General features: G+C 63.0%; 116 protein-coding genes, 1 tRNA gene and 1 pseudogene (2 of these 118 running past the window's edge). 51 read left to right on the top strand and 67 right to left on the bottom strand.

What is annotated here, in order from left to right; translation table 11 throughout:
* From HTY51_RS01465 to HTY51_RS01435, 7 genes are all read right to left on the bottom strand, one after another.
* On the bottom strand, positions 1-602 hold the 5' portion of the coding sequence (locus tag HTY51_RS01465; RefSeq protein WP_174251067.1) for a maleylacetate reductase. It extends 460 nt beyond the left edge of the window; 602 of the gene's 1,062 nt are visible here — the first part of the coding sequence; its start codon is at positions 600-602; its stop codon lies off the left edge, out of view.
* Positions 603-633: 31 nt separating this feature from the next.
* On the bottom strand, positions 634-1,509 hold the full coding sequence (locus HTY51_RS01460; protein WP_174251066.1) for an NAD(P)-dependent oxidoreductase: 876 nt from the start codon (positions 1,507-1,509) through the stop codon (positions 634-636).
* Between the two features lie 16 nt (positions 1,510-1,525).
* Positions 1,526-2,482, bottom strand: a complete 957-nt coding sequence (locus HTY51_RS01455) for a tripartite tricarboxylate transporter substrate binding protein (RefSeq protein ID WP_174251065.1) — start codon at positions 2,480-2,482, stop codon at positions 1,526-1,528.
* 16 nt (positions 2,483-2,498) lie between these two features.
* Positions 2,499-3,410, bottom strand: coding sequence for an ABC transporter substrate-binding protein (locus HTY51_RS01450; protein ID WP_174251064.1), 912 nt, complete (start codon positions 3,408-3,410; stop codon positions 2,499-2,501).
* 16 nt (positions 3,411-3,426) lie between these two features.
* A complete protein-coding gene (locus HTY51_RS01445; protein ID WP_174251063.1) occupies positions 3,427-4,371 on the bottom strand; it encodes a tripartite tricarboxylate transporter substrate binding protein in 945 nt (314 codons plus the stop codon).
* Positions 4,372-4,450: 79 nt separating this feature from the next.
* Positions 4,451-5,791 (bottom strand): amidohydrolase family protein, encoded by a 1,341-nt coding sequence (locus HTY51_RS01440; protein ID WP_174251062.1) that lies wholly within the window; start codon positions 5,789-5,791, stop codon positions 4,451-4,453.
* 15 nt (positions 5,792-5,806) lie between these two features.
* Positions 5,807-6,730 carry an NAD(P)-dependent oxidoreductase gene (locus tag HTY51_RS01435; protein ID WP_254606946.1) on the bottom strand — a complete coding sequence of 308 codons (924 nt, stop codon included), beginning with the start codon at positions 6,728-6,730 and terminating at the stop codon, positions 5,807-5,809.
* A gap of 189 nt (positions 6,731-6,919) precedes the next feature.
* On the opposite strand from HTY51_RS01435, the gene HTY51_RS01430 reads away from it, so the two are divergent.
* Positions 6,920-7,564, top strand: a complete 645-nt coding sequence (locus tag HTY51_RS01430) for a trimeric intracellular cation channel family protein (RefSeq protein WP_174251060.1) — start codon at positions 6,920-6,922, stop codon at positions 7,562-7,564.
* Between the two features lie 16 nt (positions 7,565-7,580).
* On the opposite strand, the gene pcaF is transcribed toward HTY51_RS01430, so the two are convergent.
* From pcaF to HTY51_RS01415, 3 genes are read right to left on the bottom strand one after another with little or no spacing between them, the layout of a single operon-like run.
* Positions 7,581-8,783, bottom strand: coding sequence for a 3-oxoadipyl-CoA thiolase (pcaF, locus tag HTY51_RS01425; RefSeq protein WP_174251059.1), 1,203 nt, complete (start codon positions 8,781-8,783; stop codon positions 7,581-7,583).
* 19 nt (positions 8,784-8,802) lie between these two features.
* Entirely contained in the window at positions 8,803-9,444 is a 642-nt protein-coding gene (locus tag HTY51_RS01420; protein ID WP_174251058.1) for a 3-oxoacid CoA-transferase subunit B, read from the bottom strand.
* A gap of 2 nt (positions 9,445-9,446) precedes the next feature.
* Complete coding sequence (locus tag HTY51_RS01415; RefSeq protein ID WP_174251057.1) at positions 9,447-10,148, bottom strand: 3-oxoacid CoA-transferase subunit A; 702 nt, start codon at positions 10,146-10,148, stop codon at positions 9,447-9,449.
* A gap of 88 nt (positions 10,149-10,236) precedes the next feature.
* Between HTY51_RS01415 and HTY51_RS01410 the strand changes: the two genes are divergently transcribed.
* Together HTY51_RS01410 and HTY51_RS01405 are read left to right on the top strand one after the other, a co-directional pair.
* Positions 10,237-11,022 carry an IclR family transcriptional regulator C-terminal domain-containing protein gene (locus tag HTY51_RS01410; protein WP_174251056.1) on the top strand — a complete coding sequence of 262 codons (786 nt, stop codon included), beginning with the start codon at positions 10,237-10,239 and terminating at the stop codon, positions 11,020-11,022.
* A 26-nt stretch (positions 11,023-11,048) separates the two neighbouring features.
* The gene (locus HTY51_RS01405; protein WP_174254120.1) at positions 11,049-11,483 is read left to right on the top strand and encodes a DUF1841 family protein; all 435 of its coding nucleotides are present in this window, start codon (positions 11,049-11,051) and stop codon (positions 11,481-11,483) included.
* Between the two features lie 203 nt (positions 11,484-11,686).
* Here HTY51_RS01405 and HTY51_RS01400 read toward each other — a convergent pair whose 3' ends face one another.
* Positions 11,687-12,349: a cytochrome c gene (locus HTY51_RS01400; RefSeq protein WP_174251055.1), complete on the bottom strand. Its 663-nt coding sequence runs from the start codon at positions 12,347-12,349 to the stop codon at positions 11,687-11,689.
* 97 nt (positions 12,350-12,446) lie between these two features.
* On the opposite strand from HTY51_RS01400, the gene HTY51_RS01395 reads away from it, so the two are divergent.
* The 6 genes from HTY51_RS01395 (at position 12,447) to HTY51_RS18765 (ending at position 17,419) form a co-directional block, all read left to right on the top strand.
* Entirely contained in the window at positions 12,447-13,289 is an 843-nt protein-coding gene (locus HTY51_RS01395; protein WP_174251054.1) for a MoxR family ATPase, read from the top strand.
* Positions 13,289-13,501: a hypothetical protein gene (locus tag HTY51_RS01390; RefSeq protein ID WP_174251053.1), complete on the top strand. Its 213-nt coding sequence runs from the start codon at positions 13,289-13,291 to the stop codon at positions 13,499-13,501. Before HTY51_RS01395 ends, HTY51_RS01390 begins: the two co-directional genes overlap by 1 nt.
* Position 13,502: 1 nt before the next feature.
* Entirely contained in the window at positions 13,503-14,114 is a 612-nt protein-coding gene (locus HTY51_RS01385; RefSeq protein WP_174251052.1) for a GNAT family N-acetyltransferase, read from the top strand.
* Positions 14,108-15,319 carry a VWA domain-containing protein gene (locus HTY51_RS01380; RefSeq protein WP_174251051.1) on the top strand — a complete coding sequence of 404 codons (1,212 nt, stop codon included), beginning with the start codon at positions 14,108-14,110 and terminating at the stop codon, positions 15,317-15,319. The genes HTY51_RS01385 and HTY51_RS01380 overlap by 7 nt, the downstream gene beginning before the upstream one ends.
* A 142-nt stretch (positions 15,320-15,461) precedes the next feature.
* A tRNA-Arg gene (locus tag HTY51_RS01375) sits at positions 15,462-15,536 on the top strand.
* 278 nt (positions 15,537-15,814) lie between these two features.
* On the top strand, positions 15,815-17,419 hold the full coding sequence (locus HTY51_RS18765; protein ID WP_174251050.1) for a methyl-accepting chemotaxis protein: 1,605 nt from the start codon (positions 15,815-15,817) through the stop codon (positions 17,417-17,419).
* Positions 17,420-17,434: 15 nt separating this feature from the next.
* Here HTY51_RS18765 and HTY51_RS18720 read toward each other — a convergent pair whose 3' ends face one another.
* Positions 17,435-17,557: a hypothetical protein gene (locus HTY51_RS18720; protein WP_256406578.1), complete on the bottom strand. Its 123-nt coding sequence runs from the start codon at positions 17,555-17,557 to the stop codon at positions 17,435-17,437.
* Positions 17,558-17,711: 154 nt separating this feature from the next.
* The gene (locus tag HTY51_RS01365; protein WP_174251049.1) at positions 17,712-17,918 is read right to left on the bottom strand and encodes a hypothetical protein; all 207 of its coding nucleotides are present in this window, start codon (positions 17,916-17,918) and stop codon (positions 17,712-17,714) included.
* Positions 17,919-17,972: 54 nt separating this feature from the next.
* On the opposite strand from HTY51_RS01365, the gene HTY51_RS01360 reads away from it, so the two are divergent.
* The gene (locus tag HTY51_RS01360; RefSeq protein WP_174251048.1) at positions 17,973-18,503 is read left to right on the top strand and encodes a DsrE family protein; all 531 of its coding nucleotides are present in this window, start codon (positions 17,973-17,975) and stop codon (positions 18,501-18,503) included.
* A gap of 63 nt (positions 18,504-18,566) precedes the next feature.
* On the opposite strand, the gene soxB is transcribed toward HTY51_RS01360, so the two are convergent.
* The 11 genes from soxB to HTY51_RS01305 form a co-directional block, all read right to left on the bottom strand.
* Complete coding sequence (gene soxB / locus HTY51_RS01355; protein WP_174251047.1) at positions 18,567-20,303, bottom strand: thiosulfohydrolase SoxB; 1,737 nt, start codon at positions 20,301-20,303, stop codon at positions 18,567-18,569.
* A gap of 70 nt (positions 20,304-20,373) precedes the next feature.
* Positions 20,374-21,030: a sulfur oxidation c-type cytochrome SoxX gene (soxX, locus tag HTY51_RS01350; RefSeq protein ID WP_174251046.1), complete on the bottom strand. Its 657-nt coding sequence runs from the start codon at positions 21,028-21,030 to the stop codon at positions 20,374-20,376.
* A 15-nt stretch (positions 21,031-21,045) separates the two neighbouring features.
* Positions 21,046-21,840, bottom strand: coding sequence for a sulfur oxidation c-type cytochrome SoxA (gene soxA, locus HTY51_RS01345; RefSeq protein ID WP_174251045.1), 795 nt, complete (start codon positions 21,838-21,840; stop codon positions 21,046-21,048).
* A gap of 83 nt (positions 21,841-21,923) precedes the next feature.
* Positions 21,924-22,235, bottom strand: coding sequence for a thiosulfate oxidation carrier complex protein SoxZ (gene soxZ / locus HTY51_RS01340; RefSeq protein WP_174251044.1), 312 nt, complete (start codon positions 22,233-22,235; stop codon positions 21,924-21,926).
* Positions 22,236-22,287: 52 nt separating this feature from the next.
* Positions 22,288-22,743, bottom strand: coding sequence for a thiosulfate oxidation carrier protein SoxY (gene soxY / locus HTY51_RS01335; RefSeq protein ID WP_174251043.1), 456 nt, complete (start codon positions 22,741-22,743; stop codon positions 22,288-22,290).
* 72 nt (positions 22,744-22,815) lie between these two features.
* The gene (locus HTY51_RS01330; RefSeq protein WP_174251042.1) at positions 22,816-23,922 is read right to left on the bottom strand and encodes a c-type cytochrome; all 1,107 of its coding nucleotides are present in this window, start codon (positions 23,920-23,922) and stop codon (positions 22,816-22,818) included.
* Complete coding sequence (gene soxC, locus HTY51_RS01325; RefSeq protein WP_174251041.1) at positions 23,906-25,270, bottom strand: sulfite dehydrogenase; 1,365 nt, start codon at positions 25,268-25,270, stop codon at positions 23,906-23,908. The genes HTY51_RS01330 and soxC overlap by 17 nt, the downstream gene beginning before the upstream one ends.
* A 56-nt stretch (positions 25,271-25,326) precedes the next feature.
* On the bottom strand, positions 25,327-25,665 hold the full coding sequence (locus tag HTY51_RS01320; protein WP_174251040.1) for a helix-turn-helix transcriptional regulator: 339 nt from the start codon (positions 25,663-25,665) through the stop codon (positions 25,327-25,329).
* Positions 25,666-25,765: 100 nt separating this feature from the next.
* Entirely contained in the window at positions 25,766-26,083 is a 318-nt protein-coding gene (locus tag HTY51_RS01315; RefSeq protein ID WP_174251039.1) for a hypothetical protein, read from the bottom strand.
* Between the two features lie 129 nt (positions 26,084-26,212).
* Positions 26,213-27,412 (bottom strand): OmpP1/FadL family transporter, encoded by a 1,200-nt coding sequence (locus HTY51_RS01310; RefSeq protein WP_174251038.1) that lies wholly within the window; start codon positions 27,410-27,412, stop codon positions 26,213-26,215.
* A gap of 43 nt (positions 27,413-27,455) precedes the next feature.
* Positions 27,456-28,022, bottom strand: a complete 567-nt coding sequence (locus tag HTY51_RS01305; RefSeq protein WP_174251037.1) for a DUF302 domain-containing protein — start codon at positions 28,020-28,022, stop codon at positions 27,456-27,458.
* 220 nt (positions 28,023-28,242) lie between these two features.
* Here HTY51_RS01305 and HTY51_RS01300 point away from each other — a divergent pair, with 220 nt between their 5' ends.
* Positions 28,243-28,560, top strand: coding sequence for a metal-sensitive transcriptional regulator (locus HTY51_RS01300; protein WP_174251036.1), 318 nt, complete (start codon positions 28,243-28,245; stop codon positions 28,558-28,560).
* A gap of 69 nt (positions 28,561-28,629) precedes the next feature.
* Here HTY51_RS01300 and HTY51_RS01295 read toward each other — a convergent pair whose 3' ends face one another.
* From HTY51_RS01295 to HTY51_RS01240, 12 genes are all read right to left on the bottom strand, one after another.
* Positions 28,630-28,938, bottom strand: coding sequence for a c-type cytochrome (locus HTY51_RS01295; protein ID WP_174251035.1), 309 nt, complete (start codon positions 28,936-28,938; stop codon positions 28,630-28,632).
* Between the two features lie 30 nt (positions 28,939-28,968).
* A complete protein-coding gene (fba, locus tag HTY51_RS01290; protein ID WP_174251034.1) occupies positions 28,969-30,006 on the bottom strand; it encodes a class II fructose-bisphosphate aldolase in 1,038 nt (345 codons plus the stop codon).
* 32 nt (positions 30,007-30,038) lie between these two features.
* Positions 30,039-31,232 (bottom strand): phosphoglycerate kinase, encoded by a 1,194-nt coding sequence (locus tag HTY51_RS01285; RefSeq protein ID WP_174251033.1) that lies wholly within the window; start codon positions 31,230-31,232, stop codon positions 30,039-30,041.
* A 13-nt stretch (positions 31,233-31,245) separates the two neighbouring features.
* A complete protein-coding gene (gene gap / locus HTY51_RS01280) occupies positions 31,246-32,244 on the bottom strand; it encodes a type I glyceraldehyde-3-phosphate dehydrogenase (RefSeq protein ID WP_174251032.1) in 999 nt (332 codons plus the stop codon).
* Positions 32,245-32,266: 22 nt separating this feature from the next.
* The gene (locus HTY51_RS01275; RefSeq protein WP_174251031.1) at positions 32,267-32,950 is read right to left on the bottom strand and encodes an HAD family hydrolase; all 684 of its coding nucleotides are present in this window, start codon (positions 32,948-32,950) and stop codon (positions 32,267-32,269) included.
* Between the two features lie 23 nt (positions 32,951-32,973).
* A complete protein-coding gene (gene tkt, locus HTY51_RS01270; RefSeq protein ID WP_174251030.1) occupies positions 32,974-35,034 on the bottom strand; it encodes a transketolase in 2,061 nt (686 codons plus the stop codon).
* Between the two features lies 1 nt (position 35,035).
* Positions 35,036-35,920 (bottom strand): phosphoribulokinase, encoded by an 885-nt coding sequence (locus HTY51_RS01265; protein WP_174251029.1) that lies wholly within the window; start codon positions 35,918-35,920, stop codon positions 35,036-35,038.
* Positions 35,921-36,069: 149 nt separating this feature from the next.
* Positions 36,070-37,164 (bottom strand): class 1 fructose-bisphosphatase, encoded by a 1,095-nt coding sequence (locus tag HTY51_RS01260; RefSeq protein ID WP_174251028.1) that lies wholly within the window; start codon positions 37,162-37,164, stop codon positions 36,070-36,072.
* Between the two features lie 15 nt (positions 37,165-37,179).
* Positions 37,180-37,935 (bottom strand): HAD-IA family hydrolase, encoded by a 756-nt coding sequence (locus HTY51_RS01255; RefSeq protein WP_174251027.1) that lies wholly within the window; start codon positions 37,933-37,935, stop codon positions 37,180-37,182.
* 8 nt (positions 37,936-37,943) lie between these two features.
* Positions 37,944-38,915, bottom strand: a complete 972-nt coding sequence (cbbX, locus tag HTY51_RS01250; protein WP_174251026.1) for a CbbX protein — start codon at positions 38,913-38,915, stop codon at positions 37,944-37,946.
* A 65-nt stretch (positions 38,916-38,980) separates the two neighbouring features.
* Positions 38,981-39,415 (bottom strand): ribulose bisphosphate carboxylase small subunit, encoded by a 435-nt coding sequence (locus HTY51_RS01245; RefSeq protein ID WP_174251025.1) that lies wholly within the window; start codon positions 39,413-39,415, stop codon positions 38,981-38,983.
* Between the two features lie 26 nt (positions 39,416-39,441).
* Positions 39,442-40,899, bottom strand: a complete 1,458-nt coding sequence (locus HTY51_RS01240) for a form I ribulose bisphosphate carboxylase large subunit (RefSeq protein WP_174251024.1) — start codon at positions 40,897-40,899, stop codon at positions 39,442-39,444.
* A 102-nt stretch (positions 40,900-41,001) separates the two neighbouring features.
* On the opposite strand from HTY51_RS01240, the gene HTY51_RS01235 reads away from it, so the two are divergent.
* Both HTY51_RS01235 and HTY51_RS01230 read left to right on the top strand, forming a co-directional pair.
* Entirely contained in the window at positions 41,002-41,952 is a 951-nt protein-coding gene (locus tag HTY51_RS01235) for a LysR family transcriptional regulator (RefSeq protein WP_174251023.1), read from the top strand.
* A gap of 105 nt (positions 41,953-42,057) precedes the next feature.
* A complete protein-coding gene (locus tag HTY51_RS01230; RefSeq protein ID WP_174251022.1) occupies positions 42,058-42,969 on the top strand; it encodes a LysR family transcriptional regulator in 912 nt (303 codons plus the stop codon).
* A gap of 4 nt (positions 42,970-42,973) precedes the next feature.
* On the opposite strand, the gene HTY51_RS01225 is transcribed toward HTY51_RS01230, so the two are convergent.
* Positions 42,974-43,681, bottom strand: a complete 708-nt coding sequence (locus HTY51_RS01225; RefSeq protein WP_174251021.1) for a Crp/Fnr family transcriptional regulator — start codon at positions 43,679-43,681, stop codon at positions 42,974-42,976.
* 87 nt (positions 43,682-43,768) lie between these two features.
* On the opposite strand from HTY51_RS01225, the gene HTY51_RS01220 reads away from it, so the two are divergent.
* From HTY51_RS01220 to HTY51_RS01205, 4 genes are all read left to right on the top strand, one after another.
* Positions 43,769-44,575 carry a class II glutamine amidotransferase gene (locus HTY51_RS01220; RefSeq protein ID WP_174251020.1) on the top strand — a complete coding sequence of 269 codons (807 nt, stop codon included), beginning with the start codon at positions 43,769-43,771 and terminating at the stop codon, positions 44,573-44,575.
* 48 nt (positions 44,576-44,623) lie between these two features.
* A complete protein-coding gene (locus HTY51_RS01215) occupies positions 44,624-45,187 on the top strand; it encodes a TlpA disulfide reductase family protein (RefSeq protein ID WP_174251019.1) in 564 nt (187 codons plus the stop codon).
* Positions 45,188-45,208: 21 nt separating this feature from the next.
* Positions 45,209-46,117 carry a 5'-nucleotidase gene (locus HTY51_RS01210; protein ID WP_174251018.1) on the top strand — a complete coding sequence of 303 codons (909 nt, stop codon included), beginning with the start codon at positions 45,209-45,211 and terminating at the stop codon, positions 46,115-46,117.
* Positions 46,118-46,315: 198 nt separating this feature from the next.
* Positions 46,316-48,073 (top strand): ABC transporter ATP-binding protein/permease, encoded by a 1,758-nt coding sequence (locus tag HTY51_RS01205; protein WP_174254119.1) that lies wholly within the window; start codon positions 46,316-46,318, stop codon positions 48,071-48,073.
* Between the two features lie 210 nt (positions 48,074-48,283).
* On the opposite strand, the gene queC is transcribed toward HTY51_RS01205, so the two are convergent.
* From queC to HTY51_RS01170, 7 genes are all read right to left on the bottom strand, one after another.
* Entirely contained in the window at positions 48,284-48,988 is a 705-nt protein-coding gene (queC, locus tag HTY51_RS01200) for a 7-cyano-7-deazaguanine synthase QueC (protein ID WP_174254118.1), read from the bottom strand.
* 58 nt (positions 48,989-49,046) lie between these two features.
* Entirely contained in the window at positions 49,047-49,517 is a 471-nt protein-coding gene (locus tag HTY51_RS01195) for a hypothetical protein (RefSeq protein ID WP_174251017.1), read from the bottom strand.
* A 319-nt stretch (positions 49,518-49,836) separates the two neighbouring features.
* Positions 49,837-50,145 (bottom strand): hypothetical protein, encoded by a 309-nt coding sequence (locus HTY51_RS01190; RefSeq protein ID WP_174251016.1) that lies wholly within the window; start codon positions 50,143-50,145, stop codon positions 49,837-49,839.
* Positions 50,146-50,343: 198 nt separating this feature from the next.
* On the bottom strand, positions 50,344-51,336 hold the full coding sequence (locus HTY51_RS01185) for a tripartite tricarboxylate transporter substrate binding protein (RefSeq protein WP_174251015.1): 993 nt from the start codon (positions 51,334-51,336) through the stop codon (positions 50,344-50,346).
* A 44-nt stretch (positions 51,337-51,380) separates the two neighbouring features.
* Positions 51,381-52,505, bottom strand: coding sequence for an amidohydrolase family protein (locus tag HTY51_RS01180; protein WP_174251014.1), 1,125 nt, complete (start codon positions 52,503-52,505; stop codon positions 51,381-51,383).
* A 275-nt stretch (positions 52,506-52,780) separates the two neighbouring features.
* Positions 52,781-53,263 (bottom strand): (2Fe-2S)-binding protein, encoded by a 483-nt coding sequence (locus HTY51_RS01175; RefSeq protein ID WP_174251013.1) that lies wholly within the window; start codon positions 53,261-53,263, stop codon positions 52,781-52,783.
* Positions 53,260-55,467 carry a molybdopterin cofactor-binding domain-containing protein gene (locus HTY51_RS01170; protein ID WP_174251012.1) on the bottom strand — a complete coding sequence of 736 codons (2,208 nt, stop codon included), beginning with the start codon at positions 55,465-55,467 and terminating at the stop codon, positions 53,260-53,262. Before HTY51_RS01170 ends, HTY51_RS01175 begins: the two co-directional genes overlap by 4 nt.
* A 652-nt stretch (positions 55,468-56,119) precedes the next feature.
* Here HTY51_RS01170 and HTY51_RS01165 point away from each other — a divergent pair.
* Genes HTY51_RS01165 through HTY51_RS01145 form a run of 5 tightly spaced genes read left to right on the top strand, consistent with a single transcriptional unit; the run spans position 56,120 to position 63,913 of the window.
* Entirely contained in the window at positions 56,120-56,752 is a 633-nt protein-coding gene (locus tag HTY51_RS01165; RefSeq protein WP_174251011.1) for a TnsA endonuclease N-terminal domain-containing protein, read from the top strand.
* Positions 56,745-58,955 carry a DDE-type integrase/transposase/recombinase gene (locus HTY51_RS01160; protein ID WP_174251010.1) on the top strand — a complete coding sequence of 737 codons (2,211 nt, stop codon included), beginning with the start codon at positions 56,745-56,747 and terminating at the stop codon, positions 58,953-58,955. The genes HTY51_RS01165 and HTY51_RS01160 overlap by 8 nt, the downstream gene beginning before the upstream one ends.
* Positions 58,942-60,339: an ATP-binding protein gene (locus HTY51_RS01155; RefSeq protein ID WP_174251009.1), complete on the top strand. Its 1,398-nt coding sequence runs from the start codon at positions 58,942-58,944 to the stop codon at positions 60,337-60,339. Before HTY51_RS01160 ends, HTY51_RS01155 begins: the two co-directional genes overlap by 14 nt.
* Positions 60,340-60,378: 39 nt before the next feature.
* A complete protein-coding gene (locus tag HTY51_RS01150; protein ID WP_174251008.1) occupies positions 60,379-62,271 on the top strand; it encodes a TnsD family Tn7-like transposition protein in 1,893 nt (630 codons plus the stop codon).
* Entirely contained in the window at positions 62,234-63,913 is a 1,680-nt protein-coding gene (locus HTY51_RS01145) for a TniQ family protein (protein WP_174251007.1), read from the top strand. Before HTY51_RS01150 ends, HTY51_RS01145 begins: the two co-directional genes overlap by 38 nt.
* Before the next feature lie 463 nt (positions 63,914-64,376).
* Here HTY51_RS01145 and HTY51_RS18530 read toward each other — a convergent pair whose 3' ends face one another.
* Both HTY51_RS18530 and merR read right to left on the bottom strand, forming a co-directional pair.
* The gene (locus HTY51_RS18530; RefSeq protein WP_254607084.1) at positions 64,377-64,703 is read right to left on the bottom strand and encodes a hypothetical protein; all 327 of its coding nucleotides are present in this window, start codon (positions 64,701-64,703) and stop codon (positions 64,377-64,379) included.
* An 89-nt stretch (positions 64,704-64,792) separates the two neighbouring features.
* Complete coding sequence (gene merR / locus HTY51_RS01135) at positions 64,793-65,221, bottom strand: Hg(II)-responsive transcriptional regulator (protein WP_174251005.1); 429 nt, start codon at positions 65,219-65,221, stop codon at positions 64,793-64,795.
* Between the two features lie 42 nt (positions 65,222-65,263).
* Between merR and merT the strand changes: the two genes are divergently transcribed.
* The 3 genes from merT to HTY51_RS18525 are packed head-to-tail and all read left to right on the top strand — an operon-like array spanning position 65,264 to position 66,151.
* Positions 65,264-65,638 carry a mercuric ion transporter MerT gene (merT, locus tag HTY51_RS01130; protein ID WP_174251004.1) on the top strand — a complete coding sequence of 125 codons (375 nt, stop codon included), beginning with the start codon at positions 65,264-65,266 and terminating at the stop codon, positions 65,636-65,638.
* 13 nt (positions 65,639-65,651) lie between these two features.
* Entirely contained in the window at positions 65,652-65,933 is a 282-nt protein-coding gene (gene merP / locus HTY51_RS01125) for a mercury resistance system periplasmic binding protein MerP (RefSeq protein WP_174251003.1), read from the top strand.
* The gene (locus HTY51_RS18525; protein ID WP_254606944.1) at positions 65,930-66,151 is read left to right on the top strand and encodes a GDCCVxC domain-containing (seleno)protein; all 222 of its coding nucleotides are present in this window, start codon (positions 65,930-65,932) and stop codon (positions 66,149-66,151) included. Before merP ends, HTY51_RS18525 begins: the two co-directional genes overlap by 4 nt.
* Before the next feature lie 196 nt (positions 66,152-66,347).
* On the opposite strand, the gene HTY51_RS01120 is transcribed toward HTY51_RS18525, so the two are convergent.
* The 4 genes from HTY51_RS01120 to HTY51_RS01105 are packed head-to-tail and all read right to left on the bottom strand — an operon-like array spanning position 66,348 to position 69,058.
* Complete coding sequence (locus HTY51_RS01120) at positions 66,348-67,283, bottom strand: catalase family peroxidase (RefSeq protein WP_174251002.1); 936 nt, start codon at positions 67,281-67,283, stop codon at positions 66,348-66,350.
* 60 nt (positions 67,284-67,343) lie between these two features.
* Positions 67,344-68,177: an anti-sigma factor gene (locus tag HTY51_RS01115; protein WP_174251001.1), complete on the bottom strand. Its 834-nt coding sequence runs from the start codon at positions 68,175-68,177 to the stop codon at positions 67,344-67,346.
* Entirely contained in the window at positions 68,174-68,674 is a 501-nt protein-coding gene (locus tag HTY51_RS01110; protein ID WP_174251000.1) for a sigma-70 family RNA polymerase sigma factor, read from the bottom strand. Before HTY51_RS01110 ends, HTY51_RS01115 begins: the two co-directional genes overlap by 4 nt.
* 6 nt (positions 68,675-68,680) lie before the next feature.
* Entirely contained in the window at positions 68,681-69,058 is a 378-nt protein-coding gene (locus tag HTY51_RS01105) for a hypothetical protein (RefSeq protein WP_174250999.1), read from the bottom strand.
* 283 nt (positions 69,059-69,341) lie between these two features.
* Between HTY51_RS01105 and HTY51_RS01100 the strand changes: the two genes are divergently transcribed.
* The 3 genes from HTY51_RS01100 (at position 69,342) to HTY51_RS01090 (ending at position 71,966) form a co-directional block, all read left to right on the top strand.
* Positions 69,342-69,860: a DsrE family protein gene (locus HTY51_RS01100; protein ID WP_174250998.1), complete on the top strand. Its 519-nt coding sequence runs from the start codon at positions 69,342-69,344 to the stop codon at positions 69,858-69,860.
* Between the two features lie 54 nt (positions 69,861-69,914).
* Positions 69,915-70,712: an extracellular solute-binding protein gene (locus tag HTY51_RS01095; protein ID WP_217448227.1), complete on the top strand. Its 798-nt coding sequence runs from the start codon at positions 69,915-69,917 to the stop codon at positions 70,710-70,712.
* Between the two features lie 198 nt (positions 70,713-70,910).
* Positions 70,911-71,966: a DMT family transporter gene (locus HTY51_RS01090; protein ID WP_174250997.1), complete on the top strand. Its 1,056-nt coding sequence runs from the start codon at positions 70,911-70,913 to the stop codon at positions 71,964-71,966.
* A gap of 47 nt (positions 71,967-72,013) precedes the next feature.
* Here HTY51_RS01090 and HTY51_RS01085 read toward each other — a convergent pair whose 3' ends face one another.
* Genes HTY51_RS01085 through HTY51_RS01075 form a run of 3 tightly spaced genes read right to left on the bottom strand, consistent with a single transcriptional unit; the run spans position 72,014 to position 74,633 of the window.
* On the bottom strand, positions 72,014-73,312 hold the full coding sequence (locus tag HTY51_RS01085) for an ATP-binding protein (RefSeq protein ID WP_174250996.1): 1,299 nt from the start codon (positions 73,310-73,312) through the stop codon (positions 72,014-72,016).
* Positions 73,313-73,317: 5 nt separating this feature from the next.
* On the bottom strand, positions 73,318-74,046 hold the full coding sequence (locus HTY51_RS01080) for a response regulator (RefSeq protein ID WP_174250995.1): 729 nt from the start codon (positions 74,044-74,046) through the stop codon (positions 73,318-73,320).
* A gap of 59 nt (positions 74,047-74,105) precedes the next feature.
* Positions 74,106-74,633 (bottom strand): cytochrome b, encoded by a 528-nt coding sequence (locus tag HTY51_RS01075; RefSeq protein WP_174250994.1) that lies wholly within the window; start codon positions 74,631-74,633, stop codon positions 74,106-74,108.
* Positions 74,634-74,831: 198 nt separating this feature from the next.
* Here HTY51_RS01075 and HTY51_RS01070 point away from each other — a divergent pair, with 198 nt between their 5' ends.
* From HTY51_RS01070 to HTY51_RS01040, 7 genes are all read left to right on the top strand, one after another.
* Positions 74,832-75,332 (top strand): Spy/CpxP family protein refolding chaperone, encoded by a 501-nt coding sequence (locus HTY51_RS01070; RefSeq protein WP_174250993.1) that lies wholly within the window; start codon positions 74,832-74,834, stop codon positions 75,330-75,332.
* A 452-nt stretch (positions 75,333-75,784) separates the two neighbouring features.
* Positions 75,785-76,936, top strand: a complete 1,152-nt coding sequence (locus tag HTY51_RS01065) for an efflux RND transporter periplasmic adaptor subunit (RefSeq protein WP_174250992.1) — start codon at positions 75,785-75,787, stop codon at positions 76,934-76,936.
* 43 nt (positions 76,937-76,979) lie between these two features.
* On the top strand, positions 76,980-78,173 hold the full coding sequence (locus HTY51_RS01060) for an ABC transporter permease (RefSeq protein ID WP_174250991.1): 1,194 nt from the start codon (positions 76,980-76,982) through the stop codon (positions 78,171-78,173).
* Between the two features lies 1 nt (position 78,174).
* Positions 78,175-78,885 carry an ABC transporter ATP-binding protein gene (locus HTY51_RS01055; protein ID WP_174250990.1) on the top strand — a complete coding sequence of 237 codons (711 nt, stop codon included), beginning with the start codon at positions 78,175-78,177 and terminating at the stop codon, positions 78,883-78,885.
* Between the two features lie 235 nt (positions 78,886-79,120).
* Positions 79,121-80,461 (top strand): chromate efflux transporter, encoded by a 1,341-nt coding sequence (gene chrA / locus HTY51_RS01050; RefSeq protein ID WP_174254116.1) that lies wholly within the window; start codon positions 79,121-79,123, stop codon positions 80,459-80,461.
* A gap of 59 nt (positions 80,462-80,520) precedes the next feature.
* The gene (locus HTY51_RS01045) at positions 80,521-80,931 is read left to right on the top strand and encodes a cytochrome c (protein ID WP_174250989.1); all 411 of its coding nucleotides are present in this window, start codon (positions 80,521-80,523) and stop codon (positions 80,929-80,931) included.
* A 15-nt stretch (positions 80,932-80,946) separates the two neighbouring features.
* Positions 80,947-81,411: a chromate resistance protein ChrB domain-containing protein gene (locus tag HTY51_RS01040; protein ID WP_174250988.1), complete on the top strand. Its 465-nt coding sequence runs from the start codon at positions 80,947-80,949 to the stop codon at positions 81,409-81,411.
* A 174-nt stretch (positions 81,412-81,585) separates the two neighbouring features.
* Here HTY51_RS01040 and HTY51_RS18715 read toward each other — a convergent pair whose 3' ends face one another.
* Positions 81,586-81,720: a hypothetical protein gene (locus HTY51_RS18715; RefSeq protein ID WP_256406525.1), complete on the bottom strand. Its 135-nt coding sequence runs from the start codon at positions 81,718-81,720 to the stop codon at positions 81,586-81,588.
* Here HTY51_RS18715 and HTY51_RS01035 point away from each other — a divergent pair.
* A complete protein-coding gene (locus HTY51_RS01035; RefSeq protein WP_174250987.1) occupies positions 81,719-82,141 on the top strand; it encodes a hypothetical protein in 423 nt (140 codons plus the stop codon). The genes HTY51_RS18715 and HTY51_RS01035 overlap by 2 nt on opposite strands.
* Before the next feature lie 3 nt (positions 82,142-82,144).
* On the opposite strand, the gene HTY51_RS01030 is transcribed toward HTY51_RS01035, so the two are convergent.
* Entirely contained in the window at positions 82,145-83,497 is a 1,353-nt protein-coding gene (locus HTY51_RS01030; protein WP_174250986.1) for an ATP-binding protein, read from the bottom strand.
* Positions 83,494-84,153 (bottom strand): response regulator transcription factor, encoded by a 660-nt coding sequence (locus HTY51_RS01025; protein WP_174250985.1) that lies wholly within the window; start codon positions 84,151-84,153, stop codon positions 83,494-83,496. The genes HTY51_RS01030 and HTY51_RS01025 overlap by 4 nt, the downstream gene beginning before the upstream one ends.
* A 67-nt stretch (positions 84,154-84,220) precedes the next feature.
* Here HTY51_RS01025 and dsbD point away from each other — a divergent pair, with 67 nt between their 5' ends.
* The 4 genes and pseudogenes from dsbD to HTY51_RS01005 all read left to right on the top strand — a co-directional run bounded on the left by dsbD (position 84,221) and on the right by HTY51_RS01005 (position 88,931).
* On the top strand, positions 84,221-86,026 hold the full coding sequence (dsbD, locus tag HTY51_RS01020) for a protein-disulfide reductase DsbD (protein ID WP_174250984.1): 1,806 nt from the start codon (positions 84,221-84,223) through the stop codon (positions 86,024-86,026).
* Positions 86,023-86,850, top strand: a complete 828-nt coding sequence (locus HTY51_RS01015) for a TlpA disulfide reductase family protein (protein ID WP_174250983.1) — start codon at positions 86,023-86,025, stop codon at positions 86,848-86,850. Before dsbD ends, HTY51_RS01015 begins: the two co-directional genes overlap by 4 nt.
* Positions 86,847-87,668: a thiol:disulfide interchange protein DsbG gene (gene dsbG / locus HTY51_RS01010; protein ID WP_174250982.1), complete on the top strand. Its 822-nt coding sequence runs from the start codon at positions 86,847-86,849 to the stop codon at positions 87,666-87,668. The genes HTY51_RS01015 and dsbG overlap by 4 nt, the downstream gene beginning before the upstream one ends.
* A 319-nt stretch (positions 87,669-87,987) precedes the next feature.
* Positions 87,988-88,931: pseudogene (locus HTY51_RS01005) on the top strand (arsenic resistance protein).
* Positions 88,932-89,203: 272 nt separating this feature from the next.
* Here the strand turns inward: HTY51_RS01005 and HTY51_RS18490 are convergent.
* From HTY51_RS18490 to HTY51_RS00965, 9 genes are all read right to left on the bottom strand, one after another.
* Positions 89,204-89,695 carry a glycosyltransferase family 4 protein gene (locus HTY51_RS18490; RefSeq protein ID WP_217448225.1) on the bottom strand — a complete coding sequence of 164 codons (492 nt, stop codon included), beginning with the start codon at positions 89,693-89,695 and terminating at the stop codon, positions 89,204-89,206.
* Positions 89,696-89,728: 33 nt separating this feature from the next.
* Positions 89,729-90,250, bottom strand: coding sequence for a glycosyltransferase family 4 protein (locus HTY51_RS18485; protein WP_217448224.1), 522 nt, complete (start codon positions 90,248-90,250; stop codon positions 89,729-89,731).
* A gap of 71 nt (positions 90,251-90,321) precedes the next feature.
* The gene (locus HTY51_RS00995; protein ID WP_174250981.1) at positions 90,322-91,539 is read right to left on the bottom strand and encodes an MFS transporter; all 1,218 of its coding nucleotides are present in this window, start codon (positions 91,537-91,539) and stop codon (positions 90,322-90,324) included.
* 54 nt (positions 91,540-91,593) lie between these two features.
* On the bottom strand, positions 91,594-94,797 hold the full coding sequence (locus HTY51_RS00990) for a CusA/CzcA family heavy metal efflux RND transporter (protein ID WP_174250980.1): 3,204 nt from the start codon (positions 94,795-94,797) through the stop codon (positions 91,594-91,596).
* Positions 94,794-95,972 carry an efflux RND transporter periplasmic adaptor subunit gene (locus tag HTY51_RS00985; protein WP_174250979.1) on the bottom strand — a complete coding sequence of 393 codons (1,179 nt, stop codon included), beginning with the start codon at positions 95,970-95,972 and terminating at the stop codon, positions 94,794-94,796. The genes HTY51_RS00990 and HTY51_RS00985 overlap by 4 nt, the downstream gene beginning before the upstream one ends.
* Positions 95,969-97,219: a TolC family protein gene (locus tag HTY51_RS00980; RefSeq protein ID WP_174254115.1), complete on the bottom strand. Its 1,251-nt coding sequence runs from the start codon at positions 97,217-97,219 to the stop codon at positions 95,969-95,971. The genes HTY51_RS00985 and HTY51_RS00980 overlap by 4 nt, the downstream gene beginning before the upstream one ends.
* Positions 97,220-97,306: 87 nt before the next feature.
* Positions 97,307-97,882, bottom strand: a complete 576-nt coding sequence (locus HTY51_RS00975) for an RNA polymerase sigma factor (RefSeq protein WP_174250978.1) — start codon at positions 97,880-97,882, stop codon at positions 97,307-97,309.
* Complete coding sequence (locus HTY51_RS00970) at positions 97,879-98,322, bottom strand: periplasmic heavy metal sensor (protein WP_305791371.1); 444 nt, start codon at positions 98,320-98,322, stop codon at positions 97,879-97,881. Before HTY51_RS00970 ends, HTY51_RS00975 begins: the two co-directional genes overlap by 4 nt.
* The gene (locus HTY51_RS00965) at positions 98,322-98,615 is read right to left on the bottom strand and encodes a CnrY/NccY family anti-sigma factor (protein ID WP_174250977.1); all 294 of its coding nucleotides are present in this window, start codon (positions 98,613-98,615) and stop codon (positions 98,322-98,324) included. The genes HTY51_RS00970 and HTY51_RS00965 overlap by 1 nt, the downstream gene beginning before the upstream one ends.
* A gap of 185 nt (positions 98,616-98,800) precedes the next feature.
* Here HTY51_RS00965 and HTY51_RS00960 point away from each other — a divergent pair, with 185 nt between their 5' ends.
* The 6 genes from HTY51_RS00960 to HTY51_RS00935 all read left to right on the top strand — a co-directional run bounded on the left by HTY51_RS00960 (position 98,801) and on the right by HTY51_RS00935 (position 103,848).
* Complete coding sequence (locus HTY51_RS00960) at positions 98,801-99,292, top strand: hypothetical protein (protein WP_174250976.1); 492 nt, start codon at positions 98,801-98,803, stop codon at positions 99,290-99,292.
* Between the two features lie 57 nt (positions 99,293-99,349).
* Positions 99,350-100,084 (top strand): HupE/UreJ family protein, encoded by a 735-nt coding sequence (locus tag HTY51_RS00955; protein ID WP_174250975.1) that lies wholly within the window; start codon positions 99,350-99,352, stop codon positions 100,082-100,084.
* Positions 100,085-100,090: 6 nt separating this feature from the next.
* On the top strand, positions 100,091-100,735 hold the full coding sequence (locus tag HTY51_RS00950; protein WP_174250974.1) for a transmembrane anchor protein: 645 nt from the start codon (positions 100,091-100,093) through the stop codon (positions 100,733-100,735).
* An 823-nt stretch (positions 100,736-101,558) separates the two neighbouring features.
* Positions 101,559-101,891 carry a DUF4031 domain-containing protein gene (locus tag HTY51_RS00945; protein WP_371733868.1) on the top strand — a complete coding sequence of 111 codons (333 nt, stop codon included), beginning with the start codon at positions 101,559-101,561 and terminating at the stop codon, positions 101,889-101,891.
* Positions 101,892-101,914: 23 nt separating this feature from the next.
* Entirely contained in the window at positions 101,915-102,928 is a 1,014-nt protein-coding gene (locus tag HTY51_RS00940; RefSeq protein ID WP_174250972.1) for a thymidylate synthase, read from the top strand.
* A complete protein-coding gene (locus tag HTY51_RS00935) occupies positions 102,925-103,848 on the top strand; it encodes a hypothetical protein (RefSeq protein WP_174250971.1) in 924 nt (307 codons plus the stop codon). Before HTY51_RS00940 ends, HTY51_RS00935 begins: the two co-directional genes overlap by 4 nt.
* A 1-nt stretch (position 103,849) precedes the next feature.
* On the opposite strand, the gene HTY51_RS00930 is transcribed toward HTY51_RS00935, so the two are convergent.
* Both HTY51_RS00930 and HTY51_RS00925 read right to left on the bottom strand, forming a co-directional pair.
* Positions 103,850-104,923 (bottom strand): ImmA/IrrE family metallo-endopeptidase, encoded by a 1,074-nt coding sequence (locus tag HTY51_RS00930; RefSeq protein ID WP_174250970.1) that lies wholly within the window; start codon positions 104,921-104,923, stop codon positions 103,850-103,852.
* Positions 104,920-105,282: a hypothetical protein gene (locus HTY51_RS00925; protein WP_174250969.1), complete on the bottom strand. Its 363-nt coding sequence runs from the start codon at positions 105,280-105,282 to the stop codon at positions 104,920-104,922. The genes HTY51_RS00930 and HTY51_RS00925 overlap by 4 nt, the downstream gene beginning before the upstream one ends.
* Before the next feature lie 772 nt (positions 105,283-106,054).
* Between HTY51_RS00925 and HTY51_RS00920 the strand changes: the two genes are divergently transcribed.
* The 5 genes in view from HTY51_RS00920 to HTY51_RS00900 are tightly spaced (at most 22 nt apart) and all read left to right on the top strand, a layout consistent with a single transcriptional unit that may run on beyond the window.
* Positions 106,055-107,359 carry an AAA family ATPase gene (locus HTY51_RS00920; RefSeq protein ID WP_174250968.1) on the top strand — a complete coding sequence of 435 codons (1,305 nt, stop codon included), beginning with the start codon at positions 106,055-106,057 and terminating at the stop codon, positions 107,357-107,359.
* A gap of 22 nt (positions 107,360-107,381) precedes the next feature.
* On the top strand, positions 107,382-107,921 hold the full coding sequence (locus HTY51_RS00915) for a hypothetical protein (RefSeq protein WP_174250967.1): 540 nt from the start codon (positions 107,382-107,384) through the stop codon (positions 107,919-107,921).
* 1 nt (position 107,922) lies between these two features.
* Entirely contained in the window at positions 107,923-108,690 is a 768-nt protein-coding gene (locus HTY51_RS00910) for a metallophosphoesterase (RefSeq protein ID WP_174250966.1), read from the top strand.
* Positions 108,687-109,496 carry a metallophosphoesterase gene (locus tag HTY51_RS00905; protein ID WP_174254113.1) on the top strand — a complete coding sequence of 270 codons (810 nt, stop codon included), beginning with the start codon at positions 108,687-108,689 and terminating at the stop codon, positions 109,494-109,496. Before HTY51_RS00910 ends, HTY51_RS00905 begins: the two co-directional genes overlap by 4 nt.
* Positions 109,493-109,805, top strand: partial view of an antitoxin Xre/MbcA/ParS toxin-binding domain-containing protein gene (locus HTY51_RS00900; protein ID WP_174250965.1) — the 5' portion only. Its footprint extends 122 nt past the window's final position; only the first 313 of its 435 coding nucleotides appear in the window; it begins with the start codon at positions 109,493-109,495; its stop codon lies off the right edge, out of view. The genes HTY51_RS00905 and HTY51_RS00900 overlap by 4 nt, the downstream gene beginning before the upstream one ends.

Here is a 109,805-nt window from a genome sequence, read left to right as displayed (position 1 = left end):
CGGCCCAGGGCCGTGATGCCTTCCTCGGCCATCAGGTCCATGATGGGATTGCTGTCCACCGAGTACAAACCTTCAGCCGCGTGGGCAATGGCATTGATGCCGCTGGTCACGCTCAGGGCCACGGGCAGGCTCAGCGTCAACTCGGGGTCGTAGAGCACGGTGCGCGGCAGCACGCGCAGGTCGCGCCCGGTCTTCTTGAGCCCGGTTTCGGTGATGCCGTAGATGGGCGTCATCTCCGAGCCGGCGTAGGTGGTGGGGATGGCCAGGATGGGCAGGCCGGAATCAAGCGCGATGGCCTTGCCCAGGCCGGTGGTGGAGCCGCCGCCGATGGCCACGGCGCAGTCGGCACCGAGCTGCTTGGCCACCTCGCGCGCCTCGCGCGCGGTCTCGATGGGCACGTGCATGACCGCGCGGTCGAACACGCCGGCGGCACGTCCGCCCAGCAGGCCGGCCACCATTTCGGCCGAGGCCCGCTGCTCGGGCGTGGACAGCACCAGCGCGCGCTTGCAGCCAAGCGCGTCGATCTCCTGGGCCAGCTGCGAGAGGGAGCCCGCGCCAAAGACGACGCGTGCGGGCTGGGCGGTGTAGACGAAAGGGGTCACGAAACTCTCCAAGGAAATCGACAGCGTCAGATTACAGCTTCGGGTTGAGCCCCGCGCCGCGCTCCAGCACCTTGATGATGGCCGCGTAGTCGTCCAGGCCATTGCCCTGCACCACGGCAGCGTGCATGAGCTTCTGTGTCATGGCGGTCTGCATCAGGGGCACATTGCTGGCGGCACCGGCGGCCAGGATCAGGTCCAGGTCCTTGATCATCTGCTCTACCGTGAAGGTGGGCGTGAAGTCACGCCGGCTCAGCTGCTCGGACTTCGCCTTGACGATGGGCGAGGCCACCGCGCTGGCGCTCAGCACCTGCCACATGGCCTGCCAGTCCAGGCCGCCCTTGCGCCCCAGGGTCAGCGCCTCGGCCAGCATGGCGCTGGTCTGCGCGATCATGAGGTTGACCACGAGTTTCATCAGTCGCGCCTGCTCGGCCTCGCCGAGATAGAAATGGTTCGGCCCCAGGGCCTGGAGCAGCGGCAGCACCTGATCGTAGGCCGCGCGCGGACCGGAAGCCAGCACGGTGAGTTGCGCGGACTCGGCCATCTTGTTGTTGCCCGAGACGGCGGTGCGCAGATAGGCCAGGCCCTTGCCCTCCAGCGCCTGGGCCGCGTCGGCCGAGGCCTGCAGGGAAACAGTGCTGGTGTCGACGTAGACAGTGCCGGGCCGGGCAGCGTGCGCCACCTGGGAGGCCACCGCGCGCAGCGCCGCGTCGTGCGGCAGCGAGGAAAAGACGGCGTCGGCCGCCGCCATGGCAGCCGCGGTATCACCGACCACGGCCAGACCCTGTTCCTGCGCCAGCTCGCAACGCTCGTCGCAGGGGTCGCTGACGGTCAGGGCATGCCCGGCGGCGGCCAGGTGGCCGGCCATGGGCAGGCCCATCTTGCCGATGCCCGTGAAATGGATCTTCACCTTGAACCTTCCAGCGTCATTGCGTCTTCAGGTTGGCCGCCTTGACGATGCGCGCGGCCACCTCCATCTCGCTCCGGATGTAGGCATTGAAAGCCTCGGGCGACAGAGGGAAGGGATCGGCGCCGAGCTTGGCCATGCGGTCTTTCAGCTCGGGGCTGTTCAGGGCCTTGAGCGCTTCCTCGTTGAGCTTCCTGACCACGGCCGCCGGGGTGGCCGCGGGCACGATCATGCCGACCCACAGGGTGTAGTCGGAGGCGGGCAGGCCGGCTTCGATGCTGGTGGGCACGTCCGGCAGGGTGGAGGCGCGCATCTTGGTACTGACCGAAAGGGCCTGCAGGCGGTTGTCGCGGATCAGCGGCAGGGCCGCGGCCAGCGGGGCGAAGAACCAGTCGTTGGAGCCGCCGATGACGTTGTTCATGGCGTCGGGTGTGCCCTTGTAGGGCACGTGCAGCGCCTCGATGCCGGCTTGCAGGCGGAAGATCTCGGCGTTCATGTGGGTGCCGCTGCCGACACCGGCCGAGGCGTAGTTGAACTTGGCCGGATTGGCCTTGACGGCGGCAATGAGGTCGGTCTGGGTCTTCCAGCCCTTGGCCGGATGCACCACCAGCACGTTGGGAATGGCGGCCAGGGCGGTGACGCCCGTGAGGTCCTTGAGCGTGTCGTAACCGGGGTTGCTGTACAGCGCCGGGTTCAGCGCATGCGCCGAGGAATGCACCAGCACGGTGTAGCCGTCGGCCTCGCTCTTGGCCACCTGGGCGGCGGCGATGGTGCCACCGGCACCGAGCTTGTTCTCGATGACGATGGGCTGGCCCATGCTGCGCCCCATGGCCTCGCCCACGCTGCGCGCCACGATGTCGGTGGCACTGCCCGCGCTGAAGGGCACGATGAACTTGATGGGTTTGGCCGGGTAGCCTTGCGCAAGGGCGGAGCCCAGGGCCAGGACCGACAGGACGGACAGGACTAGACGCTTCATGGTGGATCTCCTCTGTTTATGAAATTTTCCGGATCGCATGCTCGGCATACGACAGGTCGATGTACCTGGCCGGCGCCGGCGGGGTGCCGCCCCACATGCCTTCCATCTCGGCGCGGATGGCCAGCACGGTCTGGAAACCTTCGCTGTTGAAGCGGGCATCCGGCGCCAGGCCGGCGCCCGGCGTGAGCAAGGCTTCGTAGGTGCCGGTGGCCGCCGCCGGGTCCAGCTTGAAACTGCGCATCAGCAGCTCGACCATCTGCGTACGGTGGATGGGATTCATGACCAGACGCTGGCCCTCGATGTAAGCCGCCAGGTACTGCTGCAAGACGTCCGCATGGGCCTGCGCCCAATTGCGCAGGACAAAGGCCCCGGTCGCCTGGTAAGGCCCCAGCAGGCTGTACTGGTTGCCCAGGCTCTTGAGGCCCTGCTGGCGCACCGTGAAGGAAAAGGGCGGGTTGATCATGGCGGCCGCCAGCTGCGGGTCGGCCACCATGGCGGCTGCACGCGGGCCGGTGCCGCCGGCCAGGCGCACGGTGTAGTCGCGGCCTTCGATCAGGCCGTGGTTCTTGAGGATCTTCTTGGCCACCAGGGCGTAGGCCGTGTTGGGCGCATCGACGGCCAGCACCTTGCCGCGCAGATCGGTCATGGTCTGGATCTCGCTGCGCACCATGAACTCGTTCATGCCGGCGTCACCGCCCAGCACGATGACCACGTCCTGCCCCGCCTCCACCATGGCCACGGCGTTGTCCACCGCGGCATGGGCGATGTCGAAGCCGCCCGCGGCCAGGCCGCTGCGCTGCGCATCCGAGTTCGGCGTGTGCTGGATCTCCAGCGCCAGGCCGCGCCGCGCAAAACAGCCCGCCTCCAGCGCCGCCAGCAGGGGCAGGTTGCTGGAGGTGTTGAAGATGTTGACGCGCAGGGTCTGCATCGTGCCGGACGCCCGCTTACTTGGCGCCCTTCATGATGACGCTCAGGGTCGCATGCTCCTCGCGGATGAAGGCATCGAAACGCTCGGGTGTCATCGGCAGGGGCTCGCCACCGAGCTTGGCCATGCGCTCTTTCACATCGGGCTGGTTCAGGGCCTTGTTGACTTCCTGGTTGAGCTTGTTGACCACGTCGCGCGGTGTCTTGGCCGGCGCCAGCAGGCCGATCCAGAAGTCGAAGACAAAACCGGGCACGGCCGCTTCGGCCACCGTGGGCACCTCCGGCAGGGCCGAAGAGCGCTGCGCCGTGCTGACCGCCAGGGCGCGCATGCGGTTGTCGCGGATCATCGGGATGGACGAGAGCACCGGCGTGAACATGAAGTCGACGCGCCCGGCCACGGTCTCGGTGATGGTCTCCGGCGTACCCTTGAAGGGAATGTGGGTGGCCTGGATGCCCGTGATGGCGCGGAACTTCTCGGCATTCACGTGCGTGGCGCTGCCGGTGCCGGCCGAGGCGTAGTTGAGCTTGCCGGGATTGGCCTTGGCGGCGGCAATCAGTTCCGGTACGTTCTTGATCGGGCTGTTGGCACCGACCACCAGCACATTGGGCAGCGAGGCCAGCGGCGTGATGCCGGCAAAGTCGCCCACGGTGTCGTAGCTCAGGCCCGGGTAGAGCACCGGGTTGACCACGTGGCCGGTGGACACCACCAGCAGGGTGTAGCCATCGGGCTCGCTCTTGGCCACGAAGGCCGAGCCGACCGTGCCGCCGGCCCCGGGTTTGTTCTCGACCACCACGGTCTGGCCCCAGGCCGCGCCGAGCTTCTCGCCCACGATGCGCGCCATGATGTCGGTGGCACTGCCCGCCGTGAACGGCACGACGATGCGGATCGGCTTGCTCGGATAGCCTTGTGCCAGCGCCACACCGGCGCACAGCAGCAGGGCTGCAGAAATAAGAACGCGTTTCATGTCTGTCTCCTTTTATAGATTGATAAGTCCAAACACTCACAGCGGCTCTCGGCCCGGAGGCGTGAGCCGCTTCTTCTGCTTACCGCGACAAGCCCAACGCCGTCGTGATCTTTCGGCCTGAAGCCTGCAGCGCTGCGAGCTTCGGGGCCAGGTCCACATCCACCAGCTTGCCGTGGCGTTTTTTCCAGCGCCCGGCCACCATCACGCTGTCGATATTGGCCAGCGTGGTCTGCATCACCACCGTGCTCACCGGCTCGTGCACGGGTTGCATGTTCAGGTCGTCGGCGCGGATCAGCACCAGGTCGGCCTGCTTGCCGGCGGCCAGGGTGCCGATGCGGTCCAGCTGGCCCAGCATGCGGGCGCCTTCCACCGTCACCCACTGCAGCGCCTCGCGGGTGGTGATGGTGGAGGTGGGCGGGATGCTGCCGTGCAGTTCACGGTAGGCCACGTTGTCCAGGCTGCGCTGCATGCCTAAAGCGACGCGCGCCTGGGTCAGCATGTCGCCGCTGAGCACGCTCTCCAGGTCCACGCCCAGCGAGGGCGCCTTGCCCAAGGCACGCAGGCGACCGGTGATGGGATGGCCATGGCCCTGCGTCATCTCGTTCTCGGCCGCAGCCGAGAAGCTCATGCCGAGTTCGCAGAAGCGTTTCAGCTGTGCATCACTCAGGGCATGGCCGTGCACGATGTTGATCTGCGGACCCAGCAGGCCGGCGGCTTCGAGTTTTTCCCAGCCCTCGGGCGTGCGCGCCGCGCCGCCGCCCTGGTGCAGGGAGCCGATGATGCCCAGCTCCCGGACCATGCGAAAGTCGTGCAGGGCCACCTCCAGCGTGGAATAGTGCGGGCCCAGCACGGCCGCGTGCACGCTGAGCAGGTCCCGGCCTTGATGGGCCTGGAGCAGGCGCTCGATCTCGGCCCGCGGATGCGGCACTTCCCAGAAGGGGCGCTCGCCCGGCTGGGGATCGGGTTTGGGCGTGCCATGAAAGAAGGCGGCGCGAATGCCGCTCTCCAGCAGGCCCGTGATGGCGGCATCGTTGTGCGCCGGGGTCTTGTTGTTGTGGCACCAGTCGGCCAGGGTGGTGGTGCCGCAGTTGAGCTGGTTGAGGGCGCCCACCAGCGTGGCGATGTACAGGTCCTGCGGCTCGAACACCGTGGCCAGGCCGGCGTGCATGTTCTTGAAATACTCCAGCAGCGTCCAGTTGGCCGCCAGGCCGCGCAGCGCGGTCTGCCAGGTGTGCATGTGCGCATTGACCAGGCCGGGGATCAGGATGCAGCCGGTGGCGTCCACCACCACCGCGTCGTCGACGTGGAGGGTGGGCGCAATCTCGGTGATGGTGTCGCCCGTCACCAGCAGGTCGGCGCAAGGCAGCTCACCCTGCGCGTCCAGGGTGATGACGGTGGCGCCGCGGATCAGGGTGCGCACAGAAAACCCATCCACTCAGGACGACAGGCCGTCGGGGATCTGCAGGTTGAGCGACTTGATCTGCAGGCCGGCGTCGTTCGCCGTTTCCTGCAGGAGGATGGCGAAGTCCACATTGTCATGGCCGTGGCCCACCATGCGTGCGATGGATTCGCGCGTGGCGGCCGCCGCCGGCATGGGCACACCATGGGCCTTGGCCGCGCTCATGCCCAGGTCCATGTCCTTGAGCAGCAGCTTGGGGGTGAAGGTGACCTGGTCGAAGTTCAGGTTGCTCAGCACCGGTGTCTTGTAGCGCGTGTACATGGAGCCCAGCACCGAGTCGTTGATGCTTTCCAGGAAGACGTTGCGCGGGATGCCGGCCTTCTCGGCCAGCACGGTGATCTCGCACAGGTTCTGGATGATCACGCCGAACATGGTGTTGTGCGCGATCTTCCAGATGCGGGCCAGCTCCCCCTCGCCCACCCACATGGTCTTGCGCGCCATGGCCTGCAGATAGGGCTCGGCCAGCTCGTAGAGCTGCTTCGGGCCCGAGGCCACCACCAGCAGCTTGCCGGCCTTGGCCACCTTGGCATTGCCCGACACCGGGGCACAGAGGTAGGCCACGCCCAGGCCTTCGAGCCGGGCGCGGATCTCGGCCGAACCTTCCTGGGAGATCGAGGAGCTGTCCACCACCAACTGGGGTTTCTTCGCTCCGCTCACCAGGCCACCGGGGCCGAACAGCACCTCCTTGAGGTCGTCAGTGGTGGAGACCATGGTGAAGACCACGTCGCAGCTCGCCATGTCGATCTTGTTCGTTTCGATCTTCGCGCCGTACTCGGCCAGGTGGGCGGCCTTGGAAGCGGTACGGTTCCAGACGTGGACGGCGTGGCCGGCCTTCAGCAGCTTGGTCACCATTGCCTCGCCCATGCGTCCCAGGCCGATCCAGCCGATTTTCTTGCTCATCAGATGCGTCTCCTCTTGGTTGGGGATGTGCGCCATCCCAAGCCACGCAGTTTTGAGCAAAGCCGCGGCGGGCACAAGGCGGCCTGCGGGAAATCAGTTTTCCGTTGACTGAAAAAAAGGAACACGCACCAGACTGATGCTGCAGTGCGCAAAGGCACAATCGTGCCTCGTTTTGTACGGACCCGTCTCATGCACATCCTCGACACCTGGCTGCCGCTGCTGCGCCATGCCCTGGAGCTGGCCGCCACCATCGCCTTCACGCTCTCGGGCGTGATGGTGGCCGCGCGCAGCCGGCTGGACGCCGTGGGCGTGTATGCCGTGGCCTTTCTGGCCGCCTTTGGCGGCGGCACGCTGCGCGACCTGCTGCTGGACCAGCGCCCCTTTTTCTGGGTGCGCCACGTGGAATACCTGTGGGGGGTGCTGGCGCTGGCCACGGTCGCCATGCTCTTCATGCGCAAGCGGCACTTCGAGCCCACCGAGCGCTTCATCCAGCTGCCCGACGCGCTGGGCCTGGGCCTGTTCGCTGCCCTGGGGGTGGACGTGGCCTCGGCCGCGGGCATGCCGGCGCTGGTGGCCGTGCTGATGGGTGTGGTGACACCGGTTTTTGGCGGCGTGCTGCGCGACATCGTCTGCAACGAGATCCCGACCGCCTTTCGCGACCACCGGCCCTATGCCCTGTGTGCCTTCATCGGTGGCTGGGTCTACCTGGGCCTGGCGGCCCTGGACGTGCCCGGCTGGGCCACATTGACAGCGACGGTCACCGTCACGGCCGGCCTGCGCGTGCTGGCGCTGTGGCGCGACTGGCGCCTGCCCTTGTGGCGGGTCGAGCACTGACCCGCCGCGTTCTCACTCAGACACGTTCCAGGATGACGGCGATGCCCTGCCCCACGCCGATGCACATGGTGCACAGGGCGTAACGGCCGCCGCTCTTGTGCAACTGGTTCACCGCCGTGGTGGCCAGGCGTGCACCGGAAGCACCGAGCGGATGGCCCAGGGCAATGGCGCCGCCATTGGGATTAACGCGCGGGTCGTCGTCACGCACGCCCAGCTGGCGCAGCACGGCCAGGCCCTGGGCGGCAAAAGCCTCGTTCAACTCGATCACGTCCATCTGCGCCATCGTCAGGCCAGTGAGCGCCAGCACCTTCTGCGTGGCCGGCGCGGGACCAATGCCCATGATGCGCGGCGCCACGCCGGCGGTGGCCATGCCCACGATGCGCGCGCGCGGCGTCAGGCCGTAGCGCTTGGCGGTGGCCTCATCGGCCAGCAAGAGAGCGCAGGCGCCGTCGTTCACGCCCGAAGCGTTGCCGGCCGTCACCGTGCCGCCTTCGCGCACGATGGGCTTGAGCTTGGCCAGGGCCTCCAGCGAGGTCTCACGCGGGTGTTCGTCCTTGCTCACCACGAGGGTCTCACCCTTTTTCTGGGCGATGGTCACGGGTGTGATCTCGGCGTCGAAATAACCCGCCTTCTGCGCTGCCACGGCTTTCAGCTGCGAGGCCAGGGCCATCTTGTCCTGGTCTTCGCGATTGATCTTGTACTCGTCGGCCACGTTCTCGGCAGTCTCGGGCATGGAGTCCGTGCCGTACTTCTGCTTCATCAGTTTGTTGACGAAGCGCCAGCCGATGGTGGTGTCGAAGATCTCGGCGCTGCGGCTGAAAGCACTCTCGGCCTTGGCCATGACAAAGGGCGCACGGCTCATGCTCTCCACACCGCCGGCAATCATCATCGTCGCCTCACCGGCTTTGATGGCGCGCGCCGCACTACCCAGCGCGTCCAGCCCCGAGCCACAGAGGCGGTTCACGGTGGAGGCCGACACTTCGGGCGGCAGCCCGGCCAGCAGGGCCGCCATGCGGCCCACGTTGCGGTTGTCCTCGCCGGCCTGGTTGACGCAGCCGTAGATCACGTCGGTCAGCGCCGCCCAGTCCACTTTCGGATTGCGCGCCATCAGCGCGGCGATCGGGATGGCGCCGAGGTCGTCGGTGCGCACGCTGGAGAGCACGCCGCCGTAACGGCCGAAGGGGGTACGGATGGCGTCGCAGATGTAGGCTTGATTCATGACGTTTCCTTGATTCGGTTCATTTCGCGATCGGCAGGCCGATCATCTTTTCCAGTTCGGCGTGGCTCAGGCCGTCAACCAGATCGACCAGCTTGAGACCTGACGGCGTGCAGTCCAGCGTGCAGACATCGGTGTAGACACGCTTGACGCAGGCAATACCGGTCAGCGGGTAGCTGCAGGCCTGCACGATCTTGCTCTCGCCCTGCTTGGTCAGCAGGTCCATCATGACCCAGGTCTGCTTGGCACCCACGGCCAGGTCCATGGCACCGCCCACGGCGGGAATCGCATCCTTCTCGCCCGTGTGCCAGTTGGCCAGGTCGCCGGTGGCGCTGACCTGGAAGGCCCCGAGCACACAGATGTCCAGATGGCCGCCGCGCATCATGGCGAAGCTGTCGGTGTGGTGGAAGTAGGAACCGCCGGGCAGCAGCGTGACCGGTTGTTTTCCCGCGTTGATGAGGTCGTAATCCTCCTGCCCCGCGGCCGGCGCCGGGCCCATGCCCAGCAGGCCGTTTTCACTGTGCAGCAGCACTTCGCGTTCCTTCGGGATGTGGTTGGCCACCAGCGTGGGCTGGCCGATGCCCAGGTTCACCACCGCGCCCTCGGGAATGTCCTGGGCCACGCGCGCGGCCAATTGGTCTTTGCTACGTTTTTGATAGCTCATGATCATGCTGCCTTCTTGAAGCCGCCGGCCTGCGTGGCCTGGCATTCGATCTTCACGATCTTGCTGACGTAGAGGGCCGGCGTGACCACGGCCTCGGGGTCCAGCCCGCCGAGCTCGACGATCTCATGCACGCTGGCGATGGTCTGCCGGCAGGCCATGGCCATGCTGGGGCCGAAGTTGCGTGCGGTCTTGCGGTAGGTCAGGTTGCCCCAGCGGTCGCCGCACTCGGCCTTGATCAGTGCCACGTCGCCGTGGATGGGCGACTCCAGCACATAACCCTTGCCGTCGATCACGCGGGTCTCCTTGCCCTGGGCCAGTTCGGTGCCGTAACCCGTGGGCGTGAAGAAACCGCCAATGCCGGCGCCCGCCGCGCGGATGCGCTCGGACAGATTGCCTTGCGGCACCAATTCGAGTTCGAGCTTGCCGCTGCGGTACAGACCGTCGAAGACAAAACTGTCGGCCTGGCGCGGGAAGCTGCAGATGATCTTGCGCACGCGGCCGGTGGCCAGCAGCGCGGCCAGCCCGGTGTCGCCATTGCCGGCGTTGTTGTTGACCACGGTGAGGTCCTTGGCGCCCTGCGCAATCAGGCCGTCGATCAGCTCCAGGGGGATGCCGGCCGTGCCGAAGCCGCCGATCATGACGGTGGACCCGTCTTTCACGCCGGCCAGCGCCTCGGCCACCGTGGCCGCGATCTTGTTGATCATGGGATGTGCTCCTGCTGGAATTTCAATGTTCGCATGTCGAACATTTGTTCGTATAATGAATTCTAGACCATCCCACCACCATCACCCCATGCCCCCTGCCACCGAAGCGACAGCCCCCCAGCCCGGCGACAGCTATGTGCAGTCCTTCGCCCGCGGGCTGGAGGTGATCCGCTCCTTCAGCACCGCCGCGCCGCAGCAGACCCTGAGCGAAGTGGCCGCGCGCACCGGCCTCACGCGGGCCGGCGCACGGCGCATCCTGCTCACGCTGCAGACCCTGGCTTATGTGGAAAGCGACGGCCGCCTGTTCCGGCTCACGGCGCGCATCCTGGACCTGGGTTTTGCCTACCTGTCCTCCATGCCGATCTGGAACCTGGCCGAGCCGGTGATGGAAACGCTGGTGGAAGAGGTGAAGGAATCCTGTTCGGCCGCCGTGCTGGAAGGCACGGACATCGTCTACGTGCTGCGCGTGCCCACGCACAAGATCATGCGCAACACCCTGGGCGTGGGCTCGCGCCTGCCGGCCTATTGCACCTCACTGGGCCGGGTGCTGCTGGCCGACCTGCCGGAGGAGGAACTGGTGAAACGCCTGAAGGCCTCACGCCCCAGGGCACTGACCCGGCACACGGTGACCGACCTCGATACGTTGCTGGCCAAGGTGCAGCAGGTGCGGCGCCAGGGCTGGAGCCTGGTGAACCAGGAACTGGAGGAGGGCCTGATCTCGCTGGCTGCCCCCATCACCGACCGCAGCGGTCGTTGCATCGCCGCGCTCAACATCAGCGGCCAGGCCAACCGCACCAACGCCAAGGTGGCGCAGGAGAAGCTTCTGCCAGCCCTGCTGCAGGCGGCGCGCACGATTTCTCAGCGGCTGGCATAAGCTCCTCGCCGATAATTCTTGCCATGATGTTCCAGCCCTCCCAAGCCGATGTCCGGCGCTTTTTCTGCGGTGTCCACGCCAAGGCCCGCACCGGCCAGCCGATGGAGGCCATCGAACTGCTGGCCAGCCAGTGGATCGCCGAGCACCCGGAGTTCCATGCCGAGCTGGCTGACCTGGAGGGCGCGCTGGCCAGCATGACCAAGGTGGAGCCCGAACGCAGCAACCCCTTCCTGCACCTGTCCATGCACCTGTCCATCAGCGAGCAGTGCAGCATCGACCAGCCGCGCGGCATACGCCAAGCGGTGGAGTTGCTGGCAGCCAAGCGCAATGACCTGCATGCGGCCCACCACGAGGTGATGGACTGCCTGGGCCGCATGGTCTGGGAAAGCCAGCGCGCCGGCCGCCCCCCGGATGGCGCGGCTTATATCGATTGCGTGCAGCAGCGCGCCACCAAGGACTGATCCATAAGAACCCGCTTGCGGGTTGCGTCGCAGGCTCACTTCGCAACGCGAAGTCAAGCGCAGCGGGCCGAAGACAAGGTTCGAAGACACAACCCGCTTGCGGGTTGCGTCGCAGGCTAACTTTGTGCAGCAAAGTTAAGCGCAGCGGCCGAAGACAAAAAAGCCGCTCGATGAGCGGCTTTTCTTTGGAGCGGGTCAGTTCTTTAGCGGAACTTGCTCTGCGGCACGGTCTTGAGTTCACCCGGCAGGCTGGCGATGTAAGCGGACAGCTCCTTCAACTCGGCGTTGGAGAACTGCTTGGCGATGCCGCCCATGATGCCGTTGGCACGGCCCCAGGTGGCGTTGCCTTCGGTCTTGTAGGACTTGAGCGCGACGAACAGGTAGTCGGCGTGCTGGCCGCCCACCTTGGGGTAGCTCGGATCGATGGGCTTGTTGAAGTTGTCGCCGTGGCAGGCAATGCAACCGCCCTTGTTCAGCAGCTCGGCCACCTTGGCCGACGGTGCCGGCGTGCGGGCGGGAGCAGCGGCTGCGCCCTTGCCGTGGTCTTCGTAGTACGCGGCCACGTCGGCAATGTCCTGCTCGCTCAGGGTGTCGGCAATGCCGCGCATGGACGGATGCTTGCGCTCGCCCTTCTTGTAGGCATTCAGGGAAGACACGATGAACTTGGCGTTCTGGCCCGAGATCATGGGCACGCGATGGACCTCGGGGAAGCTGGCCTGGTAACCCGGAATGCCGTGGCAGCCGATGCACATGGCGACCTTTTTCTCGCCGGCCTTGGCATCACCCTTGGCTTCCTGGGCGTGGGCAGAGAATGCCGTCGCAGAAGCGACAAGCAGGGAAGAGAGCGTCAGCAACAGTTTGTTCATTTTGCGAGGACAATCAGCCTGTGGTTGATATAAATCAGCCTGACATTATATCTGCCGCCACCCCCCGGGTTTTCCCGACCCAGAACCCCCTGCTGCCATGAAATTCCAAGGTACCTCGAACTACGTCGCCACCCAGGACCTGATGCTCTCGGTGAACGCCGCCATCACCCTCAAGCGGCCGCTGCTGGTCAAAGGCGAGCCCGGCACCGGCAAGACCATGCTGGCCGAGGAAGTGTCCTCGGCCCTGAAGCTGCCGCTGCTGCAGTGGCACATCAAGTCCACCACCAAGGCGCAGCAGGGCCTGTACGAGTACGACGCGGTCAGCCGCCTGCGCGACAGCCAGCTCGGCGACGAGAAGGTCAAGGACATCCACAACTACATCGTCAAGGGCGTGCTCTGGCAGGCCTTCACGGCAGACCAGCCCGTCGCCCTGCTGATCGACGAGATCGACAAGGCCGACATCGAGTTCCCCAACGACCTGCTGCGGGAAATCGACCGCATGGAGTTCTACTGCTACGAAACACGCGAGCTGGTCCGCGCCAAGCATCGCCCGCTGGTCTTCATCACCTCCAACAATGAGAAGGAATTGCCCGACGCCTTCCTGCGCCGCTGCTTCTTCCACTACATCAAGTTCCCCGACGCCGAGACCATGGCCAGGATCGTGGCCGTGCACTTCCCCGGCCTCAAGCAGGAGCTGCTGGGCGCGGCCATGAAAACCTTCTTCGACGTGCGCAACCTGCCCGGCCTGAAGAAAAAACCCTCCACCAGCGAGCTGCTGGACTGGCTCAAGCTGCTGCTGGCCGAAGACATCCCGGCCGAGGCCCTGCAGAGCAAGGACGAGAAGGTGGCCGTGCCGCCGCTGGTGGGCGCGCTGCTGAAGAACGAGCAGGATGTGAGCCTCTTTGAAAAACTGGTGTTCATGCAAAGGCACAACCGGTGATGCTCAAGAAAAGCCTGCTCCAGGACATCCTCGTGCTGGCCGGCAGCTTCCTGGCCGGCTGCGTGATCGGCTACTTCATCGCGCGCCTGCAGGGCATGGACGCCCTGGCCGCCACGGGCGACCGCTCGGCCGGCCTGGTGATCACCCTGCTGGGCGGCCTGGTCTGCCTGCGCCTGGCCTGGCGCCTGCGGCTGGGCAACGGACGGCACTGAGATGGCTTTCGTCCAGCCCGTCACCCTGGCGCAACGCGGCGTACAGCTGGTGCCGCTGGAGCTGGCGCACGAGACCGGCCTGCGCGCTGCGGCTGCCGATGGCGAACTCTGGAAGCTGCGCGTGACCTCGGTGCCTGGCCCGGACGAAACCCGTGCTTACATCGAAACGGCGCTGCAGGCCCGCACCGAAGGCCACCGCTTCGCCTTCGCCGTGCTGGACGAGCTCAGCGGCCGCGTGCTGGGCAGCACCAGCTACCACGACATCCTGCCTGCCGTGAAACGCGTGGAGATCGGCTACACCTGGTACGCGAAAAGCGCGCAACGCACCCATGTCAACACCAGCTGCAAACTCATGCTGCTGACCCATGCCTTCGAGACCCTGGGCTGCCACGTGGTGGGCTGGCGCACCGACAATTTCAACTTCGCTTCGCAGGCCGCCATCGAGCGCCTGGGCGCGAAGAAGGACGGCGTGATCCGCGGCCACGCCCTGCGGCGCGACGGCACCATCCGCGACACCGTGATGTACAGCCTGGCGCAAGGCGAATGGCCCGAGGTCAAGGCCCAGCTGCTCTACCTGCTGGACAGGCCGCATGGCAAGGGGGGCGCATGCTGATCGACTTCTTCTACACCCTGCGCGCCGCCAAGCTGCCGGTCTCGGTCAAGGAATACCTGACCCTGCTCGAAGCGCTTCAGGCGGGCGTGGTCGGACCCAAGGCCGTCCCGGATGATGAGGCGGCCACCAGTGGCTACTCGATCGACGACTTCTATTACCTCAGCCGCACCACGCTGGTGAAGGACGAGAAGCACTACGACAAGTTCGACCGCGCCTTCGCCGCCTACTTCAAGGGCGTGGAGATGCTGACCGACTTCACCAAGGACGTCCCGCTGGAGTGGCTGCGCAAGAACCTGGAGCTGAACCTCAGCCCCGAAGAGAAGGCCGCCATCGAGAAGCTGGGCTGGGATGAGCTGATGGAGACGCTCAAGAAGCGCTTCGAGGAGCAGAAGGAGCGCCACGAGGGCGGCAGCAAGTGGATAGGCACGGGCGGCACCAGCCCCTTTGGCGCCAATGGCTACAACCCGCAGGGCATACGCATCGGCCAGGACAGGAGCCGCAACAAGAGCGCGGTGAAAGTCTGGGACCAGCGCGCCTACAAGGACTACGACGACACCCAGGAACTGGGCACGCGCAACATCAAGGTGGCGCTGCGCCGCCTGCGCCGCTTCGCGCGCGAGGGCCACGAGCTGGAACTGGACCTGCCCGACACCATCCGCGCCACCGCCGAGAACGCCGGTTACCTGGACATCAAGATGGTGCCCGAGCGCCACAACAACGTGAAGGTGCTGCTGCTGATGGACGTGGGCGGCACCATGGACGAGCACATCGCGCGCGTGGAGGAGCTCTTCAGCGCCACCAAGACCGAGTTCAAGCACCTGGAGTTCTACTACTTCCACAACTGCGTCTACGACTTCATGTGGAAGAACAACCGCCGGCGCTACAGCGAGAAGTTCCCGACCTGGGACATCATCCGCAAGTACAACAAGGACTACAAGCTGGTCTTCGTGGGTGACGCCACCATGAGCCCCTACGAGATCCTGCAGCCCGGCGGCAGCGTGGAATACAACAACGAGGAAGCCGGCGCCGAATGGCTGCAGCGCCTGACCAACGCCTTCCCCAAGTTCGTCTGGATCAACCCCGAGCCCCAGGGTGTCTGGCAGTACCGCCAGAGCATCAGCATCATGCAGCAGCTCATGAGCAACCGCATGTACCCCCTGACCATCAAGGGCATCGAGGAAGCCATGCGCCTGCTGACGAAATAAAGAGGCTCAGCCAAACTGCGCGCAGCGCGGTTGAACCCTCTCCTCCCTCCGCTTGGGCGGAGGGAGGCTGGGTGGGAGGTGGGCATCACATACAGCCGTACGGCGGCTGACCGAGGCGCCATTTACAATGACGCCTCGGTCAGCCGCCGTAGTTCAATGGATAGAACGAGCGCCTCCTAAGCGCTAGATACAGGTTCGATTCCTGTCGGGGGCGCCACAACTCCCCACACCCCATGGATGCTGGACTCCGTGTCCAGCCCGTGCCACGCCCTCAGCGGCGGCGTCCTCGCGGCCGTATCCAGCATTCCCCGGTCATTTCCCTGCAGCGCACAACATAAGCGCACGCGCATATAACCACACCCGAAGCAGGCCCAATTCCAGTTTTGTCTAGGACAAATTGACGAATGGATATGATCAGCACACTGAATGAAGCGGCCTCATGGCGGCATCAATAGGCCCACAAACAAGGCTTTAACTGGATTCCCAATGAAAACTATGACGGTACGTTCCAAGCTGGCTTGGGCATTTGGTAGCCTCATCCTGCTGGTCCTGGTCATTGCGGGCTTCTCCTTGAAGGACCTTGCGGACGCCAATGCACGTTTTGAAGACTATGTCAGCGGCATCAATGCCCGCGCCAGCACCGCTGCGCGGGTTCGCGCCGCCATTGATCTTCGCGCCATTGCGGCTCGCAATCTGGTGCTCGTCACGAAAGCGGAAGACCTTGCACTTGAAAAACAGATCGTTCTGAAGGCCCATGAGGATGCCACTCAGAGTCTCACCAGGCTGAAAAGGCTGGCTGAGACCGGGAAGGTGCCAGCCCAGGCGCGGGAAATGATCAATGAGATTGACCGGATCGAGCGGGCCTATGCACCTGTGGCTCTCAATATTGTTGACTTGGCGCTGAATGGCCAGCGCGAGGCGGCCACAGAGAAGATGAACAGGGAGTGCCGCCCACTGCTGGCTGCGCTCATCAAGGCCACCGACAACTATGCCGACTTCACAGAATCCCGGGCGGCGGATCAAGTCAAGGCGGCCGCGCAGGAATATGCCGTCCAGCGCAATGTGCTGATTGCGGTTGTCGTGCTTGCCATGGTGTTGGCGCTCATCGCGGGCATGGTGATCACGCGAAGTTTGTCGCATGATCTGGGTGCAGAACCTTCGGAATTGCGTCGTATCGTCAACCAGGTGGCCGATGGCGATCTGAGGACTGCCGTGCGGGTTCGCATCGGCGATGAAGCAAGCGTGCTGGCCGCAGTCGCTCGCATGCAGTCATCTCTCACGCGGATTGTGTCTTCGGTTCGGCAAGGCGCAGAAGAGGTCTCCAGCGCATCGGAGCAGATTTCCAGCGGCAACGCAGAGCTGTCGGCACGCACCGAGAGCCAGGCCAGTTCACTTGAGCAGACCGCCGCGTCCATGGAACAGTTCAGTTCCACCGTTCGGCAAAACGCTGACAACGCCCGGCAGGCGAGCGAGCTGGCGCAAAGTGCCAGCTCGGTGGCCGAGCATGGGGGTGAAGTGGTCGGCAAGGTGGTCGATACGATGCGAGGCATCAACGAAAGCTCACGCAAGATTGCCGACATCATCGGCGTCATTGACGGCATTGCCTTCCAGACCAATATATTGGCCTTGAACGCAGCGGTGGAGGCCGCGCGTGCCGGTGAACAAGGTCGAGGTTTCGCTGTGGTCGCAAGTGAAGTCCGTAGCCTGGCGGGCCGAAGTTCCGAAGCGGCCAGGGAAATCAAGGCTCTCATCACCGATAGCGTGTCGCGTGTCGAGCAGGGCGCCATCCTGGTCGATGATGCGGGCAGAACCATGGTCGAAATCGTTTCCGGAATCCGGCAAGTTGCTGACATCATTGGTGAAATTTCGGTTGCAAGCCGTGAACAAAGCCAGGGCGTGGCCCAGGTCGGAGAAGCCGTCAGTCACATGGACCAATCCACGCAGCAGAATGCTGCGATGGTCGAAGAGATGGCCGCCTCTTCGGCCAGCATGTACACGAAGGCACACGAGCTGGTCGAGGCCGTGGCGGTGTTTCAGCTGGCAGATCGAAGTGGTCTTGATCACCCTGGATATGTCACGCCACTGCTGCCGGGGCGATGATCGCCGCCCCCGGGATCATTTGGTCGGCACCGCACCGATCGCGGTCGGCGGGCCGATGTCCTTGAAGGGACCGAGCGGGTTGCGCGTGGCTTCCACCTCGTTGACTGCGGGCTGGCCGCTCCAGGATCGGTAGACCACCGTGTCACTCACCTTAGAAATGCGCCCACCTACGACCTCCTCACCACGACAGGCGTCTCGCGCCTCCAGGCAGGCCGGGATGCACGGGTCCAGATCTTCACGTTTGAGCAGTGCGCCGGGTACGAAACGGTGCACCTCATTGCCCTGAGCTGGGTCATATCGGGATGATGGGCCTGCGTAAAGCCATTGTTTCCAGCGCCTTGCAGTCATCTTGTGGCTCCAAGGCTTCAAGGGCAGCGCGGGCCTCGTCAAAACGCTGGAAGCTCGCAGTATTGGTATGTGTCTCCGGCAGCATGGAGGCACAGCCGGTCAGCCAAGCCACCACCAGCATCCCCCTAATACCCTGCATGTCTTGACGCATCGCATGGCAACTATGATGGTCTGCCCACCCTGCCCCGACCATCAGGAGTTCCCTATGTTTCGCCTGTCTGCCCTGCACCTGTATGCTGGCCTCACCTTGGCCGCAGGCCTCTTGCTGCCGCCCACCCCCGCCCTGGCCCAGGCCAAGGTGGTGCAAACGCCCTACCAGAACCCCAAGGCCCTGGTCGACATCTTTCTCGACGACCCCGCCAAGCTGGGGGCGGCCCTGTACTGGGTGCGCAGCCTGGTCAATCCGCTGACCGAGGCGCCCTACAGCATGTTCCCCGAGGACATCAAGATCATTGTGCTGCTGCACGGCACCGAGATCGTGACGCTGGCGAAAAAGAACCAGGAACGCTACCAGGAGGTGCTGCAGCGCATGCGCTATTACGCCGACATGGGCGTGAAGTTCAAGGTCTGCGGCCTGGCGCTGCAGGACTACGGCTACAGCGCCGCCGACATGCAGGACTTCGTGGAGGTCGCACCCTCGGCCATCACCGAGCTCATGCACTGGCAGAACCAGGGTTATGCGCTGATTCCTGCGGTCGTGTTGGACAAGAAGTTCTCGATCGAGCAGATCCGCTGATTCCGGTCAGCGCAAAAAAACGGGCCCCGCGGGGCCCGTTTTTCTGCTGGCCGCCGTGCGGCTTTACAGCGCGGCGTAACCCGGATTGGGCAGCACGCCGTCGACCTTGGGCATGTTGAGCTTGCGGGGGCTGATCTTGCCGCCGCGCGCCTTGAGCCAGGTCTCGACCACGTCCCAGACCTGCTTGTTGCCGGCGTTGCGGGCCTCCTCGGCCACCGGGGCCCAGCCGGCCACCTTGTAGCTCTTGTCGGCCTCGATCAGCTTGCCGTTCAGGCGCATGTCGTAGATGCGCTTGCCCATGCTTTCCAGCGGGTTGCAGCTGTAGGTCAGTCCGCCCACGCGCACCATGTCGCCGCCCTGCTGGTAGTAGGGATCAGGGTTGAACAGGTTGTCGCAGACGTCTTCCAGCACGGTCTTGATCGTGGCACCGCTCATCGGGGTCACGGTGGCGTAGGAGTAGGTGGTGGCGGTCATGTCCATCAGCCACTCGCGCGTGAGCGCCTGGCCCGGCAGCAGGCTGGTGCCCCAGCGGAAGCCCGGCGAGAAGGCGATGTCGGCGCCCTGCACGTCCAGCAGCGCATCGAGCAGCAGCTGGTCGCCGGTGCCGTTGAAGTTGCCGCGGCGGTACAGCGTGCCTTCGGTCACGCCCAGCACCTCGTTCAGCTTGGCTTCATAGGGCGAACGGATCTTGTTGATCAGCGCGTCCATCTCCTTGTCGGCCGGCAGCATGTTGGAGAACACGGGCAGCAGCTTGTAGCGGAAATCGCTGACCTTCTTGTCCTTGACATCGAAGTCGAGCACGCCCAGGAACTTGCCGTTGGAGCCGGCGTTGGTAACCAGGGTCTTGCCACCCTTGTTGCTGACGATGCTGGCTACGGGCATGCCGTCGTGCGTATGGCCGCCCATGATGGCGTCGATACCGGAGACACGGCTGGCCATCTTCAGGTCCACGTCCATGCCGTTGTGCGAGATCACCACCACGACCTGGGCGCCCTTGCCGCGCGCCTCGTTGACCATGGCCTGCATGTTCTCGTCCTGGATGCCGAAGGCCCAGTCAGCCACCATGTAACGCGGGTTGGCGATGGGGGTGTAGGGGAAGGCCTGGCCGATGATGGCGCAGGGCACGCCATTGATCTCGCGGATCACATAGGGCTTGAAGACCTGGTCACCGAAGTCGTTGGTCTTGACGTTCTGCGCCACGAAGTCCACCTTGCCGGCGAAGTCCTTCTCGACGATCTCCTTGACACGTTCCATGCCGTAGGTGAACTCCCAGTGGCCGGTCATCACGTCCACGCCCAGCAGCTTGCAGGCGTCGACCATGTCCTGGGCATTGGTCCACAGCGAGGTGGCCGAACCCTGCCAAGTGTCGCCGCCGTCGAGCAGCAGCGCGCCGGGGCGGCTGGCCTTCATGCGCTTGACCAGGGTGGCCAGGTGCGCGAAGCCGCCGACCTTGCCGTAGCGTTTGGCGGCCTTCTCGAAGTCGAGGTAGGTCAGGGCATGTGCCTCGGCCGTGCCGGGGCGTACCTTGGCGACCTTGAGCAGGTGCTCGCCGACCAAGTGCGGCAGGTTGCCCTTCATGCTGCCGATGCCCAGGTTCACGTTGGGCTCACGGAAGTAGATGGGCTTGAGCTGCGCGTGGCAGTCGGTCATGTGCAGGAAGGACACATTGCCGAACTTGGGAATGTCGTACAGACCCTGGGCCGCCGTGGCCGCGTCGGCCTCGGCGTAGGTGCCCATGCCCAAACCAGCCATGGTGCCCGCGCCGAGCACCTGCATGAATTCACGTTTTGAAAGATTCATGTTTTCGCATCCACTGATGTTTAGAGGAAAAAAGAGCCCGGGGACGCACCCCGGGCCGATGGTAGAGGAATTACTGGTTAACCGGCGACTTGGGGTCGAGCAGCAGGGCCATGATGTGCTTGACCTGCTGTTCGGTCAGCACGCCCTTGTGACCGGCGCGCGGCATCTGCGAGCAGGCGTTGTAGGCACGTGCGTTCCAGATCTTGCCCCAGGTGTACTGGATGATGGCCGCAGACTCGGGCGCATACAGGTTGCTCACACCACGGATCTTGCCGTAGTTGTACAGGCTCGGGCCCAGCGTGCCGAAGGAGATCTCCTGCTTGCTGATCTGGTGGCAGTTGTAGCAGTTGCCGCCGTTCTCGCTGCCGGCCGCATCGCTCCAGGTCATGCCGCGACCGCTCTGGGCAATCTTCTCGCCTTCCTTCCAGTCACCGATGTACTGGCCGCCCGCGGGCCACTTGATGCTGGCGAAGTTGGCCGCCTCGATGGCCTTGGCCGTCTTCTCCTCGATGGGCTTGCCCGCCACGTCGGCCTTCATGCATTCGAGGTTGGCATCGTCCAGCACCAGGCGGTCGACCTTGGCCTGGCCCTGGTCACGGAAGGAGGCCTTGGCGATGTCGGTCGCCATCTTGTCCAGCTCGGCGCTGCTGGGCAGGCTGGAGCAGCCAGCCACCAGTGCAGCAGCCAGGGCAGCAAAGCCTGCAATGTAGAGAGTCTGTTTTTTCATGGTATCGGTCTCCTCTTAGCGCTTGATGGCCGGGGCGATGTTCTCGGCGCCCTTGGCGTTGACACCCATATAGGTGCCCAGGGCGACGGTGGCGTCACTGCCAAACAGCGGGTAGGGGAAACGCTGCTGGCGGTAGCAGTCGTTCAGGCGCAGCTGCATGCTCCACATCTGGCCGTTGGAGACGCGGTAGGCCGGCCAGGCGGCAAAGCCGATGCCGTCACCCGGATTCTTGGTCAGGTTGGGCAGGTCCTGCAGGCGGATGCGCTTGCCGTCCTCGCCGTGGCAGCTGGCACAGGAGAAGTCGTGCGAGCCGCTGCGCATGAAGAACAGGCGCTTGCCCACTTCGTACATGACCTGCTCCTGGCTGTGGCTCTGGGGCAGGTTGAATTTCATGCCGCGCGACTCGGCAGCGATCCAGGTGGCCAGGGCCGTGACGTTGGCCTGCTCGCCGCGGCCAAAGGCCGTCTTGGCGATCTCCGCGCCGTTGAAGCCCTGCAGGGTCTCCATGCAGCTCACCAGGCGGGACTCCAGGTCCTGCACCTTGTTGGTGTCGGTAAAGTGGCGCGGCAGCTCGACGAAAGCACCCTTGACCACGCCCGGGCCCTTGCCCAGATCACACTTCTCCAGCGAGGCGTTCTTGGGGCCGCGCTTTTGCTTCCACAGGTCTTCACCCTTGGCTTCGAACAGCTCGGCCGGGTTACCGTCGGCCAGCATGGCGCGGTATTCCGCAATGCCGTCGCTGGCGGACTTCTGGGCCAGCGCAGCCCCGCTGATCATGGTGGCGGCGAGCGCCAAGGTCCAACGTTTCATTTTTGTCACCTCGTCGGTTGTTGTGAAAGCAAAAAATGGAGAAGGGTCGCGCCCTTCTCCATTTGTCGTTCAGTGCAAGGGTATCAGGATACCGTAGCTTCGTCGGTACGGCTGTCGCCCTTGTTGTCCTTCCAGGTCACGGCAATCTTGTCACCGGCCTTGGCACCCTTGACCACAAACTGCATGAAGGGGTTCTTGGAGACGGCCGGGCCCCACTCGGCGGTCATCACAACCTTGCCGTTCAGGGAGGCGCTGACGTCCTGGATGAACCACGCCGGCACCAGCTTGCCTGCCGAGTCCTTGCGTTGTCCGGATTCCATTTCGTGGCTCATGAGTACGCGCACGGTGGCCTTGTCGCCAGCGGCTTGCGCGCGAATGCGCATCGGATCTGCCATTTTGATACTCCTAAATCTGTGTGAATACTGTGGTGGTTCTGTGCGTCAGCGCTTAACCGCCGCAGCCGCCCAGCGTGACCTTGACTTCCTTCTTCGCAAAGAAGGCCTTGCCATCAGCCATGATGGCCACGGCGTACACGTCCGAGGACTGGCCCATCTTGGCGCGCGTGGCAAAGTTGGCTTCCACCGCATCGCTCACGTTGAACATGGCCACCATGGCCGCCGGGTTCTTCTCCACCAGGATCAGCATGCGCTTGACGCCTGCCAGCGTGGTGCTGGCCGTCAGCGGCACCACCGCACCGTTCTCGGCAATGTCCGGACCACCAATGGTCACGTCCTTGCTCTCCACCGGAGCGCCCGCGCCCAGGGCCTTGGCCACTTCGGCCGCAGTCTTGGCGTCAAAGGCAGCCTTCTCGTAAGCCGCAGCCTGCTGCGGGATCAGGCCGGCGGAGGCCAGCAGGCCCGCCACCACGGCGCTTTGTTTCAGTGTCTCGCGACGAGTTTGCATGTGATGCTCCTTGAATAAGTCCATGCTAATGAAAAAATCTACCCTGCCCTATCGGTATTTGTACTTATTGCCTCACTTCGCCGCGCCGGCTGCCAGCCAGGCTGCGATAGTTTTCGCTTCAGCTTCGCTCAGAGACTGCGCTGGCATCGGGATCGGACCCCAGACGCCAGAGCCACCATTCTTCACCTTGCCCGCCAGATAGTCAGCCTTGCCGGCGTGCTTCTTGGCGATGTCCTGGAAGCTCGGGCCCACCAGCTTCTTGTCCATGGCGTGGCAGGCCGTGCAGCTGTACTTGGAGAGCAGCGCCAGGACCGCCTTGTTGTCGCCGCCGGCAGCGGCAGGCTTGGCCGCCGGTTTGGCAGCAGGAGCCGGTTTGGCCGCCGGGGTTTCCGTGGCCGACGCGGCGACACCTGCCTTGCGCTCAGGTTGCGTCGTGTCGGCGCCATGCTGGGCACCCACCAGACGGTTCTGCTCGGCCAGGTTGCCGTGCGCATTGCGGGCATAGTCGGGCAGGAAAGAGGCGACCTTGGCTTCCGGCACGCAGTCCTTCATACAGGCGACGTTGTTGGTATCGGCCTTCCTGACCTTGCTGAATTCCGGGCCGGGCCACATATTGTGCTCACGCGTCATGCCGTTGCGGTTGGGCATGCGGGCCTGCACTTCGGCAATGTTCTTGTCCGACATCACGAAGTTGTCGGGCACGATACCGCCCAGGTTCAGCAGGAAGGCCGTCACGGCGTACACCTCTTCGGTGCTCAGCGACTTGGGGGCATTCCAGGGCATGGCACGGTTGATGTAGTCCCACAGCGTGGACACGGTGGGCACCTTCATCAAGGTGGTGCGGCCCGGGTAGTCCGCGCGCTGCAGGTTGGCCACGCGACCGGTCTTGATGTCCTCGGCCGTGGTGCCGCCCACCAGGGGGCTGAACACTTCGCCGGACTCGCCGAAGATGCCATGGCAGTGGGCGCACTTGCCTTCCCACACGTCCTGGCCCTTGGCCACGCTGCCGGAACCGACGGGCAGACCCTTGAAGTCGGGGCGCACGTCGATGTCCCAGGCGGCCACTTCCTTGGGGGTCGCATCGCGACCGACACCCGGGTACTTGGCGCTCTGGGCCTGCGCAACACCGGCGCCAGCCAGCAGTGCGGCCGTCAGAACTGCATTAAGAAACCTGGACATTTTTCACCTCACCGCTTTCCTGCACCAGCCACGACTGGATGGCATTGTTGTGATAGATCGAGCGCGTGCCACGCACGGCACGCAGTTGCTTGTAGGTCGGCTGCACATAACCCGTGTCGTCGGTCGCGCGGCTCTGGATGATGGCCGGCTTGCCGTCCCACACCCAGTCGATGTTGAAGCGCGTCAGCGCCTTGGACATCACGGGGTTTTCCAGGCGCGCACGGCGCCAGTTGCGGCCGCCGTCCACCGACACGTCCACCTGCTTGACCTTGCCGCGACCCGACCAGGCCAGGCCGGAGATGTTGTAGAAGCCCTTGTCCAGCAGCACCTGGCCGCCCGAGGGCGTGGTCACCACGCTCTTGCATTCCTGGATGTTGGTGTACTGGCGGTGCAGCCCGCTGGGCATCAGGTCCATGTAGTGCACGGCCTCGTCCTTGGCCGCGTAGGGCATGTCGCCCACTTCGATGCGGCGCAGGTACTTGACCCAGCTCACACCCTGCACACCCGGCACCACCAGGCGCAGCGGGTAGCCCTGCTCGGGGCGCAGCATCTCGCCGTTCTGGCCGTAGGCCACGATCACTTCGCCGGAGGTGATCAGTTCCATGGGGATGGTGCGGGTCATGGAGGAGCCGTCGGCGCCCTCGGCCAGCACGAACTTGCCCTTCTTCAGGTCGGCCCCGGCCAGTTCCAGCAGGGTGATCAGCGGCACGCCGGTGAACTCGCTGCAGGAAATCATGCCGTGCGTGTATTGCACGGTCGGCACGGCCACATTGCCCCACTCGACGGCGGTATTGGCGCCGCATTCGATGAAGTGGAAGCGCGAGACGGCCGGCAGACGCATGATCTCGTCCATGGTGAAGACCTTGTTGGCCTTGACCATGCCGTTGACCATCAGGCGGTGCTTGGACGGGTCGATGTCCCACCAGCCCTGGTGGTGACGCTCGAAGTGCAGGCCGCTGGGCGTGACGATGCCGAACAGCGACTGCAGCGGCGCAAAGGACACCGAAGCCTGGGTGGTCTGGGTCAGACCCGGGCTCTGGCGTCGCTGCACATTGGATTCGAACTTCGAGGGCTTGCCGTAGCCGTCATCCACGGCCACACCCTGGCCCAGACCCGTGCTGTGCTCGGGCAGTTTCAGGATGTTGGGGTCGCCACCCTCGGTGGGCACCGGGTTGCCCTGGGCCAGCGCGGCAGTGCCGGCGGCACCTGCGGCAGCCGCGGCAAACGCGTTGCGTATGAAATTGCGGCGGCCCTGTTTGGCCTCCGCAACGACGGTCTGGATCTCGTCGCGGTTCAGAAAATTCTCGGGCGCCTTGCGGATCCTGCCCGAACTCAAGTTGTCCTGCATCACACTCTCCTTGCTATCGTTGCCATCAGCTGGCGATTCGTCTGCCTGCGCCCGGCTCAGTCCACACCGGCCTGGCGCGCCTCTGTCCCATCCGTGCCGACCTGCTCGCACACGGCCTTGCACACCCGCACCACCGTTTCGTCGGCGATGCGGTAATACATCTGCGCGCCATCGCGCCGCTTGTCCACCACGCCCGCCCGGTACAGCACATTAAGCTGCTGCGACATATTGGGCTGCGACACCTCGATCTCCTGTAGCAACTGCGAAACGTTCTTCTCGTTCCCGCACAGCGCGCCGATGATGCGCAGCCGGATCGGCGTGGACAGCACCCCGAACAACTCGGCGGCGGCCTCATAGCCGGCGATCGTGGTGACCTCTGCTGCCGCGCGCTTCATTTGCTATTTCTTAATATTCACATACGCGAATATATAGATTCCACGAAATATGTCCCTAGGTGTTTACGCGTATTCCGACTAAACCCCTTGGGGTTTATTTTCACTTTGTGAAACGGTAATGATCCCGGTTCAGCACGGCAGCGACGGCCGTGACCTCTTCCGGGAAAAAGCCCAGGTTGAGCTCGGTATTGCACTGCTCGACCATGCCACGCAGGTAACCGGCCGTGTTGATGCGCCCTGCCGGCTTGTAGATGGCACTGCCATCGCCGCCCACCTTCTGCTGGTGGCAGGCCACACACTTGCTCTCGGCGATCAGCTTCTCGCCCAGCTTGAGATCAGCCCCCTGGAACACGGGGGGCACCTGGGCCGCGGCCACACTGCCGAGCATGAAAAAGGGGATGGCGAGGTATTTGTGCATGGTCACAAGATTAGCGAAGAGTGGGACTGTGGGCAACCACCCCTGCAAACGGCAGGGGTGTGCAAACGACACAAAAAAGGGCCGGGCTTGCACCCGGCCCTCAGACCTTTGGAATCAAACGTAGCGCGCTTAGTACTTCCAGCTGAACTGGACGCCCAGGGATTGCTGGGACATCTTGATGGTGTCATTGCCGCCGCCGCCAAGCAATGACGAGGTCGGACCTGTCACGGAGTTTTCGGGTGCGTACATATAGGCGACCGTCAGCTCCTTGTCCTTGGCCACAGCGTAGGTACCACCCAAGGTGTAGTGGGTCGTGATGACGCCAGGCGCCAGGATGTTGAAAGTCGCATCACGAGACTGGATAGGGTTGTCGCCAACGTTAAGTCCAGCGCGCAGAGTCAAATCGCCGCTCGACTTCCACTCCACACCCAGCTTGTAAACGTTGACGTCCGACCACCCAAAGCCCGGACCATTGGCCGCACCGAGTGTCCCGCCCGTATTGCTGGGGTTGGCGATAGCCTTCACGCCGCTGTACATGATCTTCTGATAATCGAACGCAACACGCAGGGTCGGGGACGCCATGAAGCTCGCGCCAATCGTGTAGTTTTCCGGGATATCAAAGTCCCCCTGCTCGGCAAACAGGCCCTTGTACTTGTCGAACTTGGACATGTCTGTCTTGGGCGAATAGGACGCACCAAGGGAAACCGTGCTGCTGATCTTGCCCAGATAGCCGATGCGCACGCCGGTGCCAGTGCTTGTGTCGTAGCCGGTGTCTGTGACGCCAAAGTTCTGGAGGCCAGACGCCTTGAACTTCTGCTGGATGAAAAGGGGCGAAACGCCCACGGAATGATCCGGGGCAAATTTGTAGGCGAGCGTGGGTGCAACGATCAACTGGATGAGATCAACGCCCATGCGACCGGTACCAAATCCGTTGTTCGTCGGATAGTCAGTGTTCATGCCGCCATTGCCGTAGACGGTCAGGTTGAAAGCCAGTTTGTCGCTGATGACTTTGTTCCAGCCAAGCTCGGGCACGAGAAACTCGTTGCTGTCGCTGCTTGCTGCCCAAGAACTGGCTGTCGACGATGCACTGCGCTTGGGCATGAACAGGTCAACACCCAGGTCCACGCGGTTACCTGCCCAGGCGGCGGCGGCCGGATTGTTCGCACCGGCGAACGCATCGTCGGTCGAGGCGACAGCCGCGCCAGCCATGCCCTTGGCCTTCATGCCATAGCCGTGCGCGAAATAGCCGTTGGTGGCCATGGCCGCAGGCAGGGTGGCAGCAGCAGCCAGGGCGATGGCTGTGTTGCGGAAAAGTTTTGTCTTGCTCATATTGTCTCCGTGGTTATATGAATTTTCCTAGCTGACTCTTCGCTCAGAACTCACCCTTGGAGCCGCGTTCCATCATGTCCCAGATGGTTTCGCGCACTTTCCAGGCTTCTTCCTTCAAGGGGGACGGCAGCTTGCGCCCCATCTTGACCATCATGTCCATGTTCAGCGTGTACATCCACAGGCCGTCTTCCTTCTCCACCACCGTGATGCGGCAGGGCAGGTAGGCCGCCATGTGCGGGCTGAAATCCACCATCATGCGGGCGGTGGCGGGCGTGCAGAAGGAGTAGACCTTGAGGAACTTCTGCGGCTTGCCGGTGCGCGCCTCCAGCTCCTTGGACAGCGGCAGATCGCCCACACCCTTCATATTGCGTTCGGCGGCGATCTGGGTCAGCGCCTGCTCCAGGTCGTTGATCGTCACACCCGCCTTGACCTTGCGCTCCCAGGTCGTGGCCACGGCGATGTCGCCCTCGGCGTCGACCCAGCGGTCCCACATGCGGCTGGCTTCGGCGCCCGCGCCGTCCTCCAGCTTGCCTATCGTGCTGATCGTGCCGCAGCCGGTGGTCAGGACAACAAGAGCCAGCAGAGGCAGGCTGCGAAGAATTCGGTTCATAAGACTCACGTGAATACCCTTCATGGAAATGTACAGAAACTGGAAGCCCTACCCCCTAGGGTAAGTACGGCTGTCATCATCGTGCAACAAGTTCCTGCTCACGGCCATAGGGACCTACCCTATACCCTATAGGGTAGGGTATGCGACAGCGGGCCGCGTGCCCCGCCGGCTGAAATCTGGCACACTGAATGCCTTGCAGCCTGTTACCTGAGAGCCGTCCATGCCGAGAAAGCCAGCCGCCGCCCCCGCAGCAGAAGCCTCCAAATCCGCCATTTACCGCGCCGATCACCAGAAAGACGTGGTCAACCGCCTGCGCCGCATCGAGGGGCAGGTGCGTGGCCTGGTGGAGATGATTCAGGAGGGCCGCAGCTGCGAAGACGTGGCGCTGCAGATGTCAGCCGCCCGCAAGGCCATGGACAAGGCCTTCTACCGCATGATGGCCTGCACCGTGATGGAAGCCGTCTACGACGCCGAGAGCGAGGAACACGCCATGCAGGAAGTCGAGAAGTCGGCCCGCCTGCTGGAAAGATTCGGCTGAGCCAGCGCTGAAATGCAAGGGGCGGTCCCGCAGGACCGCCCCTTCTTCTTTTCCGTCTCTGTACGAAACTTATCTGGCGCCGGCCAGCACCCAGGTCGCCAGGGTCTTGGCATCGGCTTCGGCCAGGGCTGCCTGCGCCGGCATGGGCACCGGGCCCCACTTGCCGGCCCCACCCTTCTTGATGCTGCCTGCCAGCATGGCCTCGGCATCCTTCTGGTCCTTGTATTTCTTGGCCACGTCCTGGAAGGACGGGCCGACCATCTTGCGATCAACCGCGTGGCAGGCCATGCAGGCATTCTTGCTGGCGATTTCCTTGCTGGCGAAGGCGGGCATGGACACCAGTGCGACGGCAGCCAGTGCGATGTGGATCAATTTCATGGGGTCTCCTCGGGTCGGTTGTTGAAAAACTCAGGCGTAACGGGCCGCCATGGCTTCCAGCGCGATGGGCTTCATCTTCGAAGCCATGCCGGCACAGCCGAAGGCCTCGAAGCGCGCCTTGACCACACCGCGCGCGGCCTTCTTGGCAGCGGCCAGCGCCTTGCGCGGATCGAACTCGCTGGGCTGCTTGGCGAAGATCTCGCGCATGGCGCCGGTCATGGCCAGGCGGATGTCGGTGTCGATGTTGATCTTGCGCACACCGCTCTTGATGCCGCGCTGGATCTCCTCCACCGGCACGCCATAGGTTTCCTTGATGTCGCCACCGTACTGGCGGATGATGGCCAGCCACTCCTGCGGCACGCTGCTGGAGCCGTGCATCACCAGGTGCGTGTTCGGGATCTGTGCGTGGATGGCGGCGATGCGGTCGATGGCCAGGATGTCGCCGGTGGGCTTGCGCGTGAACTTGTAGGCGCCGTGGCTGGTGCCGATGGCAATGGCCAGCGCGTCCACGCCGGTCTTGGCCACGAAGTCCTTGGCCTGCACCGGGTCGGTCAGCATCATGTCGTGCGTGAGCTTGCCCTCGGCGCCGACGCCGTCTTCCTCGCCGGCTTCGCCGGTCTCCAGCGAACCCAGGCAACCGAGCTCACCTTCGACCGAGACGCCCACCGGGTGCGCCATCTCGCAGACGCGGCGCGTGATGTCCACGTTGTAGTCGTAGCTGGCCGGGGTCTTGCCGTCCGTCATCAGCGAGCCGTCCATCATCACGCTGGTGAAGCCCGAGCGGATGGACTGCTGGCAGACCGCCGCCGAGGTGCCGTGGTCCTGGTGCACCACCACCGGGATGTCCGGGTGCGACTCCACGGCCGCGAGCATCAGGTGGCGCAGATAGGGCTCACCCGCGTACTTGCGCGCGCCGGCCGAAGCCTGCAGGATCACCGGGCTGTCGGTTTCCTGGGCTGCTTCCATGATGGCCAGCACCTGTTCGAGGTTGTTGACGTTGAAGGCCGGCACGCCATAACCGTGCTCGGCGGCGTGATCGAGAACCTGTCGGAGTGATGCGAATGCCATGGTGTCGTCCTGTCTAGTATGAAAAAAGAAAATCAGCCCTGCGCACGTTTGGCCAGGATCTCGAAGGCCGGCAGGGTCTTGCCCTCCAGCACCTCCAGGAAGGCGCCCCCGCCGGTGGAGATGTAGCCCACGTCCTTCTCGATACCGTACTTGGCAATCGCCGCCAGGGTGTCACCCCCGCCGGCGATGGAGAAGGCGCTGGACTGGGCAATCGCCCTGGCAATCTCCTTGGTGCCGTTCTCGAAGGCCGCGAACTCGAACACGCCCACCGGGCCGTTCCACACGATGGTGCCGGCCGCCTTGAGTTGTTCGGCCAGCTTCTTCGCGGTCTCGGGCCCGATGTCCAGGATCAGGTCGTCGGCTTCCACCTCGGTGGCCTTCTTGATCGTCGCCTTGGCATCGGCCTTGAATTCCTTGGCGGTCACCACGTCCACGGGGATCGGCACTTCAGCACCCCGGGCTTTCATGGCTTCGATGACGGCCTGGGCCTCCTTGAGGAGGTCGGGCTCGGCCAGGCTCTTGCCGATCTTCAGGCCGGCGGCCAGCATGAAGGTGTTGGCAATGCCGCCGCCCACGATGAGCTGGTCGACCTTGTCGGCCAGGGATTTGAGGATGGTGAGCTTGGTGCTGACCTTGGAGCCGGCAACAATCGCCACCAGGGGGCGCTTGGGCGCGCTCAGGGCCTTGCCGATGGCATCCATCTCGGCCGCCAGCAGGGGGCCGGCGCTGGCGACCTTGGCGTACTGGGCGATGCCGTAAGTACTGGCTTCGGCGCGGTGGGCGGTGCCAAAGGCGTCGTGCACGAAGATGTCGCACAGGGCGGCCATCTTTTTGCCGAGTTCTTCGCTGTTCTTTTTCTCGCCCTTGTTTAAACGGCAGTTCTCCAGCAGCACGAGTTGGCCGGGGGCCACGCTGACGCCGTCGACCCAGTTGGAGATGAGCGGCACCTCACGGCCCAGCAGTTCGGCCATGCGCCGGGCCACCGGGGCCAGGGAATCCTCCGGCTTGAATTCGCCTTCGGTGGGGCGGCCCAGGTGGGACGTCACCATGACGGCGGCGCCGGCATCGAGGGCCATGCGGATGCAGGGCAGGCTGGCGCGGATGCGGGTGTCTTCGGTGATGTTGCCCGCATCGTCCTGCGGGACGTTGAGGTCGGCGCGGATGAACACGCGTTTGCCTTTGGCCTGGCCCTGCTCGCACAGGCTCTGGAAGCGGAGGAAGTTCATGCTTGGCTCCGGATCAGCGGCCGACCACGCGTGCCATCTCCAGGCACTTGTTGGAGTAACCCCACTCGTTGTCGTACCAGGCCACGACCTTGATGAAGGTCTTGTCCAGCGCGATGCCGGCCTCGGCATCGAACACCGAGGTGCAGACTTCACCGCGGAAGTCGGTGGCCACCACCTTGTCTTCCGTATAACCCAGCACGCCCTTCAAGGCGCCCTGGCTCTGGGCCTTCATCTCGGCGCAGATTTCCTGGTAGTCGGCTTCCTTGTTCAGTTCCACGGTCAGGTCGACCACGGAGACGTCACTGGTGGGCACGCGGAAGGACATGCCGGTGAGTTTCTTGTTGAGCTCGGGGATGACCACGCCCACGGCCTTGGCCGCACCGGTGGAGCTGGGGATGATGTTTTCCAGGATGCCGCGCCCGCCGCGCCAGTCCTTGTTGGAAGGACCATCCACGGTCTTCTGGGTGGCGGTGGCAGCGTGCACGGTGGTCATGAGGCCGCGCTTGATGCCCCATTTGTCGTTGAGCACCTTGGCCACGGGGGCCAGGCAGTTGGTGGTGCAGCTGGCGTTGCTGATGATGGCCTGGCCGGCGTAGCTCTTGTCGTTGACGCCGAAGACGAACATGGGGGTGTCGTCCTTGCTGGGGGCGGAGATGATGACTTTCTTCGCACCGGCGGCCAGGTGTTTCTCGGCGCCGGCCTTGTCCAGGAACAGGCCGGTGGATTCGATGACGACGTCAGCGCCGACTTCGTTCCATTTCAGGTTGGCGGGGTCGCGTTCCTGGGTCAGGCGGATCTTCTTGCCGTTGACGATGAGGGTGCCGCCTTCGACGCTGACTTCACCCTTGAAACGACCGTGCACGCTGTCGTACTTGAGCATGTAAGCCAGATAGTCGGGTTCGAGCAGGTCGTTGATGGCGACGATCTCGATGTCCTTGAAGTTCGCCACGGCGGAGCGCAGCACGTTGCGCCCGATGCGGCCGAAGCCGTTGATGCCTACCTTGATCGTCACAAAACTCTCCTCTGATGGTTTGTCAATTCAATAGCTGACGGAAGTCAGGAATCACGCGATCGGGCCCGCAAGCCTCGATGGGCTGGCCCATGTTGTAGCCATAGGGCATCGCCCAGACCGGCACACCGGCATTGCGCGCGCTGGCCACGTCGATCGACGAGTCGCCGACGAACAGCGCGCGCGCGGCGTCCACCTGGAACTGCACCAGGCAGCTGTGGATGCCGGCCGGATCGGGTTTCTTGGTCGGCAGGGTGTCACCGCTGACCACGCGGTCGAACAGCGGCTCGAGCGCGTGGGCGGCCAGCACGGTGCGCGTGTAACGCGCCTCCTTGTTGGTGACCACGGCCAGGTAGATGCCCTGGGCACGCAAGCTCTTGAGCACCTCGCGCACATGCGGGTACAGGTGGCTGCGCGTGCCGCAGCGGCGCTGGTAATGGCGATCGAATTCGGCGGCAATCAGGGGCAGGTCATCACAGCGGCGTACCTCCTCTACCGTGAGCCGGCGCACCTGGGCCAGCGCCTGCACCAGCAGCTCGCGCGTGCCGTGGCCAATCCAGCGGTCCACCTGCTCCTGCGCCACCTGCGCCAGGCCAAAGTGCTGCAGCGTGTCGTTGACGGCATCGCAGATTTCGGGCGCGGTTTCGATCAGCGTGCCATCCAGGTCAAACATGACCAGATCGAAAGGCACGTTTACTTGCTTATTCATGGAAATAAATCTGGCAAAAAAAATCAGGCGGCCGCTGCGGCACCTTCGCGCACCAGACCCCGCACGGCCTGCACGATGGCTTCCACCGTGATGCCAAAGTGCTGGTACAGGTCCTTGGCGGGCGCCGACTCGCCGAAGCTCGCGATGCCCACCACATGGCCACGGCGGCCGACGTACTTGCGCCAGAAGTCCGGATGCGCGGCCTCCACCGCCACACCCGGCAGGTCCAGCGGCAGCACGGCGTCCTGGTAGGACTGCGGCTGGCGGTCGAACACATTGGTGCAGGGCATGGAGACGACACGCGTCGGGATGCCTTCCTTGGCCAGCAGCTCATGCGCCTGCATGGCCAGCATGGTTTCGGAACCGGTGGCGATGATCACCGCGCGCGGTACGTCGATCTCGGCCAGGATGTAACCGCCGCGTCGGATGTGGGCGGCAAGTTCGGCGCGGTCGGCCAGGCGCGGCAGGTTCTGGCGCGAGAGCGCCATGGCGCTGGGACCGTCACGGCGCTCGATGGCGCAGGCCCAGGCCACGGCGGTCTCCAGGCCGTCGGCCGGACGCCAGACGTCCAGGTTGGGGATGATGCGCAGCGAAGGCACGTGCTCGACCGACTGGTGCGTGGGGCCGTCTTCACCCAGGCCGATGGAGTCGTGCGTGAAGACATGGATCACGCGCAGCTTCATCAGCGCCGCCATGCGGATGGCGTTGCGCGAATAGTCGCTGAAGGTCAGGAAGGTGCCACCGTAAGGGAGGTAGCCGCCGTGCAGGGCGATGCCGTTCATCATGGCGGCCATGCCGAACTCGCGCACGCCGTAGGACATGTGGTTGCCCCAGGCGTCGCGCCCGGCCTTGATGCAGCCCTTGAAGTTGGTCAGGTTGGAGCCGGTCAGGTCGGCACTGCCGCCAAAGAACTCGGGCAGCAGGGGGCTGAGCAGATCCAGCGCGTTCTGGCTGGCCTTGCGGGTCGCCACGGCGTCGGCCTTTGCGGCGACAGCTTCGAACAGTTCGGGCAGCCTGGCGGCGAAGTCGGGCAGCAGGTCACCGGCCATGCGGCGCTCGAACTCGGCTGCTTCCATGGGGTATTGCGTGCGATAGGCCTCGAAGCGGGTGCGCCAGGAGCGCTCGGCGGCAGCGCCACGTTCCTTCGCGTCCCAGGCCTGGGCAATATCAGCCGGAATCTCGAAGGGGGCGGCGGTCCAGCCCAGCTCTTCGCGCGTGGCGGCCACCTCGGCGGCGCCCAGCGCAGCGCCGTGCACGTCATGCGTGCCGGCCTTGTTGGGCGAACCCTGGCCGATCACGGTCTTGCAGCAGATCAGGGTGGGCTTGCCATGCGGCAGCGCGGCCTGCTTGCGCGCCTCAACCAGGGCCGCTTCCACGGCCGCGGGATTGTGGCCATCGACATTCGGGATCACGTGCCAGCCGTAGGCCGTGAAGCGGCCAGGTGTGTCGTCGGTGAACCAGCCTTCGACGTGACCGTCGATGGAGATGCCGTTGTCGTCGTAGAAGGCGATCAGCTTGGACAGGCGCAGCGTGCCGGCCAGGGCGCAGGCCTCGTGGCTGATGCCTTCCATCATGCAACCGTCGCCCAGAAAGGTGTAGGTGTGGTGGTCCACGATGTTGTGGCTGACACCGTCTTCCTCGCGGTTGAATTCGTCGGCCAGCAGCTTCTCGGCCAGCGCCATGCCCACGGCGTTGGCGATGCCCTGGCCCAGCGGGCCGGTGGTGGTTTCCACGCCCGGCGTCACGCCCACTTCCGGGTGGCCGGCGGTCTTGCTGTGCAGCTGGCGGAAGCGCTTGAGTTCGTCCATCGGCAGGTCGTAGCCGGTGAGGTGCAGCAGCGCATAGATCAGCATGGAGCCGTGGCCGTTGGACAGCACGAAGCGGTCGCGATCAGGCCAGTGCGGATTGATCGGGTTGTGCTTGAGGTGGCGGTTCCACAGCACTTCGGCAATGTCGGCCATGCCCATGGGCGCGCCGGGGTGGCCGGACTTGGCCTGCTCGACGGCATCGACCGCCAGCATGCGGATGGCGTTGGCCATGCGACGGGCGAGTTCGGGTGTGGGAGGGGTCTTCAGAACGCTCATTTCAGTTCGCTCCCAGCGCGCGCTTGCGCCGTTCCATCATGCGCCAGACGAAGGGCGTGAAGATCAGTTGCATGGCCAGTTCCATCTTGCCGCCGGGCACGCAGATGGTGTTGGCGCGGCTCATCCAGGAATCGTCGATCATGTTGAGCAGATAGGGGAAGTCGATGCCCTTGGGATTGGCGAAACGGATCACCACCATGCTCTCGTCGGCCGAGGGGATGTCGCGCGAGATGAAGGGGTTGGAGGTGTCCACCATGGGCACACGCTGGAAGTTCACGTGCGTGTGCGCGAACTGCGGCACGATGTAGTTCACGTAGTCGGGCATGCGACGCAGGATGGTGTCGGTCACCGCCTCGGTGCTGTAGCCGCGCTGGTGCTTGTCGCGCCAGAGCTTCTGGATCCATTCCAGGTTGATCACCGGCACCACGCCGATGCGCAGGTCCGGATGCTGGGCGATGTTGTGCGCGGGCGTGACCACGGCGCCGTGCAGGCCTTCGTAGAACAGCATGTCGGTGTCGGCCGGCAGCGCTTCCCAGGGCGTGAAGGTGCCGGGCTCCTGCTTGTAGGGCGCCGCCTCTTCCTCGTTGTGCAGGTACTTGCGTGCCTGACCGGTGCCGGATTTGGCGTAGTTGGCAAACAGGCTCTCGAGTTCGCCGAACAGGTTGTTGTCGGAGCCGAAATGGCTGAAGTGCTTGTTCCCGGTCTTCTCCGCCTCGCTGGCCTTGAGCTTCATCTCCTTGCGGTTGTAGCGGTGGAAGCTGTCGCCCTCGATGATGGCGGCCTTCACGCCTTCACGGCGGAAGATGTTGGCGAAAGTGCGCGTCACGGTGGACGTTCCGGCCCCCGATGAGCCGGTGATCGCGATGATGGGATGACGTTCAGACACAAAGGTCTCCTGGAGCTAAGAATTCTTTCGATCGAGGCACTGCAAAGCCACCTATGCGATATTCATCGCGGGACACCGCGGAACCGGCTTCGCCGGGCCGCTGGTGTCGTCCCCCTTGGGGGAAGGGCCCGCAGGGCACTCAGGGGGGGTCATACTCTGAACAGGCCGCGCTCATGGAACAGCGGGTTGTCGTCCTGGACCTTGGCGGGCTCGGCGTGGTAGCGCTCGATGCGTTCCACCTCGTTCTTCGAGCCGAAGATCAGGCCGATACGCTGGTGCAGCGAGGTCGGCTGGACCGTCAGCATGGGCTGGCGGCCCGTGCTGGCGCGGCCACCGGCCTGCTCCATGATGAAACCCACGGGATTGGCCTCGTACAACAGGCGCAGGCGGCCCGGTTTGGTCGGGTCCTTGGTGTCCTTGGGGTACATGAAGACGCCGCCACGCATCAGGATGCGGTGCGCCTCGGCCACCATGGAGGCGATCCAGCGCATGTTGAAGTCCTTGCCGCGTGCACCGGTCTTGCCAGCCATGCATTCATCGACATAACGCTTGATCGGCGCTTCCCAGAAGCGGCTGTTGGAGGCGTTGATGGCGAACTCCTGCGTGTCGGCCGGAATCTGCATCTTCGGGTGCGTGAGCATGAACTCGCCCAGGTTGGGGTCGAGCGTGAAGCCGTTGACGCCGTTGCCCACCGTCAGCACCAGCATGGTGGTGGGGCCGTAGAGCGCGTAGCCAGCGGCCACCTGCCGGGTGCCGGGCTGGAAGAAGTCGGCATCGGTGACATCGCGGCCGGACTTGACCACGTCCTCGGGCGCGCGCAGGATGGAAAAGATGCTGCCGACCGAGACATTGACGTCGATGTTGCTGGAGCCGTCCAGCGGGTCGAACACCAGCAGGTACTTGCCGCGCGGTTGCTTGGCCGGGATCTGGTAGGGCAGGTCCATCTCTTCGGAGGCCATGCCGGCCAGGTGACCACCCCACTCGTTCAGGCGCGTGAAGAGGTCGTTGCTCAGCACGTCGAGCTTCTTCTGCGTCTCGCCCTGCACGTTCACGCTGCCGCCGTTGTCGCCGTTCTGGTTGCCCAGCACGCCACCGAGCTCGCCGAAGGCCACTGCGCGCGCAATGGCCTTGCAGGCCAAGGCCACGTCGAGGATCAGCGCATTGAAGTCGCCCCGGGCGTCGGGGAAGCGACGGCGCTCCTCGATCAGGAACTGGGTCAGGGTGGTGCGTTTGGACAGCGGCATGATGGAGGGTTCTCTTTATTGATCGACGGTCAGGAGGCGTTCGCCGGACCAGTGCGCCTGGTGCCATAACCGCAGGTCGGACAGGTGTACGCCCCCCAGGTCGGGCAGGACGTGCATGGCGCGGCTGAAGTCGTGGTGGCGCGTGTACTGCGTGGGCGTGATCACGGTGGCCAGGCCGGCCAGCGTGGCGGCCTTCAGGCCGTTGCCCGAATCCTCGAACGCCAGGCACTGGCGCGGATCGAGTTGCAGGATCTGCAGGATCTGCTCGTAGACCATGGGGTGCGGCTTCTTAAGCGGTGCCGTGGAGCCGTCGCCGATGGCCGCGAAGGCGTGGCGCCAGCCCGGCCCCATGGCACGGCGCAGCAGGGCCGCGATGTTGACCGGGGAGGTGGTGGTGGCAATGGCCAGCTGCACACCGGCGCCGGCCGCTTCGTCGAACAGCTCGAGGATGCCCGGACGCAGGCCGATGGCACCGCCGTTGATGGCGCCCTCGTAGTAGGCGGTCTTGAGTTCGTGGATGCGATTGACCGTGTCCTGGACGCCCTGGGCATCGATGGACTTGATGTCGGGGTTGATCTGCTTCCAGTAATGCTGCACACGCTCCTTGCCGCCGGAAACTTCCAGCAGTTCGGTGTACAGCGCGGGGTCCCAGTGCCAGCCCAGGTCCAGCTCATTGAAGGCGTAGTTGAAGGCCTCCAGGTGCAGGCTCTCGGTGTCGGCGATGGTGCCGTCGACGTCGAAGATCAGGGCTTGTAGCGTGGGCTGGGTCATGGTGAACCTCACTCGGTTTTAAACAGTCGGCTGGCCAGGATGTCCTGCGCCTCGATGGTCGTCAGGTCGTCCCGGCTCAGTTCACGGTCGCGCTCGGCAAACAGGCGGCTGGCCTGGCGCAGACGGGCCCGGTCCAGTGCGTTGCGCACGCTGCGTGCGTTGGCGAAATGCGGCTGGCCGATGCGCAATTGCAGGTACCGGTCGAAGGCCTCGGCCGCACCGGGGCCGAAGCGGTAATTCTGCGTCTCCAGCATTTTCCCGGAAATCTGCATCAGCTCGCCGACCGAGTAGTCGGGAAAGTCCAGGTGGTGGGCAATCCGTGAGGACATGCCCGGGTTGGACTGGAAGAAGGTGTCCATCCGGTCCTTGTAGCCGGCCAGGATCACGACCAGATCGTCGCGCTGGTTCTCCATCACCTGCAGCAGGATCTCGATGGCCTCCTGGCCGTAGTCACGCTCGTTCTCGGGGCGGTAGAGGTAGTAGGCCTCGTCGATGAAGAGCACGCCGCCCATGGCTTTCTTGAGCACTTCCTTGGTCTTGGGTGCGGTATGGCCGATGTACTGGCCCACCAGGTCGTCGCGCGTGACCGCCACCATGTGCCCTTTGCGCGCATACCCCAGGCGGTGCAGGATCTGCGCCATGCGCATGGCCACCGTGGTCTTGCCCGTGCCCGGGTTGCCGGTGAAACTCATGTGCAGGCTGGGCGCCTGGCTGGTCAGGCCCAGGTTGATGCGCAGCTTGTCGATCACCAGCAGGGCGGCAATGTCGCGGATGCGCGCCTTGACCGGCGCCAGGCCGACCAGGTCACGCTCCAGTTCGGCCAAGACGTCTTCGACCTGCGATTGCGCCAGCACCTGCGCCACGCTGCGCGCGCCGCTGTCCACCATGGCCATGGAGGCGGCGGCATCGGCAGTGGTGTCGGCCGGGCCCGCGGGGGCGGCCGACGCGACGCCGGGAATGGAATAACTGGGGGCACTCATGGGTCGAAGCTGTCCTGTTGCGCCTGCCCCGGCGCTTGCGGCGTCGGGGCAGGGTTGCTACTTAATCAATAGCGCTCGCCTTCCGGCTTGTTGGCACCGTAACCGCGCGTGGTGTAGCGCATCGAGCGGCCACCGATTTCCTGGCGCTCCAGCATGAAACCGCCTTCGGTCTTCGGCCGGTTCACGATGAAGCTCATCGCGATCGACTCGATATTGCGGGTGGAGTCGAAGGCCATCAGGCGGATGTAGAGGTTGGGGAAGGCCTTGCGGCAGTTCTTCACCTCCATCAACACGCCGGCAGCATCCTGCAGGTCGAACATGGGCATGCCGAACATTTCCCAGTAGGTGTTGCGCGGATGCGGATCGTCGGTGTATTCCACGCTCCAGGCGTAGCCTTTCTTGAGGCCGTACTCGATCTGCAGCGTGATTTCGGCGTCCGTCAGGTCGGGCAGGAAGCTGAACTGGCCCTGGGTCAGGCGGCCGGTGGGGTTGGTCATCATGATTCGGTTCTCCTGTATTCCTGGTCTCAGGCCACGGCGGGCGTGACGGCGAAGTCGCTGCTGTCGGTCGACTGGTAGTTGAAGCTGATGTCGCCCCAGGTGTCCAGCGCGGCTTTCAGCGGACCACAGGTCTGGGCGGCCTTCTTCAGGATTGCCGGACCTTCGTTCTTGATGTCCTTGCCTTCGTTGCGGGCCTTGACCATGCATTCGAGCGCCACGCGGTTGGCCACGGCACCGGCCTGGATGCCCTGCGGGTGGCCGATGGTGCCGCCGCCGAACTGCAGGATCACGTCGTCGCCGAAGAGGTCGATCAGCTGGTGCATCTGGCCGGCATGGATGCCGCCCGAAGCCACCGGCATCACCTTCTTGGTGTCGGCCCAGTCCTGGTCGAAGAACAGGCCGCGCGGCAGGTCGGCCTTGGTGTAGCTGTCGCGGCAGACGTTGTAGTAACCCTGCACGGTCATCGGGTCACCTTCGAGCTTGCCCACGGCGGTGCCGGTGTGCAGGTGGTCGACACCGGCCATGCGCAGCCACTTGGCGATCACACGGAAGCTCACGCCGTGGTTCTTCTGGCGGGTGTAGGTACCGTGACCGGCACGGTGCATGTGCACGATCATGTCGTTCTTGCGGGCCCAGTTGGCCATGGACTGGATGGCGGACCAGCCGATCACCAGGTCCAGCATGATCACGACCGAACCCAGCTCCTTGGCGAACTCGGCGCGCTCGTAGATGTCTTCCATCGTGGCGCCGGTCACGTTAAGGTAGCTGCCCTTGACCTCGCCGGTCACGGCCTGTGCCTTGTTCACGCCGTCCATCACGTAGAGGAAACGGTCACGCCAGTGCATGAAAGGCTGCGAGTTGATGTTCTCGTCGTCCTTCATGAAGTCCAGGCCGCCCTTGAGGCCTTCATAGATCACGCGGCCGTAGTTGCGACCCGACAGGCCCAGCTTGGGCTTGGTGGTGGCGCCCAGCAGGGGACGGCCGAACTTGTCCAGGCGCTCGCGCTCGACGACCAGTCCGGTCGGCGGGCCCTTGAAGGTCTTGAGGTAGGCCACCGGGATGCGGATGTCTTCCAGGCGCGCTGCCTTGAGCGGCTTGAAGGAGAACACGTTGCCGATCAGGCTGGCCGTCATGTTGGAGATCGAGCCCTCTTCAAAGAGGATCAGGTCATAGGCCACCCAGGCAAAGTACTGGCCCGGGTTGTTCGGCACCGGCTGCACCTTGTAGGCCTTGGCGCGGTAGCTGTCGCAGGCGGTCAGGCGGTCGGTCCATACCACCGTCCAGGTGGCGGTGGAGGATTCGCCGGCCACGGCGGCGGCGGCCTCTTCGGGGTCCACACCGTCCTGCGGGGTGATACGGAACAGGCAGATCGTGTCCGTCTCCTTGGGCACGTAGTCGGGCATCCAGTAGCCCATCTGCTTGTATTTCAGAACGCCTGCGCTATAGCGCTTCTTGGCGTCGGTGATCTGGGTCGAACTGCTCATCAATGACTCCTGAGGGTTGAAATTCTTGATGGGTGAAATATAAGAATTTAGCGAAATAAGGTAAATTCAAACTTTATTTGCTTTTGATTAAGTGATTGCTTAATGAAGAACGCCACCTTTCGCCAGCTTCGGGTGTTCAGCGAGGTCGCCCGCCAGCTCAGCTTCAGCAAGGCCGCGCAGGCGCTGCACCTCACGCCACCGGCCGTGACCATGCAGATCAAGGAGCTTGAGGGCCATGTGGGACTGCCCCTGTTCGAACGCAGCGGCCGCCAGGTGGCGCTGACCACGGCCGGCGAATACATGCTGGTCTATGCCCGCAAGATCCTGGCCACGCTGAAGGACGCAGAGGACGCCGCCGCGCGCCTGCAGAAGCTGGAGATCGGCACGCTGACCATCGGCATGGTCAGCACGGCCAAGTACTTCCTGCCGCGGCTGCTGGCCGAGTTCCAGCGCGAGCACGATGGCATCGAGGTGCGCCTGATCGTCGGCAACCGCGAGCAGCTGCTGCGCATGCTGCAGGGCAATGAGGTGGACATCGCCATCATGGGCCGCCCCCCGAAGGAGATGGCCACGCGCGCCGAGCCCTTTGCCGCCCATCCGCACGTCTTCGTGGCGCCGGTGGACCACCCGCTGCTCAAGCGCGGCCAGCTGGGGGTGTCCTCGCTGCAGCCCTACAGCTTCATCGTGCGCGAGCAGGGTTCGGGCACACGGGCGGCCATGGAGAAGTTTTTCGCGGATGCGAACTTCGAACCCAAGGTGACGATGGAGATGTCGAGCAACGAAACCATCAAGCAGGCCGTCATGGCCGGCATGGGCCTGAGCTTCCTTTCGCTGCACACCATCGGCCTGGAGCTGGACAACCAGCTGGTGGCCATCCTCGACGTCCAGGGCTCCCCGGTGGTGCGTGCCTGGAACGTGGTGCACACCCTGTCCAAGCTGCTGTCGCCAGCGGCCGAGGCCTTCCGCTACTTCATCCTGGAGCGCGGTGAAGTCTTCCTGGCCGAGCAGTACGGGCGCCACATCCGCATGGCCCCGGTCGGGACCGGCGGCTGAACCAGGGCCTGTTTCCGCTCCTATCCCGGGAGCGAGCGGGCCCTGACCCATCAATAAAATATAATATTTGCTCTAGCAAATATCAGTATTTACTGATTCGATTCCATGCGCAACTACACGCTCAAGCAACTGCAGACTTTCATCGAGGTTGCCCGCGAAAAATCCGTTTCCCGGGCGGCCGAACGCCTTTTCGTCACGCAACCGGCCGTGTCCATGCAGATCCGCCAGCTGGAAGAGGCCTTCGGCCTCTCGCTGATAGAACCGGTGGGGCGCAACATCCAGCTCACCCACGCCGGCAACGAGTTCCTGACCCACGCCATCGCCGCCCTGGGCAAGCTCAAGGACCTGGAAGCCAGCATGGCCGAGCACGTGGGGGCCAAAAAAGGCCGCATCGAGCTGGGCATCGTCAGCACGGCCAAGTACTTCGTGCCCATGCTGCTGGTGCGCTTCACCAAGCTGATGCCGGGCATCGACATCGCCCTGCACATCGACAACCGCGACAACATCCTGGGCATGCTCGCGCGCAACGAGCTGGATCTGGTGGTCATGGGCCGCGCCCCGGGCAACCTCGACTGCGAAGCCACCCCCTTCGCCAGCAACCCGCTGGGCATCGTGGCGCCGCCCGACCACCCCCTGGTGCGCCGCAAGCGCATGGCTTTCGACATCCTGAAAGACTATCCCTTTGTCGTGCGCGAACAGGGTTCGGGCACACGGGCGGCCATGGAGCGCCTGTTCCAGCAGTACGAAATCCCGATCAAGGTGGCGATGGAGATGCCCAGCAACGAAACCATCAAGCAGGCCGTCATGGCCGGCATGGGCCTGTCCTTCCTCTCCATGCGCACGGTGCGCCACGAGCTGGCCGCCGGCCACCTGGCCCTGCTGGACATCAGCGGCATGCCCATCGTGGGCAAGTGGTACGTGACCCATCTGGGCCAGAAAAAGCTCTCGCCCGCGGCGCAGTCCTTCAAGAAATTCCTGATCGAGCAGGCCGAGCCGCTGATCGACTCCTGGGCCTGAGCCTTCAGGCCGCCTGCAGCAGACGCTGCGGCTCGTGCAGGCGGTAAACGCGGCCCTGCTTGTCCAGCGGCTCGATCACCGCCTCGCGCACCAGGCGGCTGACCTCGCGGCTCACGGTCTCCAGCTTCAGGTCCAGCATGGCGCCCATGTCGTCGCGCGCGAACAGGGTGACGGTGCGGTCGTCGGTCGGGCTGCGCATCTTCAGGATGAAGTTGGAGACACGCTGGCGTGCCGTGCCGAAGTTCAGGTCGGCCAGCCAGTCATCGGCGTCCCTGAGCGCCGCCTGCCATTTCTGCATCAGGCGCAGGTGCAGGCGCGGGCTGCTCGCGCCCAGGGTGTGGATCACCTCCAGCGGGATGCGGCAGACGGCAATCCCGCTCAGGGCCACGGCATCGCAGTCGAAATGCCCGCCGCCCAGCGCCTCCAGGCCCGCCACATCACCCGGCCGCAGCACACGCACGATGCGCTGGCGGCCGTCGGTCGTCACCCGCACCAGCTTGATCATGCCGCGGCGCAGCGTGTAGATCCCCTGGGCCCGCGAACCCTCGCTGTACAGCGCCTCACCCGCTGCGAATTCGAGATCGTCGATCGGCGCGTGGATCATCCCGAAATCCTGCTCGTTGAGGTCGGCAAACAGCACCATGTCACGGATGCCGCAGTTGCGGCAGTCCGATGTGCCGCGCCAGGCGGATTCAGTCTTGATCGGGATCATGGTGGCTGGGGGAAACGACCCTTGTATACCCCTAAGTGTATATTTCAAAGCCCGATCCTGCCGGATGCCCCATCGCCCCGTCCACGCATGTGTGAACTGCTCGCCATCTCCAGCCGGCAAGCCGCCCGCCTGAGCTTCTCGCTGTCGGCGCTCGCTGCGCACACCACGCCCGGCCAGAGCAGCCGCGACGGCTGGGGCGTCGCCTGCTACCAGGGCCATGAGGCGGCGCTTTACCGCGAGGCCGCCCCGGCCAGCGACAGCCCGCTGGCGCGCCTGCTGGCCAGCGCAGGGCCGCCCACCACCCTGGCCCTCTCGCACATACGCCACGCCACCCGCGGTGCCATCACGCTGGCCAACACCCAGCCCTTCCTGCGCGAACTGGGCGGTCGCAGCCATGTCTTCGCCCACAACGGCGACCTGCCCGGCCTCCTGGACGCCCCGGGCTTCGCGCTGACGCAGTTCCGTCCGGTGGGCGAGACCGACTCCGAGCACGCCTTCTGCGCGCTGCTGGCACGGCTGGCGCCGCTGTGGCAAGGCCAGGGTGTGCCGGCCTTGCAGGATCGCCTGGACGTCGTGAGCACCTTCGCGTCCGGGCTGCGCGCCCTCGGCCCCGCCAACTTCCTCTATGCCGACGGCGAGGTGCTGTTCGCGCATGGCCACCAGCGCATCCAGGCGGACGGCCGCATCGCGCCGCCGGGCCTGTACTGGCTGCAGCGCCGCTGCACACAGGAAGACGACGCGCTGCAGACCGAGGGCCTCTGTGTAGGCGGCGGTTACCAGCAGGTGCTGCTGCTGGCCAGCGTGCCCCTGAGCGCAGAGCCCTGGGTGGCCCTGGCCGAAGGCGAGACCGTGGCCGTGCGCGGTGGTGAGTTGCTGGCGCGCCGCCGGGCCTGAGGGCACGCCCCGATGGCGCCACCCTGCTCAGGCGCTAAGATCATCGGCATGAATCCGCAACGCAGACAGCTGGTCGCCGGCAGCGCACTCCTGGCCGGCACCCTGGCCCTGGGCCGGTCAGCAGGGGCGCAGTCGGCACCCGCCGCGCCCTCCTCGCCCGGGGTCGAGGCCAAGGCCGGCCCACTGCCCGCCGTTGGCACATCGCTGGCCCTCCCCGAAGTACCGCTGCTCGACGGCACGGTATTCCGACCGGCCCAGGCCGAAGGCCGGGTGCTGGTGATCTACTGGTGGGCCAGCACCTGCCCCTTCTGCGCCCTGCAGAGCCCCGAGATGCAAAAGCTCTGGGACAGCCAGCGCGTGCTGGGCAACAGGGGCGTGTTGCTGCTGACACTCTCCATCGACCGCAAGCGCGAAGACGCCACGGCCTACCTGCAGAAAAAGGGCTACACCTTCCCGGCCGGCTACGTCACGCCGGAGATCCAGCGTGTGCTGCCCAAACCCCGGGGCCTGCCCATCACCCTGGTGCGCGGGCGCGACGGCCGCGTGCTGCAGGCCGAGCGCGGCCAGCTGTTTCCGGAAGACGTGGAACTGCTGGCGCGCTGGGCCGGCTGAAAACAACACAAGGGAGACCGCATGGGTGCATCACTGGACGGCAAGCTCGTCGTCGCCATTTCCTCGCGGGCCCTGTTCGACTTCGAGGAGGAGAACAAGGTCTTCGAGCACGGCCACGGCCCGCACAAGGACCGCGCCTACATGAAGCTGCAGCTCGACAAGCTGGACGAGCCCGCCAAGCCGGGTGTGGCCTTCTCCATGGTCAGGAAGCTGCTGGCCTTCAACGACAGCGACGCCCAGCGCGTGGAGGTGGTCATCCTCTCGCGCAACGACCCGGTCTCGGGTCTGCGGGTTTTCCGCTCCATCAAATCCGACGACCTGAAAATAGAACGAGGTGTTTTTACACGGGGTCGTGAACCCTACAAATATCTCACGCCCTTGCAAGCGAATCTGTTTCTCTCAGCGAACCCCGATGATGTCCGTGCCGCACTCAAAATGGGCTGTCCAGCCGCTACCGTGGCTACACATGCAGCTCGCGCACAAGACAACTACCCCAACGAAGTGCGCATCGCCTTTGACGGTGACGCTGTGCTGTTTAGCGATGAAGCAGAGCGCATCTATCAGTCCTCTGGCTTACCAGTCTTCCAACAACACGAACGCGACAAGGCTCACCAGCCACTTTTAGCTGGTCCTTTCAAGCCCCTGCTGGCTGCGCTTCACCGCTTGCAACAGGAAGGTACACCCAATATGCGCATCCGCACTGCGCTGGTCACGGCACGCAGTGCTCCGGCGCACGAGCGCGCCATCCGTACCCTGATGGACTGGAACATCGAAGTAGATGAAGTCATGTTCCTGGGTGGCCTGCCCAAGGGCGAGTTTCTGCGCGAGTTCGAGCCCGACTTCTTCTTCGACGACCAGACCGGCCACATCGAATCCGCCGCGCAGCACGTGCCTTCGGGGCATGTGGCCAGCGGCGTCTCCAACCCCTGAGAACTTGTGCATAAATCTACTGCGCAACCCGATGGCGGCGTTGGGCGGTGCTCGCCATCCTCACGTACATCAAGTACGTTCCGGTGGCTGCGCTCCGTCCGCCTTGCCCTCGGGTCGCTCGCTACGATTTATGCACAAGTTCTGCGTCACCCTGCTGACTTCTCACTCCACCCATTTTGAGCGAGTCTTCCAATGTCCATGTTCCACAAAGCGGCCCTCTTCAAGACCTTCCTCGTGCGGACCTGGGCGCTGTCTCTGCCCTACTTCAAGTCCGAGGAAAAATGGAAGGCACGCGCGCTGCTGGCGGCCATCATCGGCCTCAACCTGGGCTTCGTCTACACCCTGGTGCTGTTCAACGAATGGAACCGCTTCTTCTACGACGCGCTGCAGGAGAAGAACTACCCCGTGTTCCTGGAGCAGCTGCTGCGCTACACGGTGCTGGCCTTCATCTACATCATCATCGCGGTCTACAAGTTCTACCTGACCCAGCAGCTGGAGATGCGCTGGCGCGCCTGGATGACGCGCCACTACGTGCAGCACTGGCTGGCCCATCAGGCCTACTACCAGTTGGAACTCACACGTTATGCCCAGCTGGCGCCCGACCAGTCGCCCGACAACCCGGACCAGCGCATGCAGGAGGACCTCAACCTCTTCACCACCCGCACCGTGGGCCTGAGCATGGAGCTGCTCAACGCGGTGGTGACCTTCATCAGCTTCGTCGGCATCCTGTGGACGCTCAGCGGCGAGTTCACCTTCAACTGGGGCGGCACCGAATTCGCCATCCCCGGCTTCATGCTGTGGGTGGCCATCCTCTACTGCGCCGTGGGCACCGTGCTTACCCACTACGTGGGCCGCAAGCTGATCCCGCTGAACTACGAGCAGCAGCGCCGCGAGGCCGACTTTCGCCACCACCTGGTGCGCGTGCGCGAATACAGCGAGGCGATCGCGCTGGACCGCGGGGAGGTCGTGGAGAACCAGCAGCTCAAGCTGCGCTTCGACCATGTACTGCGCAACTACCTGCAGCTGATCGACGCCAAGAAACGCCTGACCATGTTCACCTCCACCTTCTACCAGGCCTCGGCGGTGTTTCCCTTCCTGGTGGCGGCGCCGCGTTTCTTCAGCGGTGCCATCCAGCTCGGCGCCATGATGCAGATCGCCTCGGCCTTCAGCCGCGTGCAGGACTCGCTCTCCTGGTTCATCGACAACTACGACAACCTGGCCGCCTGGCGCGCCACCACCGACCGCCTGACGCATTTCGAGGCCGCCATCGTCGCCGCCAGCCGCCCCACCCAGCTGCACCACGAAGCCGGCAACGGCAGCGGCCTGCAGGTCAGCAACCTCTCGCTGGACCTGCCCACCGGCAAGCGCCTGCTGGCGCACACGGCCCTGCAGGTCAAAGCGGGCGACAGCATCCTGCTGCGCGGCCCTTCGGGCAGCGGCAAGTCCACGCTGTTCCGAGCCCTGGCCGGCATCTGGCCGCTGGCCTCGGGCCACGTGACGCTGCCGGCTTCCAGCATGTTCATCCCGCAGCATCCCTATTTCCCCAATGCCAGCCTGCGCGACGCCCTGGCCTACCCCGAGCCGGCCGCGAACCATGACGAGGAAACGCTGAAACAGGCCCTGCGCGAAGCCCTGCTGCCGCAGCTGGTGGACCAGCTCGACGTGGTGGACGCCTGGGGCCAGAAACTCTCGGGCGGTGAACTGCAGCGCCTGGCGCTGGCACGCGTGTTCCTCAAAAAGCCGGCCTGGGTCTTTGCCGACGAAGCCACCAGCGCACTGGACGAGGAAGCCGAGAAGACCCTCTACCGCAAGCTGATCGAGATGGTGAAGGCCGGTAACGGCGCTATTGTTTCAATAGCACACCGGCAGACCGTGGCGTCTTTCCACGAACACACCTGGACACTGGAGAAGTCCGGCGACGAGTCCGTGGCGCGCTTCGAACTGCGTCAGGCCTGAATAGGAAAACACCCCCGACTCTTGCCCACTTCGTGTGGCCGCCGACGTGCCACTGTCAGAGTCAGTGGCTCTTCGGTGCCGTCCAAACCTGCGCAGGCAGGTTTGGAGCCTCGGCCCTCAGCCCCCTCAAGGGGGCAACGCCAGTGGCCCGGCAAAGCCGGTTCCACGGCGTTCCGCGGTTGGATGCCTTCTATTGCTAGGGTTGTAGCGTTAATTCGGCACTTGGGTTTTGTACCGCTCCCACCCGCGGGCGCGCAGTTCGCAAGCCGGGCAGGTGCCGCAGCCATAACCCCAGGCGTGGCGGTGGGCGCGGTCACCCATGTAGCAGGTGTGGGTGTGCTCGACGATCAGGTCCACCAGCGCGGGACCGCCCAGCGTCTCGGCCAAGCGCCAGGTGTCGGCCTTGTCGATCCACATCAGCGGGGTCTCGATCAGGTAGCGCTTGTCCATGCCCAGCGAGAGCGCCAGTTGCATGGCCTTCATGGTGTCGTCGCGGCAATCGGGGTAACCCGAGAAATCGGTCTCGCACACGCCCGTCACGATGACCTGCAGGTCGCGCCGGTAGGCCACGGCAGCGGCCAGCGTGAGGAACAGCAGGTTGCGCCCGGGCACGAAGGTGTTGGGCAGGCCGCTGGACTCCATCTTGAAAGCGGTCTCGCGCGTGAGAGAAGTCTCGCTCACGGCGCCCAGCACGGCCAGGTCCAGCAGGTGGTCCTGGCCCAGTTTGGGTGCCCAGTGCGGGAACTGGCGGCGGATCTCGGCCAGCACCTGCACGCGCGCTTCCAGCTCCACGTGGTGGCGCTGGCGGTAATCGAAGGCGATGGTTTCGACGCGCTCGTAGGACTTGAGGGCGTGGGCCAGGCAGGTGGTGGAATCCTGCCCGCCGGAGAAAAGAACGAGGGCGGTCTTGTGCAACATGACCCGATGTTATCGCCCCCTTGGCAGGAACCGGGCGGCCCTTGCAAGAGCCAGCTTACTCAGGCTTCTCGGTCTTCTTGATCCGGGTTGGCGAGTAAGTCAGTGCTTCCTTGGCAATCACACCCGGCGTGCTCATGGGGTCGACGCTGCGGCTGGCCGCCTGGCTCTGCGCCTGGATCTGCTGGTTCACGCCCGGGTTCTGGGCCGGGTTGTTCTGCATCCAGATCTCGACCACACGCGCACTGGCGCTCCAGACCGCGGTCATGTGGTCCATCAGCATCTTGGACAGCGGCTCCTTGGGTGGCGCTTCTTCCTGCCGGGCCACGGTTTCCTTGCGCTGCGTCCAGTCCTTGCTCGTGTTGTCGGCCTGGCTGCCGCCCTGCAAGGGGTCGGCCTTGGCAGCCGCCTGGTTGGCCTGGGCCTGGACCACCGGGTTGATGTCGTTCACCACGCTGGCAGATTCCTGCACCGCAGGGGCCGGCGGGTTCACCGGCGCCACCGGGATCACCCTGGCGGCGGCGGGCACAACTACCTCCGAGCCGGCCGGCCGGATGGCAGTTCGCTCAATGTTAGGTAGTTGCATGATGGCTTGTGGGCCTCTGCCCGGAAGCGGGAGGCTTTTATCCTGTTACGTACATTGGTTAACGGCAGAAATGAGAGGTTATTTAGGCCTTTTTTTGGGAATCTTGGGGTCCGGCAGAGAAGAAAGTCCTTCAAATGTCGCCTCTTTGATTAAAAAGGGACTTTTCAGGTGGTTTCAAGCCAAAACAAAGGCGCCCGGCTTGTGGCCGGGCGCCTTTGGAAAAATATGTGAGTCGGACGCAGCCTGCCGCCGCGCGGCAGACTCAGCGCTGCAACCGGCTGGGCCGGGAGTTCAGGCTCTTGGGCAAGAGGCCATCAAACATGGCCGAGATTTCGTCGACCACCTGATGGGCGGCCTGCTCGCCGCAGCGGGTCGCCACCGCCATCAGCAGCTCGGGGCGCAGAAACCACAGGGCCGGCACATTGGACGCCATGAGGATGCGCCGCTCGACATGCGGAAAGCGTTCGGCGATCTCTGCGTCCAGGCACTTGAGCATGGCCTGGCGTATGTCGTCGATATGGAAGGCGGCAGCGACGGTGTCGTCGCGCAAGGGATTGAGCCTCTCCTGCATGGTGGAGAGGAATCTGGTCGCAGCACTGAACATTTTTATACGAATCAACTAACCCAACGAAGCCCGCATATTAGGTCAGTGCGTACGTATTTTTACTAGGGAGTTCCTCTTGCGTAGTAACCCTGACGGCGGGACGCCGTCAGTTTTTGCAGGCCTGGCCACAACATGCGCCTGCACGGCGCATGTTGTGGCGGCGTTTTACTCGGCCTTGATGTTGTTGTCGCGGATGGCCTTGCCGTAGCGTGCCAGCTGGCTGCCCACGAGCGCCGTCAGCTGCTCGGGGGTGGTGCCGTTGGGCTTGAGGCCCAGGCCGGCGTAACGCTCCTTGACCATGGGGTCGGCCAGGGCCTTGACCACTTCACGCTGCAGGCGCTCGAGGATCTCCTTCGGGGTGCCCTTGGGTGCGGTCAGCGCAAACCAGGTGCTGAAGTCGAAACCCTGGATGCCCTGCTCCTTGAGCGTCATGGTGTCCGGATACTCGGGCTGGCGGCTGTCGGCCATCACGCCCACCAGGCGCAGCTTGCCGCCCTTGGCCAGAGCGGCCACGGTGGCGATGCCCTGCACGGTCATGTCGACCTGGTTGCCGGCCACGCCCTGGGCCGCCTGGCTGGCGTCGCGGTAGGGCACGTGCTTGATATCGATGCCGGTGTGCGCCGCGAACAGCGCGCCGCCCAGGTGTTGCGGGCTGCCGTTGCCGCCCGAGGCGTAGGTGATCTGGCCCGGCGCAGCCTTGGCGGCGGCCACCAGTTCGGCGGCGGTCTTGTACTTCGAGTCGGCCGGCACAGCCACGCTGAACTCGATGGTGGCGACCTGCGAGATGTGAGCAAAGTCGGTCACCGGGTTGAACGGCGTCTTCGAGTTCAGGTTCGGCACCATGGTCAGCACGCTGTCGTTGAAGCCGCCGATGGTGTAACCGTCCGGGGCCGACTTGGCCAGGCGGTCGGCGCCGATGATGCCCGAGGCACCCGTGATGTTCTCGACCACGATGGCCTGGCCCATGTTCTCGGACATCTTCTGCGCCAGCAGCCGTGCCGCCACGTCGACCGCGCTGCCCGCGCCCAGCGGCACGATCATGCGAATGGGTTTGTTGGGGTAGCCGCTCTGGGCCTGGGCCGGTGCGACCAGGGCCAGGCCGGCCGCAGCCGCCAGCGACAGGGCGAGGCGTCGCGTGCAGGTGGAAAGTTGTTTCATGGTGTCTCCTTTGTGGTTGTGTTGACTGGGTGGGCGACCGGCCTTCAAACCGTGAGCCCCAGCACGCGGATCGCGTTCTCGCCCAGGATGGCCAGGCGGTCTTCGTCGCTGAGTTCGGGGGTGGCCATCACATGGCCCACGGGGTCTTCCACCCAGGGGATGGGGTGGTCGGTGCCGATCATGATCTGGCTCGCGCCCACCTCGGCCGCGAGGTGGCGCAGGGCTTCGCCGGTGAAGACCAGCGAGTCGAAGTAGATCTGGCGGATGTATTCCGTCGGCTTCTTCTTGAGCACGATGTCGGGGTTGCAGTTCTGCGGCGAGACGAAACAGCTGCGGTCCATGCGCGGCGCGTAGGAGCCGAGGAAACCACCGCCATGGGCGCCCAGCACCTTGAGCTCGGGGTATTTGTCGAAGACGCCTTCGAAGATCAGCTTCTGCAGGGCGATGGTCGTGTCCAGCGGGTTGCCGATCACATTGGACAGCCAGCCATTGCCCTTGAGGCGGGCCGCCAGTTCGGGGGTGCTCTGCGGGTGGATGAACAGCATCACGCCCAGTTCCTGCGCCTTGGCCAGCACGGGGTGGTAGATCGGGTTGGCGAAGTCATCCCCGGCCACGCTGCCGCCGATGGCCGCGCCCTTGAGGCCGTATTTCTTCACCGCCTCTTCCAGCATCTGCGCCGCAAGCTCGGGGAACTGCATGGGCAGCGAGGCAAAGGCGGCCAGGCGCTTGGGGTGGTTCGCGCACAGCTCGGCAAAACTCTCGTTGTGGACACGGCAGATCGCCTCGGCGGTCTCGCGATCTTTTTTGTACCAGAAGGGGTTGATGCTGAGCACCTGCAGGTCGATGCCCATGGTGTCCATGGCCTCGAAGCGCGCGGCCAGTTGCTGGTCCACCTGCAGGAAATGCTCGGGCACGCCTTTGACGGGCGGCAGCACGCCTTTGGCTTCGGCGCCCATCAGGTCCAGGCCGGCCTGGAAATAGCAATGGGCGTGCGCATCCACCGTGCGGGCACGCTTGCCGCGGATGATCACCGGCGCGCGGCCCGTAGCGGTGCTACCGCCGCCCCCGCCGGGCACGATGGGCACGATGGGCAGGCCCGCGCAGCTGCAGAACCAGAAGCCGTTGCAGCCTTGGGCATGGGTTTTGGGGGAGAGCCAGTTCTTGAGCATGTGTAGGGCCTTTTCACACTAATTTCTCAAGTGCGAACGCGGTGAAAACAGCGCCAATCTAGGCGCGCGACGAAGCCCAGGCTGGCCGCCTGGGCGAGGAGTGCAACAACGAGTGGCGCTGTTTTCACCCCGTTCCCTACGGGTTGCGGCCAAAAAAACCATGCGGGGTGTTGCGCGGACTTGCCGGGGGCTACCCCGGCGGCGTCCACGCGCCTACCGCATGACTTTTTTGATCCGCAACGCATCTTGAGAAATTAGTGTGAAAAGGCCCTAATTCAGGAGTTTGATTTCGTTTCAGCGGCGGCCCGCTCGATGGCGCGCAGCATGCGCGTCTGGGCGCCACAACGGCACAGATGTTTTTCCAGGCCCAACACAATGTCTGCACGGCTGGGCGTAGGGTTGCGGGCCAGCAAAGCGCAGGCCGAGGTGATGATGCCGGCCACGCAGTAGCCACACTGGGCGGCGCGCTCTTCGATGAAAGCGGTCTGCACGGGGTGCGGCTGCTCCGGTGTGCCCAGGCCTTCGAGTGTGGTCACCTGCTTGCCCTGGATGGACCACACGGGCAGATTGCAGGAGGTCTGGGGCTGGCCGTCCACCAGCACCATGCAGGCACCGCACTCGCCCTGACCGCAGCCGAACTTGGGGCCGCTCAGATTCAATTCCTCGCGCAGCACCGAGAGCAGAGTGGCCTTCTCGTCACCGCCAAAGTGCACGGGCTGCCGGTTGACCTGGAACATGGTTGTTTTGGTTTCGCTCATGCGGCCTCCGCGGCGTGCACGGCGCGCAGCAGGGTGTCGGCCGTCAGGGGCAGCTCGCGCACGCGCACACCGAGGGCGTCGAACACGGCATTGGCCAATGCCGCGGCCACCGGGCCTTGGGCAGCCTCGCCGGCGCCCAGCGGTGGTTCGTCGGGCCGGTCGATCACGTGCACCCGCACTTCTGGCACCTCGCTGAAGCGCAGCACCGGATAGGTGAGCCACTCGTTGCTGGTGATGGCCTCGCGATCAAAGGTGACCTGTTCCTTGGTCGTCCAGCTCACGCTCTGGACCGCGCCGCCTTCGATCTGGTTGATGACACCATCCAGGTCCACCACCATGCCCACGTCGACCGCCAGGTCGAGCTTGAGCACACGCACCTGCTCGTCCACCTGCACGCGCGCAATCACGGCGCACCAGGCCCCCGTGTTCTTGTAACGCGCCCAGGCCAGGCCGTGGCCTATGCCCTCGGGCTCTTCTGCCCGCCGGCCCCACCAGGTGGAGCGCTGCACCACTTCCTGCAGCACGGCCAGCGCACGCGGGTCTTCGAGGTGGCGCTGGCGGAAGGCCAGCGGTTCTTCACCGACCTGCAGCGCGAGTTCGTCGACGAAGGACTCGATCGCAAACACATTGGCGTAGGCCCCCAGCGCACGGATGGCCGAGGTGCGCAGCGGCATCACGGTCAGGCGGTTGTGGATGACCTGGAGATTGGGCACCACATAGGCCGGCACCGCATTGCGCTCGGCACCACCACCGGCGGCCAGCGGCGGGTTGATGGGCAGGGGCAGGGCCGTGGCGTCGGCGCGTTCGCTGGCGGCCAGCAGGGCCGGCACGGGCGCACGGCCCGGGCGTGAGCTGTAGCCGTTGGCCCAGAGTTCGTGCTGCCAGTGGCTCAGGCGCCCGGTGCTGTCGAGCCGCGCCCGCAGCGCCACGCGGTGCGCCGCACCCAGCGGGCTGTGCGTGAGCTCATCCGCGCGCGACCACAACACGCGCACGGGCTGGCCGGGGCAGCGCAGGGCCATGAGCACGGCGTCAAAGGCCACGTCGTCGGCGCCGTTGTGGCCGTAACAGCCCGAGCCCTCGACGTGGTGGACCACGATGTCGTCCCTGGCCACCGGCGTGGCCTCGCGGGCCAGGGCCTTGACCAGATCGTCGCGCAGGTTGTGGATGCCCTGGCTGTGGGTCCAGACCTCCAGGCGCCGGCCGTCCCACAGCGCCAGCGCGCAGGAGGTGCCGATGGAGGCATGGGCCAGATAGGGCTTGAGGTAGACCGCCTGGTGTTGCAGGCCATCGCTGGGCCACACGGATTCACCGCGTTCGGCCGTTTTCGTGGTCTCGTTCGGGGCTGAACTGAGGAAAGCGTCCAGCGCATGCGCCTCGGGCAGGGGCGCACCGGCCTGCCACTTGATCTTGCCCGCCAGGCGGGTGGCTGCCGTCTCGGCCTCGCGCTCGGAGCCGGCGACGATGGCGATGAAACGCCCGTCGGCCCAGCAGCGCACGCCGGGCGGCAGCGCCGCGACCTCTTGCGCCGGCCAGTGGGCCAAGGTGGCGTCCAGCGTGGGCGGGCGCAGCACGCGGCCGTGTTGCAAACCGGGCAGGCGCAGGTCCTGGATGAAACGGGCCTGGCCAAACACCTTGTCGGCCAGGTCGATGCGCTCGGGGCGGGCCTGCCCCAGCAGGCTGCGCTGCGCTGCCGTCTTGGGCCGCGCCGCACCCGCGCACTCGATGTCGAGATCAATACCTTTGAGCAAGCTCGTGTAGTCGCCCAGATCCTGCCCCTGCGCGGTGCGGAAGCGCCCGGCCTGCACCTCTATCGCGTCAGCGCTCTGGCCGGCCAGCACGGCCGCGCGTTGCTGGGCCATGGCGCGTACTTCGGCGCAGACCTGGCGCAAGGCGCCGCCGCTGTCCTGCACCGACAGGCTGCCGGAGGTCACGCCTTCATCGGGGCCCATCGCGGTGCTGGCACTGCGGATGCGCACGCTTTCCAGCGGCACGTCCAGCTCTTCGGCCACGATGAGCAGCAAGGCGGTGAGGATGCCCTGCCCCAACTCGACCTTGCCGGTGTACACGTGCACCCGGCCGGGCTCATCGAAACCCAGCCATTGCGACAGGCGGCGGTTGGTGTGCAGGCTGCCGGGCAGTTGCGGGCGGCCGTCCTTGCGGTCGACCACAAAACCGCGGGGCTGGGGAGCGGCGACGTCGGGCATGGTGCTGGGGTAGCTCGTCGTCACGCGCTACATGGCAGCGCGCCTGCTACGCCGACCCATGCCTGTTTGTGATCTGTTGCCATTGTTCGTGATGAGAAGGTTCGTTGCTGCGCGACCCTGGAGTTTAGAAACCGGAGCGTCCCGGGTCCAATGCCGATTACGTCCCATTCCATATCATCCTGCGATGGCTGGGCGCCCGGGTAAACCCGTATCCGCCGATGAGCGCAGCGTTCCCTCGGGGCTCGGAACATGTATTTCCGGGCGCCCTCGCCGAGGGCGTCTCCGTCATTCGACGGTGACGCTCTTGGCGAGATGTGGGAAAGGGCTTGTGGCTACGGCCGGCCCAGAGGGCCTTAACTTCGCTGCGCGAAGTGAGCGGCGTCCAAACCGAGAACCCTGGTGCGCCTACGGCGCCGTCGCTAAGCTTTAAATGACTAAATTTATGGGTATTTTAGACAAATAAGCCATAATTGGCCTCGTGCACTGGAAGCCCGATCCCCTCCTCTATCCACCGTACCTAAGAACTCGCATCAAACGGCACAGGGGGGTATGCCAAGACTCAGTCTATGTGCCTTGGTTAAAGGTACGCGATGTACCTTCGCGGGGAACATCACTCGTAAGCAAGGGGATTCTTAGCGGTAGATCACATCATTTGCTGTCCGAGCTTGAGGCGATTTACTTCTTTCTCGTTGAACGCCGGGCCACCACCGTTGACATCCGCGAGCAGTGGCCGATTCTCGACATCGACCGCACGCTTGAACTCTGCTCGGAATATGGCGTTCGCCATACCCTTCGAAAGGGATTTCCAGAACCGTTCACCATTGATTTCTTGATCACCGAACGGATCAACGGAGAGTTGAAGTACCGAGCTGCCAGTGTCAAGTCGCCCAACGACGCACGCGATCCACGTGTTCGTCAGCGCCTTGCTGTGGAACATGCTTGGTGCCGTGATCGCGAGATTCCATGGACACTAGTGGATACAACGCGCTTCAATAAAACAATGCTCGAGAATCTGCGCTTCCAGCGGGCATGGTTCAGGCATCGGTATTCCCCCGATCCATTGTTGGAGAGTCGCTTCTTGGAGCAGTTTCAGGCTGCGTACACTCCAAATCGGCCCTTGAAGGAGTTGATGGCGCAGCTCTCGAAATCGCTTCGCCAACCTAGCACCGTCGTAGAAGACGTGTTCAGGTATTGCGCTTGGTTCAATCGGATTGAGACTTCGCTCTTCCACCCGCTTGCCTTGAACCACCCTGTCGTACTGCAAACGACCACCGCCCATGCTTGAATTCCAAGTAGTTGCCGACAACCCCGCGCCTACTCCCGGACTGGTGCTCCGCGTTGGCCAAGACTCCAGTCGCTATCTCCGGCTGACCCATGTCTTTGATGATTGTGTCTATGCCATGTGGATAGATACGCCGGAGAAGGCGCGATATGCACGCCGGCCAAAGGTAATTCCGCTGGCTGAGCTCAAGAGCCTAGGGTCTTTACCCTCATCGGCATGGGGCAGAGTGGTACTCCCACCAGCTCTGACGAACCCGCCTGCGGCGGATACAGACCGTTCAAGCCAACTAGATGCCGCATGGCATTTGATCTCCCCGCTCGTCAAAGCCTTCGAGCGCAAGGCAAACCTCTCTCGCCAAACTTTCACCGCGCTAATACGAAAGCATGCGAGTGAGACAGCAACTAACCAGACAACTTTACTTCGCACGCTTCTGAGGTACTACTACTTTGGCGGGACTCGCCTCGCTCTGCTTTCATTACCTCCAGGCATTAAGCCAGGCCACGCTCCTTACGAGAGAAAACCGACTGAGCCGCAAGAGTACCAGCCGAAGCGGCGAGGCCGTCAAGCCGGCTTGTCCATCGAATTGGGGCACAACGATTTCGTAGTTTCCTCCGCAGATATTGAAGATATGGTGGCCAGCTTCCAGCAGCTGCTCAGAAAGGGGCCGGCGTTCAAAACGACGGCACACGAGGACTACCTGGCCGGCCTGTTCCGTGTGCGACATCCATCTATCTACGCCGAGTACATCAAAGGCGGCAGGCCCGAGCCCGTCACCGCCCGTCAGTTTCGGTATTACGTCGATGGACACCTCCGTCTCACAGATGATCTCGCTCGAAACATGCGTACACATCGGCACAACCCTGGTTATCTGGGTTCAGTTCGGGCGGCTGGGCCTGGTGAGGTTTACGAAATCGACGCCACCGGTGGGCGCCTGCATCTGGTCTCAAGCGACGATCAACCGGTAAACGTAGGCAAGCCGACGATCTACCTACTCATCGACCGGTGGAGCCGATTTGTCGTCTCCGCTTACATCTCACTTCGTTCACCCTCGTACGAAGAAGTGCGCCACGTACTGCTCATTGCTTTCACGTCACGAGAGGCGCGCTTTAACCGCTTAGGCGTCAACATTACAGACACTCGCTGGCCGATTGGACGAATGCCAGCCGTCATTTGTCCGGACAGAGGCGCTGACTTCATGAGCGACTCGATGGAGCAAAGCGTGGTTCTTGATTTGGGAATCGACCTCACGCCACTTCCCCCACTGTGTCCAGACGGCAAAGCCATCGTTGAACGATTGATCCGCGAGATCAAACGACGCATGGCCGCATCCGGAAGAAAGGGCGTGTATGCAGACCGCCCATTGGATCCACGAACCAAAAAGGCGGCCAGAAGGGCCGAGGCTGCCGCAGTTCACACATTGGCCGATGCTTATCGACTTCTCATCGACATCATTGTCGACCACAATAACCGACCTCATAGCACGCTGCGACGCAAGCGCATCTTGACTCAGGCAGGCGTAGAACCGACGCCGAATAATGCGTACCTTTGGGGGCTCAGAAATATGACAGGGCTGCGTTCGGCGCCGCTTTGCGAGGAAGATTATCAACGCCTGCTGCTCAGCACGGACAAGGGCAGTATTTCCAATGGAATTCTCAGATACAAAAGCCGGCCGTATGTTCCCGATAACGAGCAGGCTGCCGAGCTGTCAAGGCAATCGACTGGCCGAGCCAAGTCTATTGACATCCGGCTCGACAAGACATACCCGACAGAGATCTTCATCCCCAGCAACCAGGGAGAATGGGCCAAATTCTCGATGACGCCCGGTGCCGCAAGCGAGATCGCGGGACTATCCCTTGATGAAGAGGAAAGTTTTGCGGGCCGCACGTCACGGCTATGGGCACGCGCAGACCATGACGGACGAGTTGCGCGTGTGGTGGCCAAGAACGAAAAGCGTCCCACGATCCACAATGGCAGTAGGCCCGCCGTCAAACTTCCCAAGGCTGAGCAGCTGGAGGCAAGAAACCAGGAGACAACGCGGATGAAAGAGCAACTCCTTGGCAACACCATCCCACAATCGCAGGACCGGAAACTGGAAGCTCAACAGCCCTCAACTCCAGATTGGGCCAGCCTGGAAGAAGACGAACGCCTGCGCAGCCTTGAATTGATACGAAAACACAGGAATAGGAACAAGCGTGAGCCAGATTGAAGTAACTACCGCCACCTACCGCAACACTGGCGTTAGTCGGTTTTCCGGCAATCCGTTCATCGAGGCTCTCCCCCCAATAGAGCAGACCAAGATCGAATTTCTAACTCTGTTATCGCACTATCCACCAAAACCCACGGCCACCACACGGAGGGCAGGTGAGGTTGTGCGCATCATGGAACTGTCTGCTGTAAACGATCTCGTATTCCCATTCCCTGAATATCAGAAGGCTGGCATCGCACTAGCAACGATGATGCGAGACACCTATGTGGCTCGAAACCCCCTGACAAACATCGACCGACAACGGCGCCATGCGCTAGCAACGAGCGGCACCGACGGGTTTCCGTTTCCAGCCAACTGGAAGTCATCCGCCAAGGGCCATTTCATGATGGCAGTCAGTGGCATGGGGAAAACGACCTTTGCACTTGCCTACCTACTGCGTTACCCGCAAGTCATTGCACACGAAAACTACAACGGCGCCGTTCTGAAGTGCCATCAAGTTGTCTATGTCGTACTACGAGTTCCTCATGACGCCACGTTGAAAAGTCTTTGCATCCAGTTCTTCGATGAAATCGACCGGCTGCTCGGAACGAGCTATGCCCGGCAGGCCAATGCAATACGCAACGTCGCACCCATGGTGGAGCTGATGAACCGAGTCGCTACTGCAGTGTCTCTCGGCTTCATGGTCGTGGATGAAGTCCAGAACCTTCGAAGCGCTCGAGGCCAGAATGCTGACTTCGTATTGAACTTGTTCAGCGAGATCATCGAGCGCCTTGGAATCAGCTTGCTTGCACTGGCAACTCCCGCCGTTCAATCTGTCATCGAAGGAAGTGTGCGCAATGCCAGAAAGCTCGCATCGTATGGTGAGACAGTGCTCCGACCAATGGCTCGCAAAGATCCTCAATGGGTTGAGTTCTGTGAGACATACTGGGACTATAGCTACGTGAAGGAGAAGACGCCGTTGACCAATGAAATTCTTGACGCGTGGCATGCCGCATCCGCAGGAAACACTGCATTCGCCGCCTTGGCGTATACGCTCTCGCAGCGAAACGAAATCGGCGGTCGTGAAATTATTGATGCCACCGCCTTTGCCAGGACGGCTGCAACAGACATGGCATTCCTTCAGCCCGCAATCGCTGCACTCCGTAGCAATAAGCCCGAGAAGCTTCTTGCTTTCGACGACCTCATCTTCAGCCCAAAATACCGCGCGCTACGCAAGCTTCTTGGAGCAAAAGAAGAAGCCATACAGGGCCACTACGGTGAGGAGTTCGACGAATACTCAAGCGCGAACGACAGCGTGCCCGCATCACCGAAGCGTTCACCCAAGAGCCGATCAAGCACACCCGCAGAATTCGATCTCCCAGAAGAGGATCCATTAGCACGCTGACGCTCGATTTACGAACGAGCTCGCATGGATGCGACATAAATGAGATTGACCGGCTTCGGCTATGCACCGCCACTGCTGCCCGACGAACTTCTCTACTCGTGGCTGAGTCGATTTTCGCTTTTAAACGCATTGGGAACGCCGCGTGAATGTATGGAGAGGTTATTCGCATGCAGGACGATTGTTCCCGGCATTGATCTGCCAACGCGACTTCAATCTGTTCAACGACAACTGGGAGACTGGCTTCCATTCCAAACAGTTGATCAGATCCTTGATTTCGGTACGCTGTTTCCATATCACCGCCCTTTCCTGACTTCACATCGACATGACACCGTCCGTCACGCATTGATTTATGGTGACGGCAAAGGCCTCAAGACACAGATGGGACGTGTCGCCAATCGATTTGGTGCGAATCCATCACTTCGTTTCTGCACGAAATGCGTGGCAGACAGTATTGCGCACTACGGCAGCCCATACTGGGATCGTCGACATCAGCTGCCCGGCGTCAGCTGCTGCATACGCCACAGAATACAGTTGCAGCACCAACCGCCACTCAGTCAAAGGACGGATCGACAGCGGTTCGTGGTTCTGGCGAACTGGAATGCAGCACAGCCACATATCAGAGTCTGCGAACGGCAACTAAGATTCGCGGAGCTGTCCGAAGCATTGCTCAGCGCCGCATTGCCCGTGATTGATGCTTCGCAGCGAGCATCAACATATCTTCATGCGGCTCTGAAACTGGGGTTTGGAACCCATCGTGGTCGATTCGATTGCAGCGGCCTGGCGGACGCCGTTCGCCAACGGTTTGAGGACTTCCACGGCTTTGAACATCGCGAGCGCTTGCTCACCTCGTCGGCCCATCCGCTTGGTTGGATCAGGGACCTGATTAAGCGACCGGAGCGGTCGGTTCATCCTATATGCCACCTTCTCTTGATTGAATTCCTATTCGGTTCTATCTCAAGCTTCGCGACTGCTTGCTCGATTACAAAAAATGGAATGGCGGCCATCGAGGGGGTCATTCGCGACCAACAAGTACGCCCTCCTTCATCGACCCTTCTGCGGACAATTTCCGACACCGAGCGCGAGGCCTTGCTGTGCGACAGTTCACTTTCTTGCCGCCAAGTGGCGCCCCTAATCGGAAGAAGTGTCACGACGGTGGTTGTGCAGCGCCGAATGCGCGGAATTCCTATCCACGAGCGCCGCAAGTCGTTAAACAACGCCGGCATCGAGAAAGTAAGGGCAGAACTTCGCTCAGGCGATCCACTACCCGCCGTTGCCATGCGCTCTAGCGTTTCCCTCAGCACGGTGTATCGAATTCTGGCCCAGTACCCTTCGGACCGGCAACCGAACAGCACCCAGAATTCAAAGCCCAAGGTTACTGAACGCAGACAGCGCTGGCTATCCACAATGTCAGCTCAAGAACATGCTGGGGTGAATGCGATTCGCGCGGCAGCACCTGCCGACTACGCATGGCTTTATCGGCACGACCGTGCATGGCTCATGTCAAACACTAAGCCTATCAAAAAGCAGCCCAAAAGCGGGCTTCGCATCGACTGGGCACAAAGAGACGCGGAACTTTCCCAGAAAGCGATGGCGTATGCAGCAACGCTTCGAACTCAATCCTCGCCAACACGAGTCACGAAAACCCGGTTACTCCGCCCTCTAGGCGAATCGATGGTTCGGAAGAACGTGCACCGCCTGCCGTTGCTGGAAGACGTGCTAGAACGAATGTCTGAGTCGCACGCAGATTTTCGAAAACGTCGAGTCGATCATGCAATCGCCATGCTAGCCTGCTCTGTCGCAGGCCTCCAAATGTGGCGAGTGAAGCGACTTTCAGGTCTACGAATTTGGTCAGATGAACTATCCAATTACGCGAATAAAGAAATTGAGAGATTGAATGCTCAGAATTCCGTATGTACCAACAGCCTACCCTGATGAGACCTTCGGATCGTTGCTGACGCGCCTAGTCCTGTACAACGGAACAGGCCTGTGGCGCAGCCTACTCGAAGATTCCGGCTATGGTCGCCGCACAATTTCGCCCTTCTATTCAATGCCAGTCAGAGATACTCGGATTGATAGCTTGTTGTCGGCGCTTGGTTACTCGTACCAGGATATGCTTCGGCAACTGACGTCTTTACCATTTTGGCTTGCATTCAATAATGCGACTCCTCTTCGACATCGAATCGCGCTACCTAGCGATGATGGGACGGGAACACGACTCTTCCTTGTTGGTAAAGCGTACGCTAGTGTCGGCGCCCGATTTTGCCCGGCATGTTTGGTAGATGACTTTGACGCTTTCGGCGAGCCGTACTTGCATCGGCATCACCAGCTGCCCGTCGCGCTAGTTTGCGCGAAGCACGGCGAGTGGCTGAGAATGACCTGCAAGGCGTGTGGCATTACGGTACTCCCGTTCAACAAAACACTGCTTCGCTCACCCGCACTGCGCTGTGATTGCGGCAAAGACTTGACCACGGGATCAGGCCCACCATGCATGCGGAGGCAGCGCCTTCAGCGTCTAAGTCAATTCGCGGAAAGCACCCTCTCTTGCACCAGCGCACCGTGGACCCATAGCCAGATTCGCACGATTCTTCAAACCAAAAACAACTTTAAAAAAAGTAATTTTCTTAGTGCGTCACTGAAGTTATTGGAAAGGACCTACGGGCCTATGGAAAGAAGCCCGTCTGGTCTAGAGATCTCGTTTAAACCGAATGCCGCCGAAGACATTCATCTCAGACTAAAGGTTCCAGCAAGTCTGCAACGTGCACCAGAATTTTGTGCTTTGCTTTCGGCTACGGGGCTATCGTTTGAGGAATTCAGAACTGCTGCGAAATCGGCACTCGTAACGCCGATTTCTGCGCGAGTCAGACCCGCGCCGCGCCCCACCACGCTTGCACAAGCTAGATTCGAATTCAACTACTTTTACGAGAAATCTCCTGGCAGTGCTGCCAGCAAGCTCCAGCAAAAAGCACCAGAACTATATTGGTTACTACGTTTGAAAGACAGTTCTTGGCTAGAACAACGCATCCAAAGATCCCTTTGGACGATTCCCTCAATTGAGCAAGACAGGGCGAGACTCTGGCGAGCACTCAAAGTTGAACATTTGTCATACCACAATATGCGTAGAGCTGGCCCGTTGGTTCGAGCCACCATTCGCGACGCCATTTGGCTGCGGGACAAGTTGATGCGGCTGCAACCAAAAAATGTGGTTGATATATCAGCAGCTGATATCGCTCAGCGCAACAGGGCCATCGCCTTATCACGGGCGCTTTTTTCCGTGCTACGCGCTGAACAGAAGCCCCTTCGGATCCACGCAGGCTTACTTTCGAGATTTGCAAAAATCTCAATGACTCAAGCTCAGATAGCGATTGCGAACTGTCCTCCGCTACGCCATCTCATTGATGCCGTCAACGCTGGAAAGAACAGACGAACGGCAATGTGGGCAGCACGCACACTCGCCGATGCAGGCCATCACCCCAGCGCATCGGAAGTCCTTCTGAAAGCGGGCCTCAATACAACCAAAGTTAATAGAGATCTTGCACTTGAGGCCATTGCGTCCCGGATTGCGCTCCGCAATTAACCCAGCGTTTCCATTTACCCGATACCGGCTGTCCGCCCAAGTTTCGCTGGGGATTTTGCTATTTTCCTTGGTCAACCCGGTTAAAAATCTTTGCTTTCAGTGGATCATTTTTGAGTGAAAAACTAGGCCCGTGTTGAATCCCGTCGAAATCTGACCCATTTAGGACAGTGATTTCCATCCAAAGTTGACCCACGTAGGCCCAGCCCAAGCAAGCTCGATCCCTACGCTGAGAAGCTGGCCACCTGGCTAGGAATCGAGGCAGCAAAATCGCGGATACAGCGTCGCAATCTGAAGCAAATCTACACAGTTGGGGGACAACCCACTGCAAAAGATGTCCTGGTGTGAGCTGGCCTTAATACGATCTGAGTCAATCGGCAATTCGCTATAGCCGCGATCGGGAATTTCTAGCCGATCTCATGCCTGAGGACAAGGTCAAGGGCATTGGGAATCTGATCGCGCAAGGTCACAGGGTCGCGATGGTCGGCGACGGCATCAACGCCGCACCCGCTCTGGCGCGGGCGGATGTGGGCATTGCCATGGGCGGTGGCGGAACCCAGTCCGCGCTGGAAGCGGCAGACATCGCCCTGATGATGGACGACCTCCGGAAAATCGCGGCCGCCCGGGCTATCGCACTATCCAGGAGAACATTATTGTCGGCGTCGGTGTGGTGCACGTCCTCGGCATCACGGCGGTGCTCTTCGGGTGGATTGGTCCCATTGAGGCGGCCATCATTCATCTGGGGCCCGACGTCCTTGTCTTCATCAACTCGGTGAAACTTCTCTGGATCCATATTCGGGGCGTTTGAAAAACGTAGCCATGACAGCTTGCAGCGCGCTGCCTTACGTCCCATCGGTGGTGCCGCGCTTTTCCGGACAAGGGCTAAATCACAGCATCGTCCTGCAAGGATGCGATCAGTGGGCAGCGCACCTTGCCTCTGGCCGCACCACACAGTCGAATGAGTCCTTCCAGAACACCCTCCATTCGACGCAACTCCTCCAGCCTGGTCTGTACCTCGGCGAGCTTCGCTTCCGCCTTGGTTCTTGCATGGGCACAAGCGGAGCCGTCGTCCAGCTGCAGTAGCTCGGCAATCTCGTCCAGGCTGAATCCCAGACGCTGGGCTGTCTTGATGAAGTGCAGCCTTGCGCGATCCGCCTCTCGGTAGCGCCGAATCCCGCCGGAGGGCCGGTCCGGCTCACGCATGAGTCCCTTGCGCTGATAGAACCGAATTGTCTCGACGTTGACATCGGCGGCCCTGGCGAGGCTGCCGATGGTCATGCTTCGATCGTTGGGCGTGTGGTTATTGGTCATGCCGCTTGACTCCGTACTTGAGTACGGAGTTAAGGTTACCGCATGAAATTTCCATCGGCTACATCCAATTCTCTACCCAAGGGCGGTGGCAAAGCCCTGCTCGCCGGAGGCCTCGCTACCCTGTTGGCATCGACGTGCTGCCTCGGTCCCTTGGCGCTGATCATGGTAGGCGTCTCCGGTTCCTGGATCAGCCACCTGGCGGCCATGGAACCCTACCAGCCACTGTTCATCGCAGTCGCGCTGGTGGCGTTGTTTTCCGCCGCACGCAAGATATGGAAACCCGCGCCTGCATGTGCGCCTGACCAGGTGTGTGCGATTCCAGGTGTCAATCGTGCCTACAAGGTGCTATTCGGCGTCGTGGTTTTGTTGCTCATCGCCACGATGGGGTTCCCCCTGGTCGCCCATTGGTTCTATTAGAGGAGAGTTTTCTATGAGACGCATCATGATGATTGCAAGCCTGATGGTGAGCGCATCCGTGTGGCCAGCACAGCAAACCGTCACACTCGCTGTTCCAGGCATGACATGTGCCATTTGTCCCGTCACCGTAAAGAAGGCGCTGCTCAAGTTGGACGGCGTGATCGACGTGAAGTCCAACCTGGGCAAACGGGAGACCATGGTGATCTATGACGATGCCAAGGTGAAGGTGGCGACAATTACCCGGGCGACCAGGGAAGCAGGCTTCCCGTCGACCATTGCCGGAACGAAGCCGTGAATCAGGTGGTTCTCGAATCTGTATTGACCTGCCCTGAATGTGGGTACGCCAAGGCCGAAGTCATGCCGACCGATGCCTGCCAGTGGTTTTACGAGTGCCACCAATGCCACGCCATCCTTCGGCCCTTGCCGGGCGACTGCTGCGTGTACTGTTCCTATGGCACGGTGCCCTGCCCACCGATTCAAGAACGCGGCAACTCAGCTTGCTGCGGCTCCTAGCCTCGCACTTCTGCGGGGGCGATTCTCGCTGTGTCCGTCCGTCGCTTAGGGGATGTCTCGGTACGGCCACGAGATGAGAAGGAGCGGAAGGGCACCGGGCTTGCGGTCTCAGGTTTATCGAGTATTGAAGCGAGCAAATCCGAGCAAGGGCGCCCTTCGTAGAGCACCCGACTGGCTCCGATGGAGTTCGATCGCGTTATTGTCCGCTCAGGCGCTTCCCGAACGACACCGCATACGCCGGCGAGCGAAAGCGCAGGATGGGGTCATTCGTCGGCGCGATGCCGTCTGCCATGACCATGGGGTCAAAGTTGACCGCCTCGCAGGCGGCGCCTTTCTGGGCGGAGGCGCTCGTGATCGTCAGCGTGCCGGCCTTGAACTCGGTTCGGTTCGACGGCCAGAGCTGGGGCGGATCGTCTTGCGGATCACCTGCTTGCCCCAGCGTGACCAGCATGTCCCAGCGCACAGGTCCCTTGGCTGTGCGATCGATCAGCGCCTTTTCGAGGAAATTGGCACCGGCCGTCTTCAACTCCTCGTCGCTCAAACGCTTCTCGCCATCCTGCGGCACAAAACGCCAGCACACCAGGGTGGTCTTGTCCTGAGCGCCTATGAACTTGAAAGTGTGGATGCCCCAGTAGGTACTGTGGGCGTAGCTCGCCGGCGGGTTGTTATCGGCCAGGTATTGCGCCTGGGCCAGGTTGTCCGGATGGCTGGCCCTGAACGCCTTGAGCTTCTCCGGGTCGGGTTTGCCAGTGGCTGGATCGGGGCGCGAAGCCACCATCAGATCGTGGAAGGTCTTGGGAACAGCGGCACCGAACATGGGTGTGTTCAGCATGGTGATTTGATGAAGCTGACCCTGTGGCAGCTTGAACTGTAGCGCCATGCCGCGTCCGCTTTTCGCCGTATCGGGCACCTTGAGGTTGCCGCCCGAGAGCGAGAAGCGCGCGATCACCGGCACCGGCTGGCCGGAAAACAGCGCCGAACGCGAGTATTTGGCCACCTCCGCGGTGCCGACGAATTCGCCGGCGGCACATCTACCCTTGATATGGTTGCGGCGTTCACCATGCGTGACGCCAAATGCGCCTTCGATGGCATCCACCACCTGGGGAGCTGTGACTTCCGGCTCGGCCGGCATGTGCAGAAAGCGGTACGAACGCAAGTCCACCGGCGACGGCCAATGCGATTTTTCTCTTCTTCATTGTTTCCCCTGATGGTTGGATGTATTGATCTGCTTTTTCTCCAGCTGGTCGTACACGGCCGTTGCCACACGTGCCAGCTGAGCTTTGGGCATGCCGGCCGACAGCGCGTAACCGAACTTTCCATCGATCCAGAAAAAGACATTCACCGGACCTTCTTCTGCAAAGCGAAAGGCCGTGTCCTGGTTGCCGCTGATCTCTGCGCTGACATAGAGGGTCAGGCGCTGGCCGCTGACATCGTGGTACATGAACTGGGCGACCGGCCCGCTGGTGCCCGGCAGCAGACGCCCACCGATCAACTCGTAGCCCAGGCGCCCGAGCTTCGGTGGGCGTACCTCGGTGCCCAGCCGCTTGGAGAGCCAGGTCACAAGCTGATCCTCCTGCTCGGCGCCGATCTCGACCGGACGCCGGACATCCGGGCTGTAGACGACGTGCGCAATCGCCGCCTGCTTGGGCAGCGGTGTCTGCAGGGCCACGATCGTGGTCGGCGCGTAGTGTTCATGCGCTCCCCAGCCGATCACGCCCCCCGCAACCGCCATCACCACGCTGGCGACCAGGCGCTGCAGGGACCAATGCGGCAGTGACCAGTTGGCGGCACGGTGTGACGCCACAGGTGGTTGCGCCATCGCGCGCAGCGACTGCGGAACGGATTCGGCCAGAAGGGGAGAGAAGAGTCGCTGCAGCGCGAGCTTGTGCTCGCGGTAGGACTGCACGCGCAGCGCGGCCTCGGGATGGTTTTCCAGATACAACTCGACCTCGCCGCGCCGTTGTGGTGGCAACTCGCCGTCCACATAGGCGTGCAGATCGCTGTCGCTTATGGGTGGGTGTTTCACTTGACCACTCGCAGTTTGGCTTGAGAAGTTTGTCCGTCCAAGATCAGGCGCAAGCGCTCCCGTCCCCGGGCCAGCCGGGACATCACGGTGCCTTGCGGGATGCCCAAGGTCTCGGCCACCCCGGCATAACTCATTTCCTCCAGCGCGACGAGGAGCAGCACGGCGCGCTGCTCCTCCGGCAACTGAGCCAGGGCACCCGCGAGATCCCTGAGCTCCAGGTGATCGGTTTGTGTCGGCCGCGTCGGTAGGTCCACCTCTTCCTCATCCCGCGAGACCACGCTGAATTGTGGGCGCCGGATCTGATCAATGCGCAGGTTGTGCATGATAGACAGAAGCCAGACACCCAGATCGCGTTCCGGGCGCCACTGGCTGACGCGGGTCCAGGCCCGCTCCAGGGTGTCCTGCACCAGGTCGTCGGCCCCCGCGCGCTCGCCCACCAACGCCTGCGCGTAACGGCGCAGGCGCGGAAGAACGGCCAGAATGGCGCGGCTGTCCACCGATGCTCAGGGCTTGGCCGTGCGCCACACGTTGTTGACGCCTTCGCCCGTCTTGTCGCCCGCCTTCTGGTCCTTGATCCAGAAATAGAGCGGCTTGCCCTTGTAGGCCCACTGCTTCTTGCCATCGTCACGGGTGATGATGCTGTAGCTGCCATCCGCCTTGTCGGAGTCGGCGGCCATCAGCGGCGGCCAGTTCGTGGCGCAGGGGCCATTGCACACGCTTTTGCCGCTGTCCGCGGCATCCTTGTCGAAGGTGTAGAGCGTCATGCCGTTGCTGCCGGTGAGCACGCCGTCGGCGGCTTTGGCGGGCGCGGTCTCGGTGGTGGCGCAGGCTGTCAGCACGAAACCGGCCAGCAGGAGTGAAAGCAGATGCTTGATCTTCATGGGTTGTTCCTAGTCAGGTTGATGGGGCTGCACTCCGGTATACGAAGCCGCGTTCGGACTTATTCCACCGCCTATCAAAAAAACTTGCCGTACCAGCCGCAGGCCGGTTCGGCCCTTGGCGCCCTGACATAAATAAATATTCATGAATATTAGCTGGAACTTATTTTTCCTGCCGGCTATCACATAGCCCGTGACCGATTCGCCCCCCCGATTCGGGGCTGCGCAAAGTGGGGGCTGAGGCGTTCACGCTTTTCTTATTCGCTTTATTCAGGATCTAACCCAAATGAAACCTTCTTCAGTTGCGCGCGCAGCTTTGATCGCCGCTTTGCTAGCTACGGCCTATGCCCTCCCGGCAGCCGCTGCGCCGGCCGAGGCGACGGGCGAGATACACATCGATGTGCCGGTGGCCCTCAAGCAGGCCAAAGTGGTCTTCAACATGGACCATGCCGCCTTCGGCGGCGACACCCCGGTGGGATTGGCCCACATGACGATGATGGTCGAGCGCTTCAAGCAGAACGGAACCAAATGGAAAATGACGGCGATCTTCCACGGCGAAGCCGGCTACATGCTGCTGAACGACGAGACCTACAACGCGGTCCGCAAGACCAAGACCGGCAACCCCTACAAGTCCATGATCCTGAATCTGATCAGCCAGGGGGTGGAGGTTGAGGAATGCGCCGTCACGATGAAAGGCAACAAGTGGACGAACGCCAATCTGTTGCCCGGCGTGAAGGTGGACTCCGGCGCCGATGGACGAATCATCGAGCTGGTGCAGCAGGGCTACGTCATGCTGCAACCGTGAGGCCGGCCCCGCAACGACGCACGAAACACCCATTCACGAATTGAGACTTTGAACATGATGCACAAACTGATCACCCGCACTATCACCTGCGCGGCCCTTGCATTCAGCGCGCTCGGAGCGCACGCCACCGAGTCCCTCCGGATCTACGGTCCCGGCGGTCCGGCCCCGGCGATGAAAGAGGCTGCAGCGGCATTCGAAAAAGCCCATGGCGTGAAGGTCGAAGTCACCGCCGGACCGACCGGCAACTGGCTGGACAAGGCCAAGCAGGACGCCGACCTCGTGTTTAGCGGGTCCGAGACCATGATGACCGATCTGGTCTACGCCATGGAGGGGCAGCTCGACCATCGCCAGATCGAGTCGCTCTACCTGCGTCCGCTCTCGATCCTGGTGCGCCCGGGCAACCCGCGCAAGATCGCCGGCTTCAAGGATATGCTGAAACCTGGTCTCAAGGTCCTGGTGGTCAACGGCGCGGGCCAGAACGGCGTGTGGGAAGACGCGGCCGGACGCAAGGGCGACATCGAGACCGTGCGCGCCTTGCGCCAGAACATCGAGATGTATGCCAAGAACAGCGCCGAAGCCAAAAAGGCCTGGAGCGACAAGCCCGAGATCGATGCCTGGCTGATCTGGAACATCTGGCAGGTGGAGAGTCCGCAACTGGCGGACGCCGTGGCCATCGAGCCGGACTACGCGATCTACCGCGACACCGGGATCGCCGTCACGAAGCGGGCCCAGGAGCGTGCGGAGGCAAACGATTTCGTGGCCTTCCTGAAATCCAGGGACGGCGCCGCCATCTTCGCCAAATGGGGATGGAAGACCACGGGCACGCACGCGCACAAGAGCAAGGCAAAGTGAGCCTTGTCCCGAGGTCTCGATGGCCTCGGGCACGGCGGGTGGCGCGCGGGCAATCCCGCTCCCTGTGGGATTCGCGTAGCCGCCCGCCGCTGACGACTGGCAGCCTGTTCGCACGGATTGCCCGACGTCGCGCACTTCCCCTCGCCGGGAAGCCCGTCCGCCGTGTCCGACGATGCAGGCTTGGGCTACAGTCAATGCATGAGTCGAAGCATTCTCTATGCCCTGGCGGCGGCAGCCTTGTTCGGCGCCAGCACGCCGGTGGCCAAGCTGCTCGTGGGCGAGCAGCCGCCGGTCCTGCTGGCCGGCCTGCTTTACCTGGGCAGCGGCGTCGGGCTGGGACTGGCGCGGCTGCTGCGCGAGCGCGGCTGGAAGTCCTCGGGGCTGGCCCGGGGCGACTGGCCCTGGCTGCTGGGGGCCATCTTCTTTGGCGGTGTGCTCGGGCCGGTGGCGCTGATGTATGGGCTGACCCAGGTCAGCGGCTCGGCCGCCTCGCTGCTGCTCAATCTCGAAGCGGTGCTGACGACCGTGATCGCCTGGTGGGTCTTCCGCGAGAACGCCGACCGGCGCGTGGTGCTGGGCATGGTGGCCATCGTGGCGGGGGGTGTGGTGCTGTCCTGGCCCGGCGGTGGGGGCGCTGCCTCCAGCGGCTGGGGGCTGCTGGCGATCGCGCTGGCCTGCCTGTGCTGGGCCATTGACAACAACCTCACGCGCAAGGTCGCGGCTGCGGATGCGCTGTTCATCGCCAGCAGCAAGGGCCTGCTGGCCGGCAGCGTGAACACCGCGCTGGCCCTGGCCTTCGGCGCTGCCTTGCCGGCCGTGGGGACACTGGGCCTGAGCCTGCTGCTGGGACTGCTGGGCTACGGCCTGAGCCTGGTCTGCTTCGTGCTGGCGCTGCGCGGCCTGGGCACGGCGCGCACCGGCGCGTATTTCTCGACCGCGCCCTTCCTCGGCGCCGCCGTGGCGCTGGGCCTGCTGGGCGAGAGCGCCACGCCGGCTTTCTGGCTGGCCGCGGCGCTCATGGGCCTGGGGGTCTGGCTGCACCTGAGCGAGCGGCACGAGCATGAGCACACCCATGAGCCGCTGGAGCACACGCATCGCCACGTGCACGACGAGCATCATCAACATGCCCACGATGCCGCCTGGGACGACACCGAGCCGCACATGCACTGGCATCGGCATGAGGTGCTGACCCACAAGCATCCGCACTATCCGGACATCCATCACCGGCACGGGCATGGCGGCGGTAGCCGGTGACGGCGGAAACCGATCCATCACGGACGCAGCGTTCCTGCAGGGGCTTCCTATCCGGTTCGCCGTGGCAAGCAGAGCACGGCGCGCAGTCCTCCGCTGGGGCGGTTGGACAGGGTCACGTCGCCGCCGTGCTTGCGCGCGATCTGGCGCACGATGGCCAGCCCCAGTCCGACACCGCCCGTCTCGCGGTTGCGTGACGATTCCACCCGGTAGAACGGCTCGAAGACCTGGTCGAGTTCCGCCTCCGGCAGGCCGGGGCCCTCGTCCTCGACGATGACGCGTGCGCCGTCGTTGTCAGTCTGCAACTCGATATGGGCACGCTGTCCGTATTTCAGCGCGTTGTCGATCAGGTTGCCGATGGCCCGGCGCAGCGCCTGCGGACGTCCCTCAACCCGGGCGGCCGCGGGCGCGGTCAGGCTCACCGTGTGCCCCGCCTCGGCCTGGTCATCGACGAGGCTTTCCAGCAAGGCCACCATATCGAGCGGACTGACCGCCTCGTCGACCGCCTTGCCGCGCAGCAGATCCAGCGCACCGGTCAGCATCTGCTGCATCTCGTCGAGGTCGCGCAGGTTGCGTTCGCGCAGATGCTCGTCCTTCAGCAACTCGCTGCGCAGGCGCAGGCGGGTGACGGGCGTGCGGAGGTCGTGGGACACCGCAGCCAGGAAGCGCTCGCGCTCCTCGATGTCCTGGCGGATGCGCTTCTGCATGGTATTGAAGGCGCGCGCGGCCTCGCGCACTTCGTCCGGGCCGTCCTCGGGCAGGGGGGGCTGGTGCAGGTTCTCCCCCAGGCCGTGTGCCGCCCGCGCAAGGCGGGTCAGCGGACGCACCGTCATGCGCGTGGCGTACCAGATCAGCACGGTGACGGCCGCCAGCATGAGGGCCAGGTTGCCGAACAGGTGCAAGGGCCAGGCGAAGATATCCCGGGGGGCGTTTCCCTGGACCCGCAGCCAGCCGCCGGATTTCAGCTCAAGATAGACGTCGAAGAAGAAGGCGCCCATGCGGGGCAGCGCCACCGCCCGGATGCCGGTCTGCGGCCCGACCACGTCGGCCAGTCGCGACAGAAACTCGGAAGCCCCGGCAGGGGCTTCCCCTGGTGCGGGCGCTGTGGTGACCACCGTCAGGCGCTGGCGCGGCGTGCTCAGGCGTTCGGCGAGCGCCTGCCGCTCATGCCCGACCTGGCTCTCGATCGCGCGATGGACTGCGGCGACACGCTGGGCGAACTCGTGGCCGACGGTCGTGCGCAGGGTAGCCTGTCGCTCGGTCAGATGCATGGCCGCGCCGATCAACTGGGTCAGCACCAGTGCGCCGGCCATGAGCAGCGCGAAGCGGCCGAACAGGGTGCGCGGCAACAGCCTCACCGCTCGGCCTCCACCGTCGCTGCGAGGACGTAGCCTTCGCCGCGCACGGTCTTGATCAGCGCCGGCTCGCGGCTATCGTCACCCAGACGCTTGCGCAGCCGGCCCACCAGCACATCGATGCTGCGGTCGAACAGGATCGCTTCGCGCTTGTTGGCCAGTTCGAGCAACTGGTCGCGCGCGAGGACCTTCTGCGGGTGGTCGAGAAAGACGCGCAGCAGGCGGTATTCGGCGCCGGACAGCGGAACGACCAGCCCGTCCGCCGCGCGCACATTGCGTGTGGCCACGTCCAGCGCCCGGCCGGCGAAGTGGAACGCCCGGGCATCGGCCTGCTCCAGGTTCGGTGGCAAGGCGTGGGCACGGCGCAGGATGCTCTTGATCCGCGCCAGCAACTCGCGGGGATTGAAGGGTTTGGCGAGATAGTCATCCGCCCCCATCTCCAGGCCGACGATGCGGTCCACCTCGTCGCCGCGCGCGGTCAGCATCAGCACCGGCAGGCTGTGCGAACGCGTGCGGAGCTCGCGGCACAGCGACAGGCCGTCTTCACCGGGCAGCATCAGGTCGAGCACGACGAGGTCGATGCGGTTGCCCTCCAGGGCGCGCCGCATGGCCTTGCCGTCGCCCACCGCCGTCACGCGAAACCCGCTCTGGCTCAGGTACTCGGTCAGCAGGTTGCGGATTTCCCGGTCGTCGTCGACGACCAGCAGATGTTCAGGCGTGGCGCTCATGGGCAGATCTTATCGGGCAGGCCGCGCGCGGACAGCCGGCGGCGGCCTGCGTTCGAGTCTTATCGCAGCCGGTCCGGCTTGCGGCTCCCCAGCCCCATGCGGGCGAGCAGGCCGTCCTTGACGATGAACTGGTGATAAAGCGCCGCCAGCATGTGCAGGGCGATCAGGCCCATGGCCACGCGCGAGGCCAGCCCGTGGATCTGGCGCGGCGTGAACTGCCTGAAGTCTTCGGGCAGGCTGCCGGCACCGAACACGGCATCGAAGGCGCCGCTTTGCAGCGCAAGCACGGTACCGCTGACGGCCAGCAGCAGCACCACCAAGTTTAGCGCCAGATGGCCGGCCCTGGCGAGCTTGTCGCCTGCGCTGGACGGCGGTGCCGGCAGGCGTTTGCGCAGGACGATGCGGGTGATGACGAACAGGCCGGCCAGGGCGCCCAGGATCATGTGGATGCGCAGGTTGCCGGTCTTGGCCGGGGTGTTGGGCAGCTCGGCCAGGACGAAGGTGCCCGTGACCAGCAGGAACACGATCAGGGCGGCGGCCAGCCAGTGGATGGCGATTTGCGATTTGGCGTAGCGAAAGGTCTGCATGGAACTTCTCCGTGAAATGGATGGGTGGATTTTCGGCCGGCAACACCGTGCGGTCGGCGCCATTTGGTAACGTACTATGACAAGCCGTCTTTTGTCATATGACCTCACCAAATGGCGCCTGCGCAGACATGTCCGGTTTACATCCGGGGCGCAACCTTCTCCTTGCCATCTGGCGTAACTCACTCAAGGAGATTCGATATGAAACCCACGACACGCAAACTGCTGCTTGCCGGCCTGGCCGTTGTGTCCGTTTTTTCGGCGGCGGCCGTGATCGCCGGCGGCCCGGCTTGCGACGGGCACGGCGGTGGCCGGGCCGGCATGTCGCACGGCATGAGCGGCCAAGGCCCCCGCCACGCGTCCTTCGCCCCCGAAGAGCGCGCAACCCGGCACCTCGACGAACTCAAGTCGACCCTGAAGCTGCAAGCGGCCCAGGAAGGCGCCTGGAATGCGTTCGCCGCCGCCGCGCAGGAGCAGGCCAAGACCATGGGCAAGGCGCGCGACGAGATGCACGGCAAGCAGGTCCAGACCACGCCCGAGCGCATGGATCTGGCGCGCAAGCTGGCCAGGGAGCGCGAGCAGGGCATGGACAAGGTGGCGCAGGCCATGAAGGCCCTGTACGAGACCCTGACGCCCGAGCAGCGCAAGGTGCTGGACCAGCAGCACGGCGGTCGCATGGGCGGCCATCGCATGCACGGCTGAGCGGCCCGCATGCGGCTGGCGCGTGGCAGCGCCAGCCGGCAAAGGCCCTGTGCCTGCCTCAAGGCGTCACGGAAGCGATTCCGTGACGCTTTTCCATGAGGGTCTGCAAGAAGACACACGAAGTTCCGCAAGAGCGACCGGCCAGCCTGCTGACCCTCTGCCGGGAAGCTGAAGACCGGGATACGCGTGGCTTGCACCTTCGATGCCGGGGTGACCTCCAGTGCGCAGGCTTTGCGGGGATTGCAGCTTCAGGTGAGATCCGTGACGCAAGCCTGAAGGTACTGCTCCCAGCATTATTGCAACACAGTGTGTCAACCGGAGGCCTTGTCATGTGCTCTCACCAAGAGTGCCGATGCCGACCCGCCAGATGCCGGATGATCGGGGCAGTGGTGCTCGACGATCCGGCGCCATGACACGTTCCCTGAAGCCCGCTTTCCGATGAGGCCATCTGTATGTCGAGTACCGCAGCAACCCGAAAACTGATCGTCGCCGCCCTGGTGATCATCCTCCTGGCCGGTGCTTTCGGCTATTGGCGCTTCGGCCGATCGGTCGAGGTGGCCGCGACGCCGGCGCGCCAGGGGGCCGTGGTGGTGCGCGTGACGGGGCCGGGCACGGTCCAGGCACGGACCACGGTCGCGCTGGCGGCGCGCGTCAACGGGACGGTTGTCGAGGTGCGGGCCGATGTGGGTGACCGCGTGCGCAAGGGCCAGCTGCTGGTGACGCTGGACGACCGCGAGTCATCGGCCCGGCTGGCGGGTGTGAAAGGGCAGCAGGCGGCCGTGGCGCGCAACATCGAAGCCGCGCAGGCCACGCTTGCCAAGGCCCAGGCCGATCTGGAACTGGCGCAGTCCCGGCAACGGCGTGACGCCGAGTTGCGGCAGCAGGGTTTCGTCGCGCAGGCGGTGGTGGACGCCAGCACCGCGGCGCTGCGCAGCGCGGTGGCCGGGGTCGATGCCGCCCGGGCCAGCCTGGCCGCCCGCGAGGCCGACGCCACGACGGTGGCGAACGAGGCGCGTGCCGCGGACGTGACGCTGACCTACGCACGCCTGGCCGCGCCCATCGACGGCATCGTGATCCAGCGCCTGGCCGAGCCGGGCAACACTGTGCTCACCGGCTCGCCCCTGCTCAGGCTGGTGGATCCGGCCACGCTGTGGGTGGCCACGCGGGTGGACGAATCGGTGGTCGATCGTGTGGTGCCGGGGCAGAAGGCGCAGATCCGCTTGCGCAGCGGCGAGACGCTGACCGGCCGGGTGGCGCGCATCGCCCGCCTGAGCGACGCGGCGACGCGTGAGCTCGACGTGCACGTGGCCTTCGACACCCCGCCGGCGCGCTTTGCCATCGACCAGGAGGCCGACGTCAGCATCGATACCGGTTCGCTGCCCGGTATCGTGGTGCCGGCGACGGCGCTGACGAAGGACCGCAGCGGCCAGACCGGCGTGCTGGTGATCGAGGAGGGCCGCACGCGCTTTCGCGCCGTCAGGACCGGTCACGCCGATGCCGGGGTGGTGCGCGTGACCGAGGGGCTGGCCGGCGGGGAGTCCGTGGTCAGCAACGCCGCGGGCGTACGCTCCGGTCAGCCGGTGCGCGTGGCCGCCGGCGGCTGAACCCGGCGCGCGCAGCGTATCAAGGAAAGGACACGGGCACACGATGGACCTGGCACTCAAGGACATCCGACGGCACCTGGGCAAGTTCCTGTCCACCATCGCCGGCGTTGCGATGCTGCTGGCCATCGTGCTGGTGATGAACGGGATCTACCGCGGCAACATCGAGGACGGCATCTGGCTGATCGACAACATGGGCACCGACCTCTGGGTGGTGGAACGCGGGCGCGGCGGCCCGTTCAACGAACCCTCGCGCGTGCCGCTGGACAGCTACAAGAGCGTGGCGGCCACGCCGGGCGTGGCGAGCGCCAGCCCGCTGGTGCTCTACACCGCGCAGCGCGAAATCGGCAATGCCTCGCAACAGTTCACCGTGATCGGCTATGACGTGTTCGGCGGTGCGGGCGGCCCGGGCCGGCTGGTCGAGGGGCGCACCATCACGGCACCGCGCTACGAGATGGTGGCCGACAGCAAGCTCGGCCTGCGCCTGGGCAGCCAGGTGCCGCTGGGCGGCGACACCTACACCGTGGTCGGCCTGACCCGGGGCGCGGTCGATTCCGGCGGTAACCCGCTGATCTATCTGTCTCTGCCCGATGCGCAGAAGGTGCAGTACGAGCAGGACGACCGCGCCCTGACCGCGGCCCGCGCGACCAACCTGCAGCGCCTGCTGCGCGCGGGTTACAGCGAGGAACAGGCCAACCGCCTGCTGCCCCTGCTGTCGAGCAGCAGCAACAACATCAACGCCGTGCTGGTGCGGCTGATGCCCGGCGCTGACCCGCAGGCCGTGGCGCAGCACATCCGCGATTGGCTCTACTTCAACGCCTACACCACCGAGGAAGAGCGCACCTTGATGATCGAAGGCCGTCTCAGCCGCATGTCCGCGGTGCTGGGCCTGTTCCGCTCGCTGCTGATCCTGGTGTCCATCGTGATCATCGCGCTCATCGTCTACGTGCTGACCATCGAAAAGATCAAGTCGATCGCGACCCTGAAGCTGATCGGCGCGCCCAACCGGGTGATCGTCCAGCTCATCCTGACGCAGTCGATGCTGCTGACGCTGGCCAGCTTCCTGCTGGCCTACGGCCTGCGCGAGGTGATCGCGCCGGGCTTTCCACGCACCCTGGCTTTCACCACGCAGGAAACGGCAGTGACCTTTGCCGTGATGCTGGTCGGCGGCCTGGTGGCGAGTTTCATGGCCATCTGGCACGCGCTGCGCACGCCCCCGCAGCTGGCCCTGGGAGGTTGACATGGCGGTTCTGGAACTGCAGGACGTTTCGCAGACCTTCGGCACCGGCGAGCTCGCGGTGCAGGCGCTCAAGTCCACCACCCTGAGCGTCGAGGCCGGTGAGCTGGTGGCGCTGCTGGGCCCCAGCGGCTCGGGCAAGAGCACGCTGCTGCTGGCGATCAGCCTGATCCAGCCGCCGACGACCGGGCGGATCGTCATCGGCGGGCAGGTGCTCTACGACAACGGGCCGACCGGGGTGGACGAGCGGGCCTTCCGCCTGCGCAAGATCGGCTTCATCTTCCAGCAGCACAACCTGATTCCCTTCCTCACCGCGCTGGAGAACGTGGCCCTGATGCTGCAGCTCAACGGCGTGGGCCGGCGCGAAGCCAACCGCCGCGCGCGCGAGCTGATGGACTACCTGGAGATCGGCCACCGCGCCGACTCGCTGCCCGCGCGCCTGTCGGGCGGCGAGCAGCAGCGCGTGGCCATCGGGCGGGCGCTGGCCAACGAGCCGGCGCTGATCCTGGCCGACGAGCCGACTGCCGCGCTCGACACCGAACGCGGCACCAAGGTCATGGCCTTGCTGCGCAAGATCGCGCGCGAGCGGCGCTCGGCGGTGATCACCGTCACGCACGACCATCGCATGATCGAAGGTTTCGACACCGTCTACCACATGGACGACGGGCGCATGGCGCGTGTCGATCGGACCGCGGGAAAACCTGAACTGGCATAGGCACGAGGTGCTGACGCACAAGCATCCGCATTACCCGGACATCCATCACCGGCACGGGCATTGAACCTGGAACCGGCAGTGGCGGGGCGCCGGAACGCGATATGATCGCGGCACAATTTGCCGGGGACATGGCAGCCTCCCCGCCCCAAGACGCTTGCGTCCAAGGCCTGCTCTGATCTTGGGTTCAAAAGCCCGAAGAGGAGAGTGCGTGGACAAGAACGAAGCAAGTACCGGCGTGGGTTCCGAAGCGAGCCCCGCCCCATCCCCCATCACCCTGGCACAAGCCACACGCTACTGGCTCAAGCTGGGTTTCATCAGCTTCGGCGGGCCGGCGGGTCAGATCGCCATCATGCACCACGACCTGGTGGAGAAAAACCGCTGGATCTCGGAGAAGCGTTTCCTGCACGCGCTGAACTACTGCATGGTGCTGCCCGGCCCCGAGGCCCAGCAGCTGGCCACCTACATCGGCTGGCTCATGCACCGCACCTGGGGCGGCATCATCGCGGGCGCGCTGTTCGTGCTGCCTTCGCTCTTCATCCTGATCGCCTTGTCCGCGATCTACATGGCTTGGGGCGAGACGCCGCTGGTGGCGGGGCTGTTCTACGGCATCAAGCCGGCAGTGACGGCCATCGTCGTGCAGGCCGCGCATCGCATCGGCTCACGCACGCTCAAGAACCCATGGCTGTGGGGTATCGCCGCGGCGGCCTTCGTGGCCATCTTTGCGCTGAACCTGCCCTTCCCGCTGATCGTGGGCCTGGCGGCCGTGTTCGGTTATCTCGGGGGACGCTACGTCCCGGACAAGTTCCGCATCGGGGGCGGGCACGGCCAGGGCAAGGCGTCCTACGGCCGGGCGCTGATCGACGACGACACGCCCACGCCGGCGCACGCGCGCTTTCGCTGGGGCCGGCTGGCCCAGGTGGCCGTGGTCGGTAGCCTGCTCTGGCTGCTGCCCATGGGCCTGCTCGTGCTCGGCCTGGGCTGGTCGCACGACTACACGCAGATGGCCTGGTTCTTCACCAAGGCGGCGCTACTGACTTTCGGCGGTGCCTATGCGGTGCTGCCCTACGTGTACCAGGGCGCGGTGGGGCATTACGGCTGGCTCACGCCCGAGCAGATGATCGACGGCCTGGCCCTGGGCGAGACCACGCCCGGGCCGCTGATCATGGTGGTGGCCTTCGTGGGTTTTGTCGGGGGCTACGGCCAGGCCTTGCTGGGGCCGGACGCGCTCTTCCTGGCCGGGGCGCTGGCCGCGGTGCTGGTGACCTGGTTCACCTTCCTGCCGTCCTTCCTCTTCATCCTGGCCGGCGGTCCGCTGGTCGAGTCCACCCACGACGACCTCAAGTTCACCGCACCGCTGACCGCCATCACGGCCGCCGTGGTGGGCGTGATCCTGAACCTGGCTTTGTTCTTCGGCTACCACGTGCTCTGGCCCCAGGGTTTCGAGGGACGCTTCGACGTCGTCTCGGCCGGGATCGCGCTGGGCGCGGCGGTGGCGCTGTTGCGCTACAAGCGAAACGTGATGCATGTGCTCGCCGCCTGCGCTGTGCTGGGGCTGATTCTCAAAACAATTTTCTAGGAGGCATGATGCAGACGACGATTCGAAGACGCTGGGTACCGGCCTTGCTGGCCGCTCTAATGCTGGTCCCTCCGGCCCTGGCACAGGACCGCAGGACCGAGCAGGCGATCAAGCACCGGCGTGCGGCCTTCACCCTGATGGCCACCTATGTAAATCGCCTGGTCCAGACGGCGGACGGGCAGCGCCCCTTTGATGCCCGGCTCACGACCGCCGATGCCCGGGCCGTGGCCCTGTTGAGCCAGCTGCCCTGGGAAGGCTTCATCGAGGGCAGCGAACGCGGCGACACCCGGGCTCGGGAGGACATCTGGCTCGACGAAGATAAGTTCAAGGTCTATGCCGCGGACCTGCAGGGGCAGTCTTCGAAGCTGGTCACGGTGGCCGAGGCGGGTGATCTGAAGCGTTTCAAGGCCACGCTGGTCGAGATGCGCAACACCTGCTCGGCCTGCCACAAGGCTTATCGCAAGGACTGAGACAGGAGCATGGCCATGAAATGGATCACGCGTGAACGCCCCAAGATCGACCGCATCGCCTGCCCCTGGCTGGTGGCGCGGTTCATCGACCCGCAGGCCGAGTTTCTCTATGTGCCCGGCGCCGACGTGCTGCGTGTGGCGCAGGAAACCGGCGCCATACCCTACGACATCCCCGGCGTGGAACTCAGCCACGTGGGCGAGTTGTGCAGCTTCGACGCCTTTCTGCGCAAATACGAGCTGAACGATCCGGCCCTGCAGCAACTGGCGGCCATCGTGAGAGGCGCCGACACCTCGCGCCTGGACCTGACGCCGCAGTCGGCAGGCCTGTACGCGATCTCGCTGGGCCTGTCGCGCAATTTCGCCGACGACCACGAGATGCTGCGTCACAGCATGGTGCTGTACGACGCGCTCTATGCCTGGTGCCGGCAGGGGCAGGGCGAGTCGCACAACTGGCCACCGCAGATGCCGACACCTGGATGAGCACCCGCAGGCCTGCTAGGCCACGCACCGTCAGCGCGTGCCGCCGCCCCGGCCGCGCCAGAGGCGCTTCTCCAGCGAGATCACGGCGGTCCCCAGCACGGCAATGAGCGCGGCCAGCAGCCAGTCGTCCGCATCGAGGGGATGGGTGTGGAACAGGTCGTTGAAGAGTGCCAGTTAGACGAAGGCCAGTTGCAGGGCCAGACAGGCCAGGATGCCCACGGGAACCCAGCGGTTGTTGAACAGGCCGATGTGCCGCAGGCCCTGGGTCAGCGCGCGGCAGTGCAGCAAGTAGAGGGACTGGAACATCATGATGGCGGTGACTGGGCGCTGTCTGCTTGGTGCTGGGCAGAGACTCGCCGGTGAGCACGGATTCGTCAATGCTCAGGCCGTTGACGTCGAACAGGCGCAGGTCGGCGGCGACCTAGTCGCCCGGCTGCAGCAGCACGTCGCCGGGCACGATCTGGCTCGCAGTGCGTTGGAGGGTTGTTCGCACCGTCAAGTGCGCTATGAGGCGCACAGCAATACCGGAGTCGATACTGTCGCCGACATGTGCGCTCTTGACGACGTACAGGTCTTCAAGTGCACCACGTTCGATGGCCGTGATGAGTTCGTCGAGGCTCTTCGTTCCGTCCGCAGTCAACTTCGAATAGAAGTCCTCTCCGACGCCAACATCTCGTATGCCAACCAGAGTTGGCCGAGCGTCGCGTCTATGCAGGCATGGATTAGGTAGTTCTCAATAAGCCGCAATAGGCAGGGTGAAGTTCGCGCACAGCCCACCGCCTTGCCGTGGCACAAGGCGTAATTCGCCCCCATAGCGTCTGGCAATGCCATTTACGATCGACAGCCCCAGGCCGCTACCCTGCCCTGACTTATTACGACGCCAGAAACGGCTTGTCGCCATGGCACATTCTGCCTCACTCATGCCGCACCCACGGTCCAAGACCTGGAATCGAAAGCAATCGTTATCCAACCGCTGGATGCGCAGTTCCACGGCGCCCCCAGAGGCAGAAGCCTGCAATGCGTTCTCCAGCAAGTTGCGCAGGGCAGAGACCAGCAAGGTGTCAGGAATCGCCACTTTTCCCGGATCCTGGTTTACTTCCAGATTGACCTGCCCTCGGCACTCCCGCGAGGCTTCGATCTCACTCACTGCCTGTCGGGCAGCCGCCATTGGATCGCTCTTTGGCCACGACTCCGAATCCCGAGGACCTTCCAACCGCGCAAGCAGCAAGAGCTGTTCCAAGGTGCGCTGCATACGAAGCACGCCCTCATCTGCGTGCGCAAGTGCGTTCGACACCTCACTGTTATCAGTACGCCCGAGCGCCAACCGCAACACCTGCAAGTGCGTTTTCACCGCAGTGAGCGGCGTCCGCAACTCGTGTGCCGCATCATCGCTAAAGCGGCGCTCCCGAGCAATCATGCTACGGACCCGATGGAGAAGACTTCCGATAGTCGCAACCAGGGGCGTCAGTTCCCGAGGTACCTGCACCTGAGGCAGCGGAGTATCGTCATCCGGCTTACGCGCGGCGAGCACGCTGCGCATGCGCTCCAGCGGCGCCAGCCCGCCTCCAATGCCAAACCAGAGAGCCAGCAGTGTCCCCACGAGCGCAACTCCGAAGGGGATGGCGGTGGTAAGCGCCACGTTACGCAACATCGACTCCCTCAGTTCGATCCTTTCGGCTGTGGCAATGCGTAGGCCGCCCTGACGCAGCACGTAGGTTCGCCAAAACTTGCCGCCGAACACACGCGTGCTGTAACCGGAGGCGACATCGTCCATAGCAGGACTAGAAGCGGTTCGGGCAACTTTTTGCATACTCACCTCACCGCGCAGCACGCTCACTTCGCAGGCGAGACCGTCGCGCGCGACGACGTCGAGCAGTGGCGCGGCCGGTACCCCTGCGGCCAGCGTCGCGGAAGGAAATTGCGCCGCCAGTCCAGCTACCATGCGGGCGGAAGCGGCCAAGCGATCGTCCATCGCCGTTCGTAGTTCGTCATGCAGCCCCGCTATCATCCAGGCAGCCACGACACTCCAGATGGCAATCAGCGAGGTGCCGATGATCGTCAGAAGACGAAGGCGCAGGCTGTTCATGCGCTTCCCAGCCGGTACCCCAGGCCGCGCACGGTTTCGACGATGCCATTGCCAAGCTTACGCCGTAGATGGTGAATATGCACGTTGACGGCATTGCTTTCCACGTCCTGGTCTAAGCCGTAAAGGCGGTCGCGCAATTGCGCCGCACTCAGCGCCTGCCGAGGGTGCTGCAGCAAGGTGGCGAGCAGCGTGCGCTCTCGGCGCGTGAGCTCCACGGGCTTTCCGTTGAGCCAAGCGAGGCCGGAACCCGACTCGAAGGTCAAAGCTCCGTGCACGATGCTGTCTGTGCTCCGACCGGCTGCACGCCGCAACAGTGCATGCAGCCTTGCCACCAACTCGTTGAGATCGAAAGGCTTGAGCAGGTAGTCGTCCGCCCCAAGTCGCAAACCGCGGACCCGGTCGGATGTGGCGTCACGGGCGGTTAGCACCAACATCGGCATCTGCAGTCCACGCGAGCGGCACCGTGCCAGCAAGTCCATTCCGTCGGCATCCGGCAACCCAAGGTCCAGTATGACAAGGTCGAATTCGCCTGCGGCGAAAGCGGCTTCGGCTGCTTGGGCGCTATCCGCATGGTATGTGGTGAACCCATGTAGGCGAAGTCCGGCAAGCACGCCATGTGCGACAAGCGCGTCGTCTTCAATTAGGAGGAGGTGCATGGTAGGAGCCGTAATGCCGCCTTAATCGCAGCACTCCACAATGGCGCGACACGAAAGGCAAAGGCGCATGAAAAGACTATTTGAAGCCCTAAGGCTGAAACAGTTCCCGATCTGGCCCATTTTTCTCGCCGGGCTGCTGGTGCACCTCCCGACCCTGGGAGAACCTCGTTTCCTGGAGCCAGAACAGGCTTTCCAGTTGAGCGTACAGGAGACGGGGGAGGATAAGGCGATCAACCTTCAATGGAAGATTGCGCCAGGATACTACCTGTACCGCGACCGCATCGGCGTCAACGGCCAGGGCGTCGGTACTGTGACGCGTCCAGCTGGGGAGTCCAAGGAAGACCCCAATTTTGGCGCGGTTGAAGTGTACCGCACAGAAGTCGGCGTCCAGGTCGATGCCGGCGCAGCCAAGAGGCTGGATGTCACCTGGCAAGGATGCGCGGAAGACGGGCTGTGCTATCCGCCGGAGAAGCGCGCAATTGCCCTCGCCAGCGCTTCGCCGGTAAGCGCCGCAACTGCTGCCCTGGCCCCAAAGACGGCGGCGCCCGCAGTTACCGCAGGGCTGGGCAGCGATACCCAATTCAATCGCATACTCAATGAACGTTCGCTGCTGTGGACTGTGCCGCTCTTTTTTGTATTAGGCATCGCCCTTGCGTTTACACCTTGCGTGCTGCCAATGGTTCCAATTCTCTCCAGTATCGTGATCGGCAGCGGAGCTACGCCTCAGCGCGGGCTGTTTCTGTCGCTGGCGTTTGTGGTCCCGATGGCGGCGGTCTACGCTGGGCTCGGTATGCTCGCCGCGCTGGCGGGCGCAAGCCTGCAAGCGATGCTCCAGAGTCCGTGGACCGTGCTGTCCTTTTCCGTCGTGTTTGTGGTACTGGCTCTCTCGATGTTCGGCTTCTACGAGCTGCAGTTGCCTGCCTTTCTGCGCAACCGACTGGCACGGTCTTCAGCGCGGGGCGGCAGCCTGGCCGGTGCCGCCACTATGGGCGTGCTTTCCGCCGTCTTGGTGGGCCCGTGCATGACTGCGCCCCTCGCTGGCACCTTGCTGTACATTGCTCAGGGCGGCCGCACTGCGGAAGGGGTAATGCTGTTGTTTGTGTTGGGTCTTGGCATGGGCGTGCCGTTGGTGGTGATCAGCACGATGGGTGCCCGCTGGCTACCACGGCCAGGAAGCTGGATGAACCGAATAAAAGCGGCTTTCGGGTTCTTGCTGCTTGCCGTAGCTGTCTGGATGGCGGATCGCGTACTACCGTCCTCCTTGACGGTGCTGCTATGGGGGGCTCTACTCATCGCAGTGGCCCTCTCGCTGTGGGCAGCGACCGCCGGCGCGGCGACGGATGTTTTGGTGGCAAGACCTCTCCTAGCGCGCAGTGTTGCGGCCGTCGCAGGGCTCTGGGGCGCAGCCATGGTGCTCGGAGCGGCCGCTGGGGCGAGCGATCCAGTCCGACCGCTGGACTCGCTGTTGAAAGCCTCTGCTTCGGCTTCTACATCAGCAATGGCGAGCAAGTTCGAGATTATTCAGGACCCCGCACTTCTCCAGGCGCGGCTGGACGCAGCTGCAGCAGGGGGGCGGCCAGCACTCGTGGAATTCTCCGCCGACTGGTGCACCTCCTGCAAGACCATCGAACACGAGGTCTTTGGCGATCCGAGAGTCGATAAAGCGCTTGAGAGCTTCGTGCTGCTGCGTGCCGATGTCACGCGCAGCGACGCCGCCCAACGCGCCTACATGCGGAATTACCAAGTGATGGGGCCGCCCACGTTACTGCTGTTCGACCAACGCGGGCAGGAACAGCGCGAGCAGCGGCTGGTCGGCGAGTTCGCCCCGGAAACACTGCTGCAGCACATCGCGGCGAAAGGTGGCAGCTCATGACCCAGAACGTTACCCTCGGACCGCTGGTCCTGTCCGTCCCGCTGCTGCTGGCGATCGCATCCTACATGCTGGCAACCTTCGCTGGCCGCCGCGCTGGCCGCGAAAGCGCCGTTGACATCGAGCGTCAGTTGTTGCGTATGCTTGTTATCGCCCTCGTAGCGGCACGTGCTGCCTTCGTGCTGCAGTTCTACGATGTCTACATGAAGTCGCCGCTCGACATCCTGAACATCCGTGATGGCGGTTGGAATGCCTTGGTAGGGCTGGGCGCAGCCATGGCCTACGCTGGCGAGCAACTGAGTCGCCGTGCGGCTATACGCAAACCTTTGATCATAGCGCTTGGCACGGGCGCGGCCGTCTGGTTCGCAGGCGCACTGGTTCTTGGCGCTGGCTCGCCCAGCGAAGTGCGTATGCCAAGCCTGTCGCTAGTTTCAGTCCATGGTTCAACAGTGGCACTTTCTTCTTTCGAAGGCAAGCCCACGGTCGTCAACCTGTGGGCCACTTGGTGCCCACCATGCCAACGCGAAATGCCGATGCTGCAACAAGCTCAGGCCGCTCATCCTGAGTTCCACTTCATCTTCCTGAACCAGGGTGAGTCGCCGCAAAGGGTTTTGGAATACCTCGACGCCAGCAAACTAAATTTACGCAACGTTCTGCTAGACACGCGCAGCGAAGCCGGCTCTCTACTGGGCCACCGGGCCTTGCCGACGACTCTTTTCTTCGATGCTCGTGGCCGCCTTGTCGATACTCGCCTTGGAGAACTGTCCGAAGCCTCGCTAGCTGAGCGTCTCGCCACCCTTTACCCGTCCACCACACCCCGCCTATGAAACTGAAGCTCTCACGCCTGCCACTTGCCGCCCTCAGCGCTGTCGCCGTCCTCACCCCAATCGTCGTGGTTGCCGCCCCCAATCGGCCTGCCGCGCTCCAGGCACTGGAGCAGCAGGGCGTCACCATCGTCGGGACATTTCCTGCACCTGGCGGCCTCACGGCCTGGGCCGGGTTCATCGGGCAACGCAGAGTCTCGCTCTTTGTCACGCCGGACGGAAAGCACGTCATCGCTGGAACCCTGCTGGATGCTGAAGGTAACGAAGTGGCCGAAGTTGCGCTTGAGAAGGCAGTTCGGGAGCCCATGACCGCCGGTATCTGGAACCGGTTGGAGTCCAGCCACTACATCGAGGACGGCAAGAAAGGAGCGCCGCGCACCGTCTACGTCTTCACGGACCCCAATTGCCCGTACTGCAACAAATTCTGGGCGGATGCGCGGCCTTGGGTAGACAGTGGCAAGGTGCTGCTGCGCCACGTGATGGTGGGCATTCTCACGCCGACCAGCGGCGGGAAAGCGGCGGCCCTGCTGGCGGACAAAAACCCAGCCACCGCTCTGGACGCCTACGAACGAGGGCACATGTCCCAGAACAGCAAGACCATTGCATCCGGCCGTGTCCGGCCCCTGGGTGATGCCGGCCTCAAACCGCTAGAGAAGATCCCTTCCGATATTCGCGCCAAGCTTGATGCGAATGAGAACCTCATGGCGTCTCTTGGCCTGCAGGCCACTCCCGCAATGGTCTGGCGTGATGTGAATGGTGTAGTACAGATGCGTACGGGTGCGCCGAATGCCGCCCTGCCCGCCATACTGGGCTCCCGTTGACGACCGAAGCACCGCAAGATCGCCAAACTTTCTGCAAAAGCGGGAGCTGTTGCCCGAAAAACAGTCGATAAGGAGTAAGCGGCTGGCGATCCCATCTTCATGGGTAACAGCTCGCGAGCTCCAAGGCTCCGGTTGGGGGAATGCCGTGAAGAATCTGCTCAAACCGGCGGGTTAGTCTTGCCACCTCAGGATGAGGGCTTCCATCGTCTTGGGGTCTCAAACAAGCTTTCAGCGGGGCACTAAGATACTATGGCCTGCTGCGCAGGCCGCCCACTGGGCAGCGGCGCCATTGCATGGCCCGATCCGAGAACCACAGAATATGCAAAACATAAGAGATGCGCTTGAACGGCATCAGGTTTCGATTTATTTCGTGGCGGTTGTGATCGCGACTGTTGTGGCCTTGACCATCTCAGGCACCGCGGTGCTTGAAGGAGCCATCAATCCAGCCCTTGCGCTGATGTTGTACGTCACGTTCCTGCAGGTCCCAGTCGCGGAACTCAGGCGCGCGTTTGGTCAGGTTCGGTTTCTTTCTGCGCTGCTGGTAGCCAACTTCGTTATCATTCCGCTGCTGGTCGCTGGTCTGATTCAGTTCCTGCCGGTGGATCCCATGCTAAGGCTGGGTGTGCTGCTGGTCCTGCTCACGCCATGCATTGACTATGTGGTCACGTTCGCCCACCTCGGCCGCGCTGACGCGCGCCTGCTGCTGGCGGCGACGCCTGCCTTGCTCATCACACAGATGATTCTGTTGCCTGGATACCTGGGTCTGTTCCTCGGCGAAGATGCGGCCCGCTTGGTCAAGGCGGGGCCTTTCATTCACGCATTCCTGTGGCTGATCGCGGTGCCACTGGTGCTGGCGGCCTTGACCCAGCTGTGGGCTGACAGGAGTGAAAGCGGAGTCCGCGCCTCTGCCTTGTTGGGGCTGCTTCCAGTACCAGCAACAGCGGTGGTGCTCTTCGTCGTCGTTGCAGCGATGGTGCCGGCCCCGCAGCTGGCTCCGCTTTGCGCGTGGTGCCGATCTACTTAGCGTTTGCTGTCCTGGCACCCCTGCTTGGCTGGTTGGTGGGGCGCATGTTTGGGCTGGATGCCGCAGCCGGATGCGCCGTTGCCTTCAGTACCGGCACCCGCAACTCACTGGTCGTCCTGCCACTTGCGCTCTCCGTGCCAGGAGCCATACCCATTCTGCCGACCGTTATCGTCACGCAGACACTGGTGGAACTCTTGAGTGAGCTGGTGTACGTTCGCTTGATTCAGAAACTGAGGTGACAAGAAGGAGATGTGACGCGCGCAATAGCGACATGGTCAACCTCCGCATTCCCGCGACTTTGAGAAGACTCTCCGGAAACCTCAACGCCCGTCGTTGATGCGCTCGCCGATCTGTGCGCACGAAACACTCAGAGCCTCTGAAAAAGAGAGCATCCTCTCCGATTGCCCCCTTCGTCAGGGAACCAACCCGAGCCAGTCACTGGCTCGAACTGGCATCAGTGATGCCTCTGAATACTTCGCACAGTCAAGTATTCGTGGCGATAATCGAAGCTTTATGAACGCTCTCCCTGCAGATCGGCGTAGATGTCTTCATACTCACCCGCAACCTGCTCCCAGCCTCGCACATAGGATGGCGCAGGTGTGCGGCGCTCCAGTAGACGATCAACGGCATCAGCCCAATCCTGCACCGACTTATCGAGCGACAGGACGCTCCCGGCCTCAGTGGACACCTCCTCAGCCGCTCCGCAAACATCCGACACCACCACTGGCAGCCTAGCCGACATCGCCTCGGTGATCACCATGCCTAAAGGTTCGGCCCGCGCAGGATGCAGCAGAATATCTAGTTCGGGATAGGGGACCTCACCTGACCAGGGGGTCAAGCTGTAGCCCGTGGTCCAGTCGGCAAACAGGTGCTGCACAGCGGCTGGATCAGCTCCGATCACACGAAACTCCAAAAACGGGCGCTTATGCCGCAACAGGGCCATCGCTTCTACGGCAAGAGGAAGGCCTTTGCGGTTCCACTCCTTGCCGACAAAGCCAACCACGCCGCCATCCGCCGGCACATGTCGATGGATCCTCTACGCTCCAGGCTTGACCGCTGGCAGGACCGGCCTAGTCATCTTGGGTGCCACCCACGGGTAGTAATGGGTAACCTGCCGTTCAATGAGGCGCGAGACTGGTACGACGCGCTTGGGCACGGATAGCTCGCGCTTCTCCAGGTAGAGCTGCATGCGCACGCGCAGGGCCAGCCAGCGCCACCAGGGTCGCTCAAAAATCGTGGCAAAGGGCTGCCCATGCCAGGTCGTGAGGTGATGGCTATCCAGGCGCTCGTGACTGTGAACGATACGGGTCGCGTCTGGATGCCGGTCAAGCCACACGCGAACACGTCGGCTGAAGCGTAAAAGGGCCAGCCAACGCGGGCGAGCAAGACACTCCCCCAGTTCGACAACCGCTATGCCAAAAGGCAAGGGCTCGTGGCAGCGCTCACACAAAACAGTGACCCGGTGGCCTCTATCACGTAAAGCAAGTACTGTTTCCCAAACATAGCGCTCCATGCCGCCTACGAGGCCAAAACGGCGAACCACAAAGGTGATATTCATCCTGCCAGCCTCCGCGTTGCCAGTACCGATAAGAGAGAGGTTTTCATAGAAAATCAACCAGAAGGAAAGGGTCAGGCCGGGCTGGAAAGTTCTTCCTCCGGCCAGGCTTTTCGGGCGAGCAGGGTGCCGACTAAGGCGATGCACGCCAGTACGGCAAAGGTCGCTGGCATGCCAGCCATAACTCCTACGCCTCCAGCAATCGGATACGTCAGGAGCCAGCAGGCATGCGTGAGCGAGAACTGGGCCGCAAAGACAGCGGGGCGGTCTTCAGCCGAAGCGGACCGGCGTAGCAGTCGTCCACTTGGAGTCTGCAACATCGAATAGCCGACTCCGAGGATCATTAAGAGCCCAAGGAAGAGCGGCCACTCCAAACCGGAGGCGACCTGACTGATTCCCACACCAAAGAAAAGACCCGCTGTCATGATCACCGCTCCAGCGAGCATCGGACGGCGGTCTGGCATGCGGTCCAGAAGCCTGGGGAGCAGCAGTGCGATGGCCATGGACCCGAAACCGAAGCAGGCCAGCGCTATTGCAACATCCCCGCTGGGACGGCCCAGCTTGGCTTGCACATAGACCACCGTGTTGACGATGACCATAGAACTGGCAGCTGCCGCGGCAAGATTGAGTGCCAGCAGTCCTCGCAGACGCGGCGTGCGCAGGTAGATCGAGACGCCCCGGAAGGTCTTGTCCAGAATGCCGCCTGTGCGCTGGAGTGCCGCAGGCCTGGGCAACCTCACGGACAGGACCAACAGGGCAGACACCAGGAAACCCACCACGGTAAATCCGAACAGCCAATGGAAGCTAATGGCGGTCAGCAACGCTGCCGCAAGGACCGGGCTGACGAGGCTTTCCGTGTCGTAAGCGACACGGGACAGCGCCAAGGCGCGCGTATAGTCCTTTTCCTCGGGGAGGACGTCCGGAATCGTCGCCTGGAACGTGGGCGTGAAGGCCGCCGAGCAGGACTGAAGAATGAAGATCAGTACGTAGATCTGCCAGACCTGCGTCACAAACGGCAGGCTGATGGCGACGGCCGCCCTGATCAGATCCATGGTAACCAGGAAGGCGCGCCGCGGCAACAGGTTCGCAAACGCGCCGACCACAGGTGCCACGCCCACATAGGCCACCATCTTGATCGCCAGTGCTGTACCCAGCACGGCACCGGCTTGCGGCCCGGCGATCTCGAAGGCGAGCAGCGCGAGCGCCACGGAGGCCAGACCGGTTCCGAGCAAGGCGATCACCTGGGCAAGGAACAAGTGCCGGTAGGTTCTGTTAGACAAGACATCAAGCATGAAGTAACCCTTTGATGCAGCGTCTCATTCAGACCGTCGTCACGCTAGGTAAGGTCAGCTTCTTCTTCTCGCTATGCGCAGGACGATTCCGCACAGTGCCGGCAGAACGAAGAGCGTGAGTATGGTTGCCGTGACCAAGCCGCCGATCACTACCGTTGCCAACGGTCTTTGCACCTCGGCACCTGTGCCGGAGCCGATGGCCATGGGCACAAATCCCAGCGATGCGACGAGCGCAGTCATCAGAACCGGGCGGACACGCTCCATGGCGCCTTCAACGATGGCTTGATTTATCAAGGCACCGGACTCGAGGCGTTTTCGGATCGCGGAGATCAGCACGAGGCCGTTCAGCACGGCGACGCCCGAGACCGCAATGAAGCCGACAACCGCCGAGATGGAGAACGGTATGCCGCGTAGGGCAAGAGCGAAAACACCACCCGCCAGAGCCAGCGGAATCGCCGAGAGGACAGTCAGGGTCAGGGCCGCATTGCCGATGGCAATGAAGAGGACCGCTGTGATGAGCACGAAGCAGGCGGGGATGATGATAGAAAGACGTGCAGCTGCTGCCTGCAAGTTCTGGAACTGGCCGCCCCATTCAATCCACGAGCCCGAAGGCAGCTTGACCTCTTGCTCGATGAGGGCTGCAGCGTCCGCCACAAAGCCGCCAAGATCGCGACCTTGCACGTTGGCTTCCACATAGATCCGGCGCTTGCCGTTGTCGCGGCTGACTTCGAAGAGGCCCTCCGTGAACCGGAACTCCACCAGTTGGCGCAGCGGGACCGACAGACGGGGTTTCCCATCCTGAGTCGGCAGCATCACCGGCAGAGCACCGAGCAGGTCCAGGTTGTTGCGCTGTTCGTTCGGCAATCGCACGACTACATCGAAACGGCGATCCCCTTCGAACACCTGTCCGGACTGACGACCGGCGAGCGCCATGGAGATCGTGTCGGCTACTTCGCGCACTGTCAGGCCGTAGCGGGCAATGGCGGCGCGGTCCAGCACGATGTCGAAAGTCGGGAAGCCTGCTGTCTGGGCAAAACGCACGTCCGCGGCGCCAGGCACCTTGCGCAGCACGTTCGCGACCTTCTGGGCGCTTTCGACCAACTGCTCCAGGTTTTCGCCGTAGATCTTGACTGCCACGTCGCTGCGGACCCCGCCGATGAGTTCGTTGAATCGCATCTCGATCGGCTGTGTCACATCGTAGTTGTTGCCGACCACGGGCGCAGTCTTCTCACGAATGCGCTCGATGACCTGCTCTTTGGTGGTGATGCCCTCGGGCCACTCATCCTTCGGCTTCAGGATGATGTAGTTGTCCGAGGCATTGGGCGGCATCGGATCGGCCGCCAGACTGGCGGTACCGGCCTTCGAGTAGACAGTCTTGACTTCGGGCAACGTGAGGACAGCTCGCTCGATTTGGAGGTCCAGGGCGTGCGACTGGTCAATCGAGGTCGACGGGATCCGGACCGAGGACAGGTTCAGGTTCTGCTCATCGAGGGTGGGCATAAACTCCTTGCCGACGAACGAGAAGGTCACGCCGGCCACCACCAGAACGCCCAGCGCCGCAGCGATGAACGGTTGAGGTTGCTCCACCGCCTTGTGCAGCCACGGCAGGTAGCGCTGCTTGGTCAAAGCGATGACGCGCACTTCCTTCTCGTCGAAGCGATTGCGTAGCAGCACGGCGATCATGGCCGGCACAAACGTCAGGGACAGGACGAACGCAGCGGCCAGAGCCAGCATGAGCGTGATGGCCATCGGCGAGAACATCTTGCCTTCGACCCCCTGGAATGCCAGGCTCGGCAGGAAGACGAGAAAAATTACGATCTGCCCAAAGACGGTCGGACCCAGCATTTCCTTGGAGGAGGCCGTGACCTCTTCCAGCCGCTCACCAAGCGTTAGGCCTCGCTGCAGAAGATGCTGCCGTTCCGCCAGTCGTCGCACCGCGTTCTCCACGATGATGACCGCACCGTCGATGATGAGGCCGAAGTCCAACGCCCCCAGGCTCATCAAGTTCCCGGATATCTTCAGGCCATTCATCCCGATGGCGCTGATCAGCAGCGACAGGGGAATGACCAGGGCTGCAATCAATGCGGCACGCCAGTTCCCGAGCATCGCGAACAGGATGATGACTACCAAGATGGCGCCTTCGGAAAGATTCTTGGCGACGGTCTTGATGGTGGCAACGACGAGCTGGGAGCGATCCAGCGTCGGAACGATCGCAACGCCGGCCGGCAGCGTCTTCTTGATCTCCTCCAGTCGTTCAACCACGGCGCTGGCGACCGTGCGGCTGTTAGCACCCACGAGCATCAGGGCGCTTCCGACGACCGTTTCATATCCATCGCGGCTGGCAGCACCGGAGCGAAGCTCGCCGCCAATGGTCACTTTTGCGACCTGGGAAACCGTGATCGACACGCCCTTGCGCTGCGTGACGACCGCATTCGCGATCTCGTCGACCGTACGGATACGAGCGTCCGCACGCACCAGGTAGGACTCGCCCGAGCGGCGGATGAAGTTGGCACCGACCGAGACGTTTGCGTCCTCGAGCGCGGTGCCAAGTTCGGCATAAGAAATCCCCAGTGCGGCCAGTTTGGCCGCATCAGGCTCGATCACATACTCCTTGACATAGCCACCAAGCGAATCGACATCGGCAAGCCCCGGGGTGATGCGCAGCTGCGGACGGATGATCCAGTCCTGGACCGTGCGCAGGTAGGCGGCCTTCGATATCTGGTCTTTCAGACGATCACCTTCTTCGGTCAGGAAACTCCCGTCGCTTTGCCACCCGGGTTTCCCGTCCTCGATCTTGGCGCCTTTGCCCTCCGGGTACTTGAATTCGACGCTGTAGTGGACGACCTCGCCCAGACCCGTCGAGACCGGCCCCAGGCGCGGCTGAGTGCCTTCAGGCAGGCCGGACATCGCCTGAGCCAGGCGCTCGCTCACCTGCTGGCGCATGAAGTAGAGATCCGCGCTGTCCTTAAAAATGACGGTGACCTGGCTGAAACCGTTGCGGGACAAGGAGCGAATGTTCTCTACGCCATTGAGGCCTGCCATGGCTGTTTCAATGGGGTAGGTGACCCGCTTCTCGATCTCGACCGGTGACAGGGTGGCAGACACGGTGTTGATCTGCACCTGCTTGTTCGTGATGTCCGGGGTAACGTCGATAGGCAACAGATACAGGTGCCAGGCACCAAAACTGGCGACCACCAGCGTGAGGAACAGGATCAACCAACGCTGTCGGACGGAAAATCGAATCAGATCGCCGATCATTCCTTGTCTCCCCCGAGCTTGATCATCTCGGCCTTTAGCAAGAAAGCGTTGCGCGTGGCGACCAGCTCGTCACCCTTGACGCCGGAGATGATCTGTGCAACACCATTGCTCCGTACACCAACCAACACGGGAACGATCGTGAAGCCCTCGGCGGTCTGTACGAATATGGCGTCGCGGCCGGCGATGCGCTGGATAGCATCTTCCGGAACCATGAAGCCATCACTGCCCTGCGCGCTCGTATGCAGGCGTACCTGCACGCCTTCACCAATGACAAGCTCCTTGCTGCGGCCTTCCGGCACGAGCAAGACGGTCGCAGCGCGGGCATCACCGGTTACCGTGGGCGTCACGGAACGTACACGGGCGTTGATAGTGACACTGGAGCGGAAAATGATGGTGGCCTGATCGCCGGTTGCGATGCGGCGGGTATCGGCGGCGGTAACGGAGGCTTCCACCTGCACGGAATTCGTATCGACCACACGGAACAGCTCGGCATCAGGCGTCACACTCGTGCCCAGCACACTGCGCTGGGCAGTGATCCGTCCCGTGATCGGGCTGACGACGGTGATGGCTTGACCACCGTCAGTCACGCGCGCTGCCCGCGCCACACTGATCGCACGCCGAGCTTCAGCATTGGTCACATTCAGTGTGGCTTCGGCTGCTTCCATGTCCTGCCGCGGTGTGATGCCTTCCTCGAAAAGCTTCTTCTCGCGCTCGAAGGTGCGCCGTGCAGCGTCGGCACGGGTTTCCGCCACCTGCATATCGGACACCATGGCGGCGGCCTGCATGCTCTCGACGACAGCCAGCACCTCGCCCGCGCGCACGGTATCGCCAATCCGCTTTTCGATCTTTGTCAGAATGCCGGCGGCTCGAGCCACGATAACGGCCTCGCTACCGGGAGGTGCTACCACCGTTGCAGGGGCAAGCACTTCTGAGGCCACTCTGCCCGAGCGCAGCGCTTCCACCGAAATCTGGGCAGCAGCCAAGTACTGGGCCGGGATCTTTACGATCTGGTCCCCGGCAGTTGCCTCGGCGGGATTCGATTCCCCTTGTTCTGCTTGCGCGGCAGGGGGAGCTTTGGGAGCCAACAGCTTGGCCGCACCGAAACCGATGACTGCGGCAAACACGGCTGTTCCGGCGATCGGCAACCAGGCCGGAGACTTGCGAAGTTCGTTCATTTTGTTTGTTCTCCAGAGAAAGCAAGTCGGCCCTCCGACTGTGCGAGCAGGGCAATAGCGCGGACACGCGCGAGTCGGGCTTCAATCGTCACGAGATTGGCGTCAGACAGGGAGCGGCGGGTCGCGAGGAGCTCGACGAGCGAAGTGCGACCCGCCTCGTAACCGATACGACCCAGGCGATAGGCCTCCATGGCGGCATTCAGGCCTTCGTTTGCGGCTGCCAGCCGGAGATCGGCAGCCTCGACCTGTACGATCGCGCTGCGACGCTGGGCCTGCGCCAGCAGCCTTGCGTTATCCAGGCGGGCTTCGGCCGCGGTGACTCTTTGCTCGGACGCATCGATCCCATGGGTGTTGCGGTCGAACAGCGGGACACTGAAACTCAGGCCGAGTTGGTAGCCGGTGGCATCGGAGAAGCCGTAGCGGCGAGTGCCAGCCATCACGCTGACCTCGGGCAGCGTGCGCTTGCGCTCCACCTCCACTTGGGCGCGCAACGCGTCACGCTCGGCCCGGGCGGCCAGCACTGCCGGACTCTCATCCGTGGCGTTACTCTGCGAAGGTGTCCTCGGTGCGTCGAGCAGAGTACCTCCCAGGCCTGTGAAAGTGATTTGCGATCCAGACAGTGCGGTCAGCGCCTCCAAGGCCTGCGCTGCGTCTGCCCTGGCTGCGCGTTCGGCGGCCAGGGCAGAGGCGACACTCGCACGAGCCTGTGCCGCACGCAAATTGGCTTCCCTGCCGGCATTCACCAGTGCGACCGTGGCGCGCAGGTCATCATTGGCGCGCTGCAGTTCTTCCGAGGCCAGCACGCTGCGCAACAGCCCGGCTTCCGCGATGGCATAGGCTTCGGCCAGCTCGGCCGCGAAGACCACCCGAACCTGGCGGCCACGCATCGTGGCTAGGTCCAGATTGCGGTCGGCCATATCGAGACGCGCCTGACGCTTGCCGAACAGCTCCAAGGGCTGGCTGACTGAGTACGTGTTCTGGCGTTGGCTGGTTCCGTCCGGCGACGGCGCGGAGAGGTTCTCGGCGATGGCGTCGATGCGCGGGTTCATCCAAGCACGCGCCTGGGCCGCGTCCGAACGCAGTGCTGCGATATTCGCGCTTTGCTCCAGTTGGATCGGAGCAGTGGTGATGGCCTGTTGCAGCAGTATCGGGAAGGGTGGTGCCTCTTGTGCAATGCCCAGGGCAGGGACGCATAGAAGCGCAAGAAGGCCTAGCCGCCCTCTGGGGAGGAATTTTTCGGAAACGATGGCTGACTCCTGACTTGATAGGGGGCGCAAAGAGCACCCTCACTACCAACTACGTGGCAGAATCAATCCACCCCTCAACAATGGTTATTATTTTTGGATGGCGTGCCCTTGCTGAAGAATTGCCTTCAAGCGCTTGCGGGCACGGATAACGCGCCCTTCCACCGTTTTGAGTGACACCCCCAGGGCTTCGGCCGCTTCGGACTGAGACATCCCGACCAGGCCGGTCAGAACGAGCACATCGCGCAGGGGCCGATCGAGCCGGTCCAGGGTTTGGGTGACGCGTTTGAGCTCCTGGCGGTCCGCGGCGAGTTTGTCGGGGCCGGGGCCGTCAAACGGTACACCGGCTGCCTCATCATCGGAGATGTCCGAGGCGCCGAACAGAAACTGCCGGACCTTGCGAAAGCGCAGGAGGTCGCGCATCTTGTTGAGTGCTATACCAAACAGCCAGCCTCGAAATGGACGGGTAGGGTCGTAGTCGTCCAGCGCCTTCCAGGCAGCGATAAAGGAATCTTGGACGATATCGTCCACGTCGGTTTCAGGAATTCCGAAGCTTCGAGCAGCCTGCCTTACCGATGCCCAGTGTCGGCGGACCAGCGCGTCAAAAGCCGCGCGCTCCCCCCGGCGAGCCTGGATGACCAGGACCGCGTCCGATTCATCAATCACGGTGCTCCACGCCGCAATGATTCGAGCAAAACTTCGTCATAGGCGGATCGATGCTCGGGCCTGAGGCCGGCGCGCATTTCAAAAACGTGGATCAGCGTTTCGCGCTGCAGGCGGGCGGCGGCGGCCTCGACCTGCCGCATGGCGCTCTCCACTCCCGGCGACCACTGTGGGGTTTTCGCGATTGCATCAGCCAGCTCCGCATTGGCGACTCTCAGGTGCGCTTCAATCTCCCCACGCCGTGCCATGAAGGCCCGTTCCTTGGCTTCTAGCACGGCCTTTTCGTTGTCGTCCAGCGGCACAGCTTTGTGCAGCATTTCATGCAGGTCGGTCTCGTGCTCGGGAATGGTGTTACGGCCGACGACGATACCGGCAAACACCAGGAGACCGACGCACACGCCTGCAAGCGCCGCCAGGATCAGCTTTCTGGATCTGTTACGCATCAGCCACCCACCAGAAGGCCGAAAGGGGAGATAGGAGATGGATTGGCAATCCAGGTGGCGCTGGCCGGGCGGGGGGTCTTGCCTGCAAATTGCGTTGAGGCCCAGATCGTCACGACCGCGGAAATCACCGCACAGGCCACAATCAGGCGCATATCCCGTCGGCTCAGAGCCAGGACAGAGCCCAACCCATCCGCATCAAGCTTGCGGTGGATGCTTCTCACATCAGCGTGCTGCGCACCAGTAGCCGTCACGGCTTTAGCATTCGCCAGCCATTTGTCTACATCGTCTGTCATGGCTACTCCTTATTACCCTGTATACGTGGCCCGAAGCTCGCCCCCCTCGTTCAGAACATATTTTTTTAGTTTGACCGAAGCTCGGATTGTTGACAAGCCGAATAGCGCGCGACAATCGTCCACTTTGGGCTGGTAGCCCTTGGGGCATCCTGGGCATCTCGGTTTGGCCAGATGTGCAATCCAGTATGCCCGATTTGGACGGCGGTTTCTGTCACGCAACCTATCGAGGCATCACCGTGCTGATATCATCCCGGCATCTTGCCCGCACGCTTACTCCAGCGCTGCCCATGTCCATGTATTTCTCCCCGCGTTTCAAGTTCTGGACCGTCACGCTGCTCGCTATCGTGCTGCAGCTGCTGACCACGCTCAGCTTGGTCTCGCGTTCACACGATCCGATCAGTCAGCAAGAAGCGTTGATGCTTCGACATGGTCCGCTTGACCAAGGCTCGGCGGCGATCGACCATGTGCATCACGACAGCAGCGCTGTCGAGGAAACGGCACAGCACGTCCACGGGCATGATCCTGCTGATCACCGGCATGACACCCCAGCGCCGATCATCTCGGTAGCGCTGACGACTCCCCCTGCTTTGCCAGGCACCTGGGTGGACAACGTTTCGTCGGCCCTACGCAGCAATGGCATCGGCGTTCTCGAACGGCCTCCCAAGCACCTCTCCTAGTCCGAACTGATGCGTCCCACTTTGGGGCGTACCAATGTATTCATCTAGGAGATTTAAATGCTTTCTTTCTTAGGAAGGGTGCTCGGCCATTCCCTTCACCATCCTGCATGGCAACGAGCTCGCAGGCTTGTCCCGTTTCTCTTCCTGAGTCTTTTGGGTTCCTTAGCCTGGGCGCATGGCGTGGCCGAAGGTGACAAAGGCTACATCCAGGAGATTAGCGGTTCGAACATACCCGCGTTCGTTTATCTTGGTGCCAAGCACATGATCACGGGGTATGACCACCTATTGTTCCTATTCGGAGTCATCTTCTTCCTCTACCGGCTCAAGGACGTTGGTCTCTACGTCAGCCTGTTTGCATTGGGACACTCCACCACGATGCTGATCGGCGTCTATTTCAGCATGGCAGCCAACAGCTACTTGATCGACGCGATCATCGGTCTATCGGTGGTCTACAAAGCGCTCGACAACATGGGGGCATTCCAGCGATGGTTCAGGTTCCAGCCCAGCACGAAAGCTGCAACCCTCATCTTCGGACTCTTCCACGGCTTCGGTCTAGCCACAAAGATTCTGGAATACAACATCTCTCAGGATGGCCTAGTTACGAATCTACTGGCTTTCAACGTGGGCGTGGAAATCGGGCAACTCCTGGCGCTAGCCCTCATCCTGATTGTGATGGGGTACTGGCGCAGGCGCCGCTCCTTCCTCCGTCATGCCTACTCAGCGAACGTCGTCCTGATGGCCGCTGGCTTCCTCCTCTTCGGCTATCAATCCGCCGGCCTTTTTCTGAATTGATACACCATGTTTAACGCCCAAACCCCCAACCGCAGTGAGATCCCCTCGTCTGCCCAGCTCGTCAACTCAACCATCCTGGCTGCAGTCGCCGCAGTCGTGATCCTGTTTTCGGTGGTACTGCCCGCTGAGTACGGCTATGACCCGACCGGTTTCGGCAATGTGCTGGGACTGACTAAAATGGGTGCAATCAAGATGCAGCTCGCAGCGGAAGCCCAAGCAGATGCGTTGAAAGACGTTCAAGCAGCAAGCAAGGCAGTTGCACCGGAACCAGTGGCTGTTTCGAAGGCCGCTCCATCGGCATCGCCTGTCAGGGCTGCGCCTGAACCCATCATCTCGGGGAACGCCGAGGAGCGAGTCATCGCATTGCGACCGAACCAGGGCACGGAACTCAAGCTCACGATGACCAAGGGAGCCAAGGTTGCATATGCCTGGACGGTATCTCCTGGCCTCGTCAATTACGACATGCACGGCGATACCTTTGGGCGATCGACCTCTTACAAAAAAGGGCGCTCGGTAGATAGTGACAGCGGCACGCTGGAAGCAGCGTTCAATGGATCCCATGGGTGGTTCTGGAGGAATCGTACGTCCAGCGAGGTCACCATCAAGCTGAAGGTCAACGGCCAATTCACGGACGTCAAGCGTGTGATGTAAGTGACTAAGCAAATGACTCCCTGAGTCTCCCAGCAGCCACCTGATTGATTTCTACCAGGTGGCTGCTGCAGCTTACACTGCAGTGTCATTCCCCGGCCACTCTTCGCTGTATCGGGCACCTTGGGGTTGCTGCCGAGAGCGAGTATTTGGCCGCCTCCGCAGTGCCGACGAATTCGCCGGCGGCACAGCTGCCCTTGATATGGTTGCGGCGTTCGCCGTGCGTGACACAGATGCGCCTTCGATGGCCTCCCCCACCTGTGGTGCCGTGGTTTCCGGCTCGGCCGTATGTGTCGCTGGAACCGTAACCGTGCCGCTTTGGCACGCTTATGCTTCTTTTTTGCGCGGCCCGTTTATGCTTCCCCTATTTTTCCTGGCAGCCCAGCCATCACACGGCTGGCTCGCCACCGGAATTCCCCAATCAATTCAACGAGATAGCCTCGTTTAGGTCAGTCCATCGAAATCGGACAAGGCGCACAGTTCGCTCAAAACAAGCTAGTTTGTGGCACGGTTATGGGGATACGTGGCACGAATATGCTTCCTTAGAGTGGGCAGCCTCAGCGAGTCTCGGTGGGACTGGCAACATCCGCCTCCTCAAGCGGATAGTCGATGTCACGGAGGCATCGACCGGTTGAATCCGCCTCGCATTGCGGTCAGTCGGACAGCGCCGAATCTGGCCCGCGGTCATATGCGAAGCCGTGTTGTCCTAAGCTAGGCCAAACCAGAATGCTCGAACAACGGGTCTCGCGCTCGAATCCGCGGCCCACAAAGATATCCTCCGTCATCGCCGATTCAGCATCACTTGCCCTGGTGCTTATTCCGCCAGATGCTAAATTCGGGTCCTGGGGGGGGAGAAAAACAAATGGTGTACGTTGACGACGCCGAGGTCCAGAAGCACGGTTACGCGTGGTTCCACCTCATGGCAGATAGTATTCAGGAACTGCACGAATTCGCGGTTGGCATCGGTCTGCCCGCGCGCTCCTTTCATCGCGGAGCGCTTTACCCCCACTATGACGTTACTGCTGGCCAACGTCGGCGCGCTCTCCGGCACGGCGCAGTTGCCATTTCCGCTCGAGACGCTGTGCAGATTGGACGGCGTGTCGCGCAGCCGGACCGACGGGCTGCACTCGATTGCTCCCAGCTTTGCCTATTCAGCTGAACCATCGAACCATCGAGCACGCCGTGTATCTCGCAGCCGATTCTCTCGATGACCTGCTGTTCAAGGTATACAAGCAAATCCTTGCGCGCGGCACCCCCATACAGCCCTCCAAGGGTCCAGCACGGGAAATCAGTGGCACGCTCCTGAAACTCTCTGCCCCGCGAGTCCGCCTCAGTAGGTCCGAATCGCGAGGTCGCCTGTTTAGTTGTCTGGGCGAACTGCTGTGGATACTCGCCGGCAGCAACCGGCTAGATTTCATCCAGCACTACATCCCGAGCTACCACGAATTCTCCGACGACAAGAAAACCGTCTACGGCGCTTACGGGCCGCGACTGTTCGGCGAGTCTCCAAATGACCAAGTCCCTCGCGTTATCCAGTTGCTGAAGGAAAGGCGCGACTCGAGGCAAGCCGTTCTGCAGCTGTTTGACCGCTCCGACACGCTGGAACCCCACCTCGACATACCGTGCACCTGCACGCTGCAGTTCCTGGTGCGTGGCGATCGGCTGCACATGTTGACGTCCATGCGCTCCAACGACGCTTGGCTCGGTCTGCCCCATGACGTGTTCGCATTTACTATGTTGCAGGAGTTAATCGCCCGATCGTTGGGCATTGAGTTAGGCGAATACAAACACGCAGTCGGTAGTTTGCACCTCTACGACAAGGTTCGTGACAAAGCCACCAAGTTCCTAGACGAGGGTTGGCACCTACATCGCCCAATGCCACCAATGCCACAAGGCGATCCGTGGGCCGCCATAAAGAGTCTCGTCGCCTTCGAGAAGATAGTGCGCACCGGACATGGCAATATACCGAATTACCATGAAGCCATGGATCCCTACTGGGCAGATTTAGCCACCTTGCTGATGATCCACAAGGCAGGCTTCGTCAAAAACAACCAGCTGGAAATAAAGCGTCTGAGACGACGCATCCACGACGACGTCTACTTGCTTTACATCAAGAGGCGCGAAAACATTGCCTCCGAGAAAGATCAGTTGTCGCTCTTCAACCCAAAAACAGTTCCGACTAAGGATTCGAAATGAAAGGCCCCGAAAAAGAGCTTCGAGCCCAGGAGCTTGAAGCACAGCTGATGAAATTCCATCATGAGCAGATGCCGCTGACCGGTGTCGTCCCCTTTGAGAACATGCAGTCTTTTGTGGCTCAGCTCCTCGACAGTCTTCAACGCGTCGAGTATGTGCACAAGGTCCGGGCTCGGCCCATTAGCCCGTTGCGCGCCGACCCAAAGAGCGACTTGTTTGACCCCATTAGGGCCGCAATACTCAAGGCGGCAAACGGGCAACGGGAAGAAGCCTTCTGGCTGGTGTTTTTGACAACGCACTGCGGCCGTAACCTGCGCACCGAATGGTTATTGGCACGCGAGCTGTACGGTGCGTACAAGGAATCTCCCTGGACCTGGGTGCAAGTCGCTGCTGCCCCTGAAGCCTACAGCGAATGGCTTGAAGACAACCGCGCTCTCTTTCAAGGCAAGTTCGGGAACCACCGAAAATACGAGTCGCTGAAGCAGGGCGCACGCGGGACGGGAACCGTCGTGAGGACCTACGTTGAATGGGTCAAGGGGCATGGCTCGCACGACAAAATGATCGCTGATGCGTTGAGCGAGGCCAAGGGTAACCCGCGGCAAGCGTTCGCACTGCTCTACGACTCGATGGACGCCGTCATGGGCTTCGGACGAACGGGGCGCTTCGACTACCTCACCATGCTCGCCAAGGTGGGGCTCGCGGCGATAGACGCCAACTCGACCTATTTGAAAGAAGCCACCGGACCGAAGAAGGGCGCGCGTCTACTGTTCGATGGACAGATCGACTCCAACACCAGCGCTCGAGACCTTGAGGCGCGCGTAGCCGCCCTGGAGCAGCACCTCGGCGTAGGCATGCAGGTCATGGAAGACGCCATGTGCAACTGGCAGAAGAGCCCCGGCAAGTACCTGCCCTTCCGCGGTTAGCTCAGCCCCATGTGTAGCGCTTTTTCAGGAAGTTGAGCTTTTCCCGAGGCAACAGGCCTCGATGCTGAAGCTGGCCAACCACAACACCCGGCGACACCGAGAGATTTCGTGCGAACCGCATGATGCTCTTGTATTCATGAGGGAGTTCACGCAACGCAGCCTCCTGCGACGGCGGAATCAGGACCTTCCCCGCGAAGTCGTTGGCTTCCAGCTCTTCCTTCTCGTCGAGATGTCGCTTCTCTGACCATTCTAGGAACAGACGATCCTCGTGCAGGACCAGATGACCCGCCTCGTGGAAGAAGGTGAACCAGAAGCTGTCATCCCGCAAATACCGCGCACTGAGCTGGAGAACGGCTTGTCCGTTCCTGACCCGCGTTGCACCGCTTGCCGGGCAACCTTTAGGGGCTCGAACGATGACAACGGCCACGCCGCAGGCTGCGCACTTTTGTTGAAGCTGTTGCAGGAACTCGGAAGGCCTATGTATCCTAGTGAGCGGTCTCAAATCCGGCAAAAGGCGCTCGAAATCCGTGCGGGACCAGAGAGCGGTGCGAATATGGCTCGCGGCCAATTCACCCTGTCTGAGCCACGCTGCAGCCGCTGCCGCTTGTGTGGTGAAAACGGGGGACGTTCTGTATGCCGTTAGGCCGCCACGTTCGGAAAGCCAAGCTTCCCGCCATTCATCAACACTCGACACGCCAAAGAAGGCGAACGCATGGCGAAGCTTGTCTGCGAAAGTGCTCGCGGCATCAATCCATCCGAACTTCGCCATATCGGCGAATGGAAGGCCGGAAACCCATGCACGGGTGTCATCGTGAATCGACTTGAGGGCCTGCCGGTACTGCGCCTCACGTGCCAACCAAAACCGAGGAGTGCCCCCGATTTGCGCCGCAAGCTTTTCGGCGCGCTCTGCGTCGATGGGCCAGTCCCCATCGAGCGCCCGAGGAAGCTCGATTTCCGCAACGTCAAGAGCGCTGGCAACGACCGCTTGTTTCAGGCCCTTCCTCTGGGCGATTTCGCGAACGGTTTCGCCAGGAGGAGAAGCCCAGGCTGGGCAAAATTCAGCGTGGACGCTCAATTGTCGCTCCCGATGCGGACAACCTTGAGCCTCGTCACTTGGGCCCAGTCAATCGTTTCGCCGCTCATCGGCACGCTTTGCTGATTCGCATTGCAGTACAGGCTTAGTACTTCGTTCAATTGGAACCTTAGCATTCCATGCCCCTGTGTGCAATTCTCAATTCCGAGCCCCATATCAAACAGTTCGGCGACAGTGTCAACCGCGTTCATATCCGCCAGCACCCTGCGTAGCGCTTTGCTGCCCGACTCTCCAAGCTCCCGCTTTGCCCTCGTTGGGCTTTCGCAGGTGGCGCGTAACTCCCTTGTCTGAAAGGCAATCTCGATCGGCATAGCGCCTGAATTGTCCGCGAATTGTTGCACAGCCCCTCTCGATCGTGAACTGCCAGGGTCAGAGCGCCGGTGAGGTCCGACCTGTGGTCAGTTGCCAACTTGCCAATTGCTCCAAAAAAGTACATTTTTTTAGCAGAGCAGCACAAGCAAGTCGAACGGGTAACTCGACTCACAGGATCCGCGCGCGGACCATGCTTTTCGCAGCTGCGGAAGCTTCAGCCGCCTCGCACAACGCCGACGAACGGCCGCTTCTAAGCTGGTGCAGGACGCTGCGTCGACCGCCGCGCATGTCCGAAATCAGCCTAAACTGTCATTTGACCGGCAACGCTGGATGTCTGCAAATTGTCGTCACACTTTCTATTTCAACGAGTGCCCGTTGGCGCCAGCGCGACCTAACACATTCGCCTCAAAATCAAAAACCGATATCGGAAATTTATTAGTCGGGATTTCTTGGCCGACTTTGCAGTTTCTCAAGCACTCCGGTAATCTTTGGCTCATCCACCGGAGCAATCAAATGTTCGTCCACGCACCCCAGACACCCCTCCAGCCGCTCGCCGGCCGGTTGTCTGCACGTGCCTTGACCTCCTCCATCAAGCGTTCCGTCCTGGCCATGTCCATGCGCTTCTCCTACGACGCGCGAATTCACGTAGCAGTGAGCACCCGTCGGTCCATCCATCACAAATGGACCGGTAGTTGCACCACCTCCACCTCGAATTCCGTCCAGGAGTTCCGGCTCACGCGAAACACCCCACTTCACGCGTAGACGCCAGGGCTCCTGACTCACCAGTCACAGGAGCCCAACATGAGACAGAACACCAAGAAAGATGACACGGCCCTTCCAGGCTACGGCGACTACGCCTTCAAAGAAGACGACACCTACAGCTGCGTCACGCTCGTCCTGCCTAACCGTCTGCTGCAGGCCCTGACAGAGGAGCGGCTTGCTGCTGAAGCCCTGAAGGCCCAGGAAGAACAAGACCTCCGGCAGAGCAAGGCGGCCGACGAGTCGTCCCCGTCTGCGTTTTTCAAGCCCCGCTCAGCCCTGGGCACCAACGAACTCGACCCGGAGCGGGAGTCAAAGGATCTGGAAGAAGCGGCAGCCAACTCCGCCAGGGTGGCCGAGACCGGAGAGTTCATCGCTGTCCATGAGGTGCTGGAACCCCTCAAGCTCATCAAGGACCTCAAGTCTCGTACGCCTGATCGGGATATCCACAAACGCAATGAGCTGCTCTACAAGCAGATCAAGGCACGGGGACACTTGCGCGCTCTGGCCCAGCCGGTGGTCGACCTGCAAGGGTTCGAGCACCTGCGCAAGGCCTTCCCGCACTTCTCGCCGGTGCTCGACCTGGTCCGGGATCAGTACGCCTTTGCCGAACTGACGGGCAAGCCCTTCCTCATCCCGCCCATTCTGTTGGGTGGTGACCCAGGCATCGGCAAGACCCGCTTTTCCCAGGAGCTGGCCAAGGCCTTGGGCACGGTCATGCGCCGCCTGCCTTTTGACAACGGCCAATCCGGCGTCTCCTTGCTCGGCTCAGACAAGAACTGGGCCAACACCACCTACGGCTCCGTCTTCGAGCTGGTGGTGCTGGGCGAGTACGCCAATCCGGTCATCTTGCTGGACGAGGTCGACAAGGCTAGCAAGCGGCCCGAGGGAGATCCCCTGGCTTCCTTGCATTCCCTGCTGGAGCCGGTGACCTCGCACCGCGTGCGCGACATCAGCGTGGACTTCGAGTTCAACGCCAGCCGGGTGGTCTGGATCGCCACGGCCAACGAGCTGGATCGGATTCCGGCCTCCCTGCGCTCGCGCTTCCACGTGTTCTGGATCGAGCAGCCCTCGGGGGCTCAGGCGCTCCAGATGGCCGAGGTGCTCGCCCAGGAAGTGCACCAGGAGATGAACCTGCCTGGCTTCCAGCCGCCGGCACAGCCGCTCGTGCGCTACATCGCCCACCTCAGCGCCCGGGAGCAGATCCAGGCGCTCAAGCGAGCCTATGCCGCGGCCAGGGTGGATGGGCGCCACCAAGTGGCCCTGGCCGATCTGCCGGAACAGGTGCGTCGGGACGCCAGCGAGTTCGCCGGCGAGGACGTTCCGCCTGCCGGCTTGTTGCACTGATCTCACCCAGAAAGGAACCCCAATGAATCCCCAACAAGCGCTGTCACTCAAAGACCTGCAGACACGCTACCCCTACCAGTTCAATGAACCGGAACTGGGCATTGCCATGGCTAAGGGCTGGGTGGTGGTCTTTGCCCAACTGTGTGCGGATGTGGACCAGGTCCTGGGTCAGGACAAGCGTGGCTTCCACTGGAGCCAGGTCAAGGAGAAGTTCGGCTCGGCGCGCTTTTACTTCCAGTTCGAGGGCCGCAAGCCCGACCTGCGGCTGGACATCCAGATGCCGGGTGGCGTCCTGAGCCAGGTTGTGCCCTTCGAGCGGCGAATCCGTACCGACCGTGACCGCAGTTTCGAGCAGGTCAATACCGAGATCGGGAGGCTGGCCTTGCGTGCCGAAGTGGCAACCAAGCACGTCTGCCTGGTCTGCGGCAAAGAGGCAAGCCAGGACGTCGGTACCGGTTATGTCCTGGTGCTCTGTCCCGAGCATCAGGCACAACGTCAGCAGCCCGAAGGCTTACCCCCTTTCTGGGAGACCCTTCGCGAGAACAAAGACGGTGAGGTGTGAGATGACGATCGAACAGAAGGTCGCCGAGTTTGACCAGGAGAAAGCCGAGGCTTTGCGCCGTATCTGGTTCGTGGGCGATGTCCACGGCGAGTTCAAGTACGTGGCTTGGAGCCTGATGGCGGCCCAGGTGCAGCCGAGCTGGATCGTGTTCGCCGGTGATATCGACATCAGCCACAAGCCGTTTCGGGAGCTTCTGGCGCCCATCAAGCGCTGGGATCCGGCGATCCGCGTCGCCTTCATTCCCGGCAACCATGATGCTGACTCGTATGAGCATTGGGAGATGCTCCACGACTCAGGGGATGCCATCTCGATCCATGGCCAGGTCATGGAGATGGAGGGTATCCGAGTGGCTGGGTTGGGCGGGCACTTTGTGGGGCGGGTCTGGATGCCACCCTCGGAGCCCCTGTTCCGCAGCCGTGAGGAAGCTTTGCGTGGTGGCACCTACCGGTACCGGGATGGTCAAAGGCCGTCGCCGACCTATCTGTCTGCGATCTATGCCGCGGAAGTCGGCCGGCTGAGTCAGCGGCGTGCGGACATCCTGATCACGCATGAAGCACCGTCTTGCCATCCCCATGGCCACACCGAGTTGGACATGCTTGCCAGGTCCCTGCAGGCGCAGAGGATGTTCCACGGGCACCACCACGACGACAGGACTGCTGCCTATGCCCTACAGCGTGAGCAGCTGGGATTTGATGCCATCGGCTTGCGGGTCTGTGCCATCAAGAACGGCCTGGGGGAAGTGGTCTTTGAAGGAGAGAAAAATTGGTGAAGCTGCTCATCCTGAGTGACCTGCACAACGACATCTCGGCGGTGGATCCCGTGGTCGATGGCCGGCGCATTGACGCTGATGCAGATGTGGTCGTGCTCGCCGGTGACATCCACGAGGGGGTTCAGGCTCCAATGTGGGCCCGCCAGGCCTTCCCGGACAAGGAGATCGTCCTGGTCGCGGGTAACCACGAGTTCTACGGGCGCTACTGGAACCGCAACCTGCGCAAGATCCGGGAGAAGTCGGCCCAGCTGGGCATCCACTTTCTGGAGAACGAGGCGGTGGAGCTGTTCGGCGTGCGGTTTCTGGGGTGCACGCTGTGGACCGACTACTGTCTATATGGAGAGGAGCGCCGCCGGGAAAGCATGCGCGAGGCGCTGAGCCTGATGACGGACTTCCGGCAGATCAAGCTGGACCGCAAGCCTGGCGAGAACCAGGACTGGCGGGAGTTCAGGATGGTGAAGCTGATCCCGCAACTTACGCTGCGCCGGCACGTCCAAAGTGCCGAATGGCTGGATCAACAGCTTGCCATGGGAGACCCCGACAAGACGGTCATTGTCACCCACCATCCGCCGCTGGGGCAATCCATCCCGGAGTATTACCAGGGAGACAAGTTGAGCCCGGCCTATGCATCCAACCTGACGCAACTGGTGGGACGCTCGAAGCTGTGGGTTCACGGGCACGTTCACGACAACTCGGATTACACATTCGGTATGACCCGAGTGATCTGCAATCCCAGGGGCTACCCGACACCCTCGGGAAGCCTCCTGAATGAGTCGTTCCAGCCGAGTCTGGTGGTCGAGATTTGAAAGGAATCGACATGATGAGGAACCCACCATCCCCGAGCGTCCTCGATGAGGTAGACAGCCCGATCGTTCTGCCGGCAGAAATCATCCAGAAACTGGCTCCAGTCTTCGAGGTGTCGACGACGGGCATGGTTCAGCTCCTGGGCATGAGCAGGCATGTCGTGTGGCGCAGGATTCACCAGCGCAAAGCTTTACCACCGAAATACCAGGCGCGGGCTATGGGGGCGATTCGTATCTATGCATTAGCGCTCGATCTCTACGGGTGCCAGACCGCCAACGCACGGCGGGAGGCCAGGCGCTGGATGAATGACT

The sequence above is a fragment of the Rhodoferax sp. BAB1 genome (assembly GCF_013334205.1).
In the GTDB taxonomy this organism is placed as follows: domain Bacteria; phylum Pseudomonadota; class Gammaproteobacteria; order Burkholderiales; family Burkholderiaceae_C; genus Hylemonella.
The sequence above is the reverse complement of the archived record's forward strand: the minus strand, read 5'-3'. Positions and strand labels throughout refer to the sequence as shown.

What these genes read in the sequence shown, in the direction of transcription:
- HTY51_RS01455 (WP_174251065.1), bottom strand. Translation starts at nt 2,482, where the DNA reads ATGAAGCGTCTAGTCCTGTCCGTCCTGTCGGTCCTGGCCCTGGGCTCC.
- HTY51_RS01450 (WP_174251064.1), bottom strand. Translation starts at nt 3,410, where the DNA reads ATGCAGACCCTGCGCGTCAACATCTTCAACACCTCCAGCAACCTGCCC.
- HTY51_RS01445 (WP_174251063.1), bottom strand. Translation starts at nt 4,371, where the DNA reads ATGAAACGCGTTCTTATTTCTGCAGCCCTGCTGCTGTGCGCCGGTGTG.
- HTY51_RS01435 (WP_254606946.1), bottom strand. Translation starts at nt 6,730, where the DNA reads ATGAGCAAGAAAATCGGCTGGATCGGCCTGGGACGCATGGGCGAGGCA.
- HTY51_RS01430 (WP_174251060.1), top strand. Translation starts at nt 6,920, where the DNA reads ATGCACATCCTCGACACCTGGCTGCCGCTGCTGCGCCATGCCCTGGAG.
- pcaF (WP_174251059.1), bottom strand. Translation starts at nt 8,783, where the DNA reads ATGAATCAAGCCTACATCTGCGACGCCATCCGTACCCCCTTCGGCCGT.
- HTY51_RS01420 (WP_174251058.1), bottom strand. Translation starts at nt 9,444, where the DNA reads ATGAGCTATCAAAAACGTAGCAAAGACCAATTGGCCGCGCGCGTGGCC.
- HTY51_RS01415 (WP_174251057.1), bottom strand. Translation starts at nt 10,148, where the DNA reads ATGATCAACAAGATCGCGGCCACGGTGGCCGAGGCGCTGGCCGGCGTG.
- HTY51_RS01410 (WP_174251056.1), top strand. Translation starts at nt 10,237, where the DNA reads ATGCCCCCTGCCACCGAAGCGACAGCCCCCCAGCCCGGCGACAGCTAT.
- HTY51_RS01405 (WP_174254120.1), top strand. Translation starts at nt 11,049, where the DNA reads ATGTTCCAGCCCTCCCAAGCCGATGTCCGGCGCTTTTTCTGCGGTGTC.
- HTY51_RS01400 (WP_174251055.1), bottom strand. Translation starts at nt 12,349, where the DNA reads ATGAACAAACTGTTGCTGACGCTCTCTTCCCTGCTTGTCGCTTCTGCG.
- HTY51_RS01395 (WP_174251054.1), top strand. Translation starts at nt 12,447, where the DNA reads ATGAAATTCCAAGGTACCTCGAACTACGTCGCCACCCAGGACCTGATG.
- HTY51_RS01390 (WP_174251053.1), top strand. Translation starts at nt 13,289, where the DNA reads ATGCTCAAGAAAAGCCTGCTCCAGGACATCCTCGTGCTGGCCGGCAGC.
- HTY51_RS01385 (WP_174251052.1), top strand. Translation starts at nt 13,503, where the DNA reads ATGGCTTTCGTCCAGCCCGTCACCCTGGCGCAACGCGGCGTACAGCTG.
- HTY51_RS01380 (WP_174251051.1), top strand. Translation starts at nt 14,108, where the DNA reads ATGCTGATCGACTTCTTCTACACCCTGCGCGCCGCCAAGCTGCCGGTC.
- HTY51_RS18765 (WP_174251050.1), top strand. Translation starts at nt 15,815, where the DNA reads ATGACGGTACGTTCCAAGCTGGCTTGGGCATTTGGTAGCCTCATCCTG.
- HTY51_RS01365 (WP_174251049.1), bottom strand. Translation starts at nt 17,918, where the DNA reads ATGCGTCAAGACATGCAGGGTATTAGGGGGATGCTGGTGGTGGCTTGG.
- HTY51_RS01360 (WP_174251048.1), top strand. Translation starts at nt 17,973, where the DNA reads ATGTTTCGCCTGTCTGCCCTGCACCTGTATGCTGGCCTCACCTTGGCC.
- soxB (WP_174251047.1), bottom strand. Translation starts at nt 20,303, where the DNA reads ATGAATCTTTCAAAACGTGAATTCATGCAGGTGCTCGGCGCGGGCACC.
- soxX (WP_174251046.1), bottom strand. Translation starts at nt 21,030, where the DNA reads ATGAAAAAACAGACTCTCTACATTGCAGGCTTTGCTGCCCTGGCTGCT.
- soxA (WP_174251045.1), bottom strand. Translation starts at nt 21,840, where the DNA reads ATGAAACGTTGGACCTTGGCGCTCGCCGCCACCATGATCAGCGGGGCT.
- soxZ (WP_174251044.1), bottom strand. Translation starts at nt 22,235, where the DNA reads ATGGCAGATCCGATGCGCATTCGCGCGCAAGCCGCTGGCGACAAGGCC.
- soxY (WP_174251043.1), bottom strand. Translation starts at nt 22,743, where the DNA reads ATGCAAACTCGTCGCGAGACACTGAAACAAAGCGCCGTGGTGGCGGGC.
- HTY51_RS01330 (WP_174251042.1), bottom strand. Translation starts at nt 23,922, where the DNA reads ATGTCCAGGTTTCTTAATGCAGTTCTGACGGCCGCACTGCTGGCTGGC.
- soxC (WP_174251041.1), bottom strand. Translation starts at nt 25,270, where the DNA reads ATGCAGGACAACTTGAGTTCGGGCAGGATCCGCAAGGCGCCCGAGAAT.
- HTY51_RS01320 (WP_174251040.1), bottom strand. Translation starts at nt 25,665, where the DNA reads ATGAAGCGCGCGGCAGCAGAGGTCACCACGATCGCCGGCTATGAGGCC.
- HTY51_RS01315 (WP_174251039.1), bottom strand. Translation starts at nt 26,083, where the DNA reads ATGCACAAATACCTCGCCATCCCCTTTTTCATGCTCGGCAGTGTGGCC.
- HTY51_RS01310 (WP_174251038.1), bottom strand. Translation starts at nt 27,412, where the DNA reads ATGAGCAAGACAAAACTTTTCCGCAACACAGCCATCGCCCTGGCTGCT.
- HTY51_RS01305 (WP_174251037.1), bottom strand. Translation starts at nt 28,022, where the DNA reads ATGAACCGAATTCTTCGCAGCCTGCCTCTGCTGGCTCTTGTTGTCCTG.
- HTY51_RS01300 (WP_174251036.1), top strand. Translation starts at nt 28,243, where the DNA reads ATGCCGAGAAAGCCAGCCGCCGCCCCCGCAGCAGAAGCCTCCAAATCC.
- HTY51_RS01295 (WP_174251035.1), bottom strand. Translation starts at nt 28,938, where the DNA reads ATGAAATTGATCCACATCGCACTGGCTGCCGTCGCACTGGTGTCCATG.
- fba (WP_174251034.1), bottom strand. Translation starts at nt 30,006, where the DNA reads ATGGCATTCGCATCACTCCGACAGGTTCTCGATCACGCCGCCGAGCAC.
- HTY51_RS01285 (WP_174251033.1), bottom strand. Translation starts at nt 31,232, where the DNA reads ATGAACTTCCTCCGCTTCCAGAGCCTGTGCGAGCAGGGCCAGGCCAAA.
- HTY51_RS01275 (WP_174251031.1), bottom strand. Translation starts at nt 32,950, where the DNA reads ATGAATAAGCAAGTAAACGTGCCTTTCGATCTGGTCATGTTTGACCTG.
- tkt (WP_174251030.1), bottom strand. Translation starts at nt 35,034, where the DNA reads ATGAGCGTTCTGAAGACCCCTCCCACACCCGAACTCGCCCGTCGCATG.
- HTY51_RS01260 (WP_174251028.1), bottom strand. Translation starts at nt 37,164, where the DNA reads ATGCCGCTGTCCAAACGCACCACCCTGACCCAGTTCCTGATCGAGGAG.
- HTY51_RS01255 (WP_174251027.1), bottom strand. Translation starts at nt 37,935, where the DNA reads ATGACCCAGCCCACGCTACAAGCCCTGATCTTCGACGTCGACGGCACC.
- cbbX (WP_174251026.1), bottom strand. Translation starts at nt 38,915, where the DNA reads ATGAGTGCCCCCAGTTATTCCATTCCCGGCGTCGCGTCGGCCGCCCCC.
- HTY51_RS01245 (WP_174251025.1), bottom strand. Translation starts at nt 39,415, where the DNA reads ATGATGACCAACCCCACCGGCCGCCTGACCCAGGGCCAGTTCAGCTTC.
- HTY51_RS01240 (WP_174251024.1), bottom strand. Translation starts at nt 40,899, where the DNA reads ATGAGCAGTTCGACCCAGATCACCGACGCCAAGAAGCGCTATAGCGCA.
- HTY51_RS01235 (WP_174251023.1), top strand. Translation starts at nt 41,002, where the DNA reads ATGAAGAACGCCACCTTTCGCCAGCTTCGGGTGTTCAGCGAGGTCGCC.
- HTY51_RS01230 (WP_174251022.1), top strand. Translation starts at nt 42,058, where the DNA reads ATGCGCAACTACACGCTCAAGCAACTGCAGACTTTCATCGAGGTTGCC.
- HTY51_RS01225 (WP_174251021.1), bottom strand. Translation starts at nt 43,681, where the DNA reads ATGATCCCGATCAAGACTGAATCCGCCTGGCGCGGCACATCGGACTGC.
- HTY51_RS01220 (WP_174251020.1), top strand. Translation starts at nt 43,769, where the DNA reads ATGTGTGAACTGCTCGCCATCTCCAGCCGGCAAGCCGCCCGCCTGAGC.
- HTY51_RS01215 (WP_174251019.1), top strand. Translation starts at nt 44,624, where the DNA reads ATGAATCCGCAACGCAGACAGCTGGTCGCCGGCAGCGCACTCCTGGCC.
- HTY51_RS01210 (WP_174251018.1), top strand. Translation starts at nt 45,209, where the DNA reads ATGGGTGCATCACTGGACGGCAAGCTCGTCGTCGCCATTTCCTCGCGG.
- HTY51_RS01205 (WP_174254119.1), top strand. Translation starts at nt 46,316, where the DNA reads ATGTTCCACAAAGCGGCCCTCTTCAAGACCTTCCTCGTGCGGACCTGG.
- HTY51_RS01190 (WP_174251016.1), bottom strand. Translation starts at nt 50,145, where the DNA reads ATGCAGGAGAGGCTCAATCCCTTGCGCGACGACACCGTCGCTGCCGCC.
- HTY51_RS01185 (WP_174251015.1), bottom strand. Translation starts at nt 51,336, where the DNA reads ATGAAACAACTTTCCACCTGCACGCGACGCCTCGCCCTGTCGCTGGCG.
- HTY51_RS01180 (WP_174251014.1), bottom strand. Translation starts at nt 52,505, where the DNA reads ATGCTCAAGAACTGGCTCTCCCCCAAAACCCATGCCCAAGGCTGCAAC.
- HTY51_RS01175 (WP_174251013.1), bottom strand. Translation starts at nt 53,263, where the DNA reads ATGAGCGAAACCAAAACAACCATGTTCCAGGTCAACCGGCAGCCCGTG.
- HTY51_RS01170 (WP_174251012.1), bottom strand. Translation starts at nt 55,467, where the DNA reads ATGCCCGACGTCGCCGCTCCCCAGCCCCGCGGTTTTGTGGTCGACCGC.
- HTY51_RS01160 (WP_174251010.1), top strand. Translation starts at nt 56,745, where the DNA reads ATGCTTGAATTCCAAGTAGTTGCCGACAACCCCGCGCCTACTCCCGGA.
- HTY51_RS01150 (WP_174251008.1), top strand. Translation starts at nt 60,379, where the DNA reads ATGAGATTGACCGGCTTCGGCTATGCACCGCCACTGCTGCCCGACGAA.
- HTY51_RS01145 (WP_174251007.1), top strand. Translation starts at nt 62,234, where the DNA reads ATGCTCAGAATTCCGTATGTACCAACAGCCTACCCTGATGAGACCTTC.
- HTY51_RS18530 (WP_254607084.1), bottom strand. Translation starts at nt 64,703, where the DNA reads ATGGATCCAGAGAAGTTTCACCGAGTTGATGAAGACAAGGACGTCGGG.
- merR (WP_174251005.1), bottom strand. Translation starts at nt 65,221, where the DNA reads ATGACCAATAACCACACGCCCAACGATCGAAGCATGACCATCGGCAGC.
- merT (WP_174251004.1), top strand. Translation starts at nt 65,264, where the DNA reads ATGAAATTTCCATCGGCTACATCCAATTCTCTACCCAAGGGCGGTGGC.
- merP (WP_174251003.1), top strand. Translation starts at nt 65,652, where the DNA reads ATGAGACGCATCATGATGATTGCAAGCCTGATGGTGAGCGCATCCGTG.
- HTY51_RS01120 (WP_174251002.1), bottom strand. Translation starts at nt 67,283, where the DNA reads ATGCCGGCCGAGCCGGAAGTCACAGCTCCCCAGGTGGTGGATGCCATC.
- HTY51_RS01105 (WP_174250999.1), bottom strand. Translation starts at nt 69,058, where the DNA reads ATGAAGATCAAGCATCTGCTTTCACTCCTGCTGGCCGGTTTCGTGCTG.
- HTY51_RS01100 (WP_174250998.1), top strand. Translation starts at nt 69,342, where the DNA reads ATGAAACCTTCTTCAGTTGCGCGCGCAGCTTTGATCGCCGCTTTGCTA.
- HTY51_RS01095 (WP_217448227.1), top strand. Translation starts at nt 69,915, where the DNA reads ATGATGCACAAACTGATCACCCGCACTATCACCTGCGCGGCCCTTGCA.
- HTY51_RS01090 (WP_174250997.1), top strand. Translation starts at nt 70,911, where the DNA reads ATGAGTCGAAGCATTCTCTATGCCCTGGCGGCGGCAGCCTTGTTCGGC.
- HTY51_RS01080 (WP_174250995.1), bottom strand. Translation starts at nt 74,046, where the DNA reads ATGAGCGCCACGCCTGAACATCTGCTGGTCGTCGACGACGACCGGGAA.
- HTY51_RS01075 (WP_174250994.1), bottom strand. Translation starts at nt 74,633, where the DNA reads ATGCAGACCTTTCGCTACGCCAAATCGCAAATCGCCATCCACTGGCTG.
- HTY51_RS01070 (WP_174250993.1), top strand. Translation starts at nt 74,832, where the DNA reads ATGAAACCCACGACACGCAAACTGCTGCTTGCCGGCCTGGCCGTTGTG.
- HTY51_RS01065 (WP_174250992.1), top strand. Translation starts at nt 75,785, where the DNA reads ATGTCGAGTACCGCAGCAACCCGAAAACTGATCGTCGCCGCCCTGGTG.
- HTY51_RS01060 (WP_174250991.1), top strand. Translation starts at nt 76,980, where the DNA reads ATGGACCTGGCACTCAAGGACATCCGACGGCACCTGGGCAAGTTCCTG.
- HTY51_RS01055 (WP_174250990.1), top strand. Translation starts at nt 78,175, where the DNA reads ATGGCGGTTCTGGAACTGCAGGACGTTTCGCAGACCTTCGGCACCGGC.
- HTY51_RS01045 (WP_174250989.1), top strand. Translation starts at nt 80,521, where the DNA reads ATGCTGGTCCCTCCGGCCCTGGCACAGGACCGCAGGACCGAGCAGGCG.
- HTY51_RS01040 (WP_174250988.1), top strand. Translation starts at nt 80,947, where the DNA reads ATGAAATGGATCACGCGTGAACGCCCCAAGATCGACCGCATCGCCTGC.
- HTY51_RS01035 (WP_174250987.1), top strand. Translation starts at nt 81,719, where the DNA reads ATGATGGCGGTGACTGGGCGCTGTCTGCTTGGTGCTGGGCAGAGACTC.
- HTY51_RS18715 (WP_256406525.1), bottom strand. Translation starts at nt 81,720, where the DNA reads ATGATGTTCCAGTCCCTCTACTTGCTGCACTGCCGCGCGCTGACCCAG.
- HTY51_RS01030 (WP_174250986.1), bottom strand. Translation starts at nt 83,497, where the DNA reads ATGAACAGCCTGCGCCTTCGTCTTCTGACGATCATCGGCACCTCGCTG.
- HTY51_RS01025 (WP_174250985.1), bottom strand. Translation starts at nt 84,153, where the DNA reads ATGCACCTCCTCCTAATTGAAGACGACGCGCTTGTCGCACATGGCGTG.
- dsbD (WP_174250984.1), top strand. Translation starts at nt 84,221, where the DNA reads ATGAAAAGACTATTTGAAGCCCTAAGGCTGAAACAGTTCCCGATCTGG.
- HTY51_RS01015 (WP_174250983.1), top strand. Translation starts at nt 86,023, where the DNA reads ATGACCCAGAACGTTACCCTCGGACCGCTGGTCCTGTCCGTCCCGCTG.
- dsbG (WP_174250982.1), top strand. Translation starts at nt 86,847, where the DNA reads ATGAAACTGAAGCTCTCACGCCTGCCACTTGCCGCCCTCAGCGCTGTC.
- HTY51_RS18485 (WP_217448224.1), bottom strand. Translation starts at nt 90,250, where the DNA reads ATGAATATCACCTTTGTGGTTCGCCGTTTTGGCCTCGTAGGCGGCATG.
- HTY51_RS00995 (WP_174250981.1), bottom strand. Translation starts at nt 91,539, where the DNA reads ATGCTTGATGTCTTGTCTAACAGAACCTACCGGCACTTGTTCCTTGCC.
- HTY51_RS00990 (WP_174250980.1), bottom strand. Translation starts at nt 94,797, where the DNA reads ATGATCGGCGATCTGATTCGATTTTCCGTCCGACAGCGTTGGTTGATC.
- HTY51_RS00985 (WP_174250979.1), bottom strand. Translation starts at nt 95,972, where the DNA reads ATGAACGAACTTCGCAAGTCTCCGGCCTGGTTGCCGATCGCCGGAACA.
- HTY51_RS00970 (WP_305791371.1), bottom strand. Translation starts at nt 98,322, where the DNA reads ATGCGTAACAGATCCAGAAAGCTGATCCTGGCGGCGCTTGCAGGCGTG.
- HTY51_RS00965 (WP_174250977.1), bottom strand. Translation starts at nt 98,615, where the DNA reads ATGACAGACGATGTAGACAAATGGCTGGCGAATGCTAAAGCCGTGACG.
- HTY51_RS00960 (WP_174250976.1), top strand. Translation starts at nt 98,801, where the DNA reads ATGCCCGATTTGGACGGCGGTTTCTGTCACGCAACCTATCGAGGCATC.
- HTY51_RS00955 (WP_174250975.1), top strand. Translation starts at nt 99,350, where the DNA reads ATGCTTTCTTTCTTAGGAAGGGTGCTCGGCCATTCCCTTCACCATCCT.
- HTY51_RS00950 (WP_174250974.1), top strand. Translation starts at nt 100,091, where the DNA reads ATGTTTAACGCCCAAACCCCCAACCGCAGTGAGATCCCCTCGTCTGCC.
- HTY51_RS00945 (WP_371733868.1), top strand. Translation starts at nt 101,559, where the DNA reads ATGCTAAATTCGGGTCCTGGGGGGGGAGAAAAACAAATGGTGTACGTT.
- HTY51_RS00935 (WP_174250971.1), top strand. Translation starts at nt 102,925, where the DNA reads ATGAAAGGCCCCGAAAAAGAGCTTCGAGCCCAGGAGCTTGAAGCACAG.
- HTY51_RS00920 (WP_174250968.1), top strand. Translation starts at nt 106,055, where the DNA reads ATGAGACAGAACACCAAGAAAGATGACACGGCCCTTCCAGGCTACGGC.
- HTY51_RS00915 (WP_174250967.1), top strand. Translation starts at nt 107,382, where the DNA reads ATGAATCCCCAACAAGCGCTGTCACTCAAAGACCTGCAGACACGCTAC.
- HTY51_RS00910 (WP_174250966.1), top strand. Translation starts at nt 107,923, where the DNA reads ATGACGATCGAACAGAAGGTCGCCGAGTTTGACCAGGAGAAAGCCGAG.